Annotated in this window: 90 protein-coding genes, 1 tRNA gene and 1 CRISPR repeat array (1 of these 92 running past the window's edge); of the genes, 59 read left to right on the plus strand and 32 right to left on the minus strand. The window is 59.6% G+C overall.

Annotated features, from left to right (window positions below; genetic code table 11):
* Window positions 1-65: 65 nt before the first annotated feature.
* Complete coding sequence (locus R3C19_12075; GenBank protein ID MEZ6061093.1) at window positions 66-1,094, minus strand: DUF1559 domain-containing protein; 1,029 nt, start codon at window positions 1,092-1,094, stop codon at window positions 66-68.
* Between the two features lie 404 nt (window positions 1,095-1,498).
* On the opposite strand from R3C19_12075, the gene R3C19_12080 reads away from it, so the two are divergent.
* Both R3C19_12080 and R3C19_12085 read left to right on the plus strand, forming a co-directional pair.
* A complete protein-coding gene (locus R3C19_12080) occupies window positions 1,499-2,503 on the plus strand; it encodes a hypothetical protein (GenBank protein ID MEZ6061094.1) in 1,005 nt (334 codons plus the stop codon).
* 85 nt (window positions 2,504-2,588) lie between these two features.
* Complete coding sequence (locus R3C19_12085) at window positions 2,589-2,750, plus strand: hypothetical protein (protein MEZ6061095.1); 162 nt, start codon at window positions 2,589-2,591, stop codon at window positions 2,748-2,750.
* A gap of 218 nt (window positions 2,751-2,968) precedes the next feature.
* On the opposite strand, the gene R3C19_12090 is transcribed toward R3C19_12085, so the two are convergent.
* The 4 genes from R3C19_12090 to R3C19_12105 all read right to left on the minus strand — a co-directional run bounded on the left by R3C19_12090 (window position 2,969) and on the right by R3C19_12105 (window position 5,783).
* Window positions 2,969-3,241 (minus strand): hypothetical protein, encoded by a 273-nt coding sequence (locus R3C19_12090; protein ID MEZ6061096.1) that lies wholly within the window; start codon window positions 3,239-3,241, stop codon window positions 2,969-2,971.
* 488 nt (window positions 3,242-3,729) lie between these two features.
* Window positions 3,730-3,999, minus strand: coding sequence for a hypothetical protein (locus R3C19_12095; protein ID MEZ6061097.1), 270 nt, complete (start codon window positions 3,997-3,999; stop codon window positions 3,730-3,732).
* Between the two features lie 294 nt (window positions 4,000-4,293).
* A complete protein-coding gene (locus tag R3C19_12100; protein MEZ6061098.1) occupies window positions 4,294-5,382 on the minus strand; it encodes a zincin-like metallopeptidase domain-containing protein in 1,089 nt (362 codons plus the stop codon).
* Between the two features lie 128 nt (window positions 5,383-5,510).
* Entirely contained in the window at window positions 5,511-5,783 is a 273-nt protein-coding gene (locus R3C19_12105; protein ID MEZ6061099.1) for a hypothetical protein, read from the minus strand.
* Window positions 5,784-6,177: 394 nt separating this feature from the next.
* On the opposite strand from R3C19_12105, the gene R3C19_12110 reads away from it, so the two are divergent.
* From R3C19_12110 to R3C19_12120, 3 genes are all read left to right on the plus strand, one after another.
* Entirely contained in the window at window positions 6,178-6,537 is a 360-nt protein-coding gene (locus R3C19_12110) for a hypothetical protein (GenBank protein ID MEZ6061100.1), read from the plus strand.
* 299 nt (window positions 6,538-6,836) lie between these two features.
* Window positions 6,837-7,874: a hypothetical protein gene (locus tag R3C19_12115; GenBank protein MEZ6061101.1), complete on the plus strand. Its 1,038-nt coding sequence runs from the start codon at window positions 6,837-6,839 to the stop codon at window positions 7,872-7,874.
* 65 nt (window positions 7,875-7,939) lie between these two features.
* The gene (locus R3C19_12120; protein MEZ6061102.1) at window positions 7,940-8,125 is read left to right on the plus strand and encodes a type II toxin-antitoxin system VapC family toxin; all 186 of its coding nucleotides are present in this window, start codon (window positions 7,940-7,942) and stop codon (window positions 8,123-8,125) included.
* 53 nt (window positions 8,126-8,178) lie between these two features.
* Here the strand turns inward: R3C19_12120 and R3C19_12125 are convergent, their stop codons facing one another.
* Entirely contained in the window at window positions 8,179-8,850 is a 672-nt protein-coding gene (locus R3C19_12125; GenBank protein MEZ6061103.1) for a hypothetical protein, read from the minus strand.
* A gap of 666 nt (window positions 8,851-9,516) precedes the next feature.
* Window positions 9,517-10,476, minus strand: coding sequence for a DUF3991 and TOPRIM domain-containing protein (locus R3C19_12130; GenBank protein ID MEZ6061104.1), 960 nt, complete (start codon window positions 10,474-10,476; stop codon window positions 9,517-9,519).
* A gap of 196 nt (window positions 10,477-10,672) precedes the next feature.
* Here R3C19_12130 and parA point away from each other — a divergent pair, with 196 nt between their 5' ends.
* The 11 genes from parA to R3C19_12185 all read left to right on the plus strand — a co-directional run bounded on the left by parA (window position 10,673) and on the right by R3C19_12185 (window position 22,837).
* The gene (gene parA / locus R3C19_12135; protein ID MEZ6061105.1) at window positions 10,673-11,293 is read left to right on the plus strand and encodes a ParA family partition ATPase; all 621 of its coding nucleotides are present in this window, start codon (window positions 10,673-10,675) and stop codon (window positions 11,291-11,293) included.
* A complete protein-coding gene (locus tag R3C19_12140; GenBank protein ID MEZ6061106.1) occupies window positions 11,290-11,541 on the plus strand; it encodes a plasmid partition protein ParG in 252 nt (83 codons plus the stop codon). The genes parA and R3C19_12140 overlap by 4 nt, the downstream gene beginning before the upstream one ends.
* Window positions 11,542-11,548: 7 nt before the next feature.
* Complete coding sequence (locus R3C19_12145; GenBank protein MEZ6061107.1) at window positions 11,549-11,869, plus strand: hypothetical protein; 321 nt, start codon at window positions 11,549-11,551, stop codon at window positions 11,867-11,869.
* A gap of 66 nt (window positions 11,870-11,935) precedes the next feature.
* A complete protein-coding gene (locus tag R3C19_12150; GenBank protein MEZ6061108.1) occupies window positions 11,936-12,286 on the plus strand; it encodes a type II toxin-antitoxin system RelE/ParE family toxin in 351 nt (116 codons plus the stop codon).
* On the plus strand, window positions 12,283-12,570 hold the full coding sequence (locus R3C19_12155; GenBank protein MEZ6061109.1) for an XRE family transcriptional regulator: 288 nt from the start codon (window positions 12,283-12,285) through the stop codon (window positions 12,568-12,570). Before R3C19_12150 ends, R3C19_12155 begins: the two co-directional genes overlap by 4 nt.
* A gap of 92 nt (window positions 12,571-12,662) precedes the next feature.
* Window positions 12,663-13,286, plus strand: coding sequence for a hypothetical protein (locus R3C19_12160; protein MEZ6061110.1), 624 nt, complete (start codon window positions 12,663-12,665; stop codon window positions 13,284-13,286).
* A 485-nt stretch (window positions 13,287-13,771) separates the two neighbouring features.
* On the plus strand, window positions 13,772-14,854 hold the full coding sequence (locus tag R3C19_12165) for a replication initiator protein A (protein MEZ6061111.1): 1,083 nt from the start codon (window positions 13,772-13,774) through the stop codon (window positions 14,852-14,854).
* Window positions 14,855-15,352: 498 nt separating this feature from the next.
* Window positions 15,353-17,083, plus strand: coding sequence for a CRISPR-associated endonuclease Cas1 (gene cas1, locus R3C19_12170; protein MEZ6061112.1), 1,731 nt, complete (start codon window positions 15,353-15,355; stop codon window positions 17,081-17,083).
* Between the two features lie 169 nt (window positions 17,084-17,252).
* A complete protein-coding gene (gene cas2, locus R3C19_12175; GenBank protein MEZ6061113.1) occupies window positions 17,253-17,543 on the plus strand; it encodes a CRISPR-associated endonuclease Cas2 in 291 nt (96 codons plus the stop codon).
* A gap of 424 nt (window positions 17,544-17,967) precedes the next feature.
* Window positions 17,968-22,491 carry a type V CRISPR-associated protein Cas12b gene (cas12b, locus tag R3C19_12180; protein MEZ6061114.1) on the plus strand — a complete coding sequence of 1,508 codons (4,524 nt, stop codon included), beginning with the start codon at window positions 17,968-17,970 and terminating at the stop codon, window positions 22,489-22,491.
* A 145-nt stretch (window positions 22,492-22,636) separates the two neighbouring features.
* Complete coding sequence (locus R3C19_12185) at window positions 22,637-22,837, plus strand: hypothetical protein (GenBank protein MEZ6061115.1); 201 nt, start codon at window positions 22,637-22,639, stop codon at window positions 22,835-22,837.
* Between the two features lie 199 nt (window positions 22,838-23,036).
* Window positions 23,037-26,469: a CRISPR direct-repeat array (repeat unit 36 nt; unit sequence GTCGACTCATTCACCGGCAAACCGATCTGCTGACAC).
* Between the two features lie 142 nt (window positions 26,470-26,611).
* Here R3C19_12185 and R3C19_12190 read toward each other — a convergent pair.
* Window positions 26,612-27,448 carry an SRPBCC family protein gene (locus R3C19_12190; GenBank protein ID MEZ6061116.1) on the minus strand — a complete coding sequence of 279 codons (837 nt, stop codon included), beginning with the start codon at window positions 27,446-27,448 and terminating at the stop codon, window positions 26,612-26,614.
* 563 nt (window positions 27,449-28,011) lie between these two features.
* Here R3C19_12190 and R3C19_12195 point away from each other — a divergent pair.
* Window positions 28,012-28,275: a hypothetical protein gene (locus R3C19_12195; GenBank protein MEZ6061117.1), complete on the plus strand. Its 264-nt coding sequence runs from the start codon at window positions 28,012-28,014 to the stop codon at window positions 28,273-28,275.
* 41 nt (window positions 28,276-28,316) lie between these two features.
* Here the strand turns inward: R3C19_12195 and R3C19_12200 are convergent, their stop codons facing one another.
* A complete protein-coding gene (locus R3C19_12200; GenBank protein ID MEZ6061118.1) occupies window positions 28,317-31,460 on the minus strand; it encodes a serine/threonine-protein kinase in 3,144 nt (1,047 codons plus the stop codon).
* Entirely contained in the window at window positions 31,457-32,032 is a 576-nt protein-coding gene (locus R3C19_12205) for a hypothetical protein (protein MEZ6061119.1), read from the minus strand. Before R3C19_12205 ends, R3C19_12200 begins: the two co-directional genes overlap by 4 nt.
* Window positions 32,033-32,176: 144 nt before the next feature.
* On the opposite strand from R3C19_12205, the gene R3C19_12210 reads away from it, so the two are divergent.
* From R3C19_12210 to R3C19_12250, 9 genes are all read left to right on the plus strand, one after another.
* Window positions 32,177-32,362: a hypothetical protein gene (locus R3C19_12210; protein ID MEZ6061120.1), complete on the plus strand. Its 186-nt coding sequence runs from the start codon at window positions 32,177-32,179 to the stop codon at window positions 32,360-32,362.
* Window positions 32,363-32,443: 81 nt separating this feature from the next.
* Window positions 32,444-32,641 (plus strand): hypothetical protein, encoded by a 198-nt coding sequence (locus tag R3C19_12215; GenBank protein MEZ6061121.1) that lies wholly within the window; start codon window positions 32,444-32,446, stop codon window positions 32,639-32,641.
* A gap of 102 nt (window positions 32,642-32,743) precedes the next feature.
* The gene (locus tag R3C19_12220) at window positions 32,744-33,484 is read left to right on the plus strand and encodes a hypothetical protein (GenBank protein MEZ6061122.1); all 741 of its coding nucleotides are present in this window, start codon (window positions 32,744-32,746) and stop codon (window positions 33,482-33,484) included.
* Window positions 33,485-33,496: 12 nt separating this feature from the next.
* Complete coding sequence (locus R3C19_12225) at window positions 33,497-34,105, plus strand: hypothetical protein (protein MEZ6061123.1); 609 nt, start codon at window positions 33,497-33,499, stop codon at window positions 34,103-34,105.
* Between the two features lie 10 nt (window positions 34,106-34,115).
* A complete protein-coding gene (locus tag R3C19_12230; GenBank protein MEZ6061124.1) occupies window positions 34,116-34,811 on the plus strand; it encodes a hypothetical protein in 696 nt (231 codons plus the stop codon).
* Between the two features lie 14 nt (window positions 34,812-34,825).
* Window positions 34,826-36,388 (plus strand): type IV secretory system conjugative DNA transfer family protein, encoded by a 1,563-nt coding sequence (locus R3C19_12235; GenBank protein MEZ6061125.1) that lies wholly within the window; start codon window positions 34,826-34,828, stop codon window positions 36,386-36,388.
* Window positions 36,381-37,142 (plus strand): hypothetical protein, encoded by a 762-nt coding sequence (locus R3C19_12240; protein ID MEZ6061126.1) that lies wholly within the window; start codon window positions 36,381-36,383, stop codon window positions 37,140-37,142. Before R3C19_12235 ends, R3C19_12240 begins: the two co-directional genes overlap by 8 nt.
* Before the next feature lie 86 nt (window positions 37,143-37,228).
* Window positions 37,229-37,774, plus strand: coding sequence for a manganese efflux pump (locus R3C19_12245; GenBank protein MEZ6061127.1), 546 nt, complete (start codon window positions 37,229-37,231; stop codon window positions 37,772-37,774).
* A 58-nt stretch (window positions 37,775-37,832) separates the two neighbouring features.
* Window positions 37,833-38,102, plus strand: a complete 270-nt coding sequence (locus R3C19_12250) for a hypothetical protein (protein MEZ6061128.1) — start codon at window positions 37,833-37,835, stop codon at window positions 38,100-38,102.
* A 1,437-nt stretch (window positions 38,103-39,539) separates the two neighbouring features.
* Here the strand turns inward: R3C19_12250 and R3C19_12255 are convergent.
* The 3 genes from R3C19_12255 to R3C19_12265 form a co-directional block, all read right to left on the minus strand.
* Window positions 39,540-39,613 (minus strand) — tRNA-Val (locus R3C19_12255).
* Window positions 39,614-39,659: 46 nt separating this feature from the next.
* Complete coding sequence (locus R3C19_12260; protein ID MEZ6061129.1) at window positions 39,660-43,598, minus strand: CRTAC1 family protein; 3,939 nt, start codon at window positions 43,596-43,598, stop codon at window positions 39,660-39,662.
* A gap of 228 nt (window positions 43,599-43,826) precedes the next feature.
* Entirely contained in the window at window positions 43,827-44,630 is an 804-nt protein-coding gene (locus R3C19_12265) for a hypothetical protein (GenBank protein ID MEZ6061130.1), read from the minus strand.
* Window positions 44,631-45,037: 407 nt separating this feature from the next.
* Between R3C19_12265 and R3C19_12270 the strand changes: the two genes are divergently transcribed.
* From R3C19_12270 to R3C19_12280, 3 genes are all read left to right on the plus strand, one after another.
* Window positions 45,038-46,417, plus strand: a complete 1,380-nt coding sequence (locus tag R3C19_12270) for a VWA domain-containing protein (GenBank protein ID MEZ6061131.1) — start codon at window positions 45,038-45,040, stop codon at window positions 46,415-46,417.
* 274 nt (window positions 46,418-46,691) lie between these two features.
* A complete protein-coding gene (locus tag R3C19_12275; protein MEZ6061132.1) occupies window positions 46,692-48,368 on the plus strand; it encodes a HAMP domain-containing sensor histidine kinase in 1,677 nt (558 codons plus the stop codon).
* A 102-nt stretch (window positions 48,369-48,470) separates the two neighbouring features.
* Entirely contained in the window at window positions 48,471-49,175 is a 705-nt protein-coding gene (locus R3C19_12280) for a response regulator transcription factor (GenBank protein MEZ6061133.1), read from the plus strand.
* A gap of 98 nt (window positions 49,176-49,273) precedes the next feature.
* Here the strand turns inward: R3C19_12280 and R3C19_12285 are convergent, their stop codons facing one another.
* Window positions 49,274-50,254: an FHA domain-containing protein gene (locus tag R3C19_12285; protein ID MEZ6061134.1), complete on the minus strand. Its 981-nt coding sequence runs from the start codon at window positions 50,252-50,254 to the stop codon at window positions 49,274-49,276.
* Window positions 50,255-50,951: 697 nt separating this feature from the next.
* Here R3C19_12285 and R3C19_12290 point away from each other — a divergent pair.
* The 5 genes from R3C19_12290 (at window position 50,952) to asnS (ending at window position 57,510) form a co-directional block, all read left to right on the plus strand.
* Window positions 50,952-51,704, plus strand: a complete 753-nt coding sequence (locus tag R3C19_12290; GenBank protein MEZ6061135.1) for a hypothetical protein — start codon at window positions 50,952-50,954, stop codon at window positions 51,702-51,704.
* On the plus strand, window positions 51,682-52,608 hold the full coding sequence (lipA, locus tag R3C19_12295; protein MEZ6061136.1) for a lipoyl synthase: 927 nt from the start codon (window positions 51,682-51,684) through the stop codon (window positions 52,606-52,608). The genes R3C19_12290 and lipA overlap by 23 nt, the downstream gene beginning before the upstream one ends.
* Before the next feature lie 297 nt (window positions 52,609-52,905).
* The gene (locus R3C19_12300; GenBank protein MEZ6061137.1) at window positions 52,906-53,940 is read left to right on the plus strand and encodes a DUF1559 domain-containing protein; all 1,035 of its coding nucleotides are present in this window, start codon (window positions 52,906-52,908) and stop codon (window positions 53,938-53,940) included.
* A gap of 1,302 nt (window positions 53,941-55,242) precedes the next feature.
* A complete protein-coding gene (gene tsaB / locus R3C19_12305; protein MEZ6061138.1) occupies window positions 55,243-55,920 on the plus strand; it encodes a tRNA (adenosine(37)-N6)-threonylcarbamoyltransferase complex dimerization subunit type 1 TsaB in 678 nt (225 codons plus the stop codon).
* A gap of 198 nt (window positions 55,921-56,118) precedes the next feature.
* A complete protein-coding gene (asnS, locus tag R3C19_12310; protein MEZ6061139.1) occupies window positions 56,119-57,510 on the plus strand; it encodes an asparagine--tRNA ligase in 1,392 nt (463 codons plus the stop codon).
* 174 nt (window positions 57,511-57,684) lie between these two features.
* On the opposite strand, the gene R3C19_12315 is transcribed toward asnS, so the two are convergent.
* From R3C19_12315 to R3C19_12365, 11 genes are all read right to left on the minus strand, one after another.
* Complete coding sequence (locus R3C19_12315; GenBank protein MEZ6061140.1) at window positions 57,685-59,961, minus strand: DUF839 domain-containing protein; 2,277 nt, start codon at window positions 59,959-59,961, stop codon at window positions 57,685-57,687.
* Complete coding sequence (locus R3C19_12320) at window positions 59,943-63,110, minus strand: choice-of-anchor I family protein (protein ID MEZ6061141.1); 3,168 nt, start codon at window positions 63,108-63,110, stop codon at window positions 59,943-59,945. Before R3C19_12320 ends, R3C19_12315 begins: the two co-directional genes overlap by 19 nt.
* Before the next feature lie 342 nt (window positions 63,111-63,452).
* On the minus strand, window positions 63,453-63,659 hold the full coding sequence (locus tag R3C19_12325) for a hypothetical protein (protein ID MEZ6061142.1): 207 nt from the start codon (window positions 63,657-63,659) through the stop codon (window positions 63,453-63,455).
* A 290-nt stretch (window positions 63,660-63,949) separates the two neighbouring features.
* Window positions 63,950-64,216: a hypothetical protein gene (locus R3C19_12330; GenBank protein ID MEZ6061143.1), complete on the minus strand. Its 267-nt coding sequence runs from the start codon at window positions 64,214-64,216 to the stop codon at window positions 63,950-63,952.
* A 117-nt stretch (window positions 64,217-64,333) separates the two neighbouring features.
* Complete coding sequence (locus R3C19_12335) at window positions 64,334-64,540, minus strand: hypothetical protein (protein MEZ6061144.1); 207 nt, start codon at window positions 64,538-64,540, stop codon at window positions 64,334-64,336.
* A 39-nt stretch (window positions 64,541-64,579) separates the two neighbouring features.
* A complete protein-coding gene (locus tag R3C19_12340; protein ID MEZ6061145.1) occupies window positions 64,580-64,879 on the minus strand; it encodes a hypothetical protein in 300 nt (99 codons plus the stop codon).
* Between the two features lie 167 nt (window positions 64,880-65,046).
* Window positions 65,047-65,415, minus strand: a complete 369-nt coding sequence (locus tag R3C19_12345; protein MEZ6061146.1) for a hypothetical protein — start codon at window positions 65,413-65,415, stop codon at window positions 65,047-65,049.
* Window positions 65,416-65,877: 462 nt separating this feature from the next.
* Complete coding sequence (locus tag R3C19_12350) at window positions 65,878-66,036, minus strand: hypothetical protein (GenBank protein ID MEZ6061147.1); 159 nt, start codon at window positions 66,034-66,036, stop codon at window positions 65,878-65,880.
* A gap of 74 nt (window positions 66,037-66,110) precedes the next feature.
* Window positions 66,111-66,482, minus strand: a complete 372-nt coding sequence (locus R3C19_12355; protein MEZ6061148.1) for a hypothetical protein — start codon at window positions 66,480-66,482, stop codon at window positions 66,111-66,113.
* Between the two features lie 368 nt (window positions 66,483-66,850).
* The gene (locus R3C19_12360; protein ID MEZ6061149.1) at window positions 66,851-67,030 is read right to left on the minus strand and encodes a lamin tail domain-containing protein; all 180 of its coding nucleotides are present in this window, start codon (window positions 67,028-67,030) and stop codon (window positions 66,851-66,853) included.
* Window positions 67,031-67,034: 4 nt separating this feature from the next.
* Window positions 67,035-67,271: a hypothetical protein gene (locus R3C19_12365; GenBank protein ID MEZ6061150.1), complete on the minus strand. Its 237-nt coding sequence runs from the start codon at window positions 67,269-67,271 to the stop codon at window positions 67,035-67,037.
* 365 nt (window positions 67,272-67,636) lie between these two features.
* Between R3C19_12365 and R3C19_12370 the strand changes: the two genes are divergently transcribed.
* Both R3C19_12370 and R3C19_12375 read left to right on the plus strand, forming a co-directional pair.
* Complete coding sequence (locus R3C19_12370) at window positions 67,637-68,782, plus strand: DUF1559 domain-containing protein (GenBank protein ID MEZ6061151.1); 1,146 nt, start codon at window positions 67,637-67,639, stop codon at window positions 68,780-68,782.
* Window positions 68,782-69,243 carry a hypothetical protein gene (locus tag R3C19_12375; protein MEZ6061152.1) on the plus strand — a complete coding sequence of 154 codons (462 nt, stop codon included), beginning with the start codon at window positions 68,782-68,784 and terminating at the stop codon, window positions 69,241-69,243. Before R3C19_12370 ends, R3C19_12375 begins: the two co-directional genes overlap by 1 nt.
* A gap of 39 nt (window positions 69,244-69,282) precedes the next feature.
* On the opposite strand, the gene R3C19_12380 is transcribed toward R3C19_12375, so the two are convergent.
* The 3 genes from R3C19_12380 to R3C19_12390 are packed head-to-tail and all read right to left on the minus strand — an operon-like array spanning window position 69,283 to window position 74,443.
* Entirely contained in the window at window positions 69,283-72,069 is a 2,787-nt protein-coding gene (locus R3C19_12380; protein MEZ6061153.1) for an endonuclease/exonuclease/phosphatase family protein, read from the minus strand.
* Window positions 72,066-73,736 carry an exosortase U gene (xrtU, locus tag R3C19_12385; protein ID MEZ6061154.1) on the minus strand — a complete coding sequence of 557 codons (1,671 nt, stop codon included), beginning with the start codon at window positions 73,734-73,736 and terminating at the stop codon, window positions 72,066-72,068. The genes R3C19_12380 and xrtU overlap by 4 nt, the downstream gene beginning before the upstream one ends.
* Window positions 73,736-74,443, minus strand: a complete 708-nt coding sequence (locus tag R3C19_12390; GenBank protein MEZ6061155.1) for a hypothetical protein — start codon at window positions 74,441-74,443, stop codon at window positions 73,736-73,738. The genes xrtU and R3C19_12390 overlap by 1 nt, the downstream gene beginning before the upstream one ends.
* 221 nt (window positions 74,444-74,664) lie before the next feature.
* Here R3C19_12390 and R3C19_12395 point away from each other — a divergent pair, with 221 nt between their 5' ends.
* The gene (locus R3C19_12395; GenBank protein MEZ6061156.1) at window positions 74,665-75,402 is read left to right on the plus strand and encodes an SDR family oxidoreductase; all 738 of its coding nucleotides are present in this window, start codon (window positions 74,665-74,667) and stop codon (window positions 75,400-75,402) included.
* A gap of 43 nt (window positions 75,403-75,445) precedes the next feature.
* Here R3C19_12395 and acs read toward each other — a convergent pair whose 3' ends face one another.
* Entirely contained in the window at window positions 75,446-77,398 is a 1,953-nt protein-coding gene (gene acs, locus R3C19_12400; GenBank protein MEZ6061157.1) for an acetate--CoA ligase, read from the minus strand.
* Window positions 77,399-77,743: 345 nt separating this feature from the next.
* On the opposite strand from acs, the gene sthA reads away from it, so the two are divergent.
* Window positions 77,744-79,156, plus strand: coding sequence for a Si-specific NAD(P)(+) transhydrogenase (sthA, locus tag R3C19_12405; GenBank protein ID MEZ6061158.1), 1,413 nt, complete (start codon window positions 77,744-77,746; stop codon window positions 79,154-79,156).
* Between the two features lie 47 nt (window positions 79,157-79,203).
* On the opposite strand, the gene cmk is transcribed toward sthA, so the two are convergent.
* Together cmk and R3C19_12415 are read right to left on the minus strand one after the other, a co-directional pair.
* Window positions 79,204-79,857, minus strand: a complete 654-nt coding sequence (cmk, locus tag R3C19_12410) for a (d)CMP kinase (GenBank protein MEZ6061159.1) — start codon at window positions 79,855-79,857, stop codon at window positions 79,204-79,206.
* A gap of 30 nt (window positions 79,858-79,887) precedes the next feature.
* Window positions 79,888-82,935: a hypothetical protein gene (locus R3C19_12415; GenBank protein MEZ6061160.1), complete on the minus strand. Its 3,048-nt coding sequence runs from the start codon at window positions 82,933-82,935 to the stop codon at window positions 79,888-79,890.
* Window positions 82,936-83,213: 278 nt separating this feature from the next.
* Here R3C19_12415 and pilM point away from each other — a divergent pair, with 278 nt between their 5' ends.
* The 21 genes from pilM to R3C19_12520 all read left to right on the plus strand — a co-directional run bounded on the left by pilM (window position 83,214) and on the right by R3C19_12520 (window position 112,122).
* Complete coding sequence (gene pilM / locus R3C19_12420) at window positions 83,214-85,586, plus strand: type IV pilus assembly protein PilM (GenBank protein MEZ6061161.1); 2,373 nt, start codon at window positions 83,214-83,216, stop codon at window positions 85,584-85,586.
* A gap of 63 nt (window positions 85,587-85,649) precedes the next feature.
* The gene (locus R3C19_12425) at window positions 85,650-87,599 is read left to right on the plus strand and encodes a hypothetical protein (GenBank protein MEZ6061162.1); all 1,950 of its coding nucleotides are present in this window, start codon (window positions 85,650-85,652) and stop codon (window positions 87,597-87,599) included.
* Between the two features lie 214 nt (window positions 87,600-87,813).
* Window positions 87,814-90,273, plus strand: a complete 2,460-nt coding sequence (locus tag R3C19_12430) for a hypothetical protein (GenBank protein MEZ6061163.1) — start codon at window positions 87,814-87,816, stop codon at window positions 90,271-90,273.
* Window positions 90,274-90,963: 690 nt separating this feature from the next.
* The gene (locus R3C19_12435) at window positions 90,964-93,591 is read left to right on the plus strand and encodes a trypsin-like peptidase domain-containing protein (GenBank protein ID MEZ6061164.1); all 2,628 of its coding nucleotides are present in this window, start codon (window positions 90,964-90,966) and stop codon (window positions 93,589-93,591) included.
* 313 nt (window positions 93,592-93,904) lie between these two features.
* Window positions 93,905-94,576, plus strand: a complete 672-nt coding sequence (gene pyrE / locus R3C19_12440) for an orotate phosphoribosyltransferase (protein MEZ6061165.1) — start codon at window positions 93,905-93,907, stop codon at window positions 94,574-94,576.
* Between the two features lie 21 nt (window positions 94,577-94,597).
* Entirely contained in the window at window positions 94,598-95,566 is a 969-nt protein-coding gene (locus R3C19_12445; GenBank protein MEZ6061166.1) for a DnaJ C-terminal domain-containing protein, read from the plus strand.
* Between the two features lie 141 nt (window positions 95,567-95,707).
* Window positions 95,708-96,142, plus strand: a complete 435-nt coding sequence (locus tag R3C19_12450; GenBank protein MEZ6061167.1) for a hypothetical protein — start codon at window positions 95,708-95,710, stop codon at window positions 96,140-96,142.
* A 52-nt stretch (window positions 96,143-96,194) separates the two neighbouring features.
* Complete coding sequence (locus tag R3C19_12455; protein ID MEZ6061168.1) at window positions 96,195-97,034, plus strand: DUF1080 domain-containing protein; 840 nt, start codon at window positions 96,195-96,197, stop codon at window positions 97,032-97,034.
* 402 nt (window positions 97,035-97,436) lie between these two features.
* Complete coding sequence (locus R3C19_12460; GenBank protein ID MEZ6061169.1) at window positions 97,437-98,333, plus strand: SDR family oxidoreductase; 897 nt, start codon at window positions 97,437-97,439, stop codon at window positions 98,331-98,333.
* A gap of 173 nt (window positions 98,334-98,506) precedes the next feature.
* Entirely contained in the window at window positions 98,507-99,439 is a 933-nt protein-coding gene (locus R3C19_12465) for a diadenylate cyclase (GenBank protein MEZ6061170.1), read from the plus strand.
* A 387-nt stretch (window positions 99,440-99,826) separates the two neighbouring features.
* Window positions 99,827-101,170 (plus strand): Na(+)-translocating NADH-quinone reductase subunit A, encoded by a 1,344-nt coding sequence (locus tag R3C19_12470; GenBank protein MEZ6061171.1) that lies wholly within the window; start codon window positions 99,827-99,829, stop codon window positions 101,168-101,170.
* A 333-nt stretch (window positions 101,171-101,503) separates the two neighbouring features.
* Window positions 101,504-102,775 (plus strand): NADH:ubiquinone reductase (Na(+)-transporting) subunit B, encoded by a 1,272-nt coding sequence (locus R3C19_12475; GenBank protein ID MEZ6061172.1) that lies wholly within the window; start codon window positions 101,504-101,506, stop codon window positions 102,773-102,775.
* The gene (locus R3C19_12480; protein ID MEZ6061173.1) at window positions 102,765-103,604 is read left to right on the plus strand and encodes a Na(+)-translocating NADH-quinone reductase subunit C; all 840 of its coding nucleotides are present in this window, start codon (window positions 102,765-102,767) and stop codon (window positions 103,602-103,604) included. The genes R3C19_12475 and R3C19_12480 overlap by 11 nt, the downstream gene beginning before the upstream one ends.
* A gap of 104 nt (window positions 103,605-103,708) precedes the next feature.
* Window positions 103,709-104,335 (plus strand): NADH:ubiquinone reductase (Na(+)-transporting) subunit D, encoded by a 627-nt coding sequence (locus R3C19_12485; GenBank protein MEZ6061174.1) that lies wholly within the window; start codon window positions 103,709-103,711, stop codon window positions 104,333-104,335.
* A 59-nt stretch (window positions 104,336-104,394) separates the two neighbouring features.
* Window positions 104,395-105,012, plus strand: coding sequence for an NADH:ubiquinone reductase (Na(+)-transporting) subunit E (gene nqrE / locus R3C19_12490; protein ID MEZ6061175.1), 618 nt, complete (start codon window positions 104,395-104,397; stop codon window positions 105,010-105,012).
* 189 nt (window positions 105,013-105,201) lie between these two features.
* Complete coding sequence (nqrF, locus tag R3C19_12495; protein MEZ6061176.1) at window positions 105,202-106,434, plus strand: NADH:ubiquinone reductase (Na(+)-transporting) subunit F; 1,233 nt, start codon at window positions 105,202-105,204, stop codon at window positions 106,432-106,434.
* Window positions 106,435-106,579: 145 nt separating this feature from the next.
* Window positions 106,580-107,248: an FAD:protein FMN transferase gene (locus tag R3C19_12500; protein MEZ6061177.1), complete on the plus strand. Its 669-nt coding sequence runs from the start codon at window positions 106,580-106,582 to the stop codon at window positions 107,246-107,248.
* On the plus strand, window positions 107,178-107,870 hold the full coding sequence (locus R3C19_12505) for an FAD:protein FMN transferase (GenBank protein ID MEZ6061178.1): 693 nt from the start codon (window positions 107,178-107,180) through the stop codon (window positions 107,868-107,870). The genes R3C19_12500 and R3C19_12505 overlap by 71 nt, the downstream gene beginning before the upstream one ends.
* 1,129 nt (window positions 107,871-108,999) lie before the next feature.
* Complete coding sequence (locus tag R3C19_12510) at window positions 109,000-110,139, plus strand: YbdK family carboxylate-amine ligase (protein ID MEZ6061179.1); 1,140 nt, start codon at window positions 109,000-109,002, stop codon at window positions 110,137-110,139.
* 241 nt (window positions 110,140-110,380) lie between these two features.
* A complete protein-coding gene (locus R3C19_12515) occupies window positions 110,381-111,346 on the plus strand; it encodes a phosphatase PAP2 family protein (protein MEZ6061180.1) in 966 nt (321 codons plus the stop codon).
* Window positions 111,347-111,666: 320 nt separating this feature from the next.
* On the plus strand, window positions 111,667-112,122 hold the full coding sequence (locus R3C19_12520) for a hypothetical protein (GenBank protein MEZ6061181.1): 456 nt from the start codon (window positions 111,667-111,669) through the stop codon (window positions 112,120-112,122).
* 82 nt (window positions 112,123-112,204) lie between these two features.
* On the opposite strand, the gene R3C19_12525 is transcribed toward R3C19_12520, so the two are convergent.
* Window positions 112,205-115,343, minus strand: partial view of a peptidylprolyl isomerase gene (locus R3C19_12525; GenBank protein ID MEZ6061182.1) — the 3' portion only. It continues 263 nt past the right edge of the window; the window shows 3,139 of its 3,402 coding nt (coding positions 264-3,402); its start codon lies beyond the right edge, outside the window; the stop codon is at window positions 112,205-112,207.

The following is a 115,343-nucleotide window of genomic DNA, read 5'->3' on the forward strand; positions in this document are numbered from 1 at the left end:
GAGACCCAGTGTCCGGGGACACTGGGTCTCAGATTCGTTACACGTTCGTGGCGAGTCGCGGTTTCCTAGAACAGGGTACCAACTTCGCCGTTCGACATGCTTCCGGCTCCGCGCCAGATGCCGATGTCAACGTTGTCATTGATAAAGTGGACGCTGCCGTCGCCGAACAGAATCTGAGCGCCGCCGACGTGGTTGCTGGAAACTCCGCGAGCTCCCGGCATGTTGTCAGCCACGTCGTCAACCCACGACACCTGGTCAGCACAAACGCCGGCACCCGTCAGACAGCCCTGGTCATTGGCAGGACCTTCCTGAGGAGCCACCTGGCCCTTGTTGTTGCCCTTGTTCGGGTTTGCAGCGTTCGGCGGATTGAATGTGTCCGCGTGGCAGAAGCCCGTCGTTGCCGCCCACCACTTGCAGCGCTGACCGGTAATGTTGTCGGGACCGCCGCTGTAACGGTTAAACAGCACGCCGCGATGAACTTCACCAACCATGGCCGTGTTGCTGGTGCCGTCCACGACGTCTCGCATCGACGTTCCCGAAAGATTCATCATCCCCCGGACGGCCTGTGGATCAGCAAAGTGGCTGTGGCTGTTCTTGGCGTTGCCGCCGATACCCGCATAGTTGGTCGGCTTTTCCGATCCGACAAACAGCGTGTTGTCGCTGGGGCAAAGGTAGCCGGGAATTGTGGTTCGCAGCAGAACCAGCCGTCGCGTAGCACCCGGAGCAAACGGTCCACACGTATAGATCCCGACGTCAGTTCCCGTGGCATTGGCCGTGTACAGCGGCCCCTGTTCCATCATCGGAAGAATCATGACGCGCCAGCTAAAGCCGGAACCTTCGACCCACCCCGGACAGCCGTCGTAGGCCATCTGGCCGCCGATCTTTCCGGGAGGAAAGACCGAATGCGTATCGTGGTAGTTGTGCAGTGCAAGTCCAATCTGTTTCAGGTTGTTCTTACATTGCGTCCGGCGAGCCGCCTCGCGCGCCTGCTGGACCGCCGGTAGCAGCAGCGCGATCAAGATGGCGATGATCGCTATCACCACCAGCAATTCGATGAGCGTAAATGCCCTTCGAAAACGAGTGAAGCACTTCATGCACAGTTCCTTTCGTCAAGAAAAACACCAGAAGACATGTAGGGTGAATCCACGCACGACACACCTCTCGCGTTATCATCTGTAAGAATCTGAAGGGACGCAAGGGAATGTGAAAATGTTTTTCTGAAATCTTCCTGTCATCTTCGACGTCCGCGTGGCGCCCGATTCCGGCGGCCGGAACACTGAGACGCCCGGTCCCTTGTCCCGGATGAAGTCACACGACGCACTCGACCGGCTCCGACGTTCAGGTCGCCGTTGAATTGTCTGTCCGCAACCTTCGACTCGGTGACTGCCTCCGCGTCGGCTGCGATTCTCGATCAAAACAATTCGCCGCGGTGCTCAGGGCGGCCCCCGCTAAGCCCGAAAGTGACCAGGCCGAAGCGACTCAACAAGGAGACAGAGCGATGGAACTGAACGTCGTTCGACAGTTGCTGGTGGTTTGCGCCGCGGTCGTTATCACGGTTTACGGAACGCATTCGAATGCCGATGACGAGCACCCGCCGGCTCTAACCGGCAGCGTCTCGTCCAATACCGCACCGGGGAACTCACCGCAGGACTCGGAACGCGAACCCGCCGAGGAAGAACACGTTCCGCCGCAGGTCGAGCTGATCGACGGTGGAACGTCGCCGGCAAACGCACTGAAACTCTATGCACAGGCGGCGGCCGCCGGCGATCATGAGGCCGCACTGCTGATGTTCGACCCCGGCGTCCGGTCGCTGTTCAGAACGGAAATGATCGTCGAACGCACGCTGTTCGAATCAACGATTTCGGAATACGCAACATTCGGCGAACCGGATTTCGAACTCGGCGGGACGCTGCAGCTTTACGCGCAACGCGACCTGGTGCGTCCTCGTTCCGCGAAGATTCTGGAAACACGCCGGATCGACGACGACCGGACCGTGATGACCGTCCTGACGACCGAAAAGAGCTACAACGATGACGAAGATATGAGGGTGATCCGCCAATACGTCGCTGTCCGAATGAACGACCGCTGGTATCTCTTCCGGCCGCTCGGATCACTCATCCAGCTCATGCGCGCCTTTGAGCCCGACACGAGCATCCTGCGAATCTTGAGTTATGCGGACGAACCGCTTCGTGAATCCGCTGATTTCGAAGAGCGCTATGAAGTCCCCATCGAAACGATCCACGAAGAAGTCGTCAAGCTGGCAAAAGACGAACAGGTTGCCGCGATGGAAGCAAAAGCCATCACCGCGCGCCGGCGATTCGATTCCGCGATCACACGCCTCATCCGGGGCGACATCACTTCCCGCGGGGACTTCAAAAAGTCCGTCGATTCCGAAACCCTGGGCCTCGACTCGGTCGTCGAACAACAGTTGAACCTGCTGAAAGCCCTGGTCACAAACCTCCAGAACCTCCTGCCGCCTCAGCAGACGCCCGGGCCGCAATAATCGCCCCGCCCCGAAACCTTCCGGTTCCGAAAAGATAAAAATAGCGGTGGAGGGACTCGAACCGGCGAGGAAAAACACAGGGAAAATGTCTCCTGAAGGCACTGGTGGCACACCTGGTGGCACACTTGATGACGACGCCTGCCTGCTCCGTCTGATTCGTGCCTGGCCCGAGCTGACCGACGACGTTCGTCGCACCATTCTGCACGCCGCTGACATCAACATCGGTGTCGATCCCGGTCCGGGTTGAGCCGTCGCGTAACGTCGCGGGGGGCGGTGGGGAAGGAAGTGGTTTGAGGCCCCTCCTCCGTGTGCTTCGGACGTCGGCGACGCTGTTCGGCCGACTTGTTCTTCGGCGTCGGGATCGGTGGTTGTTATCGGCTGCGGGGCCGCAGTCGGTCGGGTAACGGGAGGAAATCGAAGCGGAATGTAACCGTGCCGGGTTGGAGTCCGGCACGGATTGGTGGGTTAGTTGCCGTTCGCCTCGGAGTCGCCGTTGGCGGACTGGCGGTCGGTGATCCAGGAGTGGGCCTGGTCGCTGAGTTTCGCGAGGATCAGCAGGTCGTCCCGGCCGAAGTTTCGCGTGTGTTTCCAGTCGTTGCCGTCGCGGTAGCTGCGGTCGAACTGCACGTTGTAGAACAGATAGCCGTCGCTGTTGCGGTTTTCGAAGATGGCTGCTCCGATGCGACCGATCCGCAGACGGTGAACGGGTTGATTGTTGGTTGTGGTTTCCTGTGACATGACTGTCTCCTTTCGTTGGTGGTTGTGTTGCGGCTGGAACTGCCCAGCCATACGCGTACCTGGCCGCGTTCGGGACCGGTGTCATGGCCCACACGGTCTTTTGGTGCGGGCCGGCCATTGACACCGTCAGGGACCGAATGTGGCATACGCGATTGGACAGGCTGGACAGTTTCAGCTTCCGCAACGCTGACGAACGCCAACGGAGACAGTCCGCAGGAAAGCCGTCTCAACCTGGTCACCGTTCGCCAACCGGATCGCCGCATCGTCGTGTTGCCGCATCTCCGCAAGACCACGGCGACGTGATCTCTCAATTCGACAACCGTGATTCGACGGACGTGATCGCGACGAAGGCAAACGGAACGCCGCTGAACCGACGGCCTCGTTCCCGCTGATCGTGCCGAAGCGACTTCAGGCCGGGCCTGTTCGGAACACATCACCCGTCGACCAGGCCATGCGATTTCGAACAGGCGGCAACCGTCACCAAATCGTCAGCCGGGTTCCGGCCCGGGTTCAGGTTCAGCTCGCTTCTGATCGACGATCCACGAATGCGTCTGATCGCAGACCTTGGCCAGCACGAGCAAGTCGTCGCGGCCGAAGCTCTTCGTGTGCTTCCAGTCATCGCCTTCGCGGTACGCTCGATCAAACTGCACGTTGAAGAACGTCTGCCCGTCCCTCGTGGCGTTTTCGAACACGGCCGCACTGATCCGGCCGATGCGAATCCGGTGGACGGGTTTGTTGTTGGTATTGTCGTCTGACATGGTTGGTTCCTTTCGTTACTCGTTGCGAGCGGCCTCGGTCTTGAAGCCGCCCTTCAGGCATAACGAAGGACCAGATTCGCGAAAGAGTCAACCCCCCTCCTCCCGCGTTGCGATGCGAGATTGTCGGCAGGTTTTTCCAAAACCTGCCCGTCGTCAGCCAAGACGTTATTCCACGTGACGTTGACGCTGCGGTCGAAAGCGTTCACAAAGTTCACACGCTCAACCTGTGCTCGGCCCGGTTTTGGAAAAACCGGGCGACGGCTGGGGACTTGCTTTCGACGAAGCTTTCTCGCCTTAGAACAGCGTGAGCTGCGTGCTGGCGGACGATGCCGACGCCCCGTTCTCGAATCCGTCTGATCGGTCCAATGCGTCGGAAGTCGCTGCGGCCGTCACCGCGTCGGACGTTGCCGTTGTGGTCAACGGCCGCTGTTCCGCTGGCAGCCCCGAGGTTCCCGTGTTGCTGGCGTTAGCCGCTTCACCGTCCGCCGCTTCGTCGAACGTCGTCCCCAGAATCCGGTCGGCCGACTTCTGAGCGGCTCCGGCGGCGGAAACCACCAGCCGCTTGTCGCCCTTCAGCACGCCGATCCAGTTGTTGATGTAAGCCGCGGATTGCTCAATCGTCGGCGGAGAAATCCCGGCGGCGGCACACAGAAACGCGGCGGAGATCTCGGCGACCAACTCTTCGCGGCTGTAGTCCGGCGACCCGAACGGAGCCGGACTCGAGTCCAGCCCGCGATCGAGTCGGCTCGAATGGCCCGTGCTGTGAGACAGCTCATGGTAGAGCGTGCCGTAAAAGTCCTCGCGAGTCGCAAACCGTTCCGGAGCCGGAAGCGTGACGGTGTCACACATTGGACGGTACACCGCTTTCGAACCACCGTATTCGATCTGCGGCCCGTTGACATAACCGGCAACGATTGCTTCGCACTGCTGCAGTGGTTCGAACGGCACGGCTTCGGGATGTTCCGCCGGAACGTCCGGGATCGCGATCCCGTCGATCTGTTCGAGGTTGAACGCCGTGTAGTGTTTCAACACCGGCACGGTGATCTCTTCGCCGGTGGCCTTGTCCTTCGTGTCGTACATTTTCCAGAACGTCACGAGCGACCCCTTCTCGCCCTTCCGCACCGTTCCACCGGCCGCCCGAGCCTGCTTGAACGTCAGCCAGAAGTCAGACGAATAGCCGCTGCTCCACGACTGCATCGTCAGCAGCAGCACGTTAATCCCGCGATACCGCTTGCCGCTGCTGAGATTCTTCGGCCAGCCGTCGCCCGTCCCGCGAGCAATCGGATTTCTCCACGGCACGACGCCCTGTTCCAGATATTCAATGATGCGATCGGTGACTTCCTGAAAGATGTCCCGTCGAAGTTTGTGCGTTCCTTTCGTCATGCCGCCCTACGCTTCCGGGCGGGCGGTTCCTGCTGCTGAAGTCATGGGTCTGCCCTTACTTGTTGGTTGTTGTCGTTCTCCGTTGTGGCACGGTTGCGGCCGAAACCGCAACCGTTTTGTTGCCGTGTTCACAGCCGCTCGGTATCAAAATGCATCGTCGACAGCCGCCGGATGCGTTCGATGTCGTAACCCAGCCGCAGGGCCAGATGCTGCAGATCCGTCATGAGATTGATGATCTGCTCTTCACTGTCCGGCTCGTCAGTCGGCAGCGATTCGCCGTCGTTCGATTTCGCCGTCAGATAAGCCGCCAGCCCGTCAATGGCCCAGTCACCCCGAGCTTCATTGGCGGCGATTCGATCGCGGTGCTGATGAGTTGCTGAGGGTGTCGTGTCGTTTGTCATGGTATGTTCTCCTTTCGTTTGATTGACCATGCAGGCCCCCAGCCGTCCGGTCGACGTTCGCGGAGGCCAGGGTCTACGCGCAGCGTTTTGCCGAAGCTGACCCTCTTGCGGTCTGCTGCAGGCAAACCCTTGCCGCCCGAACGACAGGACGGCACCCTGCATGAACCGTCAATCACAACGAACAGGCGAACGCCCCGGGCAGACAACCACAGCCACCCACCGGTCACGCGCGCGGCGCGGCGTTCTCCGCCACGGTGTTTCAATCCGCGCCCCGCGTGCGGCCCACCGGTCACGCGCGCGGCGCGGCGTTCTCTCGACGACGCAACTGCATTGAGACTCAGCGTCGAACCACCGGCAGTGGACAACCGCCCGAGAATCGTGCTATCCGGCAGTCATGCCTCAGCCAAAACACACCGACGACACGATCCATCACAGCCTGGAAACTATCGACGCCACTCTGACCACCGGCTTCGAAACGCTCACCAGCCACTGGCAATCCGCCACCCGCAAACAACAGGACAACTTCCGCGACCTCGCCGACGCCATCAGCACCCTCTCCGAACAAATCGAAGTCCTCAGAAACGCCGTCGATGACCTCCGCGAAGAAATCCAATGGGGCCAGCAAAACGGCCGCGAGAAGCAACTGGGCGACTCATTCGAAACTGAGGGCAGCGACAATTCCGTTCCAATTCTCCAACTGGAGCCACAACGACAAATGGCTGCCATCCCACGGCCCGATGGCCATCTGTTCTGATTATTCGCGTGAAACGATGCGACACTTGATCGAACCTCGGTTCGTTTGCTCATGTGCTGACAATAAGTGACTCGAGGGTTCGCAACTACTTGGACAATCTCAGTGACTTAAAAGATGCACCGGCCGGTTGCAATGCCACCGTTCCTTGGTTGATAGGGGAGGCGAGGTCTGGCAGACTGCAGCAGCGTATAAATACGGTCATCTGCTGTGAGTGCCGGGAATTGCAGCACAGTTCACCACAGACAACGTTCCGGATGCATTCCACCATGAAACGACAAAGAGTAGCCGGAGAGTTCAACGTGAGTAAGCCCTCGATGCTTGTCTTCGTTCTCGTCGCCGGATTTGCGACCCATTCCGAATGTGCTGTGAGGTCGACCGCCTCAACGTCGCCTCAACAAGCAGTGAAGGAATCGCCGGATTCACCGGCCGGGGTGGTCCGGCGTTTCCTTCTCGCCATGGCAAAACGTGATCTCACGGAACTAGAGGAAGTCGCCTTACCCGATGCGGATCTTTCGTTGCTTGTCAAGAACGATGCCGTCTCGGATGCTCAGCTTGAAGAAATTGGTGCCATTCAGTTTTCGTTTTTGCATCTCGGCGATGAAGTGGCTGTTCCCACGTCGAAGGGACCGGAATCTGTTGTCATGGACAAGAATCGGATTAACGAGAACCGCCAACAATTAACGTACAAGGGAAATCCTATACCATTTGATGTTGTGCGGACAGAAGGCCGATGGAAAGTAAATCCTAGACCACTCATCGCCGCGCGAAAGGCGGCAGCGGCGATTCTTGAACTACCCGACTGGAGCGTCGATGAATCAGAAACAACATCACTGGCGCAACCGTTCAAACTTGTGGGATACCAGTTTCAACCTCCCGCCGGTTTTCGTTTCATAAAATCAGGGAAGCCAGAGGATCAAGTCAACGTGAGTTATTGGGCTGGAAAGATTCGCGAGGACAAATCTTATCCACTCCTGCTCGTGTCCATCCTGACAACGCCTGACGACGGCGCGCAATACACGATCGACCGCGCGATAAAGGAGACACTGGATACGTATGTAAAGGGTCACGAAGCAGCATCCAGCACACCGACGGAGCGCGGCGTGATCAACGGATCTCAGTTCGTTCGAGCGACCTGGGAGGGAGTAGTCCCTGCTGGAGCGCAGAACGGCATGGCTGGTCGCAGGATGCATGCCATCGTTTACATTACAATTCAAGGACAACAAATCATTCAGATTGTGTGCCTGGATGCTGCTCCCCACCATCCAGAGGCACTGGAGCAGGCACACCTCGCCGCTTCAACGTTCCGGGTGTCACGCCGTGACGCAGCCAAATGGTAAATGCAGCCCTAAGCACGTCCACCGGCTCGCTGGATCACAGGAATTCGTAGGCGACGAGATTGCGGGTGCTTCCCTTTTCGCGCAAAGCGCTGGAACAACACGCAGAACTGAAGTCTCGGCTGCGTCGAGTCGGGCGGCTCGACCTTGCGATCGCCTGCATCGCCCTGGAATACGATGCCACCGTCGTGACGAGGAATCGCTCCGACTTCGAACAGGTACGAGGCCTGCAGATTGAGGATTGGTCGGTCTGAACCTTCCGCCGCGGCGGCCCTCGTGGAGCAACGCCGCGGCGGGTTGCTGGTGGTTAGCGTCGACGGTGCAGAACCACGCAGGTATCGTGAAGGCCAGGGATGAAGGAACTGGAATACGTCTTCTTCGACGACGTATTGCCGTGCTGGAAGCGGATGATTTCCGTTGTGGCGGGCCACAGGCCGATGTCGATGGCTCGGACCAGCAGCAGTTGTGATAGCGGCTGGTAGCGACCCCGGTCGCTGAAGCCTCCCAGCAGGACGGCGATCTTGCCGTTCGGCCGCAGGACGTTCAGGCAGTTGCTGAGCACGGCCTGCATCCGGTCCAGAAAGATGTTGAGCGTTGGTGCGTTCGACAGGCAGCCGGGATCCTGACTGTACTGGATCATTTTCCAATATGGCGGATGCAGCCACGCGAAGTCAAAGTCGCCGATGTTGGCATAGGACTCCGGGTCAGCAGCGTCCTGGCCGTGGCGGATGTCCATACTGTGGCAGCGAATCTTGAGCTCCCGGCAAACATCACGGCATGTCCCTCCTCCCGTCATGGGATCCAATACACTGCGAGCTCCGTAGTATTGGATCAGATCCCGGATCAAATAGCCTCCGCAGTTCCCTCGATATCCGGGGTTTCCATAGGGACCGCGGCGGCGTTTGGCGTGGATGCTGGTCAGATGCGGCACCGGGCTGGCGTTGACAGGTGCGGCGGGAAGTTCAATGAGTTGTGACATGGTGAGTCTCCTTTCGTTGTTGGTTTCCACGAAAGGCGGCTGAGGCCGTCAGGCGGGAACTCAAGAGGTCTGGGTGCGGGCCGCCGCGAAGCGGCAACACGGCCTCTTGAATGACCGCCGGTCTCAGCCAGGCTGGAAACGATCAACAACCGAAGGGAGACGACTCCTGCCCTGCTGTGGACTGGATTGCAGGATTTCAGGGATGCCGGGGGTCGGCATTGCGGGATTTCGCCGATGCGGTGATGTGGTGATCCGGCGGGACGATGAAACGTCCGGGACATGACTGCGGTGCGACGTAGTTGTGGCGGGCCGGTTTTGCAGCGATGTGATCCGTCGCCGCTGCAGCGATGTCGTGGATCGGAGAAGTGGCTGTGCGGCGATCCGATGCTGCTGAACTGCGGTTTGGAGGTGGTCCGGCGTTGCGGTCTTACGGCGTACCGTTTTGTCGCAGCGGATGGGTGCGGCGACACGGCAACTCGTCGGCACGGAACAGCGGTCTTGTGGCGGCACGATTGGTCGGTGTTATGAGTTTGCGGTGAAACGACGGTGCTGGAATGCGGCGTTGCGATCTTGCGGTGAATTTGTTCGCCGGCATTCCGAGGATACTGCTTTGCGGCGGTGCAGAAATCTGTGGCTGCGGTGATGTGGTTTCATGACGTTGCGGAGTCACGGCGAGGCGGGTTCGGTTGCGACGTTCCGGGCTATGCGGCGGAGGACGTCGTTCCAGTCTTCGCCGGGATTGGGCGGGAAGTCCGGGACGATGGCGAGCGGGATGTCCGCCAGGGCTTCGGAGATTTGGGCGGACAGCTTGCGGCCTCCGTCGTCGTTGTCGAGGGCGAGGACGACGATGCTACCGGGCGGCATTTGTTCGGCGGCGGATCTCAGGCAGTCGGATTGCAGCGGACTGATCTGGCCCGCGGTGCTGAAGAATCGGCGGCGGTCGGTGCCTTTGATGGCGGCGTAGCTCAGCAGGTCGATGCCGGTTTCGCAGATGACCATGATCCGGTCGTCGGGGCGTGGTACCGACGAATGCAGGGCCTTGATGCCTCCGGGTGAGAAGCCGGTGAAGTTGCGGTTCTTCAGTTCGAAGCCGCACAGGCCGTCGGCGTTGTGGTGCGGGAACAGGGCGTTGCCGCGACGATCGATGCGGATCCGGTCTGCGAAGATGGGATCGGCCAATAAGGATCGCGGAATGCCGCGTTCGGTTTCCAGATAGGGATGGCTGCCGGCAATCGGCCGGGCTTCCAGCCATGTGGTCAGGACTCGGGCGGCATCGTGTTCGGACGGTTGCAGTTCCATCGGCGATGCTGGCAGATCCCGCGGGAGGAGGGGATTCGGATTGATTCCGATCCATGGTCGCAGCAGTTTTCTGACTTCGCCGAGAGACACCCGGTCCCGTGTCTGGATGAAGTCAATGATTGTGCCGCTGTCGTTGCCCTTCGCGTTGAAGTAGATGAACTGGCCGGTTTTGGATTTGGTCACGATCAGCTTGTCGCCGTTGGGATGTTTCATGACGGCGCTGCTGCGGCTGCTCTGCCGTCGATCCAATACGAAGCCTCGCGACGCCGCGTATTGGCACAGATCGATGCGCTTCATTTGTTCCAGTTCGTCGGACCGTGACTGCATAGTCCGAACGTAGCGCGGTTCCAATATTCGCGCCAAACAAAAAGCGGGGCGATGGGAAACGAGGCTGTGGACAACATTGGCCCGCTCCGGCAACAGGCCTGTGGATAACTTTCGCAAGCCGCTTGCGCGGAAGAGGGGGCCGGTTTACCGTGGAACCGTAACCACGTGCCGCCGCAGGCACAGAAACATGGATGTCATGATTTATGCTCTTTTGAACCAGAAGGGCGGCGTCGGCAAGACCACGCTGGCCATTCATATCGCTGCGGAACTCACGCGGCTGAACCGCCGCGTGTTGCTGATTGATGCCGATCCTCAGGGCAGTGCTCTGGCGTGGTCCAGCGGCCGCGACGAACACAGTTTCAGCGTCGTCGGTATGGCCAAACCGACGCTGCACAAGGCGATCGGTTCCCTGGCCGGCGATTACGACGACGTGGTGATCGACGGTCCGCCGAGAATCGCCGAACTGGCCCGGTCGATCATTCTGGCGTCCGACGTGGTCATCATTCCGCTGCTGCCGAGCCCTCTCGACGTGTGGGCCGCCGCCGAGACCGTCGATCTGATCCGCGAAGCTCAGACGTACCGCGACGATCTGAAGTGCTGCCTGCTGGTGAACCGCCGGATCGTCAACACCGCCATCGGCCGCGACGTGCGGAAGGCTCTGGCCGAACTGAATGTTCCCGTGCTCAAGACCGACGTGGCCCAGCGAGTGGCCTTCGCCGAAACCATGGCCACTGGTTCCACGGTGCTCGACGGTCGGCGGTCCAAGGCTTCGAAGGAAATCCAGAAGCTGGTCAGCGAACTCAGGAGGCTGCCATGACCAAGACTGTGCCGATCACCACGCGAGCTCCCAAACCCGCCGAAGCCGACACCTGGGTTGAAGAAGGTGCCGAAACCGTTCCCGCTCGATTCACGCCTCCGTCCGGCCGCACCAAACGCCTGACTCTCGACATCGACGCCGATGCTCACCGAGCTCTGAAAATGCACTGCGCGAAGAATGACCGCCAGATCGCCGAATTCATCCGCGAACTCATCTCCCGCGAGATCGATGCCGCCAATTGGGAGTAGGGGAGTCATGGCCGCAGAACCGGGTCATCGCCAATCGTTTCAGGCTGCAGCAGACGGCAGCACAGATCCAATGCCGGTCCATACAACCCGACGCCGCGATTGGGCAGCTTTCAAGTCGGACCTGGAAGCACTGGCAGCGGCGATCAATGATCCCGAAACTCCGACCAGTCCTGCCTGGATCAAACGGCAGGCCATCGCCATCGCGACTAAGCATCATTCGCTGTTCGACACCGTCATCCACCACGTCCGCCGAATTCTGGAAACGGAATACAACCGGCCGGAACGGCATTCCCATAACGACTCGCGCCCGGAACTCCGTTCGTCCTGACCAGGTTGACATATGGCGTTCAACAGCAAAGCTTGACCAGATGTACCATATCTGGTACTATCAGCTATGAAGAAGCTCAAGCGAATTGAAGCGGCCTTCTTTCAGTTGGGGTCCGGGAAGGAACCCGTGCGGGATTGGCTGTTGTCGCTGACGCCGGACGATCGCAAAGTGATCGGTGATGACATTCGCACGGCCGAATTCGGCTGGCCGATCGGAATGCCGCTGTGTCGGGCGATCACCGGTCGACACGGGCTCTGGGAAGTGCGCAGCAGCCTGTCGTCACGGAGAATCGCCCGAGTCTTCTTCTGTATCAAAGACAACAGGATGGTGCTGTTGCACGGCATCATCAAGAAAACGCAGCAGACACCGGTCCAGGACCTGGACCTTGCCGAACGGCGAAGAAAGGAACTGACATGAGCAAACGCAAACCACGTATTGGATCGTCGTTCGAATCGTTCCTGCAGGAACAGGGAACTCTGACCGAAACCACGAACCGGGCGATCAAGCGAGTGATCGCGTTCCAGCTTCAGGAGGCCATGGAAAAGGAATCGCTGTCGAAGAACGCTCTGGCCGAACGAATGAACACCAGCCGCTCACAGCTCGACCGCATCCTGGACCCGGACAACGACGGTGTGACGCTGAAAGCCCTGGCCAGCGCCGCCAAAGCCGTCGGCCGCGAACTGAGCATCGGGCTGAAGTAGGGGAATCGCGCCGCCGAGACCGTGCGTCACTCAAAGCGCTTGAAGCACCGCACGCAGACCACATCGTCATTCGGCCAGTCGTTGAAGATTCGGTGAAAGCCGAACAGGCAGCACAGTTTCATGAACATCGTCGTTGTTCCTCCATGTTGGTTTCCTTGTCATTCGAGCGCGAACAGCGGGTGATCGGGATCGGACCTGGCTTGGTCGCAGTGGAACACGCGGCACATCAGCGGGCGGGTTTCATGGATGGTGCACAGGTTCGTCGCAGCGTCCAGAAAATGGCAGGCCAGGCCGTGGCTGCGGTCGTTCAGCAGATAGCCTTCGATCTCATCGTCGAAGCCTTTGATCGGTCGGCATTCCTGAGCAATCCGGGGTTCTCGAGCCGCATCCCGCAGATCCGCTTCGAGAACCAGGCTCCGGCAGCAGTCACCGCAGCGGCATTCGCAGTCGACGGCATGTTCCCGCTCGATGCACGCGCCGCACTCGTCCGGGTCGTGTTCGCCGTCTTCGTCGAGTTCGTGCATGTCGCCGATCATAACCACACGCTGCCTCGATTCGCCGGCACTTTCAAGACCTGCATCGCAGGTTCGCAATCCGCAAACGCGTCGCGGAGGAGGGGCCATTCGCAACACGGCTCGGCCATCCCGCCGCCAGCCTTCCTTTTCCCATTGCCCGAATCGCCGCTGCTCTGCGGCCATGACATCGGCACGATCTGAACGCCGCCCCGCCTCAACTTATCCACAGCCGGTGCGTGTTTGATTCGTGTTAAGGAATCGTGTTACGCCTGGGGACAACCATCCCAAGCGGTTGAATTCACAAAGCAATCTCATTCGGCCGGTGGGTGAACCATCGAAACTCAGTGTGTGAACCGTCGAACGACGGTGTGCAAACCATCGAAGGCTGGCATCGCGGTGGGAAAACTATCGAATCGGCGTGTGTGAACTGTCGAAATCGGCGGCTGACGGTGGGAGATCCGTCGAAGTCCGGTGGGTCCACTATCGAAACTCCGCCGCGAGTGGGTGAACCATCGAATTCGGTGGGTGAAGAATCGAAGTCCGCCAGCCGCCAAATCCCGCCGCACCGTGTGTGAACCGTCGAACTTCCGCCGGCGCGGTGGGTGAAGTGTCGAAAGCGCCACAGGCGGTGGGTGAACCGTCGAAACCGGTTGACGGTCAGCGCCGGCCGTGGCACGGTGATTCCCATGATGCCCGATTCCTCACCGACCCGACCGCCGCTGCTGCCCGACCGTCATCCCACGCCGGACTTCTTCGTCATCGACGTGTTCGACGCCGCTCCCAAGGGCGACATGGCCAGCATGGAACACCCCATCTTCAGCCTGTCCACCAAACCCGACCACCGCATCCGCCGCTACGAACACAACGGCAAGTTCGTGGAAATCAAACCGTCGGCCGACGGCCTGGCCACCGTCCACGACCGAGACGTGCTGATCTACTGCATCTCACACCTGATCGCCGCCCTGAACGCCGGCCGCGACGTTTCGCAGACGATCCGCTTCAAGGCTCACGACCTGCTGAAAGCCACCAACCGCATGACCAACGGCCAGTCCTACGAAGCCCTCAAGGCGGCCTTCGAACGCCTGTCCGGCACTCGCATCAGCACCAACATCGTGACGGGCGGGAAGGAAGAATTCGAAACCTTCGGCATCATCGAACGAGCCCGCATCGTGCGAGAAACCCGCGACGGCCGCATGCAGGAAGTGGAAGTCAAGCTGTCCGACTGGGTGTTCAACGCGATTCATTCGCGAGAAGTGCTGACGCTGCACCGCAACTATTTCCGGCTGCGAAGACCGATTGAACGCCGCCTGTACGAACTGGCGAGAAAGCATTGCGGCCGCCAGTCCGAATGGCGAATCTCGCTGGACCTGCTGCGCCGCAAGGTGGGTTCCGGCTCGACGCTGAAGGAGTTCAAACGCCTCGTCAACCGAGTCATCGCCGACGACCTCCGCAACAGCCACATGCCCGACTACACGCTGCGACTCGAAGAACGCCCGTCCCCCGACGACGACATCATCATCTTCGAAAACCGAGGCCAAATCCCCGCCGCCCTGTCACCGGCCAATGCCGACACAGCTCCCATCATCCCGCCCCTGAACCCCGACACCTACCACGCCGCCCGTCTGCAGGCCCCCGGCTGGGACGTCCACGAACTCGAACGCCAATGGCGCCACTGGCTCGACCTCACCGAAGCCGAATCGCCCAGAAACCCCGATGCGGCCTTCATCGGCTTCTGCAGAAAATGGCAGGCGAGAAGGGGACGGGAGTGAGAGTGGCACTGTGAACGCTACTTTCGTCCGTGACGCTGGTCCGCTTCGTGCATGTTCGAGACAATGCTTCGGTTGGTCTCACCGACGCAGCTTGAGCACTCGTCTGGGCAACCTCCGGCGCCCCACTGCGAAAAGTGCAACACCTGACGGCATCAGCGAATACACGGTTGTATGACCACCCCGTATCAGGAAGGTCGTGCTCCGTTCAAAGGCTGGACACCATGTTGTTTTCCACGTCAAACTTCACGAAGGTCGCTTGCAATGACTGAGCTTCCGGAGAGTTATGCTCGACATCCCGGATTTCATTGTTCCACGGGCGGGACAGGTATTATCCCTCACCGTAATTTCGCGACGCAGTGCCATACCCTACTTCACGGACGATAGAGTCGGCCCTGCAACCGACCACTGCTGGCGACACCCCGAAATTTCCTGCGACTTGAAATCACGGATTCTATTTGCAATGCCCTTTGTGCGGGGGGCACTATAGGTGGTGTTAATATGCTAAAGCCCTGTCGCGGAGGCCTCGCTGTGGACATCGCTCACTGGCCCGCACGAAACGTTGCTGAGTACGCTTACTGCCCGCGACTCTTCTATTTTATGGAAGTCGAAGGCATTCATGTGAAGAGTGCCGATACTGAGCAGGGGCAGATGGTGCACCGCAGTGTTGATAAGGTCAGCCACACAAAGTCGCTGCCGGATGAATCAGAGTCGGAACCGAAGAAATTCCGCAGCCTCACTCTCACCGATGAAGAATTGCGATTGACTGCCACTCTGGATCTGGCCGAAGTCTCCGGTCACGTCGCGACTCCAATCGAATTCCGCAAAGGCCGACCGAAACGAATCTACTCCGAAGCGTCTTCCGGACCTCGAAATCGAAAGCAATCCGATGCCCCGGCCAACGTTGAGCCGTGGCCGACAGACCGAGCCCAACTTGGCCTGCAGGCGATACTGCTCGAACGGGCCGGCTATACAGTCCACAAGGCGATGCTGTACTACGCCGCCGAAAAACGGAAACTGTCGATTCCCGTTGATGACGAACTGAAGGCCGAAGCACTCGAAGTCTTGAAGTCCGCTCAACAGTGTGCGGAAGGTCCCCGTCCATTGCCGTTAATCAACGACCCGAAGTGCCCTCGCTGTTCGCTACAGCCGATCTGTCTTCCGGATGAAGTGAATGCTCAGCGCGAAGGATGTCCATCGGTCAATCGAAAACTGTGGCCTCCCCGCGACGATGGTATTCATGTGATTGCCCAGCGAAGAGGAACTCGCGTTGGAGTTCGCGGATCGGCAATGCAAATCACCGAAGCCGATGGTTCACCGCCTCGCAGCATTCCGCTGGCCGGCGTTGAAAGCGTGTCGCTTCTGGGGTCCGTGCAGATGTCGACTCAGGCCATGCACACGCTGGCTGCGAAAAAGATCCCGGTCGCGTTTCTTTCGGGAGCTGGCCGCCTTGTCACGATGCTCGATCCACTGGATTCCGTCAGCGCTGAAACGCGACGCAATCAGGTGCGAGCGTTCGATCAACCGGAACGCTGCCTCAAGCTCGCTCAGGCTCTGATCGCCGCCAAGATACATAACCAGCGGACAATCCTGATGCGAAACGGCGATGGCCTGCCTCAGACGACTTTGGATGGTCTGGCAGAACAGATCGAAAACGCGGTTGCAGCGAAATCGCTGGAATCTCTTCGCGGCCACGAAGGGCAGGCCGCAGCGTTGTACTTCGGTGCATTCGGAAAGGCGTTCAAAACAGCCGCCGGAGCCACCTTCGATGAGCATGGTCGCCAGCGTCGCCCGCCGCCGGACCCGGTCAACTGTGTGCTGTCGTTCGCGTATTCGATGTTGACCCACGAATGCACGGCCGCACTGCGGACCGCAAGGTTAGAACCATCGATCGGTGCGTTTCATGTGTCTCGACCGGGCCGTCCGGCGTTGGCGCTGGACCTGATGGAACCGTTTCGTCCGCTAATCGCGGATTCGATCGCCGTCAGTGGATTCAACCGCAGCGAGTTTCGAGACGGGCATTTCAATCAGACGGCGGCTGGCTGCATGATGACAGATCATGGGCGAAAGGCGTTCTTTGGAGCCTACGGGCGTCGCATGGATCAGGAGGTAACTCACCCGACCTTCGGTTATCGCATGAGCTACCGTCGGATGCTGATTCTTCACGCGCGCATGATCGCCGCCTGGGTCAACAACGAAATCCCCGATCTGTCGTTTCTCACGACACGCTAACACAATGAATTCGTTTAACCCGAGCCAGCGGCGAGGCCTGGAACAACCTCGCCGCTTAAGCAATGTGCGATCGAACGAACAACCTCGCCGTCGGCCTGGGATAAACAACAATGTGCGATCGGATTTGTCCGAGCAACACGGAGGTGCCACTTTGACGGAAGGCACCAGTATGAAACGTTGTTACCTCGTCTGCTACGACATCGCCGATCCGAAACGTCTGCGTCAGGTGTTCAAAATCTGCAAAGGCTACGGTGAACACTGGCAGTATTCGATCTTCTTCTGCGTGCTGAAAGATCTCGATCGAGTCCGGATGCAGGCTGAACTGGAAGAGGTCATGCATCACAAGCAGGATCAGATTCTGATGATGGATCTCGGCCAGGACGAAGCCTCCGCCCGAGGCAACACCATCGCCCTCGGCCAGCCGATGGATGATCCGCTGGAAGGAACGGTGCTGGTGTGATTCTCCTGCCACAGTGAGTAGCGGTGCCTTGTTCCGTAGTCCGAGCCGAGCAACGCGAGCCCCGGCAATTGCCTGCCAAGCGCCTGAATACCTTCAAGCTTTTCGACTTTCATCTATGTGTCAATGAATGCGCAGCCTTCAAATTGAATGACGACACTACGCCGCGCGAGTGCTGAGGCCCTTTAGGCCAGCCTCACAATATCGAGTTGATAGATGAAAGTCCACTCAGTTGACGTCCGGTGACAGATTGCTATGCTTCCCGGAACGAGACAAGAAACGCCCCTCTCGCGGGAACGAAAGGGGCGCTGAATGGGCCGTGACCTAGGAGGCACACGGCGCCTGAAAAGTGAATGTGGTCGGGTTCGATTCCCGAGCGGTCCATTCTATCTCGGTCCCCTGTGATTGCCAGATGGAAGGGAAAAAGATGTCTACTACGCGTGCTTACACAATCAAACTCTCAGGCCCTTCGGGCCTTGGTGACACGAACAGCGATTGTCGCGAGCTCTCTTGGAAGACGCACGTCACCGCAAACCGAGGCGTGCAGGTCTGGGGCGACTGGCTGCTGACGTTGCGTGCAGGACTGCCCGCTTCGCTTGCCCAGGACGATTCAGGCGTGCTGCCGGTGTCCGAAAAAGACGTCAACGCTGCCATGACGGCCGACGGCGTGAAAGGCAAAGCAAAAGAAGAACGCTTCACGGAGTATGAATGTCGCCTGATAGATTCTCGCCGCGACAACCTGCGAACACTGCTGGCGTTGTCGTGGCTGTCGGTCGAGGCGGTCGACATAGACCGCGCCGAGACGCTGAATCATCAAGTCGCGACCGGAGCTGAAGAATCGTCAACGCGAGTCGAGAAAGTTCTCGGCGCGTTTCAGAACATTCTCCGGAAGAAGCAGATTCCGGATAGCGAACACGAAAGCTGGATGAATTCGTGTCGTGAATCTCTCTCAGCGCAGATCCGCGACGATGCCTACTGGGTCGATCGCACAGCAGCGTTCAACGAACTCGTGCAGCGGTGTGACGGCAAACTCACGACCGAATGGAGCAGCCGTACTTTCTTCGATCTGATCGGCGGCAGCGACGAATACTTCAAGCTGAATGAAGAGGGAGCCGACGCGGACGGCAAGGATTTTGTAATCAAGGCAGGTAACTGGTTGAGTGCCAATTGGGGAGCGGGTGAAAAAAGTGACCCCGCTGCCATTGCAGAAGCCCTTTCCAGGCTGTCCGAAGCCGCGGCAGATCTTTCGACAGGAACCACGGCACTCGCCGCGATGACAGCGCTCGCAGCCGCCCTCGACCCGACCGACGATAAACCTGAAGACACGGCCGTCGCATTTAAGGCAATCAAGAAGTCCGTCGGCTGGAAAGGCCGACCGTCGAAGGGAGCAATGGCTCTGCAGCGACTGATGGACAGTCGCACGATTGATACGGCACTGATCGACACCGTCGCAGCAAAGCTGTTGGAGGAAGCGAAAGATCAGCAGACAAAAGCTGAGACGACACTGCGACCGCCGGACTGGATGCCTCATCTCCGTAACGATATCACATCCCGGATAGGCATGCCGTATCGAGTCGAACGTGACCTTATCTGGGAACACGCCGTTCTGCTCGACCACGCGCTGAGGCGAACATCTGTCGCACATTCATGGATCAAACGAGCTGAAGTGGAGCGGCGGCAGTTTCGCGACGATGCAGCAAAGTTGAACAACGCAGCGAAAATACCGCAGGCCGCTCGCAACTGGCTGGATAGCTATTGTCAGCGACGCGCCGTTGACAGCGGTTCGGTCGGCGAGTTTGTGATTCGAAAGCAGGCGATCGACGGCTGGAAACGGGTCGTTGCAGAATGGAATGCAAACCCCGACTGGACAGAAGCCGAACGCAAACAGACAGTCCGCGATGTTCAGGCGGAACTCGACCTCGACGAAAAGTGGGGCGATGGCCGACTGTTCGAAGACCTGGCCGCAGACGACGCTATTTGCGTCTGGCAGAATGCGAACGGAACGGCCGCTGCAACGATTCTGACGGACTATTCCGCGGCGACCACAGCCCGAGCCAACCAGCGACGGTTTAAGGTTCCCGCGTATCGGCATCCGGACGCGATGATGAATCCGGTCTGGATCGATTTCGGTAACTCGCGATGGAACATCAGTTATTCCGCACTCAGCGAATTCGACAAACGCCAACAACTGCAGAAGAAACTGGCAACCGCAAAGACCGACAAGGCCCGAAAGAAGCACACTGATGCACTGGCGGCAAAGCCAGATCTGCAATCGGTCACGCTGGGGCTGTGGTCCGGCACCGACATTCAAAACGTCTCGTTAAAGTGGCAGGGAAAACGGCTGCAACAGGATCTCGACCTCGCCCATTTCAACACCGACGGTCCCGAAGTTGTGCGTGCTGATCGCCTGAACCGAGCGGCTTCGGGAACACCAAACAACGCCGTCAACGTGGCTGGCATCTTTCAGCAAAAAGACTGGAACGGACGCCTGCAACTGAAGCGTCCCGCTCTGGAAAGACTACGAGCGAAACTCCGAAAGGCGGGCATCGATAGCGATGATCCAGCAGACTGGGGAGATCTGCGAGAGCACTTCGACAGCCTGGATTGGTATCTGACGACTTCAGCCAAACTGGAACCTTCCGGGCCATTCATCGACTATCTGAAGGGTGACCTGCCGGGCGGATGGAAATATGTCGATAAGACCAGATACCTCACCAACGATCTGAACAAAGCAGAAAAGCGATCGGGCCGAACGCGAATCCAACTGGCTCGTCTGCCGGGACTGCGGGTTCTTTCGTTCGACCTTGGCCATCGCTTCGGTGCGTCGTGTGCCGTTTGGGAAACGGTGAGCAGCGACCAGATGAATTCTGCCTGCAAGGCGGCCGGTGTCGAACCGCCGACAAGTTCGGATTTATTTTTTGTGCTCGAACAGCCAACGGACAACGGCCCTAAAAAACCAACACACCGCCGAATCGTCTACCGTCGGCTTGCCGATGATGGGCTGAACGGAAAACCGCATCCTGCTCCGTGGGCCAGGCTGGATCGTCAGTTCGTGATCAAGTTGCAGGGAGAAGACCGACCCGCTCGCCGGACAACTCCTCAGGAGTTCAATCGGTACAACGAGTTTCGGCGTTTTCTGAATCTTGAAGAGCTCGACCTCGATGGAGCCATCGCGAAATTGCCGCCCATCACGTGGCTGATGCAGGAAGCCGTGCGAGACGCCCGGCTGGGGCTGCGGCGTCACGCCGATCGAGCTCGTATCGCTCATGCGATGACGGCAAAAGTGAAACATCTCTCGGGGAACCGCACCGCCCCGTTCAGCTCTGACGAAGAACGCCGCGACCACATTGTGCGGCACCTTCTGCTGTGGAACGATCTTGCCAAAGCTGCAATCCCTGTCGGGGCAAACATTCAACGCTGCCCCTTTGCCTACCAGGCATGGCTGGATCACATTCAGCCGCTGGTTGGCGAGAACATTGAAGACTGCCATAACGAGGATCACACGCGGCCAGCTCGCAAAAAGAAACGCGAAGCACTCGCGAAACAGCTCGAAACCGCGGCCAATCAAATCATTACTGACGACAGGTTCGCAAAGCAATTGCACGACGCATGGAAGGACAACTGGGACAGCGAAAATGAGCATTGGATATCGCATCTCAAGTGGCTGCGGAAGGACCTGCTGATGCCCGGAATCGGTCGCAGGCCCCGAAATAGTCAGTCATCAGAGTTCGCTACGTGGCAACAGCGGAAGAAACAGCTCCGCAACATGGGCGGGCTCTCCTACGACCGCATCGGTGCCCTGCGTCAGCTTTACCAGGTGATGAAAGCCTTCCGCAATCGGCCAACGCCCGACGATCCCAAAGCCGGAGTCCTAGATCGACATGATTCGTCTCAGAAGAACTTCGGTCGACGGATGCTGGATCAGTTTGAAAAACTACGAGAACAACGCGTCAAGCAACTGGCCAGCCGCGTCATCGAAGCCGCTTTGGGACTGGGAGCCGAACCTGGTCGTGATCAACACGGACACGATGCAAAGCGACAGCGAACTCGGTCTGATGATCCTCGGTTCGCTCCGTGTCACGCCGTGATCATGGAAAATCTTCGCAGCTACAAAACGGCTGAGACCCGCATGCGTCGTGAGAATCGTATGTTGGCGAGCTGGGCGTACGGGACCGTGCGAAAGTACGTCGAAGAAGCCTGCGAACTGCACGGCGTCTACTTCGACGATGTTCCCGCACAATATACGTCGAAGCAGGACTCCCGAACGATGATGCCCGGCGTGCGTTGCGTCGAAGTGGATCGAGCTGTCCTGAAAGCCGCATTGGCAACGGCCGGTGCGGCTGACAGCATGGCCGGACTGGCGCTTCAGAAACAACCGTTGGTTCGCCGGTGGAAGAGTGAGTTCAGCCGATGTGCCGATCGCGTTCAGAAACGACCCAAAGAAGCATCGGCGAGAGACCGGCTTCTCAGCCGTATTCGTACGGTCGTCGAATCTGATCCCGATCGTTTGCCGAACCAGGTGTTGCTCCCGGTTCGAGGTGGCGATTTGTTTCTGCCGGCCTTCGATTCGTTTCCCGTGGCGAAGAGCAAGCCGAAGAATTCCCAGCGTCTGCGTACGATTCAGGCCGACCTGAACGCGGGAGCCAACATCGGACTCGTCGCGTTGATCGATCCTGACTTTGCAGGCGGCTGGTGGCGAATCGCTGTGAAGCGGTCTGATGGAACAACGCAGAACGCCGACTATCCAGGCTGCCCGTTGTTCGAAAATCCCATTGAATTACTGACCGAAGAACAACGCTTTGGAAAGCGTGATCGTCAGAATGCGTTCTGCATTCCGACAACCGATCCGATCGATTCGTCGTCGAGAACGTGGTGGACGCAAAAAGCGTTCAGCAATCACGTGGAAGAACAATGCTGCCAGCGAATCGCCGAATCGCTGGGCCTGACATGAACTTGATTCAGGCCAGCCTGCAAGTGCTCAGAAAGTTGACGGTCAATGCAGTTTCCGGCTGCCCGACAGAACTTCGTGTCGCTTCGGTGACCGTGGTCGGTGACTGTGGAATGTGTCGTCGGGCAGCCGGAACCTACTGGGGAAAATGACAACTGCGAAGAAATTTGTTGATGAATTAGTAGCGGCTGTTTGGTGGCCGTACGGCAATGAGGTTGTTACAATGCGCATGGCTAAAGGCCCGAACGCCTTTGCAGTTGTGTCTCCGACTTTCACGTCGTGTTTTCTGCAAAGAGCAGATCCGTTTGCCGGTGAAATCCGGTTGTTCTTTAACAATCTGGTGAAGTGAGCCGACGCACGATTGGGCGGGCGAGTGCGAAGGTGCTCAAGCCACCCCCGGAGGACGCTCGCGGCAACGGAAGTTGTTGGCGAGCAGGAGTTTCCGGGCTGGCGAGTCGACGGCTTTGCCGGGCAGCCAGCGAGCGAGTTGTCTACGCTCGCGAGGCAGCCTGTAACTGTCGGTCTGCAAGCAACTTAGAGCACTGGCAGTCGACTCATTCACCGGCAAACCGATCTGCTGACACGGGATTGGTTCAGCGGGTGCGACTCGCGCCCGGCGTCGACTCATTCACCGGCAAACCGATCTGCTGACACTCGAGTTCTCGTTCGCGTATCTTTGCCTGATCCAGGTCGACTCATTCACCGGCAAACCGATCTGCTGACACAGTTCGTCAGAATGGTTGCTGCGTGGCGTCGGCGGTCGACTCATTCACCGGCAAACCGATCTGCTGACACCCGGAACTGTGCCATACGTCGGCGGAGCATCGACGGTCGACTCATTCACCGGCAAACCGATCTGCTGACACTTCCGAGCGCAGAGACTCCTGTCGCAGCCGTTCGGTCGACTCATTCACCGGCAAACCGATCTGCTGACACCTCTTTGCGCCTGTGCTATGCCGGCTATGCCGGTTGTCGACTCATTCACCGGCAAACCGATCTGCTGACACTCCGCAACGATGCGAAATTCGATCCTGACGACAGAGGTCGACTCATTCACCGGCAAACCGATCTGCTGACACACGATCGGCTGAGATAGGTGTTTAGTCTTGAGATGTCGACTCATTCACCGGCAAACCGATCTGCTGACACTCGCGAAGGCGATGTGAGCCTGTTCCGCGTCGGCCGCCGTCGACTCATTCACCGGCAAACCGATCTGCTGACACAAGGACGTGGGACGTTGACGGAAATCAGTGGTAGTCGACTCATTCACCGGCAAACCGATCTGCTGACACAGAAAGTTTTGGTACCCGGTCCCACGTTCTGGCGTCGACTCATTCACCGGCAAACCGATCTGCTGGACACCCGATCAGCCGTCGACGCCGCGCCAAACGGTGACGTCGACTCATTCACCGGCAAACCGATCTGCTGACACTCGGGCGGCTCTGACGGCGACGTTCTGACAGTGCAGTCGACTCATTCACCGGCAAACCGATCTGCTGACCACCCGCGGACCGAGCACGCATCCAGGCGTCCGCCGCGTCGACTCATTCACCGGCAAACCGATCTGCTGACACTCAACGGAGATCGCGTCCGCCGCTGGCTGGCCAGAGTCGACTCATTCACCGGCAAACCGATCTGCTGACACTAAGCCCCTTCCAGCGGCGCGGCCCTTGGCGTAGTGTCGACTCATTCACCGGCAAACCGATCTGCTGACACCGTTGCAGTTCGGCACGGCGGCGGCCAGTTCGTCGTCGACTCATTCACCGGCAAACCGATCTGCTGACACGCGTGCATGTTGACCGCCGGATGCAAGGGCCGGATGTCGACTCATTCACCGGCAAACCGATCTGCTGACACTCGTGCCGAAAACTGTTCCCGGATGAGTCTTGATGTCGACTCATTCACCGGCAAACCGATCTGCTGACACGCACTCCCAGCACCTAATCACACCGTGTTCGGGCCGTCGACTCATTCACCGGCAAACCGATCTGCTGACACTCCCACGTTCTGGCTGCCGGACGGCAAATTGAGGTCGACTCATTCACCGGCAAACCGATCTGCTGACACAGTATGCCAGGCGTTCAATGCTTGCCCGTGATGGCGGGTCGACTCATTCACCGGCAAACCGATCTGCTGACACTCCATAGCGTGTCCCAGTCTTGTCCCGCTAGTTAATGTCGACTCATTCACCGGCAAACCGATCTGCTGACACGTGAGAGTTGAATTCCACTGGAGATCACCTTCTTGAGTCGACTCATTCACCGGCAAACCGATCTGCTGACACAATTTTCTGGCTGGCGTTTCGGCCGTGCCGATCGGTCGACTCATTCACCGGCAAACCGATCTGCTGACACGGTCGCTCCGTCATCGTCGCACCGGGACACACTCGTCGACTCATTCACCGGCAAACCGATCTGCTGACACTTCCCTGCGACGCGGTACCACGAAAGACACGTTTGTCGACTCATTCACCGGCAAACCGATCTGCTGACACTGATATAAGACCTTTGGCGATTTCAGCGATTTCGGTCGACTCATTCACCGGCAAACCGATCTGCTGACACTCCAGCGTTTGCCGCCGCCCGTGAAGAATTCCGCGAGTCGACTCATTCACCGGCAAACCGATCTGCTGACACCCCTGCTGCCTTGCGAGCCGATTCGCTGTACTCTGGTCGACTCATTCACCGGCAAACCGATCTGCTGACACTTGCCGAACCATGACAGCAGCGCGGGCAGTGTGCCGTCGACTCATTCACCGGCAAACCGATCTGCTGACACGTAACCCGGTGCGGCAGTTGGGGACACACAAATGTCGACTCATTCACCGGCAAACCGATCTGCTGACACGCGGAAGTAATGCGGTGCCGTTTCGTCTGTCAGATCGTCGACTCATTCACCGGCAAACCGATCTGCTGACACACTTTGTTGCCGAGGATCTGCCGACCCAGAACCGTCGACTCATTCACCGGCAAACCGATCTGCTGACACTAAACGGTGAGGTTTCTTGCCACGACTCCCGGAGCGTCGACTCATTCACCGGCAAACCGATCTGCTGACACCGAATCAGAATCCATTCCCAGCAGGATGTCGGTTCGTCGACTCATTCACCGGCAAACCGATCTGCTGACACACGGCGTCCGCGAGTCCGGCCGGCCAGTTGTCAGCGTCGACTCATTCACCGGCAAACCGATCTGCTGACACCGATTCTGTCGCCTGTCTGCGGGGTTCTGTCGTGTCGTCGACTCATTCACCGGCAAACCGATCTGCTGACACAGCAGCCTTCACCGATTTCGAGACCGCCGTGACGGTCGACTCATTCACCGGCAAACCGATCTGCTGACACGTCGAGCCAGACATCGCCGGCAACCTGCTGCTGTTGTCGACTCATTCACCGGCAAACCGATCTGCTGACACTATGAATTCTATGATTTTCCAAATATCACCGACGAGTCGACTCATTCACCGGCAAACCGATCTGCTGACACGCAATGCGGCTGGCTTCGCCGCTCCACTGCATTGCGTCGACTCATTCACCGGCAAACCGATCTGCTGACACCCTTGAACCGCGTCGCCGGGCCTCACTAAGCCTCTGTCGACTCATTCACCGGCAAACCGATCTGCTGACACACTATGGAAGCCCGATTCACGGCACGCCTCTATTCGTCGACTCATTCACCGGCAAACCGATCTGCTGACACACCTTATTCCCAAGAATCTGACGGCCAAGAACCGGTCGACTCATTCACCGGCAAACCGATCTGCTGACACTACAGGCCGAAATAGAGCAGTCGGCCATCCACTTTCGTCGACTCATTCACCGGCAAACCGATCTGCTGACACTGCTTCAGAACGATCTTCTGCAGTTCCAGAAACCGTCGACTCATTCACCGGCAAACCGATCTGCTGACACAATACGCCCGTGTGCCAGTATGCCGGCCACATCGCGTCGACTCATTCACCGGCAAACTAATCTGTCGCAGCGCGCTTCGGTGGTCACGACCGAAGCGAGACGCGAACGTTTTCTTGTTGCAGGCCGGTTTCGTCTTGGCAGTCGGAAAATGCAGCGATCTGCCGTACACCGCGGGGCTGGCGTTGCGGGCTTCACGTGCGTTCAATGGCGAAGTCACGCTTCACAGTACTCCCTGACGGCATTCATGTCGGATTCGATGGCGGCGGTGACCATTTTCAGGATCATCGGCGTCAGCAGGCGGGCGGCGAGGTTGTGGGGGCGGGCGGTCATGTTCATCGTCATCAGGACGGCATCGTTCTGCGGGTCGACTGTGAAGACCGTGTCCCAGATTGTGCCGCCGGCGTCGGAGACCAGGCGGACGTGGTGGTTCTCGACGTATTCCGTGACTTCCAGAACGGTCGACGCTTCGCGGCCGTTCATCAGGCGAGTCTCACGGAAACGAGTGCCGACGCCGGTCTCGTGGTCGCTCAGGAATTCAATCTTCTGAATGCCGGGCACCGCCTTCGAAAAATCTTCCACATGCGCCAGCGTCCGGAAGACTTTTTCCACCGGAGCATGAATCGTGCGTGACGTGGCGACGATGTATTCCTTTGGGCCGGCGACGGCCAGTCCGAGGGCTCCGAAGACCAGACAGGCCAGAATTCCGGCGGGCCACATCCACCACGGGTGAGGAATCATGGCCAGCGTGCCGATCGTCGCAACGGTGAAGAACGCCCAGACGATTCCTCCGGGAATCGCACTCCGTTCCGGTGCCGTTCGCCGAGCGACAAACGGTCCGACGGAACTGCCGACCGCCCACGAGCACAGCACGATCAGAAACGCGGGAACCGGCAGTGTCTTCACCCATTCGGCCATCTGTTCCATGTTGCTCGTGTCAACATCGGCCGGAGGACCGTACAACGCGTTGCTGATCTGCTGAACGGCCGCGACACCGATCCCGCCCGCCAACATTCCCAGCAGAACAGCTCCGATTCGGTGAAGTATTCCCATGGTTCAATCCTGGACGGGCCTCAGTATGTTCGACCGACCATTACACCGCCGCCGGAAGTGATAATAAAGCTTACGGAAAATCAGCTGACATGGCAGCCGCAGGGCGGATCATTTTGCGGCTCGCGTCGTGCGACAGTTCGACAGGACCAGTCTTTTCAGTCAGGATGACAGGTCGGCAGTGCAGCCAATTTCATCGCACCCTGAGAACTTGCATTTCCTGCACCACTGTGGCATTGTTGGAGAATGCCGGAGACAGTGTGCTAAGAAGAGTGTGGCAGGGAATTGTTGACGTGGCGGGTGGCCGCGCCATCGGCGCCCGACGACGTGCGGAAACGCCCGCGCTGCAGGGTTACCGGTCGACGTTCGAGTGTGAGTATGACATACTCACCGGTCTGAACCGCCTGGCCTGCACATGCTGGCGATTTGCGAATACTCCAGATTCACCCAACGCGGGCGTTTTGGTTACATTTGCGGACTTTGAACGCGATTTGCTTCGTGACATCCGGGGTCTGGTGGCCGTTCTCGGTGAACTCAGTAAGATCGACTCCGCGCCGGCTTGCAGAATGCTGTCCGCTTCCGGCAGGACCCTGCGAATTGCGGGTGCGGTGTTGGAGACAATCGAAGAGCTTCGGTGGAATGCGGCGACCAGAACTGAAGCACCGCTTGCTGATCGCCGTCGGGTCTTGCAACGCAATCTTGATGACAGTGCCGTTGGCGAGCTTTTGAGCAACGAGCCGCAGCTTCCGGTGAGCGGCAGCGTTCTGGAAAGTGCGCGTGAAAAGGCAAAATGGCTGCAGTCGTCGACAGAATTGGAATCGCGTCGGTAGTCTGGAATGACTCCGAGATTCGGTTTTCTCCGCGCTTGACGCTATTCGCGAGTGTTCGCGTCGGGGCTGTCGGAATCGTTGGCTGTGATCAGCTCCGGAGTTGCTTCGGCAAGTAGTCGCCCCGCAGAAAAGACACGGACGGACAGTGGTCTGACTCGGAGATAGCAATGATTCTCTGCAATACCCGCCTCGGACACGGTAAGTGTCATTTCCGCTTCTTCCCAGCCAGTGTTCTCAGCTTCTGGTATCGAGACAAAATACCGATCGTACGGGGCCGGGAAGATGAAGAAGACATCCATCGGGCCTGACGCGCCCGGGAACGGGAAACAGGAACCGACCACGTGTGAAGTACTTTCGTACGTGTCGCTCATATACCTTGCTAGCGGTCCGTCTAACGCGAAGTCGTCACGGCGAAACTCCCATTTCAAACTGGTTGAACCATCCTTATGAATTACGTCGTGAACATCCACCAGGGAGTCGTCGAGTGTTTGGTTATCAGCACTGCCCCGCCAGTCAACGAACGACGCCTTTGTTTCGCCAGCGTAGAGCCTTACGGCCTGGCGTATGCGAATCGGGTCTGGCACGTGAACCACTCGCCGCATGATCGTCGATCGAAAGGCGCTTGTTCCTGCGTCCCCCAAACCCGATCTGAGGAGGGGCGGAAAGATCGACGACCAGCTACCGGGTTCGTAATCCACCCTGGCAACAGAATTCGCCGGCGGACGCAGGCTCTCAACTTTGACGACGGCCGCCTGAAAAGTCTCCCAATCGACAAGTTCGGCACTCATTCCATGGTGAAGAGCTATCAGCACAATCGACTGAGTGTCCATGAATGGCGTGCCCGCGGGCACTTCTGCAGCATCGCGGACCATCTGAATGCACGAATCCTGCCAGCTGCCGTCTCCCACAAGCACTGGTCCCAAACGAATCTGCTCCCGCAGATACCATAAGTGGTTTGAAATCCGATTGTTCAGCTGCGATCTGCGCGCTCCGGCGTCCAGCACTGGTCCCGGAAGGTACAGTCGGATGGCGTCGGGTTCGTACTCGCGAGGCAGCGGATGGGGATGGCCGTAGACGGGCAGCGTCTGTCGGTTGCTTGTCTGCTCAAGCTCGAGATAACGACCGGGCTGTTCGCGGAATGAGAGTCCTGAGTCGTACTTGCTGCTCGGATACGCCTCGACGATAACAATTCCCGGTGTTCCGGCCGATTCCCGCAACAGGGCTCCTGCCATCTGATCTGATGACAGCACCTGACCTTCGCCTACTACTGAGTTCACAAAGCTCGTGCCGTCGATGACGGCATCGGTAAAGTCGCTCCCGGCAAGTATGGAACCATCGAGGTAGGCATTTGTGAGATTCGCACCGCAGAAACGTGCCCGCCTCAGATCACAGAAACTCAGGCACGCGCCAGTCAGATCTGCACCGGAGAAATCGACATCCTGAAGATCCGAGTAGCTGAGGTTTGCCCGATACAGACTGCATCGTGAGAAACTCGCGTGCTGAGCAACAAGGGCGAATCCTGCCACGAAAGTCAGGTCACAATCGACGAACGCAGCATTCGACAGCGACGCCCCCGATAAGATGGCGCTGTCGAATCGCGCGTTCGTGGCACTGGAGTCGTCCAGGTTACAAAGGCGGAGATCGGCAGTCTCAAAATTGCCGTCGCTCAGATTAGTTTGCACAAATGAGACGCCAGATAGATCGGAATTCACGAAGTCGCAGCCGGACTGTATCAGTATCGGGAAGGCCCGCTGCTGTCCCTTGGAGGAGCCATCGCGAGATTCGATCAGCCGATCCAATACTTCCTGGGCCTCAGTTGCAGACATCGGCGGGTCTGCCACCACCTGCTGATCATTGCGGCTGGTGGCGGTCTCTGGCCGGTATGGTGACGCGGATAGTCGTTCAGCGTTTCCATCTCTCGCACCAGACGCCGGCGGGTTGCTGGCCACAAATTCACGTCCGATCCACAGGACTGCGGCAATGGTCAGCGACGTAAAGGCTACTGCGGCAAGGGAACGGGGGAACCGAGAATCCGTATTGGTTCTCGCGTGAGTCTCAATAGGCGGTGTGATTTGCGGAGTCAGCGCATCACACATCGCTCGAGCCGAGTGAAAGCGGTCTGCGGGGTCAAGCGCTGTCGCTGTAATAAGGCAGCTGCGCAACGGCTCAGGTATATGGTCCTGCTGCAGGGCGTCGACAAACGCCTCACGTTCTGAGATGTCTCTTCCCGTCAGCGCCCAGCCCAGCGTGACGCCAAGCTGAAATAAGTCTGTGCGTTCATCCAGGAGTCCGTCTCTCGCGAGTTGTTCCGGCGCATGGAATCCTGCCGTGCCACCCACTGACCTTACTTTCGGCTTCGTCCAGTTGCCGCCCTGCCGTCGCAGGGCCAGTCCAAAATCGATCAGAATCGGCCGCGGTTCTGCGCCGACCGGTGCCTGAAGAAGTCGGATATTCGACGGTGTGACGTCGCAGTGAAGGTAGTGTTTCAGATGAATGGCGTACAGTGCATCTGCGATTCTCGCCCCGATCCTGATGACGGACTGAGGATCAAGCCGGCCGGCCTCTTCAAGCGTTTGTCCTGGCAGGTACGGTAACACAAGATAGGCATAGTTCTCGTCATTGCCGGAGTGAAGGCACCGAATGATGTTCGGATGTTCGACTTCTGCAAGATCACTGAGAATGCCGGCTTCTTTGAGAATCAGGCCGGCATGCGGTGACTCCAGCTGCTGAAACTTGATGATGCTGCACGTACCCTTCATATCGGGCTTTGTCGCTGTGACAATATGCGCCTGCCCGCCCCGACCAATTTGTTCCTGAGGCATGTATCCTTCGATTCGTTCAGGCAGAAGGTCCAAGACCGGCATATGCGGTATGGACCGAACAACGAGACTGCGAATTGAGGGATGATCAGATTCGAGCTGCATTCCACTCGGCAGGTACCCCTTGCCTGCCCCGTAAATGCGGTGAACCTCAATCGACAGCAGGTCGGCGACCAGCGCGAGCAGCACCTCATCAGGCGCATCCGGATTCGCCGCCTCGAATCGTTTCAGCCGGTCTTCAAGCACCGGTACCGGTCCGTGATCGAACTGCTCGTCGAATGCCGATGTCACCGCTTCAACCTCAACGCGCCATCGTTCATCGAGTTGTGAAAACAGCTCGCTCGGTGGAATACGGAATTCAGTCATGCCTCAGCCCGCCTCCTCAATTCGGCTTTGATAGCCCGCCGGGCAGTCTTGACTTTGTGGTCGGAGACCTGCAGCCGTTTAGCGATCTGCTCAATGCTGCAGCCGTCAACCCAGTCCCGCAGGACATCACGATGGAGTGGATTCTCAAACGAAGCGACCTGCGCATCCACCCACCTGATGCAGTGTTCAACAAGTCTGCGAGTGATGGGCTGGTCGATCGGGAGACCGTCGATGGTCGCTTCGGGCAACACGGCCCTTAAGTCGGTGAAAAGGTCGTCCAAACTGATTCCGTCGTCAGCCAACCGGGACATTGGAACCGTCCTGCCTTCCTGCGTCCGATAGGCATGTGAGGCCGTGTCGAGCTTTGTCTCAAGAATGGCCCGCAGGAACTTGAAGGCTGTCGGATCCTCGATCGGAGGACAATTCGCCCTGGACAACCCGCTCTTGATCGCGCTGACAACGAGGTCCTCCGGTTCCCCATTGTAGCAGCGAAGCGAGAATCGGTAGTGAAGAACGACTTTCAGCAGGTCGTCCATCATTTTCTTCCACAGTTGTTCGCGTTCGTCGGTCATTGGTGCAAGCCTCACTGAACTGCCAGGACAAAAAGAACGAAAAACCTCGACCGACTCCGTCTCCGATGATCCGCCTTATGGTAGGGGCCGCTGACACAGTCTTGCAGCGGCAATAACCAAATCTCTTGTGTAAGGACACAGACAATGCATCACGTTCTTCCGTTATTCGCGCAGGCCGCTGCTGGTGCAGCAGCGGCTGGCGAACAGGACACCGATAACGGCGCTGCCGTGATCGGCTTTCTTGTGATCGTCGGTATTTTGATCGCGATCTTCAATTCGGGAAACAAGAAGAAGACCTTCGACATCCGGGGAACCGCCCACGAGCGGTAGTTGATCCGTAATCGAGGTCCGTTGCGGGTGTCCGCCAGAAGCGGGCGGACACCCGTACTTAACCGCTTCCGGAGTTTTCCAATGCCGAAGTCGCCGTTCCTGCATCCGCCGTTTGAGTTTGAGCGGCTGCGCGGATTGTGGTGGGTGTTCATCATCGTCTGCATCGCGGTGTGCCTGAAGTGGCCGATCGTGCTGCTGTTTCTGGTGCTGCTTCGATGGCGTGACTTTGGACCAGGCATTGTCTGGTCCATGACCGGCAGGCTGAAACGGAACGGGTGAGGTTTCCTCGAAGTTCCTTCCGATGGGTCCGCAGGCGGCCGGAATTTCGGCCGCCTGCGGATTTCTTCCCGTCCTGATCATCTCCGTTTGTGAGGTCCCCAGATGAAACCAGATTTCTACCAACTGATGATGGCTGATCGGCACCACAATGAAGTGCTGCGTGCAGCGGCTGGTGTTTCCGATTTCGAATTGGAAACAGCGGCCGGGAAGATTCCAGACGATCAGATCGCGCATATCGCCATGTATGTGCTGACGCGGTGCCGGTCCGTCGGCATTCAGCAGGTGCTGATCTTCGGAGGACTGCTGACATTGTTTGAAGCGGCGGTGTCGGCCGATGACCGGCGCGAACTGTTTCAGAACATGATTGAGGATCTGGGCATCTCTCGAACGCAGGCCTATCGCTGCCGGCTGGTGTGGTGTCGCTTCGGAGCTGAGCTGGTGGGTACGCCGCAGCTCGGGAAGTTCTTCGTGGCCGAGAGCCTGAAGATTCTGGCGGAAGATCGGTCTCCCGAACCACTGCGGAGCGAAGCTCTGGATCTGGCGCGGCAGGGTACGCCGGTGACGATCCGGGTCGCGAAGGCGCTGCAGAAGAAGCACGGCGTCGACGTCGACGACAAACGGTTGCCGGCGGAATCACGGCGGGAAACGCCGGCCCGGTCGCGGGCACGTTCTTCGCGGCCGTCGTGGCTGTTTCGCGGCAGTGTTGTCCGGATTCGGCTGGAGGCGACGACACGCAGTGAAGCCACGGGAATCGATGAAGTCATTCGGGATCTGGAAGCGGTGATCGCGGAACTGCGCCGCAGGGGAACCGGTGCCATGAACAGTGACGCGGCGGTGGCCTGAGGAGACATCACCATGTTCGAAGACTTTCGGGACTTTGACGAAGCGTTTGCCGACGCGCCGGTGTCGCCGGTGTCGGCTGGCAGTTCACCGCTGCGGCGCAAGAAGACGCTCAAACAGAAGCTGGTGTTCTGTGCGGCCAACCTGATCATCATGCCGGTCATTGCCATTGTGTATGCCACGGTGATTGCGGACGGCATCCGGATGCTGATGCCGATCTTCCGCCGGAAGCTGTATCAGCTGCCGATCCCCGGAGCCGGGCTGGCGCGACAGTATGACGGCTGGGATCGCGCCGATCTGGCGATCATTGTCGCCCTGCTGCTGTTCGTGGTGGTGACGTGGGTCTGGACGAAGGTCTTCGTGCAGCTGCAGCACTACGAGTCCATGGCCATCCAGGTGCAGCGGTCACCGATCGTGTTTCGGCTGCTGGCCTTTCTGGCGGCCGTGCTGGTGATCGGCGACGCCGGCATCTTCTACGTCGGCCTGTCCAGCCAGACATCCTCCGGCTGGTCGGAATCACCAGGCTGGGTCGTGCCGGCCGCCACGCTGATCTACTCGTGCGGACTGGCCGTCATCGGCTGGTGGCATTCGGACTATCAACACAACAGCTCACCTCTGGTCTAAGGAGTGATCGATGAAGATGGAAGAAAGCACACTGCTGCTGGTCCTGTTTCTGATTCTGCTGCTGTGCGCCGGCTGCGTGGAATCGCCGGCGACCACAGATGTCACACCGTTCGACGAACAGAGCGTCGACGCCTGTCTGTCGATCGTGGTCGACATGTCGGCTTCGTTCCGCGAACGCTGGGACGACCGGGCCTACGACCTGTTCCTGGACATCTCCGAACGCTTCTTCACCGAAGCTTCGATGGGCGGTGACACGAAGCTGATCATCGGCCAGCTCAGCGGCAGCAAACAGGTGCTGCTGTTTGAAGGTCGACCGCAGGATCTGCGGCGCAAGTTCCGCGGTCCCGAGGAATTCAATCAGTTCCTGAAGGATCGCTCCGACCCGACCGGTTCGCAGGTGTTCGACGCGACTCGCCGGGCGGTGGAACACGTCGGTTCGGTGGCGGGAGTTTCTGACGACACGAAGCTGCTGACGGTGATTCTCAGCGACATGCAGGATTCGCACGGTGACCTGCAGGCTCAGGCGAAGATGATCGATTCGCTGCGGGAGTATGCCGGTCGCGGCGGGGCGCTGGCCCTGTACTTCGTTGCCGAAAGTGAAGCACCGCGGTGGCGGGCAATCCTCGACGAAGCTGCTTTCCGGCCCGGCTATTCCATCATCGAGAACGAACTGGCCGCCAGTCCGCAACTGCCGCGATTTGAATAAGGGGCGATGGGAAGATGACACACCGCAGGGACGGAAAACCTCTCGGTCTACTGGACGATCTGCCGCGGGGCCGCGATGCAAAGACGATCGGAACGGCTCCGCATTCGTACTTCGAAGCTCCGGAAAATCTGGCAGCGACCGAATCGCTGAAGTTCGACGCGAAGGGCAATCCGCATGCAAAACTGTTTCTGGGAGTGGTCGGCGGGAAGGTCAGCAGCGGCGGCCGAACGTCCGACGGTCGCGTGCTGCGACAGGTTTCGGGCGGCACACCGATCGGACTGTCGGACGACCGGCATCACTGTCTGTGGGCGGGCAGCCGCGGCGGCAAGGGCCGCGCGGTGCTCGTGCCGAATCTGATTCTGCTGCCGGCGACCACCAGCCTCTGCTGCATCGATCCCAAAGGCGATCTCGCCCGGATCACCGCGCGCTGGCGGGCTGAGGGCTTAAAGCAGCGGGTCTGCGTGCTCGATCCGTTCGGAGTTTCCGGACCGGGAACCGCACGCTTCCGCGTGTCGTTCGATCCGCTGGCGTCGCTCGATCCGCATGACCCGAACACGTTCGTTCCAAACGCGAAACTAATCGCCGATTCGCTGATCGTCTCCGGAGACTTTAAGGATCGGCACTGGGATGACACCGCCAAGCAGGCACTGGCCGGAGTCATCTGTCACGTCGCCACACACGAACGCTACGAAGGAATGCGCGACCTTGTCACGGTCTGGCATCTGGTGGCCGAACTGACGGCTCCGGACCCCGATGATCCCGGCCGCTACTGGCTCGAAAAGGAAATGCTGAACAACGACGCGGCCGGCGGCATGATCCGCAACGCCGCCCGACAGTTCTACGGCCGCACCGGCGGGGAGTTTTCGTCGGTGCTCAGCAACCTGAGAAAACATCTCGACTTCCTCGGCATCCAGTGCGTGCAGAACTGCCTGACCGGGGAATCCATCAGCCTCAGGGATCTCAAACGCGGCAGCATGGCGCTGTACGTCACGCTGCCGGCGATGCGGATGGGCGACCTCAGCGGCTGGCTGAGAATGATCGTGCAGCTGACGCTGGCGGCTCATGAAGAAGAACAGACTCAAATGGGAGGCTCGACGGTGATGGTGCTCGACGAATTTCATGTGCTCGGCCGGCTGTCCTGCCTGGAGACCGCCGCAGCGCAAATCGCGGGGCTCGGCGTAAAGCTCATTACAGTCGCCCAGGATCTGGGTCAGATCAAAAGCAAGTATCCGAACTGGGAAACTTTCATTGGCAACGCGGCGGCGATCCAGTGCTTCGCGCTCGCCGATCAGACCACGCTCGAATATGTGTCGAAGCGGCTGGGAGACGCTCCGACGCTGTCGCGGTCCACGAAGGCTCCGGGGTTCGACGAAGCCACCCGGCACGCGGCCACCGGCGAATCGTGGTCACTCGGCGTGCATCCGCTGCTGACGGCCGAGGAAGTCGGGCGGTATTTCGCTCGCGAAGACCACCTGCAGCGGCAACTCATTATTCGTCCCGGCTACCGCCCGGCCGTACTGATGCGGGCCTGTTATGACCAGCACGAACTTTTCAGCGGACGCTTCGACCATGTTTAGACCAGGCTACATCCAGGTAACCGCTCCCGGCCTGCCGCCGTGGCCGAAACTGTGGTACGACGAACGGAACAAGCGTGTGCTGGTCACCGCCCGGCTGCCGACCTGGCGCAGCGTGGAATGGGCGGCCCGGGCCTGTGCCCTGATCTGGATCTCGATCGCCGTCTACGCCGCCCGTTGGATGTGGCGTTTCCTGCTGAACGACTATCAGCCGGGCGAAGCCTTCATGCTGTCGGTGTTCGGCACGCTGATCCTGATCATCTTTCTGAGACCGCTGGTGCATGCTTCGATGCGGAACTTTCTGGCGCGGCAGATCTTCTCCTCGCGGTTCACCGTCTGGTTCCGGCCCGACGCCATCGCCTTCCGCAGCCGGCTGTACGACAACGGAGTCATCCTGCGGCGCACATGGAAGGGTCAGCCCGTGCAGGGCCGGTTCGAACTGACAACCGACACGGCCGCTCAGGAACTCAATGATGACTGGGACGTTCGCAAGCGCATCCAGGGCAACTCACATCTCAAGACCGCCAGCATCCTGAGAATGATCGTGACCACCACGAACCCGCACCGCGATCTGGCACTGACCAGCCAGCCGAACTTCGTCCGCGACATCCCGCTGACGGAAATCGACACCAGCCACGCCCAGCGATTCACCATCGTGCTGTCCGCCGCCGCATCGCTGACCAGTCAGCCACCAAAGTCGAAACAGCGCACTTCCCACGGCGTCGACATCGACGCGCCGCGTACCGACCCGGCGTAACTCCGCCGAGCTTCCCGTCACCCCTCACCCGCAACCGCGCCCACCGTGCGCGCGGGCCATGGGGCCATAGGAAAAGGATGAGTTCCATGAACCTGACCACCATGATTCTGCTGTCGCTGAGCGTCTCGGTCGACGTGCTGGCCCTGGCCACCGCCCTCGCCCTCCGCCGCCCGCCCCCGTCCCTTTCCCATTGCCTCGTCTGCATCACCCTCTGGTCAGCCACCGCCACCACCATGCTGCTGACCGGCTGGCTGGCGGGAGACATGCTCCTCACCGAATGGCTGGCAGAACACCGGTGGCTGGCCGGTGCCGGACTGGTGTGGATCGGCCTGCAGATGATCTTCGCCAGCGGATCTCCGCGGACCTCCGGAAGCGGCGGCCCGATTTCCATAGCGGGCTGCCTGGTTCACGGCCTGCTCGTCAGCATCGACACCTGCGTGCTGGGAGCCGCCCTGGCGATGAAGCGCCTGCCAATCCTCCAGCTGGCCATCATCGTGTCCTTCGTAACAGCCACCGTCACTCTGCTGGGCTTCGGCTTCGCCCGCCACTTCCAACAAACCACCGGCCGCGCCGCCGAAATCGCCGCGGGCGTGTTCCTGCTGGCAGTCGGCGGATGGCACTTCTGGGTCTGATGGACCGGGACACGACCGAACCGGCACGACTGCAACGATTCAACACGAGGAGTTCCCGGTGATGGACATGATGAATAACGACGACTCCGTCGAGGTGCTGCCGCAACTGCTGAGCAAGTCAACGGTCTGCCAGCTTCTGGACGGTGTGACGACAAAGCACGTCGAGAACCTTGTCCGTTCCGGGCGCATGCCCGAACCGGTCTATCTCGGCCGCAGTCCCCGCTGGAACAGATCGCGACTCATGGACTGGATTGCCTCGGGATGTCCGATCGTTGATGTGAACAAGCACGCGTCGTGGCAGGCGGAAAAGTCCGCCCCGACTCATTGAGTGTGGAAGTCGTCACACAGGGCTCATACGATGGAAGCCGCGGGATAGGGTCGCTCCCGAAAACCGGTTTCCATCACCGGCTTCCCGCAACTGTTTACCAAGGTGGAATCACTTCTGATGGAGAGTGTTCAATGGCGAGCGTAACGAAAGACTCCAGGGGTTACCGCGTCTTCTTTGTGTCCCCTGAGGGTAAGCGCAGGTCGATTCGCCTCAGCGGGTTCAGCAAGGCACAGGCCCTGCAGATCGGCAGGCATGTCGATGAACTGGTGATGGCAGGCACATCGGCGCAGCCGATCGGCCGACAAACGGCACTGTGGCTCAGTGAGATCGGCGACAGGCTGCACGACAAGCTGGCTTCGGCCGGGCTGGTTGAAAGTCGCACACGGGCCGCCGAATCAGCGCCCGCGCTGCTGATGGACTTTGTGGAGAGCTTTATCGCTGACGGCAAGACCGCACAGGGCCTGCCCGCTGCAAAGATGACCATCGCGAAATGGAAAACCGTTCGCGGTCATCTGCGGTCACACATCGGAAACCGCGATATCACGTCGATCGCGCGGCAGGATGCGCGGCAGTTTCGGCGGGCACTCGAGCGTCACCGGTTCGCAAGGACGAAGACGAACCCGGAAGGCAGGCCGCTGTCAGAAAACGCCATCCGAAAGATCATCGGAACGACGAAAGTGATATTCAATGCGGCGCGGCGGCTGGGACTGATTGAACACAACCCGTTTGAGTTTGAAGTCTCCAGTGTTCGGCCAAACCGGAGCAGAGACTTCTTCGTGACAAGTGACATGGCTGCAAAGATTCTGGACGCCTGCCCGGACGCTCAGTGGCGGGTCATGTTTGCGCTCTGGCGGCTGGCCGGACTGCGAAAGATGGAGATCTTCGACCTGGGATGGGATGACATCCTGTGGGACCGGGGCCGCATCCTGGTAACGTCGTCGAAGACCGCCCACCATGACGGCAAAGGCAGCCGTTTCGTTCCGATCGGCGGCGTGCTGCCGTATCTGCAGGTCGCCTCCCGGACAGCCCCCGAAGGATCGGAGAACGTTGTCACCCGGTTCGCCCGGTCAAACAGCAATCTCGATAAGCCGATGAAACAGATCATCGAACGAGCGGGACTGAATCCGTGGCCAAAGCTGTTCAACAACCTTCGTTCCAGTTGCGAAACCGAATGGCTGGACGCGGGAATTCCGGCCCACGTTGTCGCCAACTGGCTGGGGCACAGCGTGAAGGTTCAGAACGACAACTACGCACAGGTGGATGACCACCACTTTGACAGGTTCAACGCCGCAGCAGGCTCTCAGGTGGTGCGCCAGGTGGTGCAGTACACACGCGAACTGAGGGAAACCGGCGAAACCGAAACAAACGATGGCCGCGAAAAACCAAGTGTTTTTCGCGGCCATTCGCATGAGTTACCACCCAAGGGCAACCGCCGATTGGTCCCAACAGGACTCGAACCTGTGACCTTTCGGATGTGAACCGAACGCTCTAACCAACTGAGCCATGGGACCGGCGTGGTGAGTTTTAGTCGGTTGGGCCGATGCCTTCAAGAACCCGCTAATTTGTCAGTGGGTTGCCGACGGAAGGGATGGCCGATGAGTCGGATCGGAACGTTGTCCAGAATCGGCGAGACGGCATTGTTCTTGTCTGGTATTCGTTCAGCCACTGAACGTAGTCGGGAGTCTGCGGCGGTGAGTCGTCCGCGGCAAACGGGTAGCTGGTCATGGCTTTGAACGGATACGGTTCGCTGGACTGGCCGTAGATCGTGCCCAGGTTCGCGTCCTTGTCGTAGCCGACATTGCGAAGGACGAAGTCTCGGGTCCAGCCGGCGGGCGGCGGAGTTTCCGGAACGGCGAATGAAACTGTCATTTCGTCTCCGGCCCCCATCACAACCATCGTATCATCGTGGTCGATCAGAAGCGGAGCGACCTGGCCGTAGCGCGTGAAGCGACCGGACATCGCGGGCCACGCCGGTTCGCTGATGACAGCGTCGTAGTCGTAGCCTTCGGGAGCCCGGCCGTTGCGGAACAGAGCATTGTCGCCGTACGTTCGGCGACTGAAGCCTCGATAGTGCAAGTCGGCATCAACCAGCGGGCAGTCGTGAGCGACCGTCGGCGCATCCGGTTCGTCCACGGTGAAGAACGCCTGATCCCAGTAAAGTTCCATGCTGGAGCGAATACGGAATTTCGTTGTGTCGGCATCGACGACGTCCGACAGGTCGATGACCATGGCCTTGGTTTTTCCGCTGGGAAAGCCGATGAATGGCAGGGCCGTCTTCCAGCCGCCGTGTCCGTCCGGAACTTCGATCAGCGGCGGCAGCGGGGGCTGCAGGTCCGCATTTTGTTCGATAGCGAAGTTCAGCGACGTGTCCGTCGGGAAGACCCAGCCTATCAGGAACAGCCGCACTGAACCGGTCGCCGTCGCTTCCGTGCCGTCGGTGGACGTGTCCGGTATCGCCGACGATCCCAGATCGAATTCCATCGTCCATTCATCGACCAGGCCCTGCATGACGCGAGCCTGAAACGCCTGGACGTAGTCGCCATCCTGAGAAGTCAGTCCTGGTAACAGATCGTTGCCGCGGCCGTCAGTGATGCTGACGGGCAGGAGCGGCTTACGAACGGTGTGAATGCGGTGTTCGGCCAGTTGCGGCGGACCGACCTTTTCATTTGTGAAGATGTCGACGTCCGCCGGATGATCGATGGCCGTCAGTTCCACCTGATCGAAGTATGCAGCCTCCCACAATTCCTCAGTCAGTTGCAGCATGTAGCGTCCGTTATTTTCAACAAGAGAACTGCCGGGAATCAGCAGGTTCTCCCATTCGCGCGTGGGAGCCAGTTCGCCGCTGGCCTGGACGAGACCCAATGGCGCGGCCCACAGACAGTCGCTGAAGAACTCGAACCTTTCGCCGGTCCAGGTGTAGATGTAGGGACATGACGTATGAAGGATCTGAGGCGCCAGAATCCCGAGTTTCGCCGTCAGCAGTTCCGGGACAGTGATGTTCTGCGGAATGCCGTCCGTCCAGATCACGCGAATCGCATCAGGGTGACTGCAGGTTCCGAGGCCGATGTGCAGCTTCGGTTCGTTGATGACATGTGCCTGATAATCACTGCCGCAGCGAACTTCGATCACGGCTCCCGTGGCGTGAAGATTCGCACGCTGCGATTGAACCTGCGGGTCGTCCGGTTTTGCACGGCAGACAACAGTGATCCACTGGTTTGTATTGCCGCCGTCGTTGAGCAGGACAGATGCACCGGTGGAACTGCCGGACGCGCCGGCGACGATGATGTCCAGGTCACCGTCGTCGTCGAAATCGGTGGCGGTGACATCGCTGATGCTTTGAAGCGCCGGGCAAAGGGAACTCAGGTCTTCGAACGTGCCGTCGCCGTGGCTTCGAAAAATCTTCACGCCATCGTCCGACCATGCGATCAGGTCGGATCGTCCGTCGTTGTCGATGTCGGCGGTTTGAACTCCGACCATTGCGGACTCCGTCAGCCGAGTTGTCTTCAATTCGGCCAGCGGCGAACCGGCTCCGCCGCGAACGAGTGTCACCGTCAGGCCGCCTGGCCCGGCTGCTGCGACGTCCCAGCCCTGACGATTGTCAAACTGCCCGACCGCGAGCCCTGTTGCTCCGGCAATGCCGTCGAGTCCCGTGCCGGAGGTCTGCCAGCGAAATCTGGCGTGCATCATGTTTTCAACCAGACCACCCTTTGCAGAAGGATCGGCGGGCGCCGCGATGACATCCATTGCCACGTTCCGATCCCAGTCGACTCCTGCCAGGGCGGTGACCGGTTCCGCGGGCAATGCCGCGTTCGGCTTTAAATCGGCAAAGTTTGTTCGGTCAAGATTCTGCCACAGAGTGACGCCGGCGGCCGTGCCGAAGACGAGGTCGAGGTCACCGTCCGCATCCAGATCGGCGGCGGTTGCAGTTCGGACATCGGGAACGTCGGACGTTTGTGGCAGCGGTGTCAGGTGTCGCCGGCCCGATTCATCAGTTTCGTTTCGAAAGACGCGGACACCGGCATCCGTCCACAGCACGACATCAAAATCTGCGTCGTACCAGCGGCGTTCGCCGGCGGGATCGCTGACGATCTTCTGATCACCGTCCCGGTCACGCAGCAGCCGCGGGCTTTTCAGTTCGGACACGTTGCGATCGTCGTCGCGGTCGATATCGGCCAGCAGGAAACCGCGAGCCGGCGGCGTGTCAAGGGGAGCCGACAGCAGCAGTGTCCACGCGGCCTGAAGATCTTCGCCGCGCGACCAGACTTCGAACCGGCCATCGCGTATCACAATCAGGTCATCGAAGCCGTTCAGGTCAAAGTCCAGGCATTGCAACTGAGTAACTCCCGATGGCAGGCCTTCGATCGCCGCCTGAGTGAACGACTTCACGACGGTCTCGGGAACGGCAGCGTCGTCGAGTGCTCCGGCTTCGCGAGCGGCGGCCATGAAGTCGTCGTCGAAATCGAGCAGCACGTATTCCAGCAGGTGCCGATCGACTCGACGCTGATCGATCTGCGTAGCGACTTCCGCGACGATCAGGTTCGACGCCATCATGGCTGGTCCGGTGAGTGCTGCGGGATTATCGGCTGACTTGCCAAGCGCTTTCTTCAGTGTGTCGATCACGTCGACGCGATGACGCTTCTTCACGAGTTCGTTCAGCGGCGCCAGCAATTCCGTCGCGGTTGTCAGAGTGCCCGTGATGCCGGCCGCCGCTTTTCGCGTTTCGTCATCCGGCGAGTTCAGACACACCGCCTGCTTGTGCATCAGCTTCTGCAGAAGCGAAAAGTTCTGCGGAGCCATCTGAAACGTTTGCTGCAGGGTCTGAATCAGTTGCGCGGATTCGGAGTATTCTCGGCTTTGATCCATGGCCAGAGCAACGGCGTAGCGGAAGTCCGGCGCAGCCGGCTGAGCATCCGCTGCCGCCTGCAGCAGTTCGATGGCTGTGCGTGTCTGTTCCGGTTCCTCAGCGGTATGAGCGAGCAGCTTTCCCATCAGCATGTCGGCGAGCGCCCTGTCGTAGTCAGTCTTCGCCGCGTTGCGATACGAACTAACTGCCGCTTGCGCCATTTCGATGGCCGTGTGGTATTCAAGAACTTCGTCCGGAGATCCTGTCGGCTTATAGGGAGCGTCGTTGGCGATGATGCTCAGGACTCGCAGAATTGCCAGGTCGCGTTCCGCCAGCATATTGCCGGGCAGCAGATCCGCCAGTTGCGAGAGCGATGCTTCCGCGTCAGCCCATTCGCTGTTTTCCAGATGAGCGATTCCGCGGTTGCGAAGGCGAATCGCCTGGCGAAATTCGTCGCGAGTCAGATCCGGCTCCGCTGCGACTGCGCCCTGTTGATTGCCGTTGCCGACCGCAGTGCCGCTGCTGTTCGCGGAAGATCCGGCTCCGCCGGAACTAGTGGGTTCATCCGCCGGATCACAGCCGGCAATGGCAATCATTGCGACGGCCAGCGGAAGGATTCGAAACAATGTCGCAGGGGAACTTGATGATGACATCGCAGGCTTCTTTCCGTCCGCAGCGATTCGGTCGACAGTCCGAGAGAAGGTTTCCGTAAGCGTGACTACGAAGACTAACCGCAGCACCGCGAAGGGAAAATCATGGACGGCGCCTGCGAAAACGAAAACAGACCGCGCCGAAGCATCGACGCGGTCTGCTGAGATGTTCCCGACAGTCTGTGGAGCAACGGTTCTGTCGGGACACTTCGAAGGAGTCTGAATCGCGCGCTACCGGTTGTCGCTTTCCGCGACTTCGGTGTCCGGTTCAGGCCGCGATCGCTGTGCGCCGTCCTTGCCAAGCCCCGGACGACCGCCGCGACCCTGGCCTCGTCCGAATCCACCTTCCCGCATGCGTTCCATGATCTGTTTTGTCAGGGATTCGATTTCGGATTTGTCCAGAAGTCCGTCGCTGTTTGCGTCAACGGTATCGAACCGCTGCTTCACGCGTTCAGGAGCTTCGTCTTTGGAAATCTTCCCATCGCCATTGGTATCCGCTTCCATGATGCGGGCCGTCATTTGTTCCGGACGAAATCCGCCAGGGCCACCTGGGCCACCAGGGCCGCCTGCACCAAAACCAGGGCCGCCTCCAAATCCCTGACCGCGACCAAAGGCCGGCCCGCGTCCGAATCCGGGACCACCCGGACCGCCGCCGAAACCCTGACCTTCCGGCGGACCCATGGGACGCAGCTCTTCGCGAGTCAGCTTGCCGTCATTGTTCGCATCCAGCTTCTTCAGCACGACGGCAGCCTGCGCGATTTCCTCGGAAGAAATTTCGCCGTCGCTGTCTGCGTCGAGTGCGGCCAGAACAGGATTGAAACCCAGTGGTCCGCCCGGACGTCGTTCGCCGTCACGCGGACCTCGATCCCGCGGGCGTTCACCATCGCGAGGTCCGCGTTCGCGCGGCGGTCGTTCGCCGTCGCGCCGTTCTTCGGGAGGCCGGTCGCCTTCGGGAGGCTGAGCAATCGCTGCGTTTGCAAAAATCGTCAGTGTCAGTGCCGACATGGCCATCAGGCCGGATGCCAGTTTTCTCATCGTATTTCTCCGCAGATCGGGCTTGATTGGTGTGAAGATTGAACTGAGTTGTCTTGACGCCGATGCGTCGTTCATCCGGATAAGCAGATAAACGTGACTCACCGCGAAAAGTGCCGCGAAAACTGAAAAAGTCCGCCCGCGTTTCTGTAAATGGATGCTGCTGCCGCGGCCCGAGCCTCCGGAGTTGACTCGGCGAACAGTCCGCGATCGCAGCCGGCCGCGAACAGTCCGCCGGCTGCGATCGCTGAGCGAAGCGACAACCGGTGACCGGGGAGCATTCACGTTCCGGTTCTCACAAACTTCTGACACACTTCTTACAGTCGTCTGACCACCTGCCTGGAAAAGCCGCGTCTAATACGCAGTGTCGAAAACAATCTCGACTTCCACAGAACTACCAATGGAGACGAATGATGAAGGCGTTAACACTGACTCTGGCGGCTGCGATGATCTGCAGTTCGATTCCCATGTCTGCGCAGGCGGCATCGGATCAGGTGAAACTGGATGTCACTCCCGTGCGGGGTGTCCTGAAGGCGGGCGATAAACAGACAACCTGGATTCGGGTCGGGCTGGAAGGCTTCCAACTGGAATCCGAAAAGCAGCGACCTCCGGTAAACCTGGCGATTGTGCTGGACAAGTCCGGATCGATGCAGGGCGACAAGATTCAGCAGGCCATCAACGGTGCGATCGACGCGCTGAGCCTGCTGGGACCGAACGATATTGTCTCGGTCATCACCTATGACTCCACCGTCAACGTTCTGGTCCCGGCGACGAAGCTGACCGATAAGGAATCCGTCGCCGCCGCGATTCGCGGCATCACGGCGGGAGGCAACACGGCGCTGTTTGCCGGAGTCAGCAAAGGCGCCGCGGAAGTCCGCAAGTTCCTGGAAAAGGAACGAGTCAATCGGGTGATCCTGTTGTCGGACGGCCTGGCCAATGTCGGACCGTCGGCACCCGGAGAACTGGGAGCACTGGGAGCAACGCTGCTGGAAGAAAACATCAGCGTGTCAACGCTGGGTCTGGGACTGGGCTACAACGAAGACCTGATGGTTGCGCTGGCGGCCAAAAGCGGCGGAAACCATCAGTTCATTGAAAAGGCGACCGAACTGGCGGACATCTTCCGTCGAGAATTTGACGATGTGCTGTCCGTGGTCGCGCAGGAAATCGACGTGAAGATCACGATTCCGGAGGGAATTCGTCCGGTGCGTGTTCTCGGCAACGAAGCTGACATCAACGGCCAGCAGATTGTGATCCGCATGTCTCAGATCTACAGCCGACAGAACAAGCACGTGGCGGTGGAGGTCGAAGTCCCGGCTTCGGAAGCGGGCGGCAAACTGGATCTGGCGACAGTGTCTGTTTCGTATGCCAACATGAAGACTCACGAGTCCGATCATCTGTCCGGCAGCACCGCCGTGAAGTTCAGTGCTTCGGCTGAGGATGTGGAAAAGAGCCTGAACAAAGACGTGCTGGCTGATGTTGTTGCTCTGGTTTCCAGCGAACAAAGCAAGCTGGCGACCATTCATCTGGATAACGGGGACTTCGCGGCGTGTCGCCAGGTGCTGAAGGACAACGTTGACTTCCTGAATACGAATGCCCTGCTGTGCCCGACCGATGATCGCCTCTCAATCCTGGCGACAATCAACAGTTCGCAGCTGCGGCAACTGGAGGGCGTCAACGACAAGGCAGCTCCGGCCGCGAACGAATACCGCAAGGCTCAGCGAGCGTTGTCGTTCAGCGTTGATCAGCAGCAGGAAATCGCCCCGGCTCCGGCACCGGCCCCCGCGCCGTAGACCCGGACAACCGCCCGGTCGTACAACGAAAGCCCGGCATGACTCTCATGCCGGGCTTTTCATTTCTGCAGCCGAAAGGACAAAGCCGACCAGGCTACTATGCGCCGCGGATACTGCTGTCCGAACCCGTGAATTCGATCGGTCGCACACGAAACGAGAGACAGCGCACGTTCGTCCCGGGGTTTCCGGCTGATCCGGTTTGGTGAATTCGCAGTCAACTCGGGACGGCTGAACTCCGAACCCGCCGGCGGAAACCCGCTACACTTCATGGCCGATGAAACTTCGATCTCTGATTCTGATCCTGATGATTGTCCTGCTGCCGCTGGCGCTGCTGACCGTGGCGGTCGTGCGGCTGGCAAGCGGTGAACAGGCGATGGTGCGACAGCGATTCCGCGAACTGATGGAACAGCGGCTGCACGATATCAACGGCAACATCGTTCGCACGTTTGACGACATCAGCCGGAAGATGCAGGGGGTTACGGAAATCGATGACTTCGATGTCGACAGTCTGCGACAGCGAAACCGCAGGGAACCCGGAGTGCTGCAGTTGTTTGTGATTTCGGAATCCGGTCAGTTGCTGTATCCCGATCCAAGTCAGCCGCTGAACAGCACCGAACAGAACTTTCTGCTGCACACGGCCAGAATGTTTACCGGCCAGGATCTGAGAGACGCCGTTCTGCAGCAGAACGGCGCCGAAGAACGTCTGCCCTCGATAAGCAATCGCATGGCGACGGTTCCGCAATCGGAATCCGACGCTGTCCAGCAGGCCGTTCTGCCGCCGGTCCGTGGAGCGTCCAGCGGCTGGTTCGTCTGGTACTGGGACCGGGGATTGAACCTGATCTACTGGCAGCAGCGACCTTCGGGCCGGATCGTGGGAGCGGCATTGGAACGTTCGCGCTGGATTGCTGATCTGATCGCCGACCTGCCGGATACGGCGTTGTTCGCGTCCGCTTCGAACTCAGACGACGCACATGCCCCGGAACCGCTGGAGTCCCGCATTCGTCTGATGAACGCATCCGGCGAGACCGTGTATCAGTGGGGTCGGTTTGAAGCGGCGGACGATGACGAACCGTTCTGCGAAATTCCGGTGACCGCTCCGCTGGCGTCCTGGCGGCTGCAGTGTTTCGTTCCCGAACGGCAGCTTGCCGTCACCGGGCGGAGCGCGTATGCGGGACTGTTTGCGGGACTGGTCGCCGTCGCCGCGGCACTGACCGCGATGGCGTTTGTGCTGTACCGCGACTACTCCCGCGACATGCGGGAAGCCGCGCAGCAGGTCAGCTTCGTCAACCAGGTGTCTCACGAACTGAAAACGCCGCTGACGAACATTCGACTGTACGCCGAACTGCTGGAGACGGATCTGGAATCGATTCCGGCCGCCGATGCGGAACGCCCGCGAGACCGGCTGAATGTGATTCTGTCCGAAGGGCAGCGACTCAGCCGGCTGATCGGCAACGTACTGACATTCGCCCGGCAAAAGCGCCGGACACTGCAGCCGCAGCCACGGACCGAATTGCCCGACGATGTGATTCGCAAGGTCGTCGAACGTTTCCAACCGGCCCTGGACGAAGCCGGAATCCGCGTCCAACTGAATCTGGCGGCCAGCGAGTCTGCCGAATTCGACCCGGACTTCCTGGAACAGATTCTGGGCAACCTGATCAGCAATGTGGAAAAGTATGGGCATGCCGGCGGCGTCCTGCGGGTCTTCAGTTCACGGTCCGGGGATCGAATAACGATTGACGTGGAAGATGCCGGACCGGGAATCGAAGTGTCCCGCCGTGATGAAGTGTTTCGTCCGTTTTCACGTCTGTCGCGAAGTGTCAGCTACGCAGCGGGGACCGGCATCGGACTGTCGATCGCCCGCGAACTGGCGCGACTTCACGGCGGCGACATCGTGCTGGTTGATTCCGAATGCGGCTGCCGGTTTCGAGTCAGCCTGCAGTGCAGCGGCTGACACCGGCGCGTTGACAAACCTCAAACCCCCAACACTCGACTCTCAACTCTCGACTCTCGACTCTCAACCGCCCCGCAAGTCCTGGATTCCGAGTGGCACAGCATGAAGATTCTGATCGCCGAAGACGACCGCTTCACTCGTGACGGACTGGTCGAAGTTCTGCAGACAGAAGGTTACGACGTCATCGCGTCTGCCGATGGCGCGACCGCTCTGCAGGAGTTCCGGGCACACCGGCCGGACTTTGTCTGCCTGGACATCATGATGCCCCGCCAAAGCGGGTACGAAGCGTGTCGCGCCATTCGCAGCGAAGCGCCTGACGTGCCGATTATCTTCATCAGCGCAAAAGCGGAAGAGGTGGATCGTCTGGTGGGGTTTGAACTGGGAGCGGACGATTTCATCGCGAAACCGTTCAGCGTCCGGGAAGTGCTGGCGCGTGTGCGAGCCGTCGCGCGGCGCTGCTGTGCCGCGAAGCCGGATCCGCCCGCCGAATTTCAAATGGGCGATCTGAAAGTGCTGCCCGCGGAACTGCGAGCGCGACGCGGCGATGAAGTGATCGAACTGAGCCCCCGCGACGTAAAGATTCTGCAGTTGCTGTTCGATCATCAGGGGCAGGCGCTGGATCGCAACACGATCTTTCGTCACGCCTGGGGCGAAGATTATTTCCCGAACAGCCGCACTCTGGACCAGCACATTTCGCAGCTCCGGAAACGTGTCGAAACGGACCCGAGAACTCCGCGGCTGGTCACAACAGTCCACGGCGTCGGATATCGGTACGACCCCGTGACGACGGATCATCAACAGCTATAGCAACAGCGCCGACGACGGGTCAGGGCGTGGTGGCAGGGCAGTGCAGGGCACGTCAGCGCTGTCGCCGGCCATTTCTCCGGCCGAACCGCCGGACGGGTCTACGGCAGACCCTTGAGGAAGTCGTCCAGTTCGCTGTCGTCCGACCGAATGGTGGACCGGTCATCGTTATCGAACCAACTGCCGGTCACTCCGTCTTCGTCTGCGATATCGACGATTTCGTCATCCGCGAGTTCGGCGATGTCCAGAACATCGTCGTCATCGGCATCGTGAACGTCGACAACTTCGGCGTCTTCAACGACTTCAACGTCATCGACAACGACGACATCGCCTGCGTCGTCCACCACTTCGATGTCGTCCAGTACTTCGACATCGGGCGCGTCGGCTGACTGCGCGGCGAACGTACTGCCGATCCCCGCGTCCGACAGGGTTTCCGGCTCCTCATCGGAATCAAATCCCATTGCGGATTCGCGTGCCGCGGCGCGGCGGCCCAGATCGACGATCTCCATTTCGGAATCCAGAACTTCCGGCATCCGATCGGGACCGGGACCGGCTTTGGTCTGGACGTCGGAGTCGTATCCGGCGGTCGGTTCGTCTTCTTCGGCGGACGGTCCGGCGTGTTCCACAGCCAGATCCATCGGCGAAGAAACCGCGGCATTCGATGCGTCGGGAAGCTGATCGCTGGAGAAAGACGTCCTGGCGGTGGCCGACTGGTCATTATCCGTCAGCATGGTTTCGTCAGACGCTTCGATCTTCAGAAAACCGGAAGACGCCGCGGCCACCTTTGACTGGATCCGAGTGATAAATCGAATCGGTCCGACGGCGATGGACATTCCGTCCCGCAGCATGTACCGCTTTCCGGCCGTGATGCGCTGACCGTCGATGAAAGTTCCGTTGCTGCTTTCCAGATCGGTGATCGACGCAGCGTCTCCTCCCACACGAAGAAAGCAGTGGCGACGGCTGACCTGTGGTGCCGACAATCGCAGATTACACTCCGCGCCTCGACCGATCACAATGTCATGTCGTACCGTGACTCTCTTGATGTTGGAGGGCTGATCCTGCAGCTCCAGCACAACTTTCATTGCCGAGATCTCCGGTTGTCGCGACGCATGCGGTCGCCACGGGTTGGAACAGTCACGCCATCGCAAGACCACGCCGCGCACCCGCCGGAATTCTGTTTCCCGGCTGTCACAGAATTCAAAACGAGTGAGCGCGCTGACGTCGAAAGGTCGGCGATTCATCGCCGCAGACGTCTCGATGTGAATACACCAGTGTAACTCTAGCCTGTCAAATTGAAGCCACACCTGCAAGGTGAGACCAGAAAAATGCAGGGGAAATCACGGGAACCTGCAGCATTTGCGGCTTTGTCGGCTCAAGCAGGATCGGTTGGCGTTCCCGTCCGGCGTGACTTTGCCTGACTGCCGGATCGTCCGCCGAAGGTCGCTTCCCGGTACCCGGCCGGTCGCTTTCGGCACCGTTCATTCGCCCTTGGGACAGGCTGCAAATCGCACGTTGCAAATCGCACGTATTGTCCGGAAAAAACCGGATTGTCGGGAATTCACGCGGGAAGCGACCGGCTGACCGCTGTCGGCTGCTAGAATTTCGCCCGCGCTGCGCGACCCGCCGCCGGAAATAATCTCCCGATTCGAGCCGGCTGGAAGTCGCTGTCCACCCGGATCGGCATCCGGAAGGCGCAGCCCGGACGCACCCGGCACCGATCGGCGGCTATCATGGTGCAATCCTTCACACTGCGAACGACTCACTCCAAGAGCCGTACTGATGACATTCAACTGGGAAGCCTTTACCAAAGACACCGTCACTTCGGCAGAAGTCCGACTGCTGGGAACCGTGGACGTTCCGTCCGTGCTGGCTCTCCAAAAGCTGATGGTTCACGAAGTCCGGCAGCAGAGCCGCATCAGCGCGGCCGTGCTGATCTGCGAACATCCGCCGGCGATTTCCGTCGGCACGGACGGCAACCTGCTGGAACTTCCCGAAGACCGACGCGAGCTGGAATCGAAGCTGCTGGCCGTTCACAAAGTCAAACGCGACGGTCACGCCGTTCTGCATCAGCGCGGGCAGCTTGCCGCGTATGTGATTGTCTCTCTGCACGAATGTGAATACGGTGAGCAGGAGTTTCGCTGGCGGCTGCAGGAAGCAATGATCCGCACATGCCGCGATTCGCAGGTGAACATTCAACGCGACGCCAACGATCCCACCGCGCTGTTCGGACGTCACGGAGCCGTCTGCGAAATCGGGATCCTGGTGGACAACGCGGTGACCTGTTTCGGATCGTTTCTGAACGTCGCCTGTTGTCTGAATGAAGCGCGCCAGTATGGGCGCGGACTGCTGGGACAACGGGTCTCATCGCTGAGCGCTGAACGCGTGCGACCCGCGATCATGCCGCAGGTCCGCACGTCGCTGATTCATCACATCTGCGAACAGATCGGGTATCCGGAATACCATGTTCACACCGGCCATCCGTTCCTGAAGAGAACTCGAAAGCTGATCCATGACAAGTTTGCCGATCATTGACGCTCCGTCGCCGCAGCAACCGGCGCGTCGGCTGCCGAGATGGCTCAAACGTCCCCTGCCGCAGCCCGGCATGGCCTACACGGATTCCGTTATTCACGACCTGGACCTGGAAACCGTCTGCGAAAGCGCGAAGTGCCCCAACCGCACGGAATGCTGGAGCCAGAAGACGGCGACCTTCATGATCGGCGGCAACGTCTGCACGCGACCCTGCGGATTCTGTTCCGTGCCGAGGGGCAGGACCGAACCGCTGTCGATTGATGAACCCGATCGCGTCGCCGAAGCCGCTGAACGACTGGGACTGAGCTACGTTGTGCTGACTTCCGTCACGCGAGACGACCTGGCAGACGGAGGCGCCGAGCACTGGTACCAGACAGTACTGGCCGTTCGACGCCGCACCGGCGCTCGAGTCGAAGTTCTGACACCCGACTTCCTGGGAAACCGAGCGGCCATCAGCCGCGTCGTCGAAGCACAACCGGACGTATTCAACCACAACACCGAAACGGTTCCCCGCCTTTATCACCGAGTCCGCCGCAATGCCGACTATCAGCGGACACTGGACCTGCTGAAACAGGTCAAACACGAAGCGCCGGACGTGCCGACCAAGAGCGGTCTGATGCTGGGACTGGGCGAAACGCGCGACGAACTGCTGGACGTCTGCGCCGACCTGCGATCCGCGGGCTGCGACATGATTACGCTCGGCCAGTACCTCCAGCCGACACCGCAACACCTGCCCGTCGACCGCTACGTTCCGCCGGAAGAATTTGACGAAGTGGGCGATCTGTGCCGCAGTCTCGGGTTCCGCATGGTCGCCAGTGGCCCCTTCGTCCGCAGCAGCTACCACGCCGGCGAAATGACCGACCACCTCGACACTGACGGTCAACCGGCGACGATGAACGCGTGGTGATCGCACTTCGTTCTTAGTACTGGCGCAGCGACCGTAGGCCAACACGGAACGTTCGCCTATGCAACAGATGCAAAGTCAGTGGGTGGCTTGATCAGTTTGCGCGGGATTTGGTGATCCCTGCTCTGTCCCTCGACGGCATGTCGCCTGCCGCACTCGGCTGAAACGTGTCGTCTTTTTCATACAATGTGTCTGAATACAATTTTCTCAAATTGTCGCTTGGCGGGTTTGTGTTCTTGGGGGGGCAGTAGAATCCGCTGCGCAGTGCCGCTTCTGTTCGACTGAGATAAGGACCGTGGTATGCGACGACGACTCAGAAGGGTTTCGATCCAGCGAGGCAAAACAGGTTGCCGAACCGGCGTGACGATCGTCGAAGTCCTCATTGTGGTGGCGATTATCAGCATCCTGGTCGCCATCCTCTTGCCTGCGGTTCAGCAGTCAAGGGCAACCGCTCGAAAGGTGCAGTGTGCTGATCGGCTGCGGCAGATCGGTCTGGCGATTCACAATTTCGAAAGTACCCATCACGAATTGCCTGGTGGGATCAAGTGGCGAATTCAGCTTCTGCCATATCTTGACCAGCAACCTCTTTACGACCGCCTTCAGGGGTATTTCGACAGACTGCCGAATCAGACTCCAAAGCTGGCTGCATGGCGGCTGACCAGCGGGATTCCTGCCTTCATATGCCCTGCTGATCTGCACGCAGATCGAGAAATCGTCAGCTATTACGGCAACATGGGACGTGCCTTGGAGAAATGGGGGTTTGACGGCGTGATCGTTCCGCCGCTGGGGCCCGGATTCTATTACGGCGCGATCAACGTGCCGCACACCCAGGGGGCGGTGCGCCTGGCAGACATCACTGACGGGCTGTCGAACACGGTCGCTGTCAGCGAAGCGATTTCCGGACAACGACCGGGACCGTCATCTGTTCGAGCTGATAATGTGTCACGGCTTCAGTTCCTCAGAACGTTTTGGCAAACCGGTCCAGATCTGCCGACCGACGCGAGCTTCGAAGATCGCCTTCAATACTGCAAGACGGCTAGGGAAAGGGGAGCTCCATCTGCTGGCGGAGAACGGGGCTGGGATGCCTGGCCGATCGTGGAAAACGACGGAAGCATCAGTCTTGGCGCGATTATTCATGGCTGGGCCTACGACCATGCCCTGGTGCCGAATTCGCCGAGCTGCGGCGGAAGTTATTGGGGGTTCTATTCTGCGACCAGCCTGCATTCCGGCGGAGTAAATGCACTGCGGTGTGACGGCTCCGCAGCGGCGTTTAGCGAATCCGTCGATCTCGGCGTCTGGCGCGACTTGGCCTCACGAAACAGAGGAATCAACTGATAACAAGTAACAAGACAGCTGCAGTCAGCCTGTGCTGCACCTCACGAGTCTGCCGTTTACCGCGATAGCGGAATTCCATTTGTCAGTCCTAACCAAGAAAGGGTTCGTCAATGTCAGGGCAGTTCCGTTTTTTCCGAAAGCGAACACTGCGGGTGACCGCTGCGGTAGGTGTGATGCTTGGGGCCGCTGGCTTCGCCGACACTCTAGAGTCGCCGTCTGATGGAGAGGGTTTCACCATCCCGAACTCGGGTGTGCCGACTACGTCATCGGGGTTGGCGGCAGCATCTACCTATCGAGTGGATTTGCGGATTCAGGTCGGCGGGGCTTTTGCGACCATGGGCTCGACGGAAACATTTCAAGGCCCCGATGTGCATCATGAGAACGTAGAAGTGGAGCACAATCCAGGTCCAGGCTCCCATGCCGGGCGGGCTCGGTTGATGAAGTACGCGATGATGGGCGGTTGGAGCGAAGTCGATGTTCACGCAGTCGCGTGGATTGGTCAGTCTGCGGGACCGCCGAATTGAGAACTCCAAGCAGCAGTGGTTCAAAGATTGTCCGGTGACTGCCGTGTCCTTTTTTGATGGCTTCGACATCGCAACACCGACTCAATCTTCCCGGATCTGACTGAATCCAAGGAGTTGAAGTGCCCTGCACGCGACCGTTAATTGCACTCACGGTTTTGCTGTTGGTCGTCGCAGCCGCATGGCTTTTGATGCAACCTGTTGACGAAACGCGGCGATGGCGCGAGCCGGAAGCACTCGACGTGACGACTGCGGAGAACGTTCTCCAGAGGTTCCCCGCAGTCCGTCATACCGATCCCGGCGGAAACTGGGTCATCCACGCGGCGGGGACTGTGGCAACTGATCGTGCCGGGAGCGTCGCGTGGTCCGCACCGGGATTGGGCAGCTTTCTGATCATTGATCCGTCGCCGAATTCTCGAAAGTTTTCGAAGTTGTTTGTTGACGCAATCGCTGATCCGGGAGGGCGACATGTAAACCTGGGCCGCGGTCGGGCGAAATTTGCATGGCGGGACAGTGATTTGTACGTCTCGTGTGAAGTTGAATTGGGCGGCGTGATCTCAACGAACGGTACGATCGGATTGTTGCTCACAATGTACCCTCCGGACTCAGGGACTCCCGTGATTGTTGGCGAGTACGTCTTCAACGGAAAGCTCGTCCACAGAAAAAAACGACTGCAGAGCGGATCCACGCGTTAGCTGCGCGGTCCTAACACCGGACATCTCAAAAAGCTATGCTGCTCGCTGCCGCTGGTGAGGATGTCGGCCCAAAGTGGTGTCCGCGAATGATGCTTGCTGTCGAAACATCCGGGGCTGAAGGTTCGATCGCCTTGTCCGACGGACAGGACTTGATCGAAGAACGTCTGCTGCAGACGACGGGCCGTCGCCATGCTCAGACGCTCGTGGCCGAAGTGGATGGACTGCTGAAGGAGCATTCTTTGTCGCCGAGTGACATCGAATGTGTCGCCGTCAGTGCCGGACCAGGCAGCTTTACGGGGCTGCGAGTCGGTGTTGTGTTCGCCAAGACGTTCGCCTGGATCAATGACGCCCGACTGGTTGCCGTCGACACGCTGCAGGCGATTGCTCAGCGAGTGCCGGCCGAATTCACCGCGTCACGTGTGACAGTTATCAGCGACGCTCAGCGCGGCGATGTCTTCGTCAATGACTATGAATGGGACGCAGATGCCGCGATCCGGCAGCCGGCCGGCAGTGTTCGCATCGAGCCGTTGGCTGCTGTCGTGAGTTGCGGAACTCTGGTCACCGGCCCGGGACTGACGAAGTTTGCCGCAGAATTTCCGTCAACGGCGTTGCTGGCGAATGAATCGCTCTGGCAACCGCGAGCCTCCGCGGTCGCCGAAATCGGCCGTTACCTGCTTCAGCAAAGCCAATTCGCCGATCCTCACACATTGGAGCCCCTGTACATCCGTCGCAGCTACGCCGAAGAGAAATCCGCGGGTGGCTGACGGCGCTGCACTTGGCGAACCACGAAAAGCGAGGACCACGCAGAACGCGGTCGCAGGTTCGCTGGCGCGCTTTGCAACTGCCGCTGACGGTCTGAGAAGAATCCCGCCGCGGATCTTTGAAATTCGCGGGCTCGCCATATCCTTCCGTCTCTGCAGTGCATTCCGTCATCCAACTTCCTTGACGCAACCGATCCCGCCATGCCCGTGACTCGTATCAACGCACTTTTCCTTGCCGCTCAACCGGAATCCTCCGTCACGGTGAAGGGCTGGGTTCGGTCTCGGCGGGATTCGAAGGGCGGCTTTTCGTTTATTGAACTGAACGACGGAAGCTGCATGGGCAATTTGCAGATCGTCGTCGACGCGTCGGTGCCCGGCTACGAGGACACGATCCGGCGAGTGACCACGGGAGCCAGCATCGCTGTCGACGGAACGGTGAAGGAATCTCCCGGCAAGGGACAGCGCATCGAACTTCACGCGACGACACTGACGGTGCTGGGTGAAGCCGATGCCGCGGAATTCCCGCTGCAGAAGAAGGGCCACAGCTTTGAATTTCTGCGCGAGATCGCTCACCTGAGACCTCGCACGAACACGTTCGGAGCCATCGCGCGAGTTCGCAACCGCATCAGCCGGTCGATTCACGATTTTTTTCAGACACGGGGATTCCTTTACATCAACACGCCGATCATCACAACCAGCGACTGCGAAGGCGCGGGTGAGATGTTTCAGGTCACAACGCTGGACCTTGCGAAACTTGCAGCGGCGAAAACCGAGATCGACTTCAAGCAGGATTTCTTCGGCAAACCCGCGTCGCTGACCGTCAGCGGCCAACTGGAAGCGGAAATCTTCGCCACGTCGCTGGGCGACTGTTACACCTTCGGACCGACGTTTCGGGCGGAAAACAGCAATACAACGCGCCATCTGGCCGAGTTCTGGATGGTTGAACCGGAGATGCCGTTTTACGGACTGACCGACAACATGGATCTGGCCGAATCGTTCATTAAGACAATCATCAGCGACGTGCTGACTCACTGTGGCGACGATATGGAATTCTTCAACCAGCGCATCGACAAGACTGTCCTGGAGACTCTGGAGAACATCCGCGGTCATGAATTCATTCGTCTGCCGTACACTGAAGCTGTCGAGTTGCTGAAATCCAGCGGGAAGAAATTCGAATATGCCGTTGAATGGGGACACGACCTGCAAAGCGAACACGAACGCTTTCTGACAGAGGAGCATTTCCGGCAGCCGGTGATCCTGTTCGACTATCCTCGCACCATCAAACCGTTTTACATGCGCTGCAACGACGACGGCAAAACCGTGCGAGCGATGGATGTACTGGTTCCGCGAGTCGGAGAAATCATCGGCGGCAGCCAGCGCGAAGAGCGACTGGACGTGCTGCTGCAGCGGATCGAAGAATGCGGCATGAATCCCGCCGACTACTGGTGGTACGTGGAGCTGCGCAAGTACGGCACCGTTCCTCACAGCGGTTTCGGCCTGGGACTTGAACGAGCCGTGCAGTTGATCACCGGCATGACAAACATCCGCGATGTGATCCCCTTCCCGCGAACTCCCGGTCACGCCGACTTCTGACGGGAATCATCCGGCACACAGATCCCGGCGACCGGCACAGAACCAGCCAGCCGCGCAGCGGCACGTCAAACGAAACATGACTTGCGAGAAGCAGGCCTTGTAAGGCGGTTCGGGTGAAGCAGAGTCCTCCGCCGCGGGAAGATTGCCCCGCGGCGAAGGAAATCGCGGTCCGGGTTAGTCGTCCAGCAGCAGCCGTTCTTCCAGAGAACTCAGACCGGCATCTGCGTCGAGTAACGCGCCAAAATTGCGAGCGGCGTAAACGTAATCCAGCACGTTGACGACTCCGTCACCGTTGACGTCCGCTTCCGGGTCGTTGCGGTAAATCAGTGCCCTGCGGATCTTCATCAGATCGTCGATGTCCGCGTCACCGTCGCCATCCGCGTCACCCTGAATTCGGTGGAACGTCCGCGTGGATTCAAACGAGGCGTTGTTATCGAGATCAAACTGCAGTTCATAGATCCCGTCGGCGGTCAGTCCGGCCGTCCCCAGCCCGATCGTGACCGTTCGTCCGACCAGTGAGATCGTGGCGGTCGAAAGATCAATCACCGTGGTCCCGGTTCCGTCCAGACCGGTGTTGACCAGCCGGACGCGGGAAGAGCCGGTTGCGACACTGTCGATCAGCTCCTGCAGATCGGAACTGTCGCTGAACGTGACTGTGAGCGTGTTGACAAAGGACCGCTGAGCGGCACCGTTCTGTACGTCAAAGTCAACGATCTCCGGTACCGGTGGCGGGGTGATGCTGTAGTCGACGCCTGTCAGCGTGATGTCCAGCGGAGCGTCCGGCGCTGCTTCGACGTTGCCACTGTTGTCGGTGGCCACGGTGAAGAAACGGTAGTCGTGGGTTCCGGGAACTGCAGCAGCCTGAACCGTGCCCGGACTGTTTCCTCCGACCGTTGCGACAACGACCGGCATGTCGGAATCGACCTGCATCCAGACACTGAATTCCCGGATGCTGCCGCCGATGTCCGTGCCGCTGTAGTCGACGGCGAAGGTTCCCGACGCGTTGTCGAATGTCACGCCGTCGACCTGCGATTGCGGAGCGTCCACGTCCCGGAATCGATACAGAACGTCGGCATGCGGACCTTCGATGCTGTCTTCTCGATTCCCCGCGAAGTCAACGGCGACGCTGTAGAACTGATACGTTGTGTTGCTGTCTCCGCTAAAGGTCGTCGATGCTTCAAACGTACCGGCAACGGATCCGGGAACCGCATCGATCGTCGTGAACAGCGAATACCCGCCGGTCAGGTTTGTCCGGACGTAGATTTCAAACTGCGCGATTCCGGAAGGTACCGTTCCGAAGTCGCGTCCCGTGACCTCGATCGGTAAGTCCTTCGTGGTCACGAAGATTGAACCACTTCGCCTGACCTGGCTCCGCGGGGCCGCCGAGTCGCTGAAGTCATCGTTCAGAATGGTCGATGTCGCCGCCGCTGTCGCGATGGTAGCACCTGCCGACGGATTGCTGAGCGTCACCGTGAAATCTTCGTCAGGTTCGAAGGCCATATCGCCCTGAACCATGACACTGATAGTCTTTGAGAACTCACCGGGCGCGAAGTTGAGAGTGCCTGCGGGGAGGCTGCCGCCGTCGAAGTCGGTGCCGTCCGCCTGAGTGCTGCTCACCGCCCAGTCGACCGTGGCGCCGCTGTCGGCCAGCGGTGTGCTGGTGGCCGGACCCGGCATCGTGATCAGCCACAGAGCATCGCCCGTGCCGCCCGCAACTCCCGTGCTCGCCGGATGCTGGATGCTGATGATGAACTGGTTCGGATTCACCGGACTGAAGATCATCCCCGTGATTTCCGCGCCCGGAACACTGTGACTGAGCACATGATCCAGAGATTCCGCGACACCATCGCCGTCCGTGTCACGCAGCAGGAACACATCCCCGCCCGGAACCCCGTTGGTCGTCGTGTTCGCCTGGTCTTCGATCACATACACGTTGCCCTGAGCGTCGATCGCCAGGTTGTCCGGGGACGCCAGAGTCGCCGTCGTGCCCGCGTAGCCCGCGTTGAACGGTGTGGCATTGCTGGCCATCAGCCGAATCTCGGCGTTGTCCGCGTCGGTCAGCTCCAGGCTGTACACCGAGTGCGTACCCGTCACCGTAAAGTAGATCACCGGATTGCCGTTCGACAGAAAACCGAATTCCAGGTCCTCCGGACGATTGAAGCCCGTGCCACCCACTTCATCGGCCGCCGCCCGGCCGCCACGGCTGGTGAAGTCGAACGGATCGCTGGTCATGCCGGCTGCCGCTGCTGTGCCGTCCGCATTCGTGATCGGCACCCATGTCGCATGCCCCACCGCAGCGTCACCGGCCGCGTCCGCTTTCAGCACGAACGTCTGACCGGAGCTCAGATCGCCGATCGTGGTCGGAACGAACTTGTAGATCGAACCGCTGCTGTTCTCGTCCACGAAGTACAGGTTGCCGTCATTGTCGAACTTCAGGCCTTCGTGAGACACCGATGGAATCGCCGTCCGGTGAATCGCGGTGAACTCGTCGGACCGGACACGGCCTTCGTCGGATCTTCAATTTCGAACAGACGACCCAGACCGCTCCATTCCTCCGCCACGACCAGATTCCCCGTCCACGGATTCCAGATCGCCGGATCCAGTGCCCCGAAGTCGTTCGAAAAGTCGCCCGACGCTCCGTTGCCGTCGCCCTGGAACATCCGCACCGTCAGACCCGTCGTTGTGTCGAACCGTGACACGCCCGCACCATACTGGGTTTCGTGCGGAATGAAGATGTAACGGCCGTCCGGACTGAACGCCGACATGTCCCACATGCTGCCCACATCGTTCAGCGACGAAACCCGCACCGTGCTCTGAGACCCATCCGACTCGATGTCCTTCAGACTCGTCAGCTTCACCGCCGTCCAGCCCGCCGGAACCACGAACGAACCCGTGTCCTCGTCCGTCAGATCCGAGATCGGAGCCGACTCCTGCAGCGGACCGAAGTTCAGCACGCCCGTCGGATCACCACTGCGCGTCACCGTGAACGTAAACTCCGTCGTCCCGCTGTTCCCTTCCGCCAGTGACCCCTGATCCGAAACGATGCTCAACGATGTGTCGTCGTTCTGTATCACTCCCGCACCGCTGATTCTTCCGGCGACGGCGGCGGACGGACTGCTGAGGTTTACATGGAACAGTTCATTCAGTTCCACGATCGTGTCACCAATCACAGTAACAACGATGTTCTTGCTGGTTTCGCCGGGTGCAAACGTCAGAGTTCCGCTGGCCGCCGCGTAGTCCTCACCGGCCACGGCAGATCCGTCGGCGGTCGCAAAATCCACCGCCACCGTCAGGGCACTCGGAGCCGACAGCGTCACGACGAATGTCGCGTCAACTGTGCCCGAGTTCCCTTCCGCGACGGTCGCATCGCTGATCGAGACGGCGGGCAAATCGATCTCCAGTACCTGCAGTGTGTTGCTCACTTCATTCGTGACCAGCAGCAGCGGGCGGCCAGTCGGACTGTCTGCTGCCTGAACAACATGCAGACCTTCCGGGCTGATGTGTCCGTCAACCTGCAGATACTGCACAAAGGCCGGAGCTGCCGGGTTGGTCACGTTAAACACCATCACTCCGCCGCCGGCCCGTTCCAGACCGACAAAGGCGTAGGTCTGATCGCCGATCTGAGCAACTGTGACGCCTTCCGGTTCGGCTCCTTTGTTGTCGCTTCGCGTGTCGAAATCCGCCGGACTGCCGTTGTTTGCGTTGAACAGACTCGGTGTCTGGCTGGCGGTCACTCGCGCGATCATGTCACCGCTGTCGAAGATCAGATTTCCGCCGGCATCAAAGATCGAGAACGACCGTGCTCCGTAAGTGAACAACTGGTCGTAGTCACCGTCGCCGTCGGTGTCACCGTCGATGGTGGAAATATCGATCCGGCCGAGAGCTTCGTCCTGCTGCAGCGCGGCGGCGTTTGGAAACGCCGTCGGATCCAGCGTGACGTTCTTGATCCGCTCGTTTTCGCCGCGGTCATCGCCTTCGTTGGCGGTGATGTAATACGTCTGGCCGCCGATCGAAAAGGACGCAATGCCGTCCGGCAGCCGCAGGCCGAATACAGGCCACTGCTGAATATTGATCATGCCGTCGCGATCGCTGGCGTCCAGGCCATTGCCCGGCAGCGAATGATCCTTGACACCCAGCGGCTGCAGATCCGTCAGTGCTGCCGAAGCGATATCGACAACCGCAACGGCATTGTTTTCCTGCAACGTCACAAAGGCGGTTGTGCCGTCGTCAGAGACAGCGATGTACTCCGGTTCAAAATCAGCGGAAGCGGCAACACCGGGAAAGATGCGGATTCCCAGCGCGCGAAGTGCCACTTCGGTACCGTCAAAGACGGTAAAGTCCACATGACTAGCTGTGGCCGAAGCCGGTCCACCGCTCAAATCGATGATGCTGATCATTCCTGCCGGATCTGTGGCTCCCGGCTCGCCTTCGTCCGCAACAAGAATTTTCGAGCCATCCGGAGTGAAGGTCAGCATGTCCGGAAGAGCACCCACCGTGACTCCGCCGAGCAGATTGCCATCCGTGTCCAAAAACAGAACCCGGCCGGGATTCTGAGAGGTCACGTCCGGGACAGCGATCGCCACCAGACCATTGTGAACAGCAACACTTGTCGGTGCTGGCTGAGTTGCCAGCGAACCGGTCAGCGACGTTGGATCAATCGTCGCGATCAGTGTCGGAACCGCCGGATTGCTGAGATTGACAATCTGCAGACCGATCGGAGTTGTCACGAAGGCTCGCGCTGTGCCCGGATCGAAGTCGCTGATTTCCGCTCCGGCCAGCGTCGCGGTTCCAATCTGGCTGAGCGTGATTTCTCCTGTACCGACCGGAGCCGGCGTGTCGTCGTCAACAATCGTGCCGATTCCGATTGCATCTGTGAACGTGACGCGGCTGTCGGCGGTGTTCAATTCCACGAAGACTGTCTCGTTGGATTCAACATCCGTGTCCCCGTTCACCGTGACCATCAACTGCTGCACTTCGCCATTCGTGCCGACGAACGTCACCGTCCCCGGTGCGGCGACAAAGTCGGTACCCGGAGTGGCATTGCTGGCAGGAAAGTCAATGTCGAGAGTAAAGCCACCGGCGATGTCGCCGCTCAGAGTGATGTCAAATGTCAGCACATTGGTTCCGGCATCACCCTCAGTCACGACCGCATTGCCGATCTCGACCGTTGCGTCGTCGTTCTGAATCAGGCCGTCGGCGTCAGCGATGCCGATCAGCGCCCCGTTGGTGGCACCGCTGAGCGTCACGACAAAGCTTTCATCGGCTTCGACATCGACATCACCGTTGACGCTGACGGTGATGGTTTTGCTGAATTCACCGGCCGCGAAGGTCAGCGTGCCGCCGGGCAGAGAACCGCCCACAAAATCAGCCCCGTCCGCCACCATGCTCGTCACAGACCAGTCGACATCGTTGGCGCCAGACGTATCGACGGTGCGAGTTACTGTGAATGTGAAGTCCGTCGTGCCGCTGTTGCCTTCTGCTTGTTCGGCGTCGGTCGCGGCAATTTCAAAGACAGCCGGGGGAAAGACATTCAGAGCGCCCGGGCTTTCGGCAAACGGTCCGGCCCAGACACCGGGAATTCCCGGAACCGAATTGTTCACCTGCACAGACAGGCCAGCCGCTTCAGTACCCGCTTCGGCAGCTCCGATGTCCGTTGAAGTCAGACCGGTGGCCGGGCCGTCTGTTGCGGCAAAGGAGCCTTCGTAGCTGACAAATTGAATGACTCGATCAAGATTGTCGACCAGAGCCAGCCCGTCGGGCGATCCGTTCTGGAATGCCGACGACGGAGTGAATGACAGGGCTCCAAAACCGCTGCTGCCTTCGTCGTCGATTGTGCCGAAAAGGGCCTGTGTGGCGTACGAAGTTCCGTTGCCGCCGTTGTACAGAACGATCGACCAGCCGGTCAGATCTGTTCCGGCAGCTGTCCGGCGATTTCCACGAACTCACCGACATCGCCGCCGGTGTTGTCGTAGGTGCAGCTCGTTGATCCAGACGTTGGCAATTGGCGGAGGCGGCGTGTCATCGTCAATGATGCTTCCATCTGCGGTGGCGGTGGAAAGCGTTCCGCTGCGAGAGGCGTTGCTGAGCGTCACGGTGAAGCCTTCGGTCGCTTCCTCGGCGGTGTCACCAATCACATTGATCGTGATCACCTGAGATGTTCCCCATCGGCAAAGCTGACGGTCCCGGATGGCAGCACATCGTTTTCAAAGTCTGCGAGGTCGGCTCCGTCAGTGACAGCTCCCGTAACAGCCCAGTCGACCGTGTCCGCGTCGGTTGTATTGTTGCCGCGCTCACAGTGAAGGCGAACGGCGTCAGGCCGCTGTCCCTCTTCTTTGACCGGTCGCCGCGACGGCAAAGTCCGGAATCAGGGCATCGTCATTTTGAATGGTGCCGGTTGCTGCGGCTGTAGTGGATGCTCCTGCGGTTGCGTTGCTGAGTGTCACGACAAAGCCTTCATCGACTTCGACATCGACGTCGCCGTTGACGCTAATGGTGATGATCTTGCTGCCTTCACGGTCGCGACGTTCAGAGTGCCGGCCAGTCCGCCACTGAAGTCAGGCGCGTCAGCTCCGTCGGTGGCCGCACCTGTGACGGTGTAGTCGACATCGTTGGCTCCGCTGGTGTCGCCGTGCGAGTCACCGTGAATGTGAAGTCCGTCGTGCCGCTGTTGCCTTCCGCCTGATTGGTGGTGTTGCCGCGATTTCAAACGCGGGAGCCGGGAAGCGTTCAGATCGCCGACTTTCGCAAACGGTCCACCCCACGCTCAAAGCCGGGGACTGCGTTGTTGACCTGGAGTGACTGACCAATAGGGTTGCGTCTTCAGTCACTCCGATATCCGTCGACGTGATTCCGTCCGCCGCTGCACCGATCCGGCAAACACCTTCATAGCTAGGAACTGAACAAGCGTGCCCAGTGCATTCACCAGAGCCACGCCGTCGGGAGCACCGTTCTGTATGCCGGTGATGGGGAAGGCCAGCCGCGCAAAACCGCTGCTGCCTTCGTCGATCAATCGCGAAAGGGCCTGTGGCATGCTGAACGTTGCCGTTGTACAGAACGACCGACCAGCCGGTCAGATCAGTGCCGGCTGTTCCGCTACCTCGACAAACTCACCGACGTCTGTGCCGGCGTTGTCGTAATGCAGTTCATTGATCCACACAACCGGAGCCGGAGCATCGTCATCGATAATGCTCCATCGGCGGTTGCAGTCAGGCTCCGCTGCGAGACGAGAATCGAGCGGACAACGAGCCTTCGGTGGACTCGATGTCCGTATCGCCCGCCACGTTAAGGGTGATGGTCTGCGTCGATTCGCCGTCGGCAAACTGACGGTACCGGAGGGCAGGTAAGTTCCTCCGTCAAAGTCTGGTGGCATCGGCTCGTCGGTAGCAGCTCCCGTTGAAGGCCCAGTCAACCGTGTCGGGACCGGTTGTGTTCCGGTCCGAGTCACCGTGAATGTGAACGGAGTGGTGCCGATGTCGCCTTCGGCTTTGGAAGCATCGGTCGGGGCAACTGCGAAGTCCGGTGCAACGGTGGGCAGTGTCACAGCAAAATCGTTAACTCGCCAGCGAGCTGATGAATTCGCACCGGTTCCTGACGACTGATACCGAACGCAAAAAGACCTGCGTACCGGAGATGCCGAAATGTCAATTTCGCCCGAATCCGTATACGTTGTCGAATTCCTGCCGGAGCATTGTAGGCAAGCGGTGTCCATGTGTAGGCCGATGGATCAACTCCCGGATAGTCGGTGGAATGAAGGAAGGTCACCTGAGGATTCGCCAGCCCGGTGTCGGCAAACTGAGTCCACGTGCTGAACGTGACTTTTTCGTCGGCTGTCGTATCATGGAAAGGTGTTGAAATCAGCCAGTCGTCGGCAGGAGCCGTGTTGCCGAAGGCGTTTACTTCGGCCATTCGGTCCCCCGCGTCGGTGACCGCGTACCAGTTGCCGGTTTGTCAGATCGACGCTTGAATGCTCAGTCTGCGCCCAGCCCGGCAGCTCCGGCATCGGTTTCAAAATCATTTGTGTACGGCGGCACGACGGACTAAAAGTCGTTGTCAGCGATGGAAACCGAATGTCCGAGGCCGTAAGTCCGTCGAACGGAGCGCTGCTTGAAGTGGCACCCGATGGGGACTCCGCCTTCAACCGTTGCATCGTCAATGGCCGTGACGGTGACAGTTTTGGGGAGTCAGACCGCTGGCGGGAGTAAACGTCACCACGTGAGGGCACACCGGCTCCACTGCCCAGATCGATGTCGGCTCTGCCGGTGTCAGTGACTGTGACATCTCCATTGGCTGGCCGAGTCAGCGCCAGCGTAATGGTGTCACCAGCCAGACCTTCCGCCACTGCCGTCATGTTGTCACTTTCCGTCACGATCAGAAGCGGATCAGAAGCGCAGTCACGTCCCAGCCCAGATCGTTGACCAGCGAAATCAGCTCCGTGAACAGCTTGCGCGTTCCAACGGTGATGGACAGATCCATCGAAACTTCCTGAGTCACACCAGTACCCAGCAGCACACTTGTGATGCCGTCCAATGCCAGTCCCGCGTCGATCGGGGATTCGAGCCGTGCAACGCTGTTGATTCCGTCCCGGTAGAGGCCGCCCGAAATCAGATCTGAAACGAAGCGGATGTTCCAAAACCAAGCAGATGAGCCAGCTCATGAATCGCAACGGAGAAGAAATCGCTTTCACCTCCGCCGGGAGCCGCATCATCGAAGTTCCATGTGACTCCTGTCGTATCGAAGGTGATTGCACCGCCCGGGCCGAAGTCAGTTTCCGTCGCTGTCAAAGCTCCGCCTGACCACGACCGCCCACTTCGTCCAGCCATGCAGCGGTCCCGGATGCACTCCAGCCACCTGACCTCCTGCCCAGAACCGGCGTCGTCGATCGCGGCCGCGGCGTAGACAATGATTTCATCTGCAATGGCCAGATCGGTGATGTTTTCCGTACCGTTGCCGGATTCGGAAACTGGCCCGTCCATGTATTGCTGCCTGACGGTGTGATGGCATCCAGAATCGAAAATACGAGCTTCAAAGACACTGGCTGCCGCTTCAAGAAGCCCCGCAGCCGCGACGGCTGCCGGGATCGAAGAAATTGTTGCGTCGTAGGAGTAATCCAGAACAATGTTAATCGGTGACGCAACGGGCGTTCAACGCAGTCACTCCGTCGTTACGAAATCCAGGCGTGTGCAGGTACGCACCGCCATTGAGAGAATTCTGGGCGAGCTGCCCCCGGTAATGTCCGGATCGCGAGTCAGTGATGTGTTGTTGCCGCCTTCCGAACCGTAGGTGACGCTGACAGTGTCGGTGCCGTCACCAGCGTGACGGTGTCGCCTGTTGTTAAAACCCGTCAACCGCTGGCGGTCGTCACAATGGCTCCGCCAAAGCCACCTGTCGGCGTTCCTCCGCCAAAGACAACGACTGCCTGTCCGGCGTTGACGACCGTCGGGCTGGCAAACGTGTGCCGAACAGCAACGGCATCGCTGATCGTCCAGCCGCCAATATCAATGGCCGTCGATCCGTTGTTCACCAGTTCAACAAATTCGTCCTGCGAGTATTGACCGCTCCGTCACCGTTTGCATCACCACCAGCGGCATCCGGATCGGCCAGAATTCGTTAATCACAAAGTCCGTGGCAGATAGCAATCGCTGTTCTATGACTTCGATCGTCCTTCGCACCGCCAGTGGATTTCTGCGGCGCTTCTTTGAGCCGCCATTTCGCTCCAAAAGTGTGCTGACCAGACGCTTCCAACCGTGACGACGTGAAATCATGTAACGAAACTCCTGCTATGGATAACAAACCATGGTCTGTACAAATCGAAGCACACCGTGCCCGTGAGACGGAGCGGAAGGTTAGGAGCCGATGAAAAGGTTCAACTCACCCGGTGTTAAGGTTCTGTGTATTCGCGGAAGATTCAAAATCGGCAATGTCGGTAGCCTTTGCAAAGATCTGCAGATGTGTCTGAAAGCTGACACCGCGGCAGCCGGGCGCTCTTCGCTCAAGGATCGCAGGAAATTCTCAGAACCTTAGCGCGGCGCTGTGAAAATGGTGTGGTAACACTGCGGCCGTGACGTTCGAGCGTTGTGAACTCGACCCTGTCATTCCGCGGAACCGCTCTCACGGAACGAAGTCTGAAATGAACACCGGAAGAAGAAACAACAGGATCGGATTCACTCTGATTGAACTGCTGGTCGTCATCGCCATCATTGCGATTCTGATCGCACTACTGTTGCCCGCCGTCCAGCAGGCGCGCGAAGCGGCTCGCCGCACCGAATGCAAGAACAAGCTCAAACAAATCGGTCTGGCTCTGCACAACTACCATTCCACATACAACTGCTTTCCTCCGGGAAGAATGCAGTACGATCGTATCGTGGCGGGAGTCCCCTCGGCCGGGACGTATACCAGCTATTCTGATGTCAGCCTGTCCAACTGGTACGGAAACAAGTCAGTGCATTTGTTTCTGCTGCCGTATGTCGATCAGGGCAACTCCTACGCTCTGATTGATTTTGGCGTGACCAGTTCACCGCGAATGCTGCAGAATGGCGCTCCCGCGCATCCGAACTACGCGGCGTTCAATCTGGCTGCCGGAATTTTCCTTTGTCCGTCCGACGCCAACACCGGTCGCGGCACCATGGAAAACAACTACCGTTACAACTTTGGCGGGTCAACGCCATACCAGGGAGCGGACACATGGAACGACAACAACTGCCTCGGCGGCTGCCAGGCGATCTCAGACGGCAATGGCGCCTTCGCGTATCGGCATGTGACGCGATTCCGCGACTTCACCGACGGCACGACCAACACAGTGGCCTTCAGCGAACGCACCAAAGGTGCCGGGTTCGATGTCAACACGACTCCGCCGACGCCTGCCGACACGATCACCCAGCCGAACCGCAATACGGGTTTCGTCTCGGACATTGACGCGATGTACCAGGACTGCCTGAGCTATGTACCGCGAGCGGACCGGTTCAATTTCAACTCAATGGGTCGCTGGCTAAACGGAAGCGACTTTTCCAACGGCTGGGCGACGGCCGCCTATTCGTCGACGATGTACAACCACGTTGCGACACCGAACTGGAAAGGCACGGACTGCGGTGCGGCAAGCGCAATCGCCGACGTCCCCGGAGAAGCCGCCATCATTTCCGCCCGCAGCTTTCATATCGGCGGCGTGAACTCACTTCTGGCCGACGGCTCCGTGCGATTCTTCAGCGACAGCATCGATCTGGGTATCTGGCGGTCGCTCGGAACGCGCAGCGGTGGCGAAGTGACGGGGGAATTCTGATGAAGACCCGCATAGTCTTGAAATTCAGCGCCGTGCAGATCCCCCGGTCACCGATTCTGTACCTGTGCCTGCTGTGCTGCGGTTGTTCGGGCCAGGCACAACTTGCCGAGGAACGTCAGGCAGGGCAGTCAGCGTACGACGACGGGGTTTCGCAGTTTGATTCCGGCCAGTACGAGGAGGCAGCAGCAAGTTTTGAGACTGCGCTTGGAGGAGTGTTGGAACCGGATTTGATCTTTCCGGCAGCACGTCTTAGAGCACTCAGCCTGGCGAAAACGGACCGCGTCGACGAAGCTCTGCAGGTACTTCGCGAAAACGAACAGGGAGCTTCAGGCCCGGAAGCCATCACGCTGGCTCGCGCTGAGGTCTACGCGTCCGCTGGTCGCCGGGAACTCGCGAAACAGGAATACGCGGCCGTCAAGAAAATGAATGCCAGGTTTCAGATTCCTGCGGAGTACCGCTGATCCGTCGACGAGCGCGGGTGCCGCAACATGCGCTGCCGCCTATGGCTCTGGACGATCGACATCAATATCAACGAAGACCAGGCGGTGATCTGACGCGCCGCCGCCTTTCGGTCCCAGCAGATTTTCCCGGCCGATGTCCCGCAGTTCCGATTCGGTGGGCCAGTAAACTTCCGCCTTTTGAATAGTCAGAGTCGCAGACGGCAAGACGTAGTCGATTCGCAGGTTACCGGGGGTACTGTCGTTGAAGTCTGCGGTATCAAACGACGGATCGCCGCGGTGCGAAGTATTCGCCTCCTGCTGCAGACGAGAGGCCTCCGCGCCGCCGTCTGACCGCGGAACCGTTGCGGCATTGATGAGCGGGCTGCTTAGCAACAGGTCGATCGGGTCGCCGGTGTTGTCGCCGTCGATCGGATCCGCGTTCAGGTCTCCCAGAATCACGAACTTCGCAGCGTCGAGCAGTCCGCCCTTCCGAACCGCAGGAGTTGTGTTTCCCGCAGCCGCCCATTCGCTGTCGTCGTAAATGTATTCGGCGCCGGAGATGTAGTCGGCCAGAAACCGAATCTCGTCGTGATTTCGCCGGCCATTCCGGTCGACGATGGTCGGGTGTTCAAAGTCGGTTTCGGCCCCGTCGTCAAACACCGGCGGAGTCGGATGGCTTGCCAGCACATGAATCCGAAAACCGTCGACGTCGATCGGAACGTCCCAGTGGCTCTTCGAAGACAAACGCAGCACGTTCAGTTCCGCCGGTGAGTAGAAACTGCCGCGATTCCCGTCACCATCGCTGTCGGCGGGATCCGGTGGCAGCCAGTTGCCGGGCATGTCCTTCCACAGGAATTTCTGAAACGTGCGGACGTCAGCTTCGACAATCGGGAACTGCGACAGCAGCACCATTCCGTACTGACCGGGAAATTCACCGAATCCGAATGCATCGTTGCCGCCCGCAACCGTTCCGTCGTTGTCCAGATCCAATCCCGACGGAACGCCGGTGTTGGGCGAAGCCAGGAAATGATGCTCGTACCGGATCGGCTCGATTCCCGGTCGCGGAACGTTCAGGTAGTTGTCCTGAAACAACCGCAGTGCTTCCGCGTTCTCGTCGAAGTCAAATTCATTCAACAGCAGCACATCCGGCCGGACTCGGCGAATGATTTCGGCGACCGCCATCGCCTGACGATCGTTGGGCTTCGACAGATTACGGACCAGCTCGCCGGCTTGCCGACGATTCAGTGACGCGTTGAACGTGGCGAATCGAATCGACCGTTGCCCTGCCAGTAAAGCAGTTTTCGTGAAGACGGCACCGCGATGCGAACCGCTGACTTTTGCGCTGCCGGGTTCCGAGGTGTCGGAATCTTCGCCGTGTTCCGGATGAGTTGCAGTACCGCCATCGGAAGCAGTATCCGACTCTTTCTTATCTTCTCTCATCTTCCTTCGCAGCGTCGACGTGTCGCCACCCAGTTCGTCGCAGCGCTGCAGTTCGGATTCGGCTTCGAGCCAGCAACCGGCAGCAATCAGAATCTGCGCCCGCGTGTCATGAAACGACGCATGGTCCGGTTTCTGAGCGACGGCAATATCAGCCAGTTCGATGGCTTCGTTCAGCAGAGCATCGGCCGAGTCGCCGGAATCGCGGCTGGCCTGGCGATACAGCATCCAAGCGAGATCGTTGGCGATCACCGGATGATCCGGGCGGCCCGCGTGAGCCCGGCGAAGATGTATCATGGCCTGCTGCGGCCGGTTGTCACCGGCTGCGGCGGTGCCCAGCAGCAAGTCCACCAGCCACTGAGAATCCCGGCTGAGAAGAACCCGGTGAAGTCCGGCAAAACACTCGTGAACCATCCGATCAGTTCCGTCAGCGCGAGTGATGGACGTCAGCGTGTACTCACGGCTGGTGTCGGCCTGCGGATCGACCGTCATTCTCAAAGCGTTCAGTTGTTCCCGAACTTCGCGAGGCGGCAGCGTCGTCATCCAGGCCGAGTAAACGTCGATCACCATGTCGACGGTTGCGGGATCGACGGATTGATCACACCCTTCCAGCGCCACGGTCAGCGCGTCGAACAGCCGGCCCTGTTCGGCGTAGGTATTCAGCAACCGCCGACGTTGTTCAGCGTCGTCAGGATTGCGCCGCAGGTCATCCCGCATCCGGGCAATCGCCTGGTTCCGCTCATCGGCTGCCTGTCGGCGCTGACCGCTGGCTTCCAGCAGTCGTGCCAGCAGCAACTCGTGCCCGGCGTTGTCATCGGCGACGGGCCGCAGAAAGCCGATGGCCTGCGAGTACGCTCCGTGAGTGGCCAGCAGACTCACCAGTTCCAGTCGCGTCGCCAGGCTGTCGGCTTCCGTTTCCATTCGATATCGCAAAGTCAGGACGTCGTGGAGTGCGGTCCTGTCCGGGTGATCACGGTAGTACGCCGCCAACGCCTGGTACGCAGGAAGGTAGCCGCTGCGCCCGTCGATCGGCGCCAGCGCCGTGAGCATGCGCAGGCCGCGAGCTTCCTGACCGCGGCCCAACAACGCAGCGGCGAATTCGACGGTGACCGCGTTCGGATCGGACGACAGCGGGATCGCGCGACGGTAGAGAATTTCGGCCTGCTGCAGGTCGCCGGCATTCACCGCCAGAGCAGCTCGCTGACGGTAATCAGTCGCCAGCCGCTTTCGCGATTCCGGAGATCGCGTCATCAGCACTGTGGCGACAATCGCCAGCGTGACGGCAAGCGAAGGAATTCCCAGCAAAAAATGCAATGGCGATCGCGATACGAGCCAGCGCAGACAGAACCGGGGAATGCCCTTTGCAAACGGCCACGGCCGAAAATGAAACGCCAGCAGACTGCGGATCATCGTTGTGCTTTCCAGTGCCGCAACACTCTTGCCAGACAGACATCGAACAACTGCCGGTCCGCAGCCGATTCCGCACCCAGCGGCTGCGCCGTTCGAGTAACAACAAGCTGCATCTGCCAGACGTCCCCGGTATCTCCTTCGTCGCCGCGGCGTGCCAGAGCGGCCACCACCGTTTCCGGAATGCTGCCCGCCGCGACCTCGCGCGGCACGGGCACCTTCTGACCGGAATCCCGAAACGAACCGAAGTACAGCGATTTGTACTCGCTGCGGCCACTGGTCAACTCAACGCGAGTCACCGTGTCGTCGAATTCCGTGCCCAGAATCCGCCAGCCGGCGCCTGCGTGGTTATTCGGGTCCGAGTCCTGATTCCGGTAGCTGACTCGCTGGTCGTGCCATTCAGAAAACGGACCGTCGACGGAGACCACGATCGTGCGATCCTCCTGTTGAAGAGTCCAGGTGCGGGACTGCGGCCCGAACTGTCTGCGCGGCAGCCCCTGCCGTTCGACTGTGTCCTCAACGCCGACCACCGACAACCCCCGCGCCGCGTCGGCGAACAGATTCTCCGGAAGTGACGGAAGCACAGCCCCGCGCCGGGTACCTGCACCATTCGCGTGCGACCGCGCGCCGACCAAGAGCATTGCGTTCGCCACGGGAGCCGCGACAACGCAGACCGCCAGAGTTCGAAGCAGCGTACGACGCCTCAGACTCATCCCGCGGCGGCTGTCGCCGACATGCCCCGGAAGCAGGCGGCGGTCGGTGACGGTCAGCAGATTCCACAGGGCAATTGGCGTCAGTATTCGGGCACCTGGCTGTTCGGTGATTCCGCTTCCGGACGTCGTAATGGATTCCAGAACGAACCTTAAAAGCCGCAGCGTCGAACCGATCATCGCGACGGAAAAGGCCAGGACGCCACAGCCCAGAATGGTGTGCGAAGTCCCTTCGGTCAGGTCAACCGCGTACCAGGCGTCAGCGACGGCAATGGCACTGATCCGCAGAACGTTGCTGACGATGCTCCACCACGCCACCGACGGCAGCAACAGACAGGCCACCACGGCCCGAGGCCGAACCGCAGCGACATACAGCAGCGCCACCGCCATCAGCGTGTAGAAGGAACTGACACCGCTGCAGGCTTCTTCGACGAACAGGCGGCGGTTCGGCAGTTCCAGAACGTTGCCGCTCATCAGGTGGTCAATCTGCAGGGCATCCAGCACACCGCTGGCACCCTGCGATGAAAGCCGCTGCAGCTTTTGAACGAGCGTTGCGTCGAACCCCAGCGGCAGTGGAATCAGAATCACCAGCGTCCGCCAGAGCGATCGCAGAATCGGAAGTTCCGCCAGCAGGGCATCTCCCAGCAGTAAGGCTGAAACCGCCGCCAGCCAGGAGGAACGCATCCAGACCGAAAACCCCAGCGTCAGCAGGGCCAGTCCGGCGGACACCAGCCCGGTATGCCAGTTCTCGCGACACAGGTCGCCGATTTCACTGCGATGCTGCCACGCAACAAACATCAGCGCAACGAAGAATACCGGAAAGAACTGAAAATAGTCGCGCTGCCACAGTCGCTGCCCGTGAGCCGTCAGCGGCACGGCGTACGCAACGACCGCACACGCGACGAACCACGCCCAGGACGCGTCCGGCAGTGTCCGTGAAATGGAACGTTGCGCCGCCATCACGCCATCGTGGATCCGGACACTCCGGCAATCCTGACCAGCCGCTTCTTTCGCCGAAGCTGTACAACGCCGAAGGCGCCCAGCAGAAGTGCTGCCAGCACCATACCTGACGGTTCGGGCACAGCGGCAATCTGAACGGTCGCGGCGGTGGCTGTACCGATGTTCAGAATTCCCCCAAGGTCGTCAGAGAAACTCGAACCGACCAGATCCAGAGCAAGTTCGACACTGTCGCCGGGCGTCGCCGCCGCATCAGCCATGAACTGCATCCGGGCCAGCAGCAGCGGAGCAGCTGTGATTGACGTATTCCCCGCCACCAGCGACGCGTCGAACGTCGCGTTGAACGGGTCGAGTATCGTGACGCCGTCCGGTGTCGGGGGAATCCCCAGTGTGGAGATCTCCGTGGCGTCGCCAAAGACGTAGTTGTTGGCCGAATTTCGATACACCACTCCTGACTGGTCCGTGAATGTCACCGCCGCTCCACCGACAACCGGCGTCGATGTGAACTGCGCGAAGTAGGTGTTGAGATCGTCGGTTCCCGTGCTGGTAATCTCCGCGTCTACTGTGAACACTTCTCCCGGTGTCACGGTGAAGAAGGAACTCTTGGTGGCGTCACCCGTCCGAAATAACCGGATTTCCAATTCAGCCACTGCCCGCTGTGTCGGCATCAGCAGGCACGCGGCCGCCAACGCAGTAACTCCGATTTTCATGTGCATACCCGAAATCGCTGAAGGTTGTGCTGTGTAAAAAACCTGACGCAAACCGGTTAACCGATACGCGGTCAACTCTGTGCAGCTTGCCCAGTGTGGGTCGCACGTGTTAAGGAACCGTGAGGCCAACGAAGAAGATCGGGTTAAAGTTGGGACTTGATCGTTAACAGCGTCACCGATGATTCGGGCCGTTTCATTCACGACTCCAGCGGAGAACTCTCATGGCATTTCCCGTCGAAGGAAAAACAGCACTGGTCACCGGAGCCAATCGCGGCATCGGAAGGGCAATCGTCGAAGCACTGCTGAACAGCGGCGCGGCCAAGGTTTACGCGGCAGTTCGCAACCCGAAGTCGGCGGCGGAACTGGTTGAGTCTTCGGGCGGTCGCGTGGTCGCCGTGGAAACCGATCTTCGCCAGCCCGCAACGATCACGGCCGCCGCGCGAACGGCCGGTGACGTGGAACTGGTGATCAACAATGCCGGCGTGCTGAAGGTGGCGAATCCGTTTTCGGACAGCGTGTTCGAATCGCTGGACTTTGAAATGGATGTCAACGTGAAGGGTCTGATCCGGATGGCTCAGGCATTCGCCCCGGTCCTGAAAGCCAACGGCGGTGGAGCCTTTGTGCAACTGAATTCCGTCGCGTCGCTGCGGAACTTCGCGGACTTTGCGACGTATTGCGCATCGAAGGCCGCCGCGTATTCCATCACACAGGCTCTGCGCGACATGCTGCGCGAACAGAGGACACTGGTGGTCAGTGTGCATCCCGGTCCGATCGATACGGACATGGCTCGCGATGCCGGCCTGGACGACATGGTGGAACCGGCTTCGCTGGTTGCCGACGGCATCATCGCGGCGCTGGCAGCCGGCGACTGTCACGTCTTCCCCGATTCCATGGCGCGCGGCATGTGGCAGGCGTACGAAGGCTTCGCGAAAGCGGTCGTCGAAGGCGAAATGGCGTAGCGACGCTGGCCAACGATGCGGATCCGGCACACGGATCGCAGCGCTATTCGTCTTCGCTGCGCAGCCGTGCCAGCACGGTGTAGTCTTCCAGAGTCGTGGTGTCGCCGACGGATTCGCGGCCGGCGGCGATGTCACGCAGCAGGCGGCGCATGATCTTTCCGCTGCGGGTTTTTGGAACCGCAGCGGCGAAGCGGATCTGGTCGGGAGTCGCCAGGGCTCCAATCTGTTCGCGGACGTGGCGGATGAGTTCCTTCTTCAGAGCGTCATCGCCGTCGCCGGACTTCAGTGTGACAAAGCAGCAGATGCCTTCGCCCTTGATTTCGTGAGGGAACCCGACGACTGCGGCTTCGGCAACTTTTGGGTGCGAAACCAGCGCGCTTTCCACTTCCATCGTGCTCAGCCGGTGGCCGGACACGTTGATGACATCGTCGACACGGCCCATGACCCAGATGTAGCCGTCATTGTCGCGACGGGCACCGTCGCCGGCGAAGTAGCAGCCTTCCACTTCGCTGAAGTAGACCTGAATGAAGCGGTCGTGGTCGCCGTACAGAGTTCGCAGCATGTGCGGCCACGGCTGTCTCATCACCAGCAGGCCGCCCTGATTCGGCCCCAGGCTTTCTCCCTGCTTGTTCACGATGTCCGGAACAACACCCGGCAGCGGGCGCGAACAGCTTCCTGGTTTGGTCGCGGTGACTCCCGGCAGCGGGCTGATCATGATGCCGCCGGTTTCCGTCTGCCACCACGTATCGACGATGGGGCAGCGTTCCTGACCGATGACCTTGTGATACCACATCCACGCTTCGGGATTGATCGGTTCGCCGACGGTGCCCAGCAGTCTCAGGCTGGTCAGATCGTATTTGTCGGGCCATTCATTGCCCCACTTGATGAAGGCACGAATGGCCGTCGGAGCGGTGTAGAAGATGCTGACCCGGTACTTTTCGATGATCTCCCAGAACCGCCCTTCGTCCGGCCAGTTGGGAGCGCCTTCGTACATCACCACGCTGGCTCCGTTGGACAGCGGGCCGTAGCAAATGTAGCTGTGTCCCGTGATCCAGCCGATGTCCGCGGTACACCAATAGGTATCGTCTTCCTTCAGATCGAACACCCATTTGGTGGTCATCATCGTGCCCAGCAGGTATCCGGCCGACGTGTGCAGAACTCCCTTGGGTTTCCCCGTGCTGCCGGACGTGTAGAGGATGAACAGCGGATGTTCGCTGTCGAGCTGCACGGCATCGCATTCGGCGGACGTGCCTTCCATCAGGTCGTGCCACCAGAAATCGCGGTCGGGAACCATATCGACGTCGCCTCCGGTGCGGCGGACGACAACCACCTTTTCGACGGACGGTGACTTTTCCAGACTGGCATCGACGGCGGCCTTCAGAGGCACTTCCTTTCCGCGCCGCCAGCCGCCGTCGGCGGTGATCACCAGCTTTGCCTGAGCATCGTTGTTTCGGTCAGCGACCGCGTCCGCGCTGAAGCCGCCGAAGATGATCGAATGCACGGCTCCAATGCGGGCACACGCCAGCATGGCGATTGCCAGTTCGGGAACCATCGGCATGTACAGCGTCACGCGATCGCCGGTTTCGACACCCAGCTTCTTCAGCACATTGGCAAAGCGGCAGACTTCGCGGTGCAGATCCTGATACCGCAGAACGCGAGTTTCACCGGTTTCACCTTCCCAGATGATGGCCGCCTTGTTGCGGCGTTCGGTCTCCAGATGCCGGTCCAGACAGTTGTAGCTGACGTTGATCTTTCCGCCCTGGAACCACTTCGTGTTGGGCATGGCACCTTCCATGACCGTGTCCCAGCGGCGGAACCATGTCAGGTTGTCGGCCATGTCCGCCCAGAACCCGGCCGGATCATCCTTGGCTCGCTGCCACATCTCCGAATACTGCTGTTCGCTGCTGATGTTGGCGTGTTTCGCGAACGTGGCCGAAGGAGGAAATGATCGGGATTCCCTGAGAACGCTTTCGATGTTCTGGCTGGCATCGGCCATGTGAGTTGCTTTCCCGGTCGGTTCGAAGATTCGGTAAGACCAGCGCACTGCCGGTCAGGCGGAACGCATTTTGAAGCAACGCGAACGAATGTCCAACCGACGGCGCTGGAATGCAGGGCACAGGCGCTGACCGCGTCGTTCGCTATTCCCTATTCCCTGTTCCCTATTCACTGTTTGCTCCGACGCTGGGTCCACGCCTGCGCGGGAATGACGGAGAAGTTGCGCGGGGATAACACGGGGCATGTTGTGCGGAAATGACGGAATGGCATCGTGCCGCGAAGCGTGCTACCGTGCGCCCGCTTGCTCGCATCACAGACTGCCACATCAACAACGGATTGTCGCGGCATGGCTGACACGTCCCTCCTTCCCGAACACACCTACGATCTCATCGTCATCGGCACTGGTCCCGGAGGCGAAGGCGCGTCGATGGAAGCGACGAAGCAGGGCCGTCGAGTTGCCGTCGTCGAAAAGCAGCCGCGGATCGGTGGTGCCTGTACTCACCTGGGCACGATTCCCAGCAAGTCGCTGCGCTATGCGATTTTTCGGATGTCGGAATTCCACAGCAATCCGCATTTCCGCGAACTCGGTGTGCGTTTCGACATCAGTTTTCAGGATCTGCGGCGGAGTGCTCAGTCGGTCATCAATCGCCAGGTCGAGATGCGTCGCGGGTTTTATGACCGCAATGACGTGAACGTGATTCCGGGTGTCGCCTCATTCATCGATTTGCAGCACGTGAAGGTGGTCAACGGCGACGAACAGACCATTCTGAAAGCCGATGCCTTTGTGATCGCCACGGGAGCCCGGCCGTATCGCCCGGACGGTGTCGATTTCAGCCATCCGCGGATCTTTGACAGCGATACAATTCTGAATCTGGCCGAAACGCCGCGCACGATGACGATTTACGGAGCGGGGGTGATCGGCTGCGAATACGCGTCCATGTTCCGCAATCTGAATGTCAAACTGAACCTGGTAAACACGCGAAGCAACCTGCTGGAATTCCTGGACGACGAAATCTGCGACGCCATCAGCTATCACATGCGCGACACCGGAGTCCGCATACGGCACAACGAAGTGCTGGAAAATGTCGAGACGTTCGACGATCACGTGCTGGTGCATCTGAAGTCCGGCAAGCAATTGAAGAGCGACATCCTGCTGTGGGCCAACGGACGATCGGGCAATACGGAAGACCTGTGTCTGGAAAACATCGGCATCACTGCAAACCATCGCGGACAGATTGATGTGAACGAAAGTTTTCAGACGATTCAGCCGCACATCTATGCAGTGGGCGACGTCATCGGGCCTCCGGCACTGGCCAGCGCCGCTTACGTTCAGGGCCGCTTCGCTGCGAGGCATTTCTGCGACGGAGAAACCGGGCACTTCGACATGGCAGCGGTGCCCACCGGCATCTACACCAGCCCCGAAATCAGCTCACTGGGCAAGACCGAACGGCAGCTCACCGAAGAATGCGTTCCCTATGAAGTCGGTCACAGCATGTTCAAGCATCTGGCTCGCGCGCAAATCATGGACCGGCCGGTCGGGATGCTGAAACTGCTGTTTCACCGCGAGACGCTGGAAATCCTGGGCATTCATTGTTTCGGAGTGAACGCCGCGGAGATCATTCACATCGGCCAGGCCATCATGTCGCAGCCGGGAAAAGCCAACTCACTGCTGTACTTCATCAACACCACGTTCAACTATCCGACGATGGCCGAAGCCTACCGCGTGGCCGCTTTGAACGGATACAACCGAGTCCAGTGACGTCCGGCGTCCGGGCGAACAGCCGCCGTTCGCATCGCGGCGCGTGGTTACTTCGCCGCTTTGCCGCGGACTCGGCGAGCCAGCGTGTCGACGACCTGGGCGATGGACATTTCGGACGTGTCGACGATGGTGGCGTCGCGAGCGGGTTTCATCGGCGCATGAACTCGGTTTTCGTCGCGCGTGTCGCGCTGACGAAGCTGAGTCGTCACCGTTTCCAGAGTCAGCGTTGAACCCTTCGACACCATTTCTCCGTGACGCCGCCGGGCTCTGGCATCGACGCTGGCCGTCACGAAGAATTTGTGATCGGCGTGCGGAAACACAACCGTCCCCTGATCGCGGCCCTCCGTCACCAGGCTGCCCGACTTGCCGACAGCGCGCTGCAGTTCCACCAGCACGGCTCGCACGTCCGGGTTGGCGGCGACGATGGACGCGATCGCGGTGACTTCCGGACAGCGGATGGCACCGGACACCGGTTCTCCGTCCAGCAGCAGTTCATCGTCGTCGAACGTGATGCTTAGCTGCCGCGCTTTTTCCGCTACGGCAGCGGCGTCCTTTTCGTCGATCTTCGCGCGGACGATCGCCAGAGCCACCGCTCGATACATGGCTCCCGTGTCCAGATAGCGCACGTCAAGCTTTTCCGCCAGCAGTCGGGCGACCGTGCTTTTACCGGACCCCGCCGGGCCATCAATCGTCACAATCATGGGTGGCGTTTTTACCGGCATCCGGGACGTTCAGAAAGTCAATTCGACTTCGCGGATTTGAAATGCGGAAAACTCCACCACAACCCCGTCTTCGCCGACGGGAAGTTCGCGAATGTCGCGGCCGTCCGGTCGCCGCAGCCTGGCCGATCGAACTTTGCGAAGCGTGCGAATTCCACACGAAGCCGACAACCCTTCGGTTTCTTCCAGCAGCAGGATCAGTCGCACTGGCTGCGATTCCTGCGGCACTGCATCGGCTGCGCTGTTGCAGTCGTCCGCGGTCCGAGTTTGATCGTCAGTTGCAGGTTCACCGTCGGTCGACAAATCAGCTTCCTCACGATCACCGGTTTCCGTGCGGATGCGGGCCAGAGTCACGTTTTTCGCGGTCAGTCCCAGCAGCCAGCCGCTGTCGGCGGAAGCCGGTATTGCATCGGATGTCGCTACGGTCAGCGGCGGCTGCAGCAGGTCGCTGACCGTGCGCATCGGGAATGGCTGATCAAACTCGATCGTGAACCGGAAGCGACGCGTCTGCTCGCCTTCCACCATCAAAAGGCTGTCCAGCATTCTCGGCCCGGATCGGCGATGATATGGCCGACCGTGCGGCACGATCAGCAGCCGATAGTCAGAATCCGCGACCTCAATATAGTCCGGCGATTCGAAGCGTTCCGAACGAAAGCCCGCGGCCTGCCCAAGCACGCTTCGAGTCACCGACGCGGCTTCGTTGTCCCACGCGAACCGGCAGCCGTAGTAAGTCATCCACGGATTGCCGTTCGGTTCATGAACCACGTTGTCAAACTGCAGGCCGATATGCAGCCGGGGAAAGTCGCGTTCGACGGCCGTGGTCTGCGTGACGCGAGCCAACACGCTGCCGGTCGCCGGATCGCAGATGTCGCTGACCGTCTGAATTTCGCCAAGCCACGGGCCTGCCTGACGAACGGTCAGCGACACCATCCGGGTTGTGGCATACGACACCGACAGTTGTTCGCCGTCCACTTCGACCTTGCGACCGTTTTCGTAGCGAAAACCCGCCTGCTGACTCAGCCGATTGCCGCGTTTGCCGTGAAAGCGGACTTCGCCGACACCACCTGTCGCTTCATTGATCAGGACTTCGAAGAAACGATTCCGCAGCAGATAATCTTCGGCCAGCGGACTCCCTTTGTCGGACGACTGGCGGGAAATCGGCGGCACGGAACCGTCAGCCTCCGTCAGCCACACGAATCCGCAGGCGGGCAGGTTCAGATTCAGAATCGTGGTGCCGCTTTGTTCGTACGCCTGTCGGCAGGCGTCGCTGGCGGCGGGAAGCTTCAGATCCGCGGGCCACGTCAGCGCGTGATGTCGCGAATACGGCAGCGGATTCAGAATCACGAGGCCGCGACGGTGTACGCAGGTTCGCGGCAGCCGTCGGCAGGTGTCTTCGGCGATCTGCTGACCAAGTTCATCCAGTCGACGTGAGATTTCCGCGGCGGACTGCGCCTGTTCTTCCGCGGTACGGCTGGTTTCGCCGTCGGCCCGGCGGGATTCTTCTTCCATGATGGCCAATGCGAGCTCGTCGATGCCGGCGTCTGGCTGGTGAGTTCGCGGCTGAAGCACAGCCGACATGGCGCTCATGGCGGCGAAACTTTCCAGCCGCGCTCGCGCGGTGAACAGCTCAGCCGGCGACGAAATCGGCGACTCCGTCTTCAGCACCGACGATTGAATCAGCGTCGGCCCGAGATACTCGCCGGCGCTGTACTGAACGGAGTTTGCTCCGGCCCCGCTGCCGCTGATGAAGTCGTCAAATGTTGTGAATGAGCCCAGCACCGGAGCGTACCGTTCAATCCGTTTCAGATCAGTCAGCCACGGGTTCTGCAGCGAAGGCAGCCGAGCCAGCAGCATCACCGCCGTGTTGTCTTCCTGCATGCTTTCCGCATAACGGTCAGCGAATCGAAGGAATGCTGACGAACTGTCGATGGCAACCGGAATCCGCGAAGACGCCATCACCTGGCTGCCGTCGGGCCCCTGCCACAGCACCTGACCTCGTTCGCGGTCCGGATAAACGCCGTCGTCCAGAGCCACATGCAGCGCTGATTGATAGCCGAACAACGACAACACCGCCGGCAGCGAATGAACCATGCCGAAACGCCTGCGAGCCCAGTTCGCGGGCAAGGTTCCGATCTGTCGCAGCAGTTCCGTCTGCCCGAAACGCAGGTCGTCGTACAATGTCGCCAGGGAACCCAGGACCGTCCGCAGTTCGAAGCGGTGCCCCGTCAGCAGACTGGCCTGCTGAGCTTCGATCGCCGTTCGCAGTTTCGTGGCCAGTCGTTGAATCGGGGAATGCAGGGCTTCGGCGCTCCGGTCGCCGCCTTCCAGCCGCTCGGTGAGTTCTCCGACGGAACAGCACAGATTCAGGGGCCCTGACGTTTCCAGCAACGTACACAGATCGTCGGCGGTCGTTTCCGTTGACGGCAGACAAACGTCCAGCAGGAAACACTCAACCGGATGAAACTGCTCGCGCGCGTTCAGCAGACACTCAAAAGCGCGTTTCAGATGGACGCCCGTCTGTTCGACTTCGCCCTTCAGCAGCGATTCCGCGGCGGCCTGGACTTCCGTCCGCAACAGATGCTGATTCGGCTCGACATAGTGGTGCAGCCGGCGACTCATCAGCAGCACGAGAAAGTGACACGTCCCGAGCGCTAGAAAGTCGGCGACCAGATCACCGTCCAGCGTTGCCGGAGCGCTTTCCGGGCCGAGGATTCCGGCCGCCTGGCTCTCCACGGCGGCCAGCCATTCGTCACGTTCCGTGCAACCGGACACCACCAGGGCTCCACAGGCTTCGTATTGCTGCCGCCAGTCGTGGGCCGGCCGGTCTTCGCTGACGGAAGGCACGATAAGGATTTGCGGAGTCTTCGGGCCGTCGGCGAAGTCAGCCTGCCGAAAGTCGGGAATCCCGCGAGCCATTTCGATCAGTCGGGGATGCCAGGCCACAGCGATGGCATTCAGCAGCGCCGCGGCCTGAGGTTCGTCCAGGTCCCTCGGCATGTCTTCGATGGAATAGCCGGGGATCAGGACGGAGATCGTGTCGAATTGCGGGGCATCAGACATGAGGTTGAAAAAAAGCGTCAGTTTGCGGGAACAGACAGTGGTGATTCGTCGTCAGAATAACAATGCTGCCGGTGGTCGTCTTTGTCACGGTTGGCATTTGCAACTTGCAAAAAGCCGCGAATTCACTGACGATACAAAGAATTTTCAGGGGAACTTCGAAAAACAGGCCTGGCTCCGGAAAAGCGTTCAGCAGCGGCGATTGTTGCCCTGATTTGACCGGTGCCTGTCCCGTTTTTCGAGGTACCCTCAGGTATTTCTGACTTCTTGAGGATCACGCAATGGCCAGTGCATGGGGAATTGATATCGGTCAGGCAGGCCTGAAAGCGATGCGGCTGCGGTCGGATGAAGACAGCGGCAAGGTGCGAGCCACGGCGTTTGACTACATCCCCCATCCTAAGATCCTCAGCCAGCCGGATGCGATTCCGGAGGAACTGATTTCTCAGGCGGTTTCCACGTTTCTGTCCCGCAACAAGATTGAAGGGGACCTGATCGCCGTCAGTGTGTCGGGACAGACGTCTCTGGCCAAATTTATCAAGCTGCCGCCGGTGGAACCCAGCAAGGTGGCGGAGATCGTCAAGTACGAAGCCAAGCAACAGATCCCCTTCGATCTGGAGGAAGTGGTCTGGGACTACCAGCCGATCGGCGGCGGAGTCGAAGAAAGCGGCTTCATGCTGGAAGCCGAAGTCGGCCTGTTCGCCATGAAGCGCGAATTGATCTACCAGGCCATGCGCCCGCTGACCGACAACGGCGCGGAAGTGGAACTTGTCCAGATCTCGCCGCTGGCCCTGTACAACTATCTGTCGTATGACGTGCTGGGCTTCCGCAGGACGGAAGAGACGCCGGAACCGCCGAATTCCGAAGACTACTACATCGTGCTGGACATGGGCGCGGACAATACCACGCTGCTGGTATCCAACGGCCGCAATATCTGGATTCGTAACGTCCCGATCGGCGGCAATCACTTCACGCGGTCGCTGACTCGCGAAATGAAGCTGACGTTTGCCAAGGCCGAGCATCTGAAGTGTAACGCCACGAAAGCTCCCGACCCCAAAGCCGTCTTCCAGGCGATGCGGCCGGTGTTCAATGATTATGTGACCGAAATCCAGCGGTCCATCGGCTACTTCGGCAGCGTCAATCGCGCGGCGAAGATCAAGAAGGTTATCGGTGTCGGCAATGGCTTCAAGCTGGCCGGTCTGCAGAAATTCCTGCAGCAAAACCTGCAATATGACGTGGTCCGGCTGGAACATCTGGACGGCGTCAGCGGCGATTCGGTGCTGACCGATCCGCTGTTCATGGACAACATGATGACGTTTGCCGTGCCATACGGTCTGGCTCTGCAGACTCTGGGGCAAACGCGGATTCACACCAGCCTGCTTCCTCCCGAAATCGTGGTGGAACGCAAGATCCGCCGCAAGAAGCCGTGGGCCGTTGCCGCGGCGGCCGGACTGCTGCTGGCTACGGGGATCTCCACCTTCGCCAGTGCCCGCGTGTTGCAGACCGTCAGCGTCGACCGTTTTGCCGCTGGTCAGAAGGCAGTGGACGATCTGAAGTCCAAAGTCAGCCGGTACGACGGCGACTACAACGCTCAGGTCTCAGCACATGACAAGATTCTGGGTGAAATCGAACAGATTGCGGCACCGCTGCAGCGCCGGGAACTTTGGATGGAAGTCTTCCAGGCCGTGAATGAATGCCTGCCGATGGACGAAGGCGACGCCATGGATGAACCCGATCTGCAGAAGCAGCGGAAGATCCGTGTGGATTCACTCGTGTCCATGAAGGTCGCGGATGTGGGAGAATGGCACGCGGCAATGATCGAAGGTGAAAAGGAAGAAGATTTCCACGTCGATGACCGTACCAATAAGCCCGCTGGCGAAGGCTATATCTTCACAGTCACCGGCCACCACTACTACAACTCCGAAGACTTGGGGTATCGAAATATTGCGAAGACGTTCATCGATGAAACGCTGGTCGCAAATCTGCGGAAGTGGGAAATCGAACGAAATGGCGCAAAGGTTCCGGTCGGAAAGCTGGGGATCTCGCACCCGCTGGTAGTCTGGAATTTCAATTCCAAGATTATCGATAGTCCGAACGCCCCGCGCATGGGTGCGGGCGGAATGGGTATGACCGGCATGGGACCGGGCGGCGGTTACCCCGGCGGTAGCGGTGGAATGGACGGCGGGATGGGCATGATGATGGGCGGCGGTTATCCCGGAGGCGGTTATCCGGGCGGTGGCGGCGGAGATGGCGGTCTTTCCGGCGGAGGCTATCCGGGCGGCGGTTATCCGGGCGGCGGCGGAGCCACAATGGGCCCGATGATGGGAGGCGGCATGGCTCCTGCAATGGGCAGCGGCGGTATGACTCCCGCGATGGGCAGCGGCGGAATGGGCGGCGGTTACCCCGGCGGTGGCTATCCCGGCGGCGGGGGAATGCCGGGGCCGGGTTACGGTGGTGCCGGAATGGGACGGCAACTGGGACCGGTCGACAGCCTTGAGGACGAAGAGGGTGCAAAGCCGACGGAACTGGAGCGAACGGACTTCGTGCTGCAGTTCGTCTGGATACCGACATTGCCGGTCGACCGGAAGGATCAGCCACCGGCATCGGAGGGTGCTCCGGCGGCCGATGCTGCCGCAGCGGAAACTCCCGCAGAATAGTTGCTTCATTGCGTTCACGAATTCCGGTTCAGAATCCTTTCACGACCTGAGTGAGTCCAACTCATGGAAAAACTACAACCGATCATCAAGCAGGCATTCTGGATCTGCTTCGGGTTTGCTTTGATCCTGATCCTGGTCGGCTGGTGGATGGCAAAAGGTGCGTTGTCAACGCAGATTGCCGAGCGGGAGACAGCGGTCAATGCCGCGTTCACGGCTGCAGGGCAGGGCAGTTCCTATAATCCTCGCTGGACCGAAGAGGCTAAAGCAAAGAACGAAGTTGACCAAAAGGCCTATGATGAATCGGCCGTCGGCTTGTGGCAGCGGCAAAAGGCCGCTCGCACCTATCCGGCCAGTATTGAGTCGGAACTGAAACCATATCCCTACGGGAGTCCGATTGATAAATCGGCGCTGCGTCGACGGTATGGCGAGTTGTACTGGAAGTATTTTCGCGAGCAGTTGCAGGTGCTTAAGCCGTTCGAAAACGGCAAGGGCCTGGTGAAGGTCAACCTTGCGCAGGTCACGATCGAGAATTACAATCGCTGGAGAACCAAAACTCCGACTTCCGATGAAATCTGGAAGGCTCAGGAAGATATCTGGCTGCTGCGGTCGATCTTTGAATCCATTGCCCGCGTGAACGGCGATGCCGCGTTGATTATCGATGCTCCGCTGCCTCAGCTGATCAAGCTGCAGCTTCGCGGCGGAGACCGCAACACGGCTCCCCCAAGCCCGGGTAGCGGCGGCGGTGGTGGTGGCTTCGGCGGCTCCGGTGATGCCGGCGATATGATGGCGATTATGATGGCCGCCCAGAGCGGAGGCGGCGGTGGTGGTGGTCGCGGCGGGGCGTCCAGCGATCATCCGGGCGCACCGTTTGTCGGAGGAACCACGGATCTGCTGACCGAGGAATTTGGTTCTGTGGGCGGCGGTGGCGGTGGCTTCGGCGGCGGGGGGAACAGCTCAGCCGGCATGATGGCCATGATGGCAAGTGCTCAGGATGGCGGCGGCCTCGGCGGCGGAGGCGGGTCATCCGCTGACGAAGAAGAAACCCGTTACGTCGACGGTGACGATGGCGGTTTGCCATACAAAACGCGTGCATTTTCGCTGCATGTCAGAATTCGTCCCGAGGAAATTCCGACTCTGATGGCGGAACTGACGGACTCCGCGTTTCCTGTCGAAATCGTGCGAGCGGATGTTCGGTTCTCGTCCGGCTCCGGTCGCGGCGCGGGCATGGGCGGCATGATGACCGGTGGCGGCAGCGACATGATGATGCAGATGATGGGTGCTGGCGCTGGCGCAGATGGAGGCATGGGCAGTGCCATGATGGGCGGTGCTGATGGCGGCGGAGCCTATCCGGGAGCCGGCGGAGGCATGAGCGGCGGCATGATGGGCAGTGCCATGATGGGAGGCATGGGCGGCGCAATGATGGCCGGTGGCGGCGGATATCCCGGCACCGACGGCGGACTCGGCAGTGGCGGCTATCCGGGTGGCGGATATCCGGGCGGCGGCGGATATCCCGGCGGCATGACTGGTGCCGGCAAGTCGAACGTGAATTCACGAGAAGCCGCTGCCGGTGAACAGCTTGCCGCAGCCGCTTTGGCCAATCCAACTCTCGCAGACCTGCGAGTTGCCGGATTGATGACCCTGTATGTTTCCCAGGCGGAGAATCTGGCCGCGAAGGAAACCGAAGAAGCGGCCAAGGAAGAAAGCAAAGACGTCAATCCCAATCCTCCCCCGGCCACTGATGACGCAGGTCTCGGCACGGGAACGATGGAAGACGGAATACAACCGGATGGTGCGGATCCCGGTCTGTCCGGAACCGACCCGGCTCAAGATCCGAATCAGCCGGCATCCGACGCAGCAGCGGAAGTGCCTGCCGATGATCCTGCGGCAACGGACACCGCACCTTTCGATTCCGGTTCCGCTGATTCACCCGCCGGAGATAATCCGGCACCCGCGGATTCCAGTGCTGAACCGGCTGCGGCTGGTTCCGAAGCAGTTCCACCCGGCGGGGGCTGACCTGATGATCTGGTCGTTCAGGTTCTATACCCCGAGTGGGGAAAATTGAGGTATTCTGGCTCGCGGCGGAAGAGGTGCTAAATGTATCAGTGTTCGCCGCGGCCAGTATAAACCTGAACGGACCCCAAAGGATTTCAACAAACAACGGACACGCGTCATTTACTGAATCACACGACCGGGAACCGGCATTTTCTCCATCCGGGAGTTTTCGATCATGGCAAAGAAATTCGATTTCAAAGCGGTTCTGATCAACCACGGCGAAAAGTTCGTCGCCGGTATTGTCGTCCTGCTGGGGCTGTTCGCTCTGTCGAGCGCAAGCTGGAGCGGCTACGACAAGACTCCGGAAGAAATGCAGCTACTTGCGGAGAAGACCGACAAGAAAATGGAAGAAGGCACCATGAGCGACGAGGAGAAGGCGAAGTTCGCCGCAACTCCTGACGTCCGCAGAATGGCCCGGCAGATCGCTGAAGAAACGACGGATCGTGAAAAATACGCCACGAACAGACCATGGAACGAACCGCTGCACCGCATCAACGAAAAACGTTCCAGTGTCGCGGTGATCGCTCCCTTCGATCCGGAAACCTCCGTCGTCAGCGTCGCCATCGCTCTGCCGCCGAAAACGGAAGAGGACGACAAGATGACGAAGTCGATGGAAGACGAGAAAAAGGAAGAAGACCTGACGGACGACGAAAAGGCCCGTCTGAAAGAGCTGAAAGAAAAGTACGGTGAAGCACGCGGGGGTGTTGCGGGAATTGGTGGTTATCCTGGCGGAAGCGGCGGCTATCCCGGTGGCAGCGGTGGTTATCCCGGCGGAAGTGGCGGCTATCCTGGAGGTAGCGCGGCGGTAGCCGGCGGAAGCGCCGCGGCACCCGGTGGTGGTTATCCCGGCGGAAGTGGCGGCTACCCCGGCGGCGGTGCAGCGGCACCCGGTGGGGGTTATCCGGGAGGCAGCGGTGGTTATCCCGGTGGCAGTGGCGGCTATCCCGGCGGAAGCGGCGGTTATCCCGGCGGTGGCGGCGGCGATGCCGGTGGTGGCGACGGCGGCATGATGATGATGATGATGGGCGGAATGGGCATGGGCGGACCCGGTTACGGCTATGGCGCCGGAGTCGGAGGTACGAAAGTGACCAAGCGTGTTCGGCTGTCGGTTGGAGCTTCGGTGCGGCTGGTTGTTGACCTTCGAGAACAGCGGAAGGCCATCTCCGACGCGTTGCACATTCCGGCCAGCAACGTGCAGGCGACTCAGCGATACATCAGCTACGTCGAACTTCACGTCGAACGCAAGGAAGCCATCGCCGGCCCCGATCCGTGGGCGGGTGAATGGGAACCTCTGCGACGGGAAGACTACGCGGAAATCCTGACGGAATCTCTGGGAGTCGACCGCGACATCGTGGCTCCTGCGGTCACCAGAAACACGATCACCATGCCGCTTCCGCGGCGTGCGGCAGGCGTCTGGCGCGCGGAAGAGGCGTCTCATAACCGGCTGGAAAACTTTGAACTCAGCCCGGAAGAACAGGACCTCATCAACAAGATGAATGAACTGATTCTGGAACGCGCCGAGGAAGCTCGTGAGATGCTGCCTCCCATGGAAGCGGAACAGCGGGGATTCACGGAATTTGTTCGCGACGTAAATCAGATTCAGCAGGCGACGGCGAACGCATATGGCGGCGAAGATGCCTTCTTCAGTGGAATCGTCAAGGACATCGAAAGCGGTCTTGGCGAAAACAAGAAGCTGACCGACAAGGAAAAGCAGGTGCTGGATACAAGCCGTGCCACGGCGGAACAGCGTCTGCTGCTTGTCCGGTTCATGGACTTCACCGTGGATCGCGGCAAGACGTATCAGTATCGCGTTCGACTGGAAATGCGCAATCCCAACTTCAACGTTCCGCTGGATCGCCTGGAACAGCCGGAACTGGCCACGCAGAAGACACTGATGTCGGACTGGAGCCAGCCGACGGAACCGGTGGCGATTCCGATGGAGTATCGCTACTACGTGGCGAAAGTGGACGCCGGCTCTCGACCGGGAACGCAGGAACGCGTGGACTTCCCGATCTTCTTCGAAAATACCGACACGGGAATGCCGGTGATGGGTGACGTCAAGGTTCCCGTCGGTATGCCGATCGGTGGTTTCCAGAAGCACGAAGTCGTCAATCTTGCCGAAGAAACGCTCGACAACGAAGACGTGCATTTCCGCACTCGCGATCTGCTGGCGGCCGCGATCGAAGCGCCAAAGCCAAGCGCGTCGGATCATCCGGATCTGGCTGGTGAGCTGAATTCGATCCCGCGAAGCGAAAAGGCGATCCCCGATCGGGTCATCGTTGTGGAATACGATGGCACGCTGGCGATGCGAGCTGTGGGTGATCGCAATGCTCAGGAACAGGATGACTCTCGTGTCATGAAGGCCATCCTTGAAAACTATGATGCATGGCGACAAAAAGCCGCGTCCGCGGCGGATGGCCTGTTCGGTGGTGCCGACGGCGGATCGGCCGGCATGGGAGCCATGATGGGTATGGGAATGGGCGGCGGAAACGCGATGGCCGGTCGGGGATTCGGCTACGGCGGCAGCGGAGGAAAGAAGATGGACTCCCGGGAGCGAGCTCGCCAGCGTCGTGAAAATCAGGGCGCCGTTCCGGGTCTTGGCGGCAGCGGCGGCTATCCCGGCACCGGTAATTGATCGTCGGAATCGCGCCGTCCACGGCCGAACGCTGCTCACGAACTTCGAACCGACTCCCGCACGGGAGTCGGTTTTTTTTGTGGCTGCGACTCACAACTGTCGGATTCACAGCGAATTTCCCGGTCTATTCACGCATTTGTACGATGGGACTCCGATCAGGTCGAATTGCAGCGACGGGATCGGAGTCCTGTTGTACCGTGTGCATTTCGCCGGCTCGACATATACCGCGAGCGGGGCAGAATGAGACATTCGGGCTCGCGGGAGTAAGAAGAGCGAAAAGTATCGGCGTCCGCCGCGGCCAGTATAACCTCCTTTTCGGAGAAGCTTCGTTCCGTGACGGGCTGTTGTGTGTCGTTGGCGGGCAGGCCATAATCTGGTGTCCCCTGGGCCACGGAGCAGCGTGTCATGAGCCATATGGTTTTGCAGTGCAGAGGTTGTCATTCCAAATTGCGATTTCGGACCGACACGGGTCGAACCGAGATCGAATGTCCGCGCTGTGGTGAGATTCTGGAAGTTCCTCAGGTGGAAACGATCTCTCCGCAGCCATCCGTTCCGGGGAACAAGCCGCAGCCGCCTCGTCGGCGCAGTCCCGACCATTCGCGTTCCGCGGACGTCTCCCGTGCAGAATCCGGCGCGACGCGCCGGCAGCAGCGGCCTCGTCCGGCACCGGCGTCTGCGACACGTCAGCGAGTGTCACAAAAGGACGTGCCCGAGATCGACGATTACGATGAAGATGAACTTCGCGCTCGCAGGGAAACGAAGTGGATGTTCGTCGGACTCGCTGTGGTGGCGCTTGTCGCGCTGATCGCGTTTCCGGGAGCGTTCTACCTGCTGCGAGGAGGCGACGACGGCGCGTCGAACGACGCGGCGGTGGCGTCAGGCAACGGAGCGGCCGACGATGGTTCTCAGCGGACGGTGGCAGCGTCACCGCCATCGGGGCAGCCGTCACCTGTCGCACCGACAACTCCGGCGGAAACGTCGCCCGCGCCGTCTTTGGTACGGCCTGCCGACACGGCGCCTGTGACAACAGTTCCCGAACCGGCTCCGTCACCGCGTGCTTCGATGGCGGCCGGTGTGGAACCGCCGCCGCTGAATCCCCAGCCTCAGGCACCGGCCCCGTCGATTGCAGTACCGCCGCAGCAGCCGGCTCCACAGAATCCCGGCGCGGCTGTGGCGGCCGACAACCGGCGACTGCGTTACGGCTGGAAGCAGGGCGACGAACACGTTTATCAGGTCACGGTCGAAGCGGACTTTGGCGATGAAAAGAAGGTCGTAACGGGGGCCTGCACCTACCTGGTCAAGGGCAGCATGGCGGCGAATGGCGCCGACACGGAAAGCTCCGGCACGGGTTTCGCTGTCCGTGCTGACGGATACATCGCTACGTGTGCTCATGTGGTCGAAGGAGCAAAGCGGATCGAAGTCGAAATCGGTGGCCGCACCTATCCGGCTCGCGTGCTGGCGGAACAGCCTCGCGAAGATCTGGCGCTGATTCGGATTGAAGCTCAGAATCTTCCGGTCGTCACGTTTGCGGATTCCAACAGCGTGCAGTTGGCGGAAGGCGTGCGAGCCATCGGGTTTCCGCTGTCAGATGTGCTCGGCACAGGTGTGAAGATTGCCTCCGGCACGATTGCCGGAATCGTCGAAGACCCGAAACGCGGGCGCCGGCTGCAGATTGACGCGCCCATCAATCCGGGTAACAGCGGTGGTCCGGTGGTGAACGAAGCGGGGCAGGTGATCGGCGTCGCCAGCGCGAAGCTGTCCGGCTCGCGGATTAGTTCGGTCGGGTTTGCTGTGCCGGCCAACGAACTTCGCACACTGCTGAGTGCTCAGGGCTTGAACGTTCAAGCTGCGGCAAAACAGCCACCGCTTCCCGGAACCGAGGTCGCTCGACAGGTCACTCCCGCCGTCGCGTATATCAAGGTGTGGGGAACGGCCGGCGGCGACGCGTTTAACGTGGACTTCAGCGCCAGCTTTACGGAGACGTCACGCATGTCCGGCAACGGCCGAATGCCGTTCGGCGGCATGCCCTCGTTTCCGACTTCCAGCAACGATCACGGGACGCTGCGAGTCGACAGTTTCGGCGAAATCACAGAATTCAGCGGCGAGGAACACCTGCCGTTTGTACTGGGTCCGATCGGTTCGTTCTTCATTGAACCGCTTGATCCGTATGGTGATGCGTCGTGGCAGACGGAAGTCGAAACCACGCTGCGGCGCATCCAGAAGGAAGAGGGTTTCGGACCGTTCGGACCGCGGGGAATCGGCGGTCCCCGCATGCGACCGCCGGGATTTGGTCCCGGTTTCGGTCCGAGCTTCGGCCCGCGATTCGGCCCCGGCGGATTCTCACCGTTCGGCGAACCGGAGGAAAAAACGATTGAGACGATTCCCGCTGTCGAACGATCGTCCTATACGCTCGGCCAGGAGCTGAATGAGCGCATTACGATCCGCAAGCAGTACGAATTCACAACGACGCGAAACCAGGCTCGGCCGTACATGAGGATCCGCGGCCAGGGAGACATCGTGTTCGACACGCGGCGAGGCATGCCGGTCAGCTTCGAATACTCGGCCACGCTGGAACAAAACGATGACGACAACAGCGAAACCGCCAGGCTGCCGATCAAAGTCTCCTACCTGCTGCGTGATCCGCAGGAAGTCAAACAGGAGCGCGAAGCAGCGCGGCAGCGCATGGAAGAACACAAGCAGAAGCAGGAACAGGAACGAACTGTCCCGGACCCGGCCCTTGTCGACAGCATTCTGGCGGACATCCGAAAGGCCGAAGGCGGACCGGGAGGATTTGCACCGCTGAAACGTCTGGCGGATATCGCGGTCGTCGATGCGAAACGCGACGAAGTCCTGCGTGTGATCCGCAACCACCAGAAAAACAGCAACAGCGGCGTTCGCATGGGCGCGATGGAGGCGTTCTGCAATTGGGCGACGGAGGAACATGCGGGAGAACTGCAGGCCATTCTGGCCGACAGCGACGCGTCGCTGTTCAACGCCAAACGAGCCGCGCTGAAGAAGATGGCTGCGATGAACAAGCCGGAACTGTTCGAAACGATTATCGACGCAACAGTCGAAGGCAGCCTGCGGAACGACGCGAAGGATGCGCTGATCAACGCCGGCGAAGCGGCCGAAGAACCGATCCTGAAGTCGCTCAGCAGACTGTCCGACGACAACGCCAAGCGCACATTGATTGAAGTGCTGCAGAAGATCGGCACCCGCAAGAGCATCCGGCCGCTGGAGGAGATCGAAAAATCCGGCAGCAACCTGCTGAAGCACAACGCCCAGCGAGCACTCGACGCAATTCGTTCCAGGTTGTAGCCGGACGAACGGCGCTGCTGGTGGGCATCATGCCTGTCCGTGCAGCGACGATCGCGCCATCCGACGTGCGTGCCAAAGCAGGCGAATCGGGTGCCGTCCGGAAATACGGATGTCACAGGGGACATCGTTCGCGGGCGTTGAATCTCGCCGGCTTCCCCGCGATTATCTCTCGGCGCTACGGGCTCCCCTGCGTGATGCGGCGCATTGCGCTTCGCCGCGCGGTATGGCGGCGACTGTTCCAGGAAACCTGCACGATCATCATCGGCGACTTCCACCGGCGCGGCCGGCTTCACGACCTTCAGACAACTGTCAAATGCAAGACTACAAACGGGATTTCATCCGGTTCATGGTGCGTGCCCGGGTGCTGACCTTCGGCGACTTCACCACAAAAAGCGGGCGCCGGACGCCGTTCTTCATCAATACCGGACGCTATCGAACCGGTGCTCAGATGAATGCACTGGCCGGGTACTACGCGGACGCGATCCGGGCGCAGGGCATCGAATTCGATTTCCTGTTCGGACCGGCGTACAAGGGAATTCCGCTGGTTGTGGCGATCGCCATGGAACTCAGTCGCCGGGGTACCGATGTGCCGTTTTGCTTCAATCGCAAGGAAGCCAAGGACCACGGCGAAGGCGGCAGCCTGGTGGGTCACAACCCGTCGGCCGCAGAACGAGTCCTGATTGTCGAAGACGTCACGACGGCGGGAACCTCGATTCGCGAAACCGTTCCGCTGCTGAAATCCGCGGCGGACGTGCGGCTCGCCGGCCTGGTGGTGTCCGTCGACCGGATGGAACGGGGCCTTGGCGATCGCAACGCGTTGACGGAACTGCGGGATCAGTTCACGATGACGACGTTTGCCATCGTGACCATTGAGGAAATCGCGGAATTCCTGCGGGGCCGGGAAGTCGACGGGCAGGTGGTCGTGACCGAAGAACTGTACAATCAGATTCAGGCGTATCGTCGACAGTACGGCGGCAGCGAATAGCAGGAAGTTCCAAGAACAGTCATGGCACAAAAAGACTACTACGAAGTCCTGGGAGTCTCGCGGTCGGCGTCCGTGGATGAGATCCGAAAGGCCTACAAGAAGCTGGCTCGCAAATTTCATCCCGACGCCAACACCGACGACCCGAGTGCTCAGAAGAAGTTCTCGGAGATTACAGAAGCCTACGACGTACTCAGCGACGAAGAGAAACGGAAGAAGTACGACCAGTTCGGCCAGCACTGGAACAAGGTCGGCGGCGGTTCGGGAGGAAACCCGTTTGAAGGCTTCACCGGTGGCGGTGGTTCCGCCAGTTTTGATCTGGAAGACCTGCTGGGTGGCATGTTCGGTGGCGGCGGTGGGCGCAGTCCGTTCGGGGGTGGCGGCGGGGGAGGAAGTCCATTCGGCGGCGGTGCGGGCCGGCGGGCTCAGGTCAGGCCGAACCGGGGCCAGGACGTTCGCGCGGAGGTGCGAGTGCCGTTTCAGGTCGGCGTCGAAGGCGGCGAACACGAAATGTCGCTGCAGACCGGCAGCAAGACCGAACGCCTGACTGTGAAGATTCCGCCCGGCATCGACGATGGTGCCACCATTCGGCTCGCCGGTCAGGGAAACCCCGGTCGCAGCGGCGGCCCGGCGGGAGACGTGCTGGTCACTGTGCGAATTGCCGCCCATCCGTGGTTTCGACGCGAAGGAAAAAACCTGCTGGTTGACGTGCCGATAACGCCAACGGAAGCGGCACTGGGAGCCAAAGTGGACGTGCCGACGCTGACGGAAGGCACGGTCGTCATGTCGATTCCGCCCGGTACCTCCAGCGGTGGCAAGCTGCGTTTGCGTGGCAAGGGCGTTCGCGATCGAAAGACGGGCGAACGCGGCGATCAGCTGGCGGTCATCAAGATCGTCACGCCGAAGGAACTGTCGGATGAAGCCACCGAGTTGTTTCGAAAACTTGAGAAGGCGGCACCTCAACACCCGCGAGAGAATCTGTGGTCGTCATGATCTGACCACATCTTCATTTTACAGATCTACCACTGGGCTTTTGCTCCGTACGCCAGGCAGATGAGCTGGTAGCCCGCGAGTTCCGGTTCGTCCGTGGTCGAGACGTGTCGTTCCATCCGGCATACAGAAATGTCTTGCGATGTGAAATCTTTCAAGTGCAAAGGGATTGGGACCTTTAATCTTTCAATTCAATACATGGAACAGGTCGCGGAGCGAAACGGATTCCCGGATTTTTCTTTCACACGCCGTGACGCAGACTGTTTTCAAATCCGCGCCGGGTCGCGGCCGTGGCAATGGTTCACACGCATTCCGATGATCAACGCACTTGCCCGAATCGACCGCGACCATGACATCCTGTACTTAGAAACAGACTGGTCCGAGGGAGCTTTCCACGTCATCGCAGAAATCCCTGTACTATTCGTGGTATTGCTGATTTGCGATACCCTTCCGCTGTTGGTTGCGGTGCCGGCCGGAGTTATCTGGTGTGTAATTCTGATCGCGTTATTCCGAGAGTTGAACAGACTGAAAGCATTCGCCGAATGTCTGGCGACTCGCATTCAGGCGATGTGTGAGTGAACTGTATGAAACTGCAAATCGCCGGTTCGAACTGTGTTTGAAGGAAACGTCCATGACCGCTTATCGCCTGACCATCGCACTGTTTGTGGTAACCGCGTTCTCGAGTGCGGCTGCATGCCGCGCCGACGTGGGAGTCGGGGCGAAACCTCCGGCCGACGCGGAAGTTCTGATCGACGGCAGCCGCAAGATGCTGGACGAAAAGTGGACGTACTGGGACGGGCCGGGGTTCGCATCGTCGCTGCCGATTAAATGGCAGATTGTCGACGATCCGGTGGACGAGGGCACCGTAGTAATGACCGATGACCCGGCGGCCGCCGGAGGAAAATTCGGCGCGGCGGACATCGTTACCAAAAAGGAATACCGTGACTTCCGGCTGCACATCGAAGTGCTGATTATGAAGCCCGGCGGCAACAGCGGAGTCTACCTGCAGAATCGCTACGAAATTCAGGTGCTGGACGGCGACCGCACAAAACACGGGATGGCGGCTGTCATCAACGAAACGGAATCACCCTATCACGCCTACACAGGAGTCGGCAGGTGGAATGCCTTTGACATCACGTTTCGCGCCGCGCGGTTTCAGGACGGCCAGCGGAAGCAAAAGGCTATCGTCACAATGTACCTGAACGGGATCAGGGTTCACGAAAACGTGGCCATCAATCAGGTTTGGGGTGGACCGAATTCCGGGATCGACGGTGGCAACGACGGCGGCCGGGGCATCACGGATACTCCCGGCGGAATCAAACTGCAGTGTGAAGGCCACGACGTCCGTTATCGCAATGCCTGGATCCGGGAACTGGATCTGAATCGCCCCGACACGAACTTCAGCGAACCCGTCATCTCAAGAAAAACTGATGACGGCGGGGCAACCGTCCCCGCGACGACTACGGAATGACTCGACGATCGCCGTGTTTTTGGATCGGACTCCGCGGGACGCACGCACGGTTTGCGATTCGTTGACGTGCACGCTGAATTCACGTTTCGGTTTGTTGTCCGGGGCGACAACACGGGCGTGGTCGGTTGGAGTGTCCTGTCAGGACGGAATTGATGAGTTTTGTGGCACTGGCTGTGCCAGTGATTTCCGCAGTGCAGACGCACTGGCACAGCCTGTGTCAAACATCAAGACAGGTTTGAAGGGAATGGTAGCCTCAGCAAAGCTGTCTCCCGCCGCATTGTTCACACTGCTAAACTGCCGCCAGACGGAACGGAATCGCTTCGCATCGGTCACCTGCGATTGAACGAAGGAATTCAGCACGTGGCTGAATCCATTCGACTGCGACGCTGAGAAGGAACTCACATGCGGGATCTGAATAACAGGACGGTTTTCCTGACGGGAGCGGCTTCCGGAATCGGCCGCGAACTGGCCATGCAGCTTGCCGGGCAGGGCTGCCATCTGTGTCTGGTAGATGTTGACGAAGCGGGTCTCCGCCGGCTGGCGACGGCGCTGGAATCCTTCGGTGGTCGTGTGTGGACCAAAACGTGCGACCTGACGGATTCCGGCGCCACACACGCAACCGTGGCGGATGCCCTGGCCCACTGCGACACAATCGACATTCTGATCAACAACGCCGGCGTCGCTTATTACGGTCCGACTGAAGAAATGACGCAGCAGCAGTGGGACTGGCTGATGGCTGTCAATCTGCTGGCTCCCATCCGGATCACTCAGCAGTTGCTTCCGCACCTGTTGCAGCGCCCGGACGCACACCTTGTCAATATGTGCAGTATCTCGGGCATTGTGGCGGGAGGCCGGTTTGCCGCCTATCACACCAGCAAATTCGGGCTGATCGGATTTACGGAAGCCATGCGAGCGGAATACGGCCGACGCGGCCTGGGCGTGTCGGCGATTTGTCCCGGACCCGTCAGAACCAGGCTGTATGAATCCGCGGCCAGCAGTGCCGACCGCACGGTGCCGCATCCGCCGGGCTGGCTGTGTGCCTCGCCGGAACGAGTGGCCATGCTGACCATCAAAGCCATTCGGAAGAACAGGCGACAGGTACTGATCACGCCGATGGCTCACGGTTTGTTTCAGTTAAAGCGATTTGCTCCCGGCCTGATCGACTTCGCCAACCAGTTCAGCCGCAGCAAACGCAGACGTCGGCAACAGCGACTTCAGGCAGAAGAGGCCAGACTGCGGGCGATTGAACAGTGCCGCTCGACAGAGGTGTCACACAGCAACGGCTCGAAGGCCGCATAAGACACGGCAACCGGAGTGGCCGCCGAAGCTTCGCGCGTGCAGTGAATGCTGTTGATGCGATGATCGCCGGCGCGAGCATCGATGAACTCATGATAGCCGGTTGCGATGACATTTCGCGGGGATGGGGCTTCGTGAGCCGTTGACCAGGGGTGTGCTTCGAATACACTCAACGCATGAAGCGAAAGAAGATCTCGGTTCCTCAGGAGAACCTCCTCAAGACCGCTCGCCGACTTGCTCATCTGTCGTCGTCGGCGGCGATTGTCCTGCTGGCTGAGGAATTGCTCGACTTTCGCGAAGTCAGGAAACTGCTGCGAGGAACGCGGCTGCTGGTGGCAACGGACAAGGCGGAAATTCAGGCCGCCGTTCGGGAAGACGGAGTCGACCTGGTACCGATCCTGCATGAGCCACAGACGCGTGCAACACAGGTTACGCAGGCGCTGCTGGAGGCAATCGCCGACGAACTGCTGCAGTCGGGCGACGTCATCGTTGCCGTTTATGCCAGCTTCGAGCGTCACACGTTCGACACGATCAGTCTGATTCAGCTTGCCGAACAGCTCGCGAAACTGACTTCCCGCGATCTGCAGCGGCTGGAAACTCAGGTGCCGCTGGAAACGCTGCGGCTGGTCGTCGACCTGGCCTGTGAAATCGGACGCGAAGGTCGAGAAGGCAAGCCCGTCGGCACGCTGTTCGTCGTCGGTAACCACCGCAAGGTGATGGGCCTGTCCCAGGAGCAGGTACATGACCCGTTCAAGGGGTACTCCCGCGCAGAACGGATGCTGCGCAATCCGCGAGTGCGCGAAAGCATGAAGGAGCTTGCTCAGATTGACGGGGCGTTCGTGATTTCCGCCGACGGAGTCGTGCAGGCTGCCGGACGGCATTTGCGAGCTTCCGCGGAGAATCTGACGCTGTCAAAGGGCCTTGGTTCCCGGCACTGGGCCGCGGCGGAAATCTCCAAGGCAACCGACGCGATTGCCATCGCGGTGTCGGAATCCACCGGGACCGTCAGAATCTTTCAGAATGGCGTGGTTGTCCTGCGGCTGGAACCGATGGACGCCAATATGAAATGGACGGATTTCGATACAGAACCGCCAGCAATCGATTCGTAGTGCGCCACGTACGCGGTCACGGTCACTCATGCGAAGCCATTGGTCCGTCTGTCGTTCAATTGCGGGTCACACATATCAGGAAAGCGATTCCTGCGTTCGAGAACGCGGGCGGCGGATCTTTCAAGCAAACTGGAAGCGGAAATGGCAGGCTTCCAAAAGAAGTCGGTCGCACTAAGATACCGGCGGCAGATGGCAGCGGGGGAAGCCGTCGCATGCTGTCCGCGACTGCCGCGCCATGCGTTCGCTGCGGCTCGCACAACGGTGCAGCGCGAGCGGGATCGACAGGTCTGTCGATCACGGGCTCAGGTGTTCATCATCACCGTATCGTGTTTTCGCTGTTCGACTTAGCGTTTCGAATCCACCGACGGAAGAGGTTGTGACGAACGAATGCACCGCATCACCAGGGGGCTCGATCTTCCGATCACAGGAGAGCCCGAACAGATCATCACCGACGGTCCTCCAGTCAGCCAGGTTGGATTGCTTGCGGCTGACTACGTTGGAATGAAGCCGACGATGTTCGTGCAGCCGGGCGATCTGATCAAGCTGGGTCAACCCCTGTTCGAAGACAAGAAGACAGCAGGGGTCATCTACACCAGTCCGGCAGCCGGGACGGTACTCGAAGTCAACCGCGGTGCTCGACGCGCGTTCCGGTCAATTGTCATCCAGACGGAAGGTAGCGACGCTGTCGAGTTCCGGGCTCTCGGCGAACGAGATTTCGCCGGCGTGACTCGCGACGCAGTCACGGAGTTGTTGACTTCCAGCGGCCTGTGGACGTCATTTCGGACGCGGCCGTTCAGCAAAGTCCCCGCCCCCGGAAGCGTCCCCAACTCCATCTTTGTGCAGGCCATGGACACAAATCCACTGGCCGTCGACCCGTCAATTGTCATTCGGGATCGGGAAGGAGATTTTCGATTCGGACTGATGGCCCTGGCGAAACTGACCGGCTCCGTCGTTCACCTGTGTCGAAGACCGGCCAGTCCCGTGCCCGGTGAAGATCTGCCTGGCGTCCACACAAGTCAGTTTGAAGGACCGCACCCGGCCGGCCTTCCCGGAACGCACATCAATCGACTGGACCCGGTGGGCCTGAAGAAAACTGTCTGGACGATCAACTACCAGGATGTCCTGGCGATCGGCCACCTTGTCATCACGGGGCGGCTGAAGCTGGAACGAGTCGTTTCCGTGGCCGGGCCGTCCGTGAAGAATCCGAACCTTGTTCGTACCCGCGTCGGGGCGAGCCTGGATCAACTGGTAAGCGGACGGCTGAACGAAGGCCGGGTTCGCGTCATCTCCGGAAGCGTTCTGAGCGGGCGAGCCGCAGCAGACGACGCTCGGTTTCTGGGGCGCTATCATCTCCAGGTGTCGGCCATCCCGGAAGGGGACCAGCGGGAGTTCCTCGGCTGGCTGACACCCGGAAGCGGAAAGTTCTCCGTCAGCCGGATCTTTACGTCCGCCTGGGACAGAACTCGCCGCTTTGCGTTTTCGACGTCCACGGAAGGCAGTAAACGGGCAATGGTTCCCGTCGGCATGTATGAGAGGGTGATGCCTCTGGACGTTGAGCCCGCGTTTCTGCTACGAGCACTGATTGTAGGTGATACCGAACAGGCCACGCTGCTCGGGTGTCTGGAGTTGGACGAGGAAGACCTGGCGCTCTGCACATTTGTCTGCCCCGGAAAGTATGACTATGGCCCCTTGTTGAGAACGAACCTGACTCAAATTGAAATGGATGGGTAGCACGAACGACCTGTCAGCCCGATTCCCTTGCGGCGACCTGTGTCGGGCGGCGGACAAGACTGAAACGGCGGTACTTTTCGTTGGCGGGTGGTGATACCGCGGAACCGCAACGACCGTCACCGCCCGATCGCACGCTTTCGGCGTTCCGGGATGCTGCCAGGCCGACTCAGCCAGGCAGAGATTCGGAAGTGAAATGACAAACGGGATATGAACTAACGCTCTGATTCGAGGCACCGGGATACGCCAGGTCGTGAGACCGGTCGCAGCGAACGAGGCAACATCCGGATACACACCTCAGCCCTTCAGTGCACCATCTGGTTCCGGTCGGATCGAATGAAATTCCTCAGAAACAAACTGGATCAACTGGAGCCGCTGTTCCACAAAGGCGGAAAGCTGGAACGGCTGTATCCGCTATATGAAGCGCTGGACACGTTCATCTACACGCCCGGCGAGATCACAAGAACGGCTTCTCATGTCCGCGACGGCATGGACCTGAAGCGCATGATGATCACCGTTGTGGTCGCGCTGATTCCGTGTATCTATATGGCGTGCTGGAACACGGGTTATCAGGCGGACACGGCGGCAAGAGCCGTCATTCAGGATGGAATGTCCGTGGAAGCCTATCTGCAGCAGATGGGCTGGCGGGAATCACTGCTGCATGGAATGGGGTGGGATCCCGCCGGCGGAGGAAACTGGCTGTGGCACATTCTGCACGGCGCGCTGTACTTCGTTCCCGTCTATCTGGTGACAAATATCATCGGCGGTTCCTGGGAAGTCCTGTTCTGCTGTGTTCGCAGGCATGACCTGAATGAGGGCTTTCTGGTGACCGGTATGCTGTTTCCGCTGACGCTGCCGCCGACAATTCCTTTGTGGCAGGTGGCTCTGGGGATCAGCTTTGGCGTGGTGATCGGCAAGGAAGTGTTCGGCGGCACCGGGAAAAACTTCCTGAATCCGGCGCTGACTGCCCGTGCATTCCTTTATTTTGCATATCCCGGTCACATTATCGGCGACAAAGTCTGGGTCGCGGCTGTCGATACATTCAGCGGCCCGACTCTGCTGACCAGCATGGGATCTATCCAGAAGGTTCAGGCGGGTGGAGCATCATTCCGAGCCGTGACGGAAAGCCTGAATCTTGGATTCTGGGACGCCTTCATGGGCTGGATTCCCGGGTCGATGGGAGAGACCTCCACATTGGCATGTCTGCTGGGAGCGGCTTTCCTGATTCTGACCGGCGTGGGGTCATGGCGAGTCATGGCGGGCGTCCTGGTCGGTGCTCTGGGATTGAGCGTGCTGCTGAACGGCGTTGACAGTCAGACAAATGCCGTGTTTCAAATCCCGGCGTATTGGCACCTGGTTGTCGGCGGATATGCCTTCGGCCTGGTGTTCATGGCCACCGATCCCGTTTCCGCGGCGATGACCGATACCGGACGATGGTTCTATGGCATCCTGATAGGAATGCTGACGATCGTGATTCGCGTCATCAATCCGGCATTTCCGGAAGGCATCATGCTGGCCATTCTGTTCGGCAACGTGTTCGCACCCGTGATTGACTACGTCGTCGTTCAGAAAAACATCAAGCGGAGGCTGGCTCGCAATGCAGCGTGACTCCATCCAAAACACGTTTCGAGTAGCCATTCTGCTGTGCCTGGTCTGTTCCGTGCTGGTGTCCGCAATGGCCGTGGGATTGCGGCCGATTCAGCAGAGACAAAAGCAGGAATTCAAACAGAAGAGCATTCTGAAGGCAGCCGGCCTGTGGACGGACGAAGACGAATCCGATAGCGCGGCTGATGTTTCCGAGTTTTACAACCGGTTTATTACACCGGTGATTGTTGACCTGGAAACCAATACATCCAGCGAGCGGTTTGAACCGACGGACCCTGACCTGGATGCTGAACGCGCGGCCCGCAGCAATGAACTCAGCGACGCACTCCCCGCAGGAATGGATCCGGCAGGCATCCGCCGTCGCGAAAAATATTCGATCGTGTACGAGGTCCGCGACAACGGTGAACTCCGAACGCTGGTCATTCCGATCCGGGGATATGGACTCTGGTCGACACTTTGGGGCTTCATTGCTCTGGATGTGCAGAATGCGGTCGGCGATCCTTCAAAAATTTCCGTGGTCGGAATCACCTACTACAAGCACGGCGAAACGCCCGGCCTGGGAGGTGAAGTGGAAAATCCGCTCTGGCGCGAGAAATGGGTTGGCAAGAAGATCTACGATCCCAACTGGAATGTGGAGATTGAAGTCGCCAAGGGCGCGTCAGGCGATTATCAGGTTGACGCACTTTCAGGAGCAACACTCACGTCTAACGGCGTCAGCAATATGCTCAGTTTCTGGTTTGGCCCGGAAGGTTTCGGACCGTATCTGAAAAATCTTCTGGGAACCGCCCAGGCCGGGATCGGTTCGTCCGCTGAACAGTCCCCCGCACATTGATTTAACACCCGATGTTCGCCGCCGGAGAATGTCCGGTTGCGACGAATGCAGCATGTTGCCGAAAGCCGCCCGGCTCTGTATTTGGTTGATGATTGAGCAATCTGATGGCTGAGCAAACTCCCAAAAAGGTCCTGCTGGACCCGCTGTTCAACAATAATCCGATCACACTCCAGATCCTCGGGCTGTGCAGCGCTCTGGCGGTCACGACCAACCTCAAGACATCCTTTGTCATGGCGGTTGCAGTAACGCTGGTCACGGCGTTTTCAAGCGCTGCCGTCGCGCTGATTCGCGAGGTGATTCCCACGAGTATCCGCATTATCGTGCAGATGACGGTGATCGCGTCACTGGTGATCGTCGTAGACCAGTTCCTGCAGGCCTTTGCGTTCACGCTCAGCCAGAAATTATCCGTGTTTGTCGGACTCATCATTACGAACTGCATCGTCATGGGCCGCGCCGAAGCATTCGCCATGAAGAATGGTCCGCAACTGAGCTTTCTGGACGGAATCGGCAATGGCCTCGGTTACAGCATGATTCTGATCATTGTGGGTTTTGTCCGGGAACTGACCGGCTCCGGAAAGCTGTTTGGAATAGTGATACTGAAACCGGTCACGGAAGGCGGCTGGTATACAACAAACGGCCTGATGCTGATCTCCCCAAGCGCCTTCTTCATCATTGGGATGATTATCTGGATCATCCGCACCTTCAAACCGGAGCAGGTGCAGTCTGAATGACAGCCTGATTCTCCCGCGCTTGCCTGATGCCGTCATTCGTTCTGCCAAAGTGAACAGCCATGGAACACTATTTGAGCATCTTTCTGAAGTCCGTTTTTACCGAAAACCTCGCTCTGGCGTTCTTCCTGGGCATGTGTACGTTCCTGGCCATGTCAAAGGATGTGAAGACAGCATTCGGGCTGGGAATCGCAGTCATCGTGATTCAGGGCATCACGGTTCCGGTCAACAACCTGATTTTCCAGTACCTGTTGCAGCCAGGGGCATTAAGCTGGACTGGAAGTGAGGCTCTGGCCGAACAGGACCTGATGTTCATCGGCCTGATCAGTTACATCGGTGTCATCGCGGCGATGGTGCAGATCCTGGAAATGACGCTCGATCGCTACGTCCCCGCTCTTTACAACACGCTGGGCATCTTTCTGCCGCTGATTACGGTCAACTGTGCAATTCTGGGCGGAACACTGCTGATGGTGGAACGCGGCATGGGATTCGGCGACAGCGTTGTCTTCGGTTTTGGCTCCGGTTTCGGCTGGGCATTGGCGATCGTCACTTTGGCCGGCATTCGGGAGAAGATGAAATACAGTGACGTTCCGGCCGGATTGCGGGGACTTGGAATCACCTTCATTACTGTGGGGCTGATGGCTCTGGCATTTCAGTCGTTTTCCGGAATCCAGTTGTAGCAGTCACGAATAATGTGTTCCTTCACCATCCCGGACTGGTCAATGCGTGACGCTGACCTGATTTTTCCTGCACTGTGTCAAGCTTCCGCCAGGGTGCAAACACGCCTTTCCGCTGGCACCTCTTTCAGGATCTGCCCGCAACCGGCACAGGATCCTGAGTAAGACTCGTAAACGGTTTCGGTTTACCTCATGGACAAATTACTCGCCATCTTCTTCGGCGTTGTCATGTTTACCGGCATCATCACTGCGCTGGTGGCCGTGATTCTGGGAGCCAGAAAGCAACTGGTTTCCAGCGGCGACGTTCACATCCTGATTAACGGCCAGAAAGACATCACCGTTCCGGCGGGTGGCAAGCTGCTGGGAGCACTCGCGTCTCAGGGCATCTTTGTTTCCTCCGCCTGCGGGGGCGGCGGAACTTGCGCGCAATGCAAAGTTCTGATTCACGAAGGCGGCGGCGACATCCTGCCGACGGAAAAGACGCATATCAACAAGAAGGCGGAACGCGAAGGCTGCCGGCTGTCCTGTCAGGTGGCTGTCCGGCAGGACATGAAGATTGAAGTTCCGCCGGAAGTCTTTGAGACAAAGAAGTGGCAGTGTACCGTGCGGTCCAATCGCAACGTGGCCACGTTCATCAAGGAACTTGTGCTGGAGTTGCCCGAAGGTGAGGACGTCGGCTTCAAGGCCGGCGGTTACATCCAGATTGAATGCCCGCCGCATCAACTGAAGTATTCCACTTTCGATGTTGAGGAACGCTTTCGCGAAGATTGGGACAAGTTCAACCTCTGGAGCATCGAATCCGTCGTTACGGAACCTGTCGTCAGAGCCTATTCGATGGCCAACTATCCGGGCGAAAAGGGCATCATCATGCTGAACGTCCGCGTCGCCAGTCCTCCGCCGCGGTCACCACCGGGAACTCCGCCGGGGAAAATGTCGTCGTTTATTTTCAACCTGAAACCCGGCGACAAAGTGACGATTTCCGGACCGTACGGTGAATTCTTTGTGAAGGAAACGCCGGCTGAAAAGGTCTACATCGGCGGTGGCGCCGGGATGGCTCCGTTGCGGTCTCACATCTTTGAGCTTTTCAAAAGGGTTCACACCGAAGCCAAGGTGTCATACTGGTACGGTGGCCGCAGCACTCGTGAGTTGTTCTACATCGATGAATTCGAAGAGATTGCTCGCAGGCACGACAACTTTTCGCTGCATATCGCCCTGTCCGATCCGTTGCCCGACGACAACTGGACCGGTCTGAAGGGGTTTATTCACCAGGTTCTGCTGGACGAATACCTGTCAAAGCATCCGGCTCCGGAAGACTGCGAATACTACATCTGCGGTCCTCCGATCATGCTGAAATGCGTGCAGGACATGCTGTCCGACCTGGGCGTCGAACCGGAAAACATCGCGTTCGACGACTTCGGCGGATAGGCACGGGCAGGCTGCCATTCATCCCGGTGTTGTTGCTGCTGCTGGTCAGGTGATGCCGACACTCCGGTTTTCGTGCAGTGACGTGTTGCGGAGCCGCGGTACAATGAACCGTTGGCTCCGCTTTCAGTCCGGAACGTTTCCAGCCATGGCGACACCTCTGCGAATACTGGTTTCAGCAGCGATTCTGTTGTGGATTCCATCGATACGGACAGTCAATGCCGCTGAGCCGCTGCGGATCAGCGGCGAGACGATGGGCACTTACTATGCCATCGTCGTGGATTCGCCGGCGTTGACCGACGATGGCGAAGCACTTCGCGCGGCCATCACTCAGCGGCTGGCAGAGATCAACCGCCAGATGTCGACCTGGGATGCCGAATCGGAGATTTCGCGGTTTAACGCCAGTCGCGGCACGGACTGGTTTCCCGTTTCGGCGGAACTGGTCGCCGTGGTTCAGGAGGCCGGACGCATTCACGCGCTTTCGAACGGCGCATTCGATCCGACCGTTTCGCCCCTGATTGATCTCTGGGGGTTTGGAGACCGGCGCGAGAAGTCGATTCCGACGGACGAACAGATCCGGACTGCGCTGGGCCATACCGGGATGACGCGCGTCGAAACGCGACCGGATCCGCCGGCCATCAGAAAGCAACACCCGGCAATTCAGTTGAACCTTTCCGCAATTGCCAAGGGATACGGCGTCGACGCGATCGCGGAACTCATCATTGCGGAAGGCCAGCCATCGTTCGTTGTCGACATCGGCGGCGAGACTCGCGCGGGCGAGGCGAAGTCAGCGCAAGGGCTGGCGGATCGGCATTGAATCCCCCCTGCAGCAGAATCCATTCGCTCCGCCTTCCGCTCGGCAGGAACCGCTGAGCCGCGTGCTGGAACTGACGAATTCGTCCGTGGCAACCTCCGGCGACTATCGGAATTTCTACGAAATCGACGGCGTCCGGTATTCCCACACGATCGACCCGGTGACCGGACGGCCCGTACCACATCCGCCGGCTTCTGTGTCTGTCATTCACAAATCGTGTATGACGGCGGATGCGTGGGCCACCGCCATGATGGTGCTGGGCAGAGAGAAAGGAATTGCCGTCGCAAAGGCAAATGGCCTGTCGGTGTTGTTTCAGGAGCTTGTCGGTAACGGGCAGGTCCGCGAAACGGCTGCGGGGGACTTCGAAGGTTCGGAGACAAAGGTCAAATCTTCATCGGACTGGATTTCATTCGTGGCGGCGGCGGTGCTGTTTCTGCTGGCGATCGGCGGAATGAGCATCGGCGTGCTGGTGAAGAACCGGGAGTTGAAGGGCAGTTGCGGCGGACTAGCAGCCATGCCGGGTTCCGACGGACGATCGATGTGCGAGCTGTGCAGTACTCCCCGGGAAGACTGCGTGAACGACGAACTGCGAAGGCAAATGCAGTCGGCCGGCGAACAGAGGTGAATTAACTGTCGCGCACCAGTCCCGGGATGTTTCTTCGATCCTGTCGAGTCGTTTTCCGGCACCGTACAGGCCCCAGCCCAGCAGGATCGCCGGCACCGCCACAAGACTGATCAGGAATGCGGGATCGTTCAGAATTCGTTTCAAGAGCGGCGATCCCGGCCTGGCTGAGCGCGGTGGTTGTCAGCGCACGCGGTAGTCGCGAGATGGTGCGGGGCCGACGATGGAGCCGTCGCTGAACCGGCGGATCACCGGACGACCGAGCGGGTTTCTCGTGGCGGTCCGCGTGCCTCTGCCGGGACTCCCTGCTGACGCGCCTGGTCCGCGTCGGCGGCGATTTGAAACGGCCGGTGGACAACGGTCGTTTCGACCTCGCCCCTGAAAAACAAGCCCCTGGAATTCAATCCTCATAGGAGCATCCCATGCCAGCTTGTGTTCAAACGCCGTTTCACCGCCAAGTTCGGTCGCCGCGTCGAACTCAACCAAGACGATTCGTGGGTCGGCGAATCTCGGGCCTCCGAGAATTCGAAACCACAACTTGGCAAGGCCGTAGTGCGCCGGAATCTGAAGCTTGAATCGAACCTCAAGGTCGGGTTCGTCGCGCAAGCGGCGGAGGTCGGAAGTGTGCGGCAGGTTGGTTGAAAAGCGGAGCGCACCGTCAGGCGAAATGCCGGAATTGACCCCGGCATCTGCCGGCGGACCCCAGATGCAGGCCAGTGGATCAAACAGGAACTCCTGCGTTGTGCTGCATCCTGGTATTCCGCGAATTGCGAATCCCAGAGATGAACCGCCGCGACGTGAAGTCCACGATTGAAATGCCATCTGGGCCATCGTTCAGCTCCTCTCTTCATGCAGGACCATTCGGCAGGTGTGGTGCCGTTCGTCATTTGCGGACCAACATCCATTCTCGCCTCAAAGCCGCTACAGTTGATTGCTTTCCGGAAGAATTGAAGCATCGGGATATCAAACACGTCTCCGCGAATCGGCAGTCGAAATCCACTGGTTGAGAACTTCCATTCGGGTCCCGCACGCGCAATCGTTCGCTGCTGCTGGACTCCGCGCCGTCCGCTGAATAGGTTGTGTCCGCCGGACAACGCCGCCACTTCATTCCTGCCAAAATGGTTGACCGCTGATGGAACCGGACTCCTCCGACTCAACGCTTCGCTTTACGCCGAATGCATCTCCTTCGCTGGGAGTCGAGATTGAACTGCAGCTCGTTGACAGTGAATCCTTCGCGCTGCGGAGTTCGATTGCCGAGGTGCTGGCCGCACTGCCGGACGACATGCGCGGCGTTGTCAAACCGGAATTGATGCAAAGCTATCTGGAAATCAATTCCGGCGTCTGCCAGACGGTGCGACAGGTCGGTGAGGATCTGCGGCGCAAGCTGGATGTCGTGCAGTCGGCGATCGATCCGCTGGGACTGCGGCTGTTCTGGGCGGCCACGCATCCGTTTTCGTCATGGCGCGATCAGCAGGTGACCGTGGATGAACGGTATTTCCGCCTGGTGGAACTCATGCAGGACGTCGCTCGCCGGCTGGTTACGTTCGGCCTGCACGTTCACGTCGGCGTCGACACCGGCGACAAGGCCATCATGGTCTGTGAGCGCATGATGAAGCATCTGCCGCTGTTGCTGGCGCTGTCGTCCAATTCGCCGTTCTGGGAAGGCCGCAACACCGGTCTGCATTCCAACCGCTCCAAGATCATGGAAGGACTGCCGACCGCCGGACTGCCCCATCAGATGAGAAATTATTCCGAATACGTCTGGCTGATTCATCACCTGGTGGAGACCGGTTTCATCAACACAATTCGCGAAATCTGGTGGGACATCCGGCCGCACCACAACTTCGGCACTGTGGAAATCCGCGTCTGCGACATGCCACCGAATCTGGATCAGGTGCTGGCGATCACTGCCCTGATTCAGTGCCTGGTCGTCGCGATCTCCCGGGAGATCGAACACGGAACGTTTCAGTCGGAGTATCATCCGATGATGGTGCAGCAGAACAAATGGCGGGCCATCCGGTTCGGAGCCGACGCGCAACTGGTCAGTACATCCGACTTCCGACAGCGATCCGTCCAGCAGGCCGTGGACGAACTGGTCTCGCGGCTGTTGACCACGGCTCGGCTGCTGGACTGCGAACAGGAACTGCTGTCGGTATCCTCCCTGCCCGCAAACACGGGCAGCCGCCAGCAACTTCAGATCTACGACGCTACCGGCAGCCGCCAGGAAGTGGTCCGCAGAATGCTGCAGGACAACTGCTGGCAGGGGAGTTGAGGATTGAGAGACAGGTCGGGTAGCGAGACGTAGACGGCTTTCGATTCCGTACCACTCTTTCATTTCCTCGCAGCCGGGAATTCGGATGGGCGATCCTGGCCTTTTGTCCGCACGGGAATGACCGCGCTGCTAAAGATCATCCGCCGGACAACCATCACGCGCCGCATAACCGAGCGCTGGTCCGGTTGCGATTGACGGGACTTTCGCGACGTGATGCCGCATTGCAACATAGGCTTGCGGCATGAGCACCGCCGTCATCAGCAGCAGATCCGCCGCGCCCGCCGCTACGCCGATGCGGATTTCGGTGCTGCGATCGCATGACAGCCTGGTCAAAGTCTGGCTGATCCTGGTTACGGCCGCCGCCGGATTTGCTCTGCTGATTCGACACGGCATGCAATTGGATTTTCTGTCCTGCGGCGCCGCGGTCGGAACTGTGGCGTTGCTGCTGCCGTTTGCGGTGGCGTTCGACAACCGCGGGATTCCGCAGTTCGCGAACCTGCTGACCGGTTTCCTGTTCATGGTCGTCTTCAATCTGTTCCTGACGATTCTGACGTATGCCGGAACGCCGCTGAACGCAGCTCTGGTTGACGGACAACTGATCCAGTTCGACGCGGCGATGGGAATTCACCTGCCGTCCATTGTCGAATTCAGCCGGCGGCATCCAAACCTGCAGTGGTGGCTGTCGATGTCCTATGCGTCGGTGCTGCCGTCGACGCTGCTGGCGATCGTTGTGCTGGGCTGCGACCGCGACGTGAAGCGCCTGCAGAACTTTGTGATGACGTTCATGATCGCGGGACTGATCACCAGCGTCGTGTTCTTCGTCACTCCGGCGGAAGGTCCGTTTGCGGCCTATGGCTACGAGCTGCGCGCCGACCAGCAGCGGTTTCTGGACCACTTCCGCGCGCTGAGGTCGCAGCAGTTTCCGGTGGTATCGATGTCGAATCTGGAAGGGCTGATCACGTTTCCGTCGTTTCATACAACCTGGGCGGTGCTGCTGGCGTTTGGGTTTCGGCACTACCGCTGGTTGTTCGTGCCGATGCTGCTGCTGAATTGTGCCGTGGCCGCTTCGACAATGACGACCGGCTGGCACTATGGCAGCGATGTCGCCGGAGGACTCCTGACTGCCGCGGCAGCCGTCGCCGCAGCGCGGCTGCTGACTCGCGATGCGTCAGAGAAATCCCCACAGCTCCATTCGGCAAATCCCTGACGACGCCATGCGAGTTTGTCCGACGCCGAAACGCGGAATTCGGCCGATTGGCAATCGCACCGGAAGCCGGAGAATGGCTGGCACCGCATGGGACATCGTTCCCGGCGTCTCGCCACGATCCCCTCTCCGGGAATCCTGTCCGATCCGTGGTGTGTCGCCGGGCCATGGCAAAAGTGACACCGGACTCGGCTATCCCCGGTGCCGCGTGTTCTGCTGTGGAGCCGGAAGTCCCGTTTCAGAACCGGGCTGTTCTGAATCGCGGCAACTTTCCGTACGGCTCTTCGTCGCACGCTCCGATGACTTCAACAAGGGAGGATGTCATGCCACAGCCACAAGTCCGTGCGCAGACTGCGCCACCGCCACGTCCTCGGTTCTCCGCCAGGACCACCGCCGAGCCATACCGGGCCGAAATGTTGTTGCTGGAAGGGCCGAAGGTCGCCAGGCAGGCCCGCCTGACGTTCCAGGATTTGCCGGGCTGCGACGCTGCCGAAGCAGAACACCGTGGTTACACACCGCATACCGTGGCGCTGCTGTCGACCGATGACATTGTCCGAATGGACGCCGATGAGATGCTGGAAGTGATTCGCGTGGCCGACTTCCCGATCCTGAGTTTCGATGACCTGAGACGGCTGAAGTTTGCTCATCGATCCACGCTGGAACGGCTGGTCTATCTGGCCAGAGAATGCTGCCGCAACCGTGAGTGCCGGGACGGACATGCGCACCGCAGAATCGGTTCCGGCGACACCTTCAAGTGGTTCCGCAGCAAGCCGCGGTAGCTGCCGGTTCCGACAAACAGCGGACATCGTCACCGCGGCGATGCCCGCTCTTTTTTTTCGCCCGGTTGTCTCGCTCGGCGCTTTACACCGTATTCAGCAGTTCGCCGATATTGCTGAAGATCACGAAGTCAGCGTCCGGCGGCTGAACAATCACGCCAATCGCGGCATTCGTGTAGGCGACATGTCCGAGCTGAGCGCTGCTGAGCTGCAGAGTCAGTTGCGTGTCGGACTGAATGCTGCCGACGACAAACTGATCGGTGCCAATCGTGATGACGTCGCCGGCGGCCAGTTCGGAGGTGAACAGCGTGCCGATTCCGGTCACAGCAGCCCCGCCGGCCGCGACGGTCGCGGTTCCGGTCAGCGTTTCGATCGGTGGGACGCTGACCGGAGTTTCTCCCAGAGCGGAGACTCCTGTCGCACCCGTCAGGTTGTACGGGACCAGTGTGTTGATCGCGTCGACAGTGTTCATGCCGTCGCCGATCACGCGTCCGAAGACGGTATGAACGCTGGTGTCGGTGGCGCTGTTGCGATCCAGGAACGTGTTGTCCACCACATTGACGAACCACTGACTTGTGCCGGCATTGATGTTTCCGGCCGGCAGAGCCATCGACAGCGTGCCGCGAAGGTTGGAATTCGCCTCGAGAAACTCGTTCTGGATCGTGGGGAACGTGGGCACGTTCGAAATCGCGCCACCGCTGACCGTGAATCCGCCGCCCTGAATCACAAAATCCGCGGGAGAACGATGCACGAACATGTCCTGATAACGGCCGGAATCCACGTAGTTCAGAAAGTTGGCCACGGTAATGGGAGCATCCGTGTCCAGCAGTTCCACGTCGTAGAAGTCCATCACGGAATCCTGGTTCAGGTCCTGATTCGTGTCGAACCGAACAACCGTTCCGATTGCGTAATGGACCTTCAGAGCGTTGAAGACTTCGTCGCCGCTGCTGAGCCGGGAGCGGACATTCAGCGAGTTAGCTCCGTGATTTGTCGTATTGTTCGACAGGACCACGTTCATCGTGAACGTCCCGTCGGGAGCCGCGATGGTGGTGCCGTCGTCGAAGTTGCCGTCGGCATTCGAATCAATGGCCACGGTCGCACCGGGGGCGGTCGTCCCGGCCACGACGAATGTCTGGTCCTTCGTGATCAGTGTGCCCACCGACTGAACGGTCGTGTTCGCGGAATTGTCGAACGTCAGAGACAGGATCTCGTCGTTGACCACCGTGATGTTGGTCGACACCGTGGGATGACCGGGGGTCGTCGCGGTGATGGTCGCGACCGTGTCGTCGTCAAAGTTCTGGTCATCGGTAATCGTCAGCATCACGGTGACTTCGGAAACGCCGGTGCCGAACGTCGCTGTCGAGGGACCGGAAATCTTCGCACCGGCCGAGTACGTCAGACTGACGGTTTCCTCCGCCGTCGTGGCGCCGGTGCGCGTGATGGTCATCGTCAGTGAACCATCGGTTTCATCAACGGAGTTGGACGACGGTGCCAGCACGATGCTGGCGACATCGTCGTCGGTCACACTGATGTTGGCCTGAGCGGGCGTCGCGCCGGATGCCGTTGCAGTGATCACAATCAGGGCGTCGCCGTCCACCACGTTGTTGTTGACGGTGGCAACGTCAACCGTCACCGACGTCTGATTCGCGGGAATCGTGGCCGTGGCGGGAACCGTCAGCCGGGACGTGCTGGATGATCCCAGCGACACCGTCAGCGGCGATGCCGATGCGACGTTGCGCGTAATCGTGACGGATGTCGCGCCGGCACCGTCGGCCTCTGAAACCGTGGCATCCGCAACGCTGACGGAAAGTGACAACGACGAATCGTTGTCGTTGACGGTGATCGTGTCCGAACCGCTGACGAATCCGGTGCCGGAAGCAGTAATCGTCACGCTGGCGTTTCCGTCAGCGGTCGTATTCGGGACAGTGGTCGCCGTAAACGTGGCCGACGACTGTCCGGCGGGAATTATCACCGTCGCAGGAACAGTCAGCCGACCGGTGGCCGACGATGTCAGGTTCACCGTCAGAGCGTCGGCCGTATTGGAATCGCGGCTGACTGTGACCGTCACGGTGCTGGCGGTTCCGGCGTTGCCAGCGGTGCCGTTGTCTTCCGAAACTGAGGCGACGGGGATATCGACGGTCAGCGCCGGTGCTTCGTCGTCCGTCACGGTCACATCAACGGTACCGGAATTCACGCCGGTTGCGGTTCCGGTGATCGTCACTGTGGCGTCACCGTTGATCAGAGAATCGTCGATGGCATTCAGGTCGACCGTCACAGACGTCTGGCCGGCGGGAATGGTGACGGTTGCGGAAGCCGGGTCCAGTCGCGCGGCATTGGACGACGTCAAATTCACGACCAGGTCCGCTGTCGTATCGGTATTGCGTTCGATGGTGACCGTGGCGACACCTGTCCCGCCGTCTTCGGCCACCGTCGAGTTATCGACGGTCAGAGTCAGGCCGGGGTCGAACGCCGCGACCGCCGCTGCCGCTCGCGCCAGGGCTCCCGTCACGGGATCAGTAATCCGAGCCGCGATGATGGCGTCGGCCACGGTGGAGAGTTCAAAGTTTCGAACACGCGCGCGTCGTGCAGTGCTGGCGGCGTCCCGGGAGATTCCGTCATTGCCGGCACCGCCGAACGCTCGCAGCTTGTCTCGCACGGTGGATGCCTGCGAAACGACACTGTCGTTTCCGGCGCCCGCAAACACACGCGCGTCGTCACCGACCGTGCTGTTGCTGATCATCAGAACGTCGTTCCCGGCGCCGGCAAATGCCGACAGGTCGCGGCCCAGCGTCGAATTCTGAATCACCACATTGTCGCTGCCGCCGTAAGCAAACACGCGCGTATTGTCGCGGATCGTGGTGCCTGTGATGACGATGTCGTCCGCCGACGAACTGCCGTGAATCCGCGCGTCGTCCCCGATCATCGAATCACTGACGTTGATCAGGTTGCTGCCGGCTCCGCCATGAATCACCAGGTCGCCGCCGATCGACGAATTCTGCACGCTGATCGTATCGTTGCCGGGAAGCCCAAAGATCGTGACGTTGCCGCCGACCGTGGAATCACTCAGCGCGACGCTGTCGTCCCCGACGCCAGCCCAGATCGTCAGGTTGTCCGACACAATCACGCCGTTGCCGATCACCAGCCGGTCATTACCCGCGCCCAGAAAGATTCGCATGTCGTCACGAAGGCGATCGGTGCCGGTGGCGAGCACAAAGTCGGTGTCA

The sequence above is a fragment of the Planctomycetaceae bacterium genome (genome assembly GCA_041398785.1).
Taxonomy (GTDB): domain Bacteria; phylum Planctomycetota; class Planctomycetia; order Planctomycetales; family Planctomycetaceae; genus JAWKUA01.

Bases quoted from the DNA above. Each gene is read 5' to 3' on its own strand.
- R3C19_12075 (MEZ6061093.1), bottom strand. From the start codon at position 1,094: ATGAAGTGCTTCACTCGTTTTCGAAGGGCATTTACGCTCATCGAATTG.
- R3C19_12080 (MEZ6061094.1), top strand. From the start codon at position 1,499: ATGGAACTGAACGTCGTTCGACAGTTGCTGGTGGTTTGCGCCGCGGTC.
- R3C19_12085 (MEZ6061095.1), top strand. From the start codon at position 2,589: ATGTCTCCTGAAGGCACTGGTGGCACACCTGGTGGCACACTTGATGAC.
- R3C19_12090 (MEZ6061096.1), bottom strand. From the start codon at position 3,241: ATGTCACAGGAAACCACAACCAACAATCAACCCGTTCACCGTCTGCGG.
- R3C19_12095 (MEZ6061097.1), bottom strand. From the start codon at position 3,999: ATGTCAGACGACAATACCAACAACAAACCCGTCCACCGGATTCGCATC.
- R3C19_12100 (MEZ6061098.1), bottom strand. From the start codon at position 5,382: ATGACGAAAGGAACGCACAAACTTCGACGGGACATCTTTCAGGAAGTC.
- R3C19_12105 (MEZ6061099.1), bottom strand. From the start codon at position 5,783: ATGACAAACGACACGACACCCTCAGCAACTCATCAGCACCGCGATCGA.
- R3C19_12110 (MEZ6061100.1), top strand. From the start codon at position 6,178: ATGCCTCAGCCAAAACACACCGACGACACGATCCATCACAGCCTGGAA.
- R3C19_12125 (MEZ6061103.1), bottom strand. From the start codon at position 8,850: ATGTCACAACTCATTGAACTTCCCGCCGCACCTGTCAACGCCAGCCCG.
- R3C19_12130 (MEZ6061104.1), bottom strand. From the start codon at position 10,476: ATGCAGTCACGGTCCGACGAACTGGAACAAATGAAGCGCATCGATCTG.
- parA (MEZ6061105.1), top strand. From the start codon at position 10,673: ATGATTTATGCTCTTTTGAACCAGAAGGGCGGCGTCGGCAAGACCACG.
- R3C19_12140 (MEZ6061106.1), top strand. From the start codon at position 11,290: ATGACCAAGACTGTGCCGATCACCACGCGAGCTCCCAAACCCGCCGAA.
- R3C19_12145 (MEZ6061107.1), top strand. From the start codon at position 11,549: ATGGCCGCAGAACCGGGTCATCGCCAATCGTTTCAGGCTGCAGCAGAC.
- R3C19_12150 (MEZ6061108.1), top strand. From the start codon at position 11,936: ATGAAGAAGCTCAAGCGAATTGAAGCGGCCTTCTTTCAGTTGGGGTCC.
- R3C19_12155 (MEZ6061109.1), top strand. From the start codon at position 12,283: ATGAGCAAACGCAAACCACGTATTGGATCGTCGTTCGAATCGTTCCTG.
- R3C19_12165 (MEZ6061111.1), top strand. From the start codon at position 13,772: ATGATGCCCGATTCCTCACCGACCCGACCGCCGCTGCTGCCCGACCGT.
- cas1 (MEZ6061112.1), top strand. From the start codon at position 15,353: ATGCTAAAGCCCTGTCGCGGAGGCCTCGCTGTGGACATCGCTCACTGG.
- cas2 (MEZ6061113.1), top strand. From the start codon at position 17,253: ATGAAACGTTGTTACCTCGTCTGCTACGACATCGCCGATCCGAAACGT.
- cas12b (MEZ6061114.1), top strand. From the start codon at position 17,968: ATGTCTACTACGCGTGCTTACACAATCAAACTCTCAGGCCCTTCGGGC.
- R3C19_12185 (MEZ6061115.1), top strand. From the start codon at position 22,637: ATGACAACTGCGAAGAAATTTGTTGATGAATTAGTAGCGGCTGTTTGG.
- R3C19_12190 (MEZ6061116.1), bottom strand. From the start codon at position 27,448: ATGGGAATACTTCACCGAATCGGAGCTGTTCTGCTGGGAATGTTGGCG.
- R3C19_12195 (MEZ6061117.1), top strand. From the start codon at position 28,012: ATGCTGTCCGCTTCCGGCAGGACCCTGCGAATTGCGGGTGCGGTGTTG.
- R3C19_12200 (MEZ6061118.1), bottom strand. From the start codon at position 31,460: ATGACTGAATTCCGTATTCCACCGAGCGAGCTGTTTTCACAACTCGAT.
- R3C19_12205 (MEZ6061119.1), bottom strand. From the start codon at position 32,032: ATGACCGACGAACGCGAACAACTGTGGAAGAAAATGATGGACGACCTG.
- R3C19_12210 (MEZ6061120.1), top strand. From the start codon at position 32,177: ATGCATCACGTTCTTCCGTTATTCGCGCAGGCCGCTGCTGGTGCAGCA.
- R3C19_12215 (MEZ6061121.1), top strand. From the start codon at position 32,444: ATGCCGAAGTCGCCGTTCCTGCATCCGCCGTTTGAGTTTGAGCGGCTG.
- R3C19_12220 (MEZ6061122.1), top strand. From the start codon at position 32,744: ATGAAACCAGATTTCTACCAACTGATGATGGCTGATCGGCACCACAAT.
- R3C19_12225 (MEZ6061123.1), top strand. From the start codon at position 33,497: ATGTTCGAAGACTTTCGGGACTTTGACGAAGCGTTTGCCGACGCGCCG.
- R3C19_12230 (MEZ6061124.1), top strand. From the start codon at position 34,116: ATGAAGATGGAAGAAAGCACACTGCTGCTGGTCCTGTTTCTGATTCTG.
- R3C19_12235 (MEZ6061125.1), top strand. From the start codon at position 34,826: ATGACACACCGCAGGGACGGAAAACCTCTCGGTCTACTGGACGATCTG.
- R3C19_12240 (MEZ6061126.1), top strand. From the start codon at position 36,381: ATGTTTAGACCAGGCTACATCCAGGTAACCGCTCCCGGCCTGCCGCCG.
- R3C19_12245 (MEZ6061127.1), top strand. From the start codon at position 37,229: ATGAACCTGACCACCATGATTCTGCTGTCGCTGAGCGTCTCGGTCGAC.
- R3C19_12260 (MEZ6061129.1), bottom strand. From the start codon at position 43,598: ATGTCATCATCAAGTTCCCCTGCGACATTGTTTCGAATCCTTCCGCTG.
- R3C19_12265 (MEZ6061130.1), bottom strand. From the start codon at position 44,630: ATGAGAAAACTGGCATCCGGCCTGATGGCCATGTCGGCACTGACACTG.
- R3C19_12270 (MEZ6061131.1), top strand. From the start codon at position 45,038: ATGATGAAGGCGTTAACACTGACTCTGGCGGCTGCGATGATCTGCAGT.
- R3C19_12275 (MEZ6061132.1), top strand. From the start codon at position 46,692: ATGAAACTTCGATCTCTGATTCTGATCCTGATGATTGTCCTGCTGCCG.
- R3C19_12280 (MEZ6061133.1), top strand. From the start codon at position 48,471: ATGAAGATTCTGATCGCCGAAGACGACCGCTTCACTCGTGACGGACTG.
- R3C19_12285 (MEZ6061134.1), bottom strand. From the start codon at position 50,254: ATGAAAGTTGTGCTGGAGCTGCAGGATCAGCCCTCCAACATCAAGAGA.
- R3C19_12290 (MEZ6061135.1), top strand. From the start codon at position 50,952: ATGACATTCAACTGGGAAGCCTTTACCAAAGACACCGTCACTTCGGCA.
- lipA (MEZ6061136.1), top strand. From the start codon at position 51,682: ATGACAAGTTTGCCGATCATTGACGCTCCGTCGCCGCAGCAACCGGCG.
- R3C19_12300 (MEZ6061137.1), top strand. From the start codon at position 52,906: ATGCGACGACGACTCAGAAGGGTTTCGATCCAGCGAGGCAAAACAGGT.
- tsaB (MEZ6061138.1), top strand. From the start codon at position 55,243: ATGATGCTTGCTGTCGAAACATCCGGGGCTGAAGGTTCGATCGCCTTG.
- asnS (MEZ6061139.1), top strand. From the start codon at position 56,119: ATGCCCGTGACTCGTATCAACGCACTTTTCCTTGCCGCTCAACCGGAA.
- R3C19_12335 (MEZ6061144.1), bottom strand. From the start codon at position 64,540: ATGCCACAGGCCCTTTCGCGATTGATCGACGAAGGCAGCAGCGGTTTT.
- R3C19_12340 (MEZ6061145.1), bottom strand. From the start codon at position 64,879: ATGCCACCAGACTTTGACGGAGGAACTTACCTGCCCTCCGGTACCGTC.
- R3C19_12345 (MEZ6061146.1), bottom strand. From the start codon at position 65,415: ATGGCCGAAGTAAACGCCTTCGGCAACACGGCTCCTGCCGACGACTGG.
- R3C19_12355 (MEZ6061148.1), bottom strand. From the start codon at position 66,482: ATGGACGGGCCAGTTTCCGAATCCGGCAACGGTACGGAAAACATCACC.
- R3C19_12365 (MEZ6061150.1), bottom strand. From the start codon at position 67,271: ATGATTTCACGTCGTCACGGTTGGAAGCGTCTGGTCAGCACACTTTTG.
- R3C19_12370 (MEZ6061151.1), top strand. From the start codon at position 67,637: ATGAACACCGGAAGAAGAAACAACAGGATCGGATTCACTCTGATTGAA.
- R3C19_12375 (MEZ6061152.1), top strand. From the start codon at position 68,782: ATGAAGACCCGCATAGTCTTGAAATTCAGCGCCGTGCAGATCCCCCGG.
- R3C19_12380 (MEZ6061153.1), bottom strand. From the start codon at position 72,069: ATGATCCGCAGTCTGCTGGCGTTTCATTTTCGGCCGTGGCCGTTTGCA.
- xrtU (MEZ6061154.1), bottom strand. From the start codon at position 73,736: ATGGCGGCGCAACGTTCCATTTCACGGACACTGCCGGACGCGTCCTGG.
- R3C19_12390 (MEZ6061155.1), bottom strand. From the start codon at position 74,443: ATGAAAATCGGAGTTACTGCGTTGGCGGCCGCGTGCCTGCTGATGCCG.
- R3C19_12395 (MEZ6061156.1), top strand. From the start codon at position 74,665: ATGGCATTTCCCGTCGAAGGAAAAACAGCACTGGTCACCGGAGCCAAT.
- acs (MEZ6061157.1), bottom strand. From the start codon at position 77,398: ATGGCCGATGCCAGCCAGAACATCGAAAGCGTTCTCAGGGAATCCCGA.
- sthA (MEZ6061158.1), top strand. From the start codon at position 77,744: ATGGCTGACACGTCCCTCCTTCCCGAACACACCTACGATCTCATCGTC.
- cmk (MEZ6061159.1), bottom strand. From the start codon at position 79,857: ATGATTGTGACGATTGATGGCCCGGCGGGGTCCGGTAAAAGCACGGTC.
- R3C19_12415 (MEZ6061160.1), bottom strand. From the start codon at position 82,935: ATGTCTGATGCCCCGCAATTCGACACGATCTCCGTCCTGATCCCCGGC.
- pilM (MEZ6061161.1), top strand. From the start codon at position 83,214: ATGGCCAGTGCATGGGGAATTGATATCGGTCAGGCAGGCCTGAAAGCG.
- R3C19_12425 (MEZ6061162.1), top strand. From the start codon at position 85,650: ATGGAAAAACTACAACCGATCATCAAGCAGGCATTCTGGATCTGCTTC.
- R3C19_12430 (MEZ6061163.1), top strand. From the start codon at position 87,814: ATGGCAAAGAAATTCGATTTCAAAGCGGTTCTGATCAACCACGGCGAA.
- pyrE (MEZ6061165.1), top strand. From the start codon at position 93,905: ATGCAAGACTACAAACGGGATTTCATCCGGTTCATGGTGCGTGCCCGG.
- R3C19_12445 (MEZ6061166.1), top strand. From the start codon at position 94,598: ATGGCACAAAAAGACTACTACGAAGTCCTGGGAGTCTCGCGGTCGGCG.
- R3C19_12455 (MEZ6061168.1), top strand. From the start codon at position 96,195: ATGACCGCTTATCGCCTGACCATCGCACTGTTTGTGGTAACCGCGTTC.
- R3C19_12460 (MEZ6061169.1), top strand. From the start codon at position 97,437: ATGCGGGATCTGAATAACAGGACGGTTTTCCTGACGGGAGCGGCTTCC.
- R3C19_12465 (MEZ6061170.1), top strand. From the start codon at position 98,507: ATGAAGCGAAAGAAGATCTCGGTTCCTCAGGAGAACCTCCTCAAGACC.
- R3C19_12470 (MEZ6061171.1), top strand. From the start codon at position 99,827: ATGCACCGCATCACCAGGGGGCTCGATCTTCCGATCACAGGAGAGCCC.
- R3C19_12475 (MEZ6061172.1), top strand. From the start codon at position 101,504: ATGAAATTCCTCAGAAACAAACTGGATCAACTGGAGCCGCTGTTCCAC.
- R3C19_12480 (MEZ6061173.1), top strand. From the start codon at position 102,765: ATGCAGCGTGACTCCATCCAAAACACGTTTCGAGTAGCCATTCTGCTG.
- R3C19_12485 (MEZ6061174.1), top strand. From the start codon at position 103,709: ATGGCTGAGCAAACTCCCAAAAAGGTCCTGCTGGACCCGCTGTTCAAC.
- nqrE (MEZ6061175.1), top strand. From the start codon at position 104,395: ATGGAACACTATTTGAGCATCTTTCTGAAGTCCGTTTTTACCGAAAAC.
- nqrF (MEZ6061176.1), top strand. From the start codon at position 105,202: ATGGACAAATTACTCGCCATCTTCTTCGGCGTTGTCATGTTTACCGGC.
- R3C19_12500 (MEZ6061177.1), top strand. From the start codon at position 106,580: ATGGCGACACCTCTGCGAATACTGGTTTCAGCAGCGATTCTGTTGTGG.
- R3C19_12510 (MEZ6061179.1), top strand. From the start codon at position 109,000: ATGGAACCGGACTCCTCCGACTCAACGCTTCGCTTTACGCCGAATGCA.
- R3C19_12515 (MEZ6061180.1), top strand. From the start codon at position 110,381: ATGAGCACCGCCGTCATCAGCAGCAGATCCGCCGCGCCCGCCGCTACG.
- R3C19_12520 (MEZ6061181.1), top strand. From the start codon at position 111,667: ATGCCACAGCCACAAGTCCGTGCGCAGACTGCGCCACCGCCACGTCCT.